The sequence below is a fragment of the Puia dinghuensis genome (assembly GCF_014642875.1).
GTDB classification, from domain to species: domain Bacteria; phylum Bacteroidota; class Bacteroidia; order Chitinophagales; family Chitinophagaceae; genus Puia; species Puia dinghuensis.
Genome location: NZ_BMJC01000009.1, coordinates 1 through 115,343, shown reverse-complemented (window position 1 = coordinate 115,343; position 115,343 = coordinate 1). Strand labels below are relative to the sequence as shown.

The 115,343-nt window shown below is 51.7% G+C and carries 101 protein-coding genes, 2 tRNA genes and 1 pseudogene (1 of these 104 running past the window's edge); 33 read left to right on the top strand and 71 right to left on the bottom strand.

Annotated elements, in window-relative coordinates:
• The 3 genes from IEY39_RS29245 to IEY39_RS29235 all read right to left on the bottom strand — a co-directional run.
• On the bottom strand, nucleotides 1-738 hold the beginning of the coding sequence (locus IEY39_RS29245) for a site-specific integrase (RefSeq protein ID WP_188938287.1). Its footprint begins 795 nt before the window's first position; the window shows 738 of its 1,533 coding nt (coding positions 1-738); it begins with the start codon at nucleotides 736-738; the stop codon falls past the left edge of the window.
• 261 nt (nucleotides 739-999) lie between these two features.
• Nucleotides 1,000-1,073, bottom strand: a tRNA-Val gene (locus IEY39_RS29240).
• Nucleotides 1,074-1,120: 47 nt separating this feature from the next.
• Nucleotides 1,121-2,353, bottom strand: a complete 1,233-nt coding sequence (locus IEY39_RS29235) for a proline dehydrogenase family protein (protein WP_188938285.1) — start codon at nucleotides 2,351-2,353, stop codon at nucleotides 1,121-1,123.
• Between the two features lie 57 nt (nucleotides 2,354-2,410).
• Between IEY39_RS29235 and IEY39_RS29230 the strand changes: the two genes are divergently transcribed.
• The 7 genes from IEY39_RS29230 to IEY39_RS29200 all read left to right on the top strand — a co-directional run bounded on the left by IEY39_RS29230 (nucleotide 2,411) and on the right by IEY39_RS29200 (nucleotide 13,000).
• Nucleotides 2,411-4,084: an N-acyl-D-amino-acid deacylase family protein gene (locus IEY39_RS29230; protein ID WP_188938284.1), complete on the top strand. Its 1,674-nt coding sequence runs from the start codon at nucleotides 2,411-2,413 to the stop codon at nucleotides 4,082-4,084.
• A gap of 112 nt (nucleotides 4,085-4,196) precedes the next feature.
• Complete coding sequence (locus IEY39_RS29225; protein ID WP_188938282.1) at nucleotides 4,197-5,294, top strand: mandelate racemase/muconate lactonizing enzyme family protein; 1,098 nt, start codon at nucleotides 4,197-4,199, stop codon at nucleotides 5,292-5,294.
• Nucleotides 5,295-5,309: 15 nt separating this feature from the next.
• Nucleotides 5,310-5,837 (top strand): acyl-CoA thioesterase, encoded by a 528-nt coding sequence (locus IEY39_RS29220; RefSeq protein WP_188938281.1) that lies wholly within the window; start codon nucleotides 5,310-5,312, stop codon nucleotides 5,835-5,837.
• 107 nt (nucleotides 5,838-5,944) lie between these two features.
• A complete protein-coding gene (locus tag IEY39_RS29215) occupies nucleotides 5,945-6,637 on the top strand; it encodes a hypothetical protein (RefSeq protein ID WP_188938280.1) in 693 nt (230 codons plus the stop codon).
• A 1-nt stretch (nucleotide 6,638) separates the two neighbouring features.
• Nucleotides 6,639-9,410 (top strand): TonB-dependent receptor, encoded by a 2,772-nt coding sequence (locus IEY39_RS29210; RefSeq protein ID WP_188938278.1) that lies wholly within the window; start codon nucleotides 6,639-6,641, stop codon nucleotides 9,408-9,410.
• 3 nt (nucleotides 9,411-9,413) lie between these two features.
• A complete protein-coding gene (locus tag IEY39_RS29205) occupies nucleotides 9,414-10,565 on the top strand; it encodes a DUF4249 domain-containing protein (protein ID WP_188938277.1) in 1,152 nt (383 codons plus the stop codon).
• Nucleotides 10,562-13,000, top strand: a complete 2,439-nt coding sequence (locus tag IEY39_RS29200; protein ID WP_188938275.1) for a hypothetical protein — start codon at nucleotides 10,562-10,564, stop codon at nucleotides 12,998-13,000. The genes IEY39_RS29205 and IEY39_RS29200 overlap by 4 nt, the downstream gene beginning before the upstream one ends.
• On the opposite strand, the gene IEY39_RS29195 is transcribed toward IEY39_RS29200, so the two are convergent.
• Both IEY39_RS29195 and IEY39_RS29190 read right to left on the bottom strand, forming a co-directional pair.
• Nucleotides 12,997-14,682 carry a tetratricopeptide repeat protein gene (locus IEY39_RS29195; RefSeq protein ID WP_188938274.1) on the bottom strand — a complete coding sequence of 562 codons (1,686 nt, stop codon included), beginning with the start codon at nucleotides 14,680-14,682 and terminating at the stop codon, nucleotides 12,997-12,999. The two genes, IEY39_RS29200 and IEY39_RS29195, sit on opposite strands and share 4 nt — an antisense overlap.
• A gap of 48 nt (nucleotides 14,683-14,730) precedes the next feature.
• A complete protein-coding gene (locus IEY39_RS29190; protein ID WP_229689145.1) occupies nucleotides 14,731-15,495 on the bottom strand; it encodes a lysophospholipid acyltransferase family protein in 765 nt (254 codons plus the stop codon).
• Between the two features lie 51 nt (nucleotides 15,496-15,546).
• On the opposite strand from IEY39_RS29190, the gene hxpB reads away from it, so the two are divergent.
• Nucleotides 15,547-16,206 carry a hexitol phosphatase HxpB gene (gene hxpB / locus IEY39_RS29185; protein ID WP_188938272.1) on the top strand — a complete coding sequence of 220 codons (660 nt, stop codon included), beginning with the start codon at nucleotides 15,547-15,549 and terminating at the stop codon, nucleotides 16,204-16,206.
• A gap of 47 nt (nucleotides 16,207-16,253) precedes the next feature.
• Here the strand turns inward: hxpB and rpsA are convergent, their stop codons facing one another.
• The 26 genes from rpsA to rpsJ form a co-directional block, all read right to left on the bottom strand.
• Complete coding sequence (gene rpsA / locus IEY39_RS29180; RefSeq protein ID WP_188938271.1) at nucleotides 16,254-18,170, bottom strand: 30S ribosomal protein S1; 1,917 nt, start codon at nucleotides 18,168-18,170, stop codon at nucleotides 16,254-16,256.
• Between the two features lie 53 nt (nucleotides 18,171-18,223).
• Nucleotides 18,224-18,664 (bottom strand): VOC family protein, encoded by a 441-nt coding sequence (locus tag IEY39_RS29175; protein ID WP_188938269.1) that lies wholly within the window; start codon nucleotides 18,662-18,664, stop codon nucleotides 18,224-18,226.
• A gap of 96 nt (nucleotides 18,665-18,760) precedes the next feature.
• Complete coding sequence (locus tag IEY39_RS29170) at nucleotides 18,761-20,053, bottom strand: BaiN/RdsA family NAD(P)/FAD-dependent oxidoreductase (RefSeq protein WP_188938267.1); 1,293 nt, start codon at nucleotides 20,051-20,053, stop codon at nucleotides 18,761-18,763.
• Nucleotides 20,054-20,336: 283 nt separating this feature from the next.
• Nucleotides 20,337-21,155 (bottom strand): type I methionyl aminopeptidase, encoded by an 819-nt coding sequence (map, locus tag IEY39_RS29165; protein ID WP_188938266.1) that lies wholly within the window; start codon nucleotides 21,153-21,155, stop codon nucleotides 20,337-20,339.
• Nucleotides 21,156-21,265: 110 nt separating this feature from the next.
• Nucleotides 21,266-22,603, bottom strand: coding sequence for a preprotein translocase subunit SecY (gene secY / locus IEY39_RS29160; RefSeq protein WP_188938264.1), 1,338 nt, complete (start codon nucleotides 22,601-22,603; stop codon nucleotides 21,266-21,268).
• A gap of 70 nt (nucleotides 22,604-22,673) precedes the next feature.
• On the bottom strand, nucleotides 22,674-23,123 hold the full coding sequence (rplO, locus tag IEY39_RS29155) for a 50S ribosomal protein L15 (RefSeq protein ID WP_188938262.1): 450 nt from the start codon (nucleotides 23,121-23,123) through the stop codon (nucleotides 22,674-22,676).
• A 67-nt stretch (nucleotides 23,124-23,190) separates the two neighbouring features.
• On the bottom strand, nucleotides 23,191-23,373 hold the full coding sequence (gene rpmD / locus IEY39_RS29150) for a 50S ribosomal protein L30 (RefSeq protein WP_229689144.1): 183 nt from the start codon (nucleotides 23,371-23,373) through the stop codon (nucleotides 23,191-23,193).
• Between the two features lie 11 nt (nucleotides 23,374-23,384).
• Complete coding sequence (rpsE, locus tag IEY39_RS29145; protein WP_188938260.1) at nucleotides 23,385-23,903, bottom strand: 30S ribosomal protein S5; 519 nt, start codon at nucleotides 23,901-23,903, stop codon at nucleotides 23,385-23,387.
• A gap of 37 nt (nucleotides 23,904-23,940) precedes the next feature.
• Entirely contained in the window at nucleotides 23,941-24,294 is a 354-nt protein-coding gene (gene rplR / locus IEY39_RS29140; RefSeq protein WP_188938258.1) for a 50S ribosomal protein L18, read from the bottom strand.
• 49 nt (nucleotides 24,295-24,343) lie between these two features.
• Nucleotides 24,344-24,898, bottom strand: a complete 555-nt coding sequence (gene rplF, locus IEY39_RS29135) for a 50S ribosomal protein L6 (RefSeq protein ID WP_188938257.1) — start codon at nucleotides 24,896-24,898, stop codon at nucleotides 24,344-24,346.
• 88 nt (nucleotides 24,899-24,986) lie between these two features.
• Nucleotides 24,987-25,385 carry a 30S ribosomal protein S8 gene (gene rpsH / locus IEY39_RS29130; RefSeq protein WP_188938255.1) on the bottom strand — a complete coding sequence of 133 codons (399 nt, stop codon included), beginning with the start codon at nucleotides 25,383-25,385 and terminating at the stop codon, nucleotides 24,987-24,989.
• 77 nt (nucleotides 25,386-25,462) lie between these two features.
• Nucleotides 25,463-25,732, bottom strand: coding sequence for a 30S ribosomal protein S14 (gene rpsN / locus IEY39_RS29125; RefSeq protein WP_188938254.1), 270 nt, complete (start codon nucleotides 25,730-25,732; stop codon nucleotides 25,463-25,465).
• A 17-nt stretch (nucleotides 25,733-25,749) separates the two neighbouring features.
• The gene (rplE, locus tag IEY39_RS29120; protein WP_188938252.1) at nucleotides 25,750-26,319 is read right to left on the bottom strand and encodes a 50S ribosomal protein L5; all 570 of its coding nucleotides are present in this window, start codon (nucleotides 26,317-26,319) and stop codon (nucleotides 25,750-25,752) included.
• Entirely contained in the window at nucleotides 26,316-26,654 is a 339-nt protein-coding gene (gene rplX, locus IEY39_RS29115; RefSeq protein WP_188938250.1) for a 50S ribosomal protein L24, read from the bottom strand. The genes rplE and rplX overlap by 4 nt, the downstream gene beginning before the upstream one ends.
• A gap of 21 nt (nucleotides 26,655-26,675) precedes the next feature.
• Nucleotides 26,676-27,044 carry a 50S ribosomal protein L14 gene (gene rplN / locus IEY39_RS29110; protein WP_188938248.1) on the bottom strand — a complete coding sequence of 123 codons (369 nt, stop codon included), beginning with the start codon at nucleotides 27,042-27,044 and terminating at the stop codon, nucleotides 26,676-26,678.
• 116 nt (nucleotides 27,045-27,160) lie between these two features.
• Entirely contained in the window at nucleotides 27,161-27,418 is a 258-nt protein-coding gene (gene rpsQ / locus IEY39_RS29105) for a 30S ribosomal protein S17 (RefSeq protein WP_188938246.1), read from the bottom strand.
• Nucleotides 27,419-27,460: 42 nt separating this feature from the next.
• Complete coding sequence (gene rpmC, locus IEY39_RS29100; RefSeq protein WP_188938244.1) at nucleotides 27,461-27,673, bottom strand: 50S ribosomal protein L29; 213 nt, start codon at nucleotides 27,671-27,673, stop codon at nucleotides 27,461-27,463.
• 31 nt (nucleotides 27,674-27,704) lie between these two features.
• Nucleotides 27,705-28,124, bottom strand: coding sequence for a 50S ribosomal protein L16 (rplP, locus tag IEY39_RS29095; protein WP_188938242.1), 420 nt, complete (start codon nucleotides 28,122-28,124; stop codon nucleotides 27,705-27,707).
• Between the two features lie 46 nt (nucleotides 28,125-28,170).
• Nucleotides 28,171-29,037, bottom strand: coding sequence for a 30S ribosomal protein S3 (rpsC, locus tag IEY39_RS29090; protein WP_188938241.1), 867 nt, complete (start codon nucleotides 29,035-29,037; stop codon nucleotides 28,171-28,173).
• Nucleotides 29,038-29,062: 25 nt separating this feature from the next.
• On the bottom strand, nucleotides 29,063-29,419 hold the full coding sequence (gene rplV, locus IEY39_RS29085) for a 50S ribosomal protein L22 (protein WP_188938239.1): 357 nt from the start codon (nucleotides 29,417-29,419) through the stop codon (nucleotides 29,063-29,065).
• Between the two features lie 11 nt (nucleotides 29,420-29,430).
• Complete coding sequence (gene rpsS, locus IEY39_RS29080; protein ID WP_188938233.1) at nucleotides 29,431-29,703, bottom strand: 30S ribosomal protein S19; 273 nt, start codon at nucleotides 29,701-29,703, stop codon at nucleotides 29,431-29,433.
• 16 nt (nucleotides 29,704-29,719) lie between these two features.
• Nucleotides 29,720-30,559, bottom strand: a complete 840-nt coding sequence (gene rplB, locus IEY39_RS29075) for a 50S ribosomal protein L2 (RefSeq protein ID WP_188938232.1) — start codon at nucleotides 30,557-30,559, stop codon at nucleotides 29,720-29,722.
• A 21-nt stretch (nucleotides 30,560-30,580) separates the two neighbouring features.
• Nucleotides 30,581-30,880: a 50S ribosomal protein L23 gene (gene rplW, locus IEY39_RS29070; RefSeq protein WP_188938230.1), complete on the bottom strand. Its 300-nt coding sequence runs from the start codon at nucleotides 30,878-30,880 to the stop codon at nucleotides 30,581-30,583.
• Between the two features lie 27 nt (nucleotides 30,881-30,907).
• Complete coding sequence (gene rplD, locus IEY39_RS29065) at nucleotides 30,908-31,546, bottom strand: 50S ribosomal protein L4 (protein WP_188938229.1); 639 nt, start codon at nucleotides 31,544-31,546, stop codon at nucleotides 30,908-30,910.
• A 36-nt stretch (nucleotides 31,547-31,582) separates the two neighbouring features.
• Entirely contained in the window at nucleotides 31,583-32,200 is a 618-nt protein-coding gene (gene rplC / locus IEY39_RS29060) for a 50S ribosomal protein L3 (RefSeq protein ID WP_188938227.1), read from the bottom strand.
• Between the two features lie 407 nt (nucleotides 32,201-32,607).
• On the bottom strand, nucleotides 32,608-32,913 hold the full coding sequence (gene rpsJ / locus IEY39_RS29055) for a 30S ribosomal protein S10 (RefSeq protein ID WP_188938226.1): 306 nt from the start codon (nucleotides 32,911-32,913) through the stop codon (nucleotides 32,608-32,610).
• A 308-nt stretch (nucleotides 32,914-33,221) separates the two neighbouring features.
• On the opposite strand from rpsJ, the gene IEY39_RS29050 reads away from it, so the two are divergent.
• The gene (locus IEY39_RS29050) at nucleotides 33,222-34,031 is read left to right on the top strand and encodes a hypothetical protein (protein ID WP_188938224.1); all 810 of its coding nucleotides are present in this window, start codon (nucleotides 33,222-33,224) and stop codon (nucleotides 34,029-34,031) included.
• Between the two features lie 69 nt (nucleotides 34,032-34,100).
• Here IEY39_RS29050 and IEY39_RS29045 read toward each other — a convergent pair whose 3' ends face one another.
• From IEY39_RS29045 to IEY39_RS29015, 7 genes are all read right to left on the bottom strand, one after another.
• On the bottom strand, nucleotides 34,101-36,314 hold the full coding sequence (locus IEY39_RS29045) for a S9 family peptidase (protein WP_188938222.1): 2,214 nt from the start codon (nucleotides 36,312-36,314) through the stop codon (nucleotides 34,101-34,103).
• 45 nt (nucleotides 36,315-36,359) lie between these two features.
• Entirely contained in the window at nucleotides 36,360-36,656 is a 297-nt protein-coding gene (locus tag IEY39_RS29040) for a hypothetical protein (RefSeq protein WP_229689143.1), read from the bottom strand.
• A gap of 39 nt (nucleotides 36,657-36,695) precedes the next feature.
• Entirely contained in the window at nucleotides 36,696-40,088 is a 3,393-nt protein-coding gene (locus tag IEY39_RS29035) for a T9SS type A sorting domain-containing protein (RefSeq protein WP_188938219.1), read from the bottom strand.
• Nucleotides 40,089-40,205: 117 nt separating this feature from the next.
• On the bottom strand, nucleotides 40,206-42,353 hold the full coding sequence (gene fusA / locus IEY39_RS29030) for an elongation factor G (protein ID WP_188938218.1): 2,148 nt from the start codon (nucleotides 42,351-42,353) through the stop codon (nucleotides 40,206-40,208).
• Nucleotides 42,354-42,443: 90 nt separating this feature from the next.
• The gene (gene rpsG, locus IEY39_RS29025) at nucleotides 42,444-42,911 is read right to left on the bottom strand and encodes a 30S ribosomal protein S7 (RefSeq protein WP_188938216.1); all 468 of its coding nucleotides are present in this window, start codon (nucleotides 42,909-42,911) and stop codon (nucleotides 42,444-42,446) included.
• A 27-nt stretch (nucleotides 42,912-42,938) separates the two neighbouring features.
• A complete protein-coding gene (gene rpsL, locus IEY39_RS29020; RefSeq protein ID WP_188938214.1) occupies nucleotides 42,939-43,352 on the bottom strand; it encodes a 30S ribosomal protein S12 in 414 nt (137 codons plus the stop codon).
• Between the two features lie 66 nt (nucleotides 43,353-43,418).
• Nucleotides 43,419-44,483 (bottom strand): branched-chain amino acid aminotransferase, encoded by a 1,065-nt coding sequence (locus tag IEY39_RS29015; RefSeq protein ID WP_188938213.1) that lies wholly within the window; start codon nucleotides 44,481-44,483, stop codon nucleotides 43,419-43,421.
• A 77-nt stretch (nucleotides 44,484-44,560) separates the two neighbouring features.
• On the opposite strand from IEY39_RS29015, the gene IEY39_RS29010 reads away from it, so the two are divergent.
• From IEY39_RS29010 to IEY39_RS29000, 3 genes are read left to right on the top strand one after another with little or no spacing between them, the layout of a single operon-like run.
• Nucleotides 44,561-45,112 carry a hypothetical protein gene (locus IEY39_RS29010; RefSeq protein WP_188938211.1) on the top strand — a complete coding sequence of 184 codons (552 nt, stop codon included), beginning with the start codon at nucleotides 44,561-44,563 and terminating at the stop codon, nucleotides 45,110-45,112.
• Nucleotides 45,109-46,239, top strand: coding sequence for an RdgB/HAM1 family non-canonical purine NTP pyrophosphatase (gene rdgB / locus IEY39_RS29005; RefSeq protein WP_188938209.1), 1,131 nt, complete (start codon nucleotides 45,109-45,111; stop codon nucleotides 46,237-46,239). Before IEY39_RS29010 ends, rdgB begins: the two co-directional genes overlap by 4 nt.
• Nucleotides 46,240-46,264: 25 nt before the next feature.
• Nucleotides 46,265-46,696, top strand: a complete 432-nt coding sequence (locus tag IEY39_RS29000; protein ID WP_188938208.1) for an acyl-CoA thioesterase — start codon at nucleotides 46,265-46,267, stop codon at nucleotides 46,694-46,696.
• An 11-nt stretch (nucleotides 46,697-46,707) separates the two neighbouring features.
• Here IEY39_RS29000 and IEY39_RS28995 read toward each other — a convergent pair whose 3' ends face one another.
• From IEY39_RS28995 to IEY39_RS28980, 4 genes are all read right to left on the bottom strand, one after another.
• On the bottom strand, nucleotides 46,708-48,033 hold the full coding sequence (locus IEY39_RS28995; protein ID WP_188938206.1) for an ATP-binding protein: 1,326 nt from the start codon (nucleotides 48,031-48,033) through the stop codon (nucleotides 46,708-46,710).
• Nucleotides 48,034-48,172: 139 nt separating this feature from the next.
• On the bottom strand, nucleotides 48,173-48,919 hold the full coding sequence (locus tag IEY39_RS28990) for a shikimate dehydrogenase family protein (RefSeq protein ID WP_188938204.1): 747 nt from the start codon (nucleotides 48,917-48,919) through the stop codon (nucleotides 48,173-48,175).
• Nucleotides 48,916-49,689, bottom strand: coding sequence for a phosphosulfolactate synthase (locus IEY39_RS28985; RefSeq protein WP_188938202.1), 774 nt, complete (start codon nucleotides 49,687-49,689; stop codon nucleotides 48,916-48,918). Before IEY39_RS28985 ends, IEY39_RS28990 begins: the two co-directional genes overlap by 4 nt.
• A 211-nt stretch (nucleotides 49,690-49,900) precedes the next feature.
• Entirely contained in the window at nucleotides 49,901-51,322 is a 1,422-nt protein-coding gene (locus IEY39_RS28980; protein ID WP_188938200.1) for a tetratricopeptide repeat protein, read from the bottom strand.
• A 320-nt stretch (nucleotides 51,323-51,642) separates the two neighbouring features.
• Between IEY39_RS28980 and IEY39_RS28975 the strand changes: the two genes are divergently transcribed.
• Nucleotides 51,643-51,999 (top strand): hypothetical protein, encoded by a 357-nt coding sequence (locus IEY39_RS28975; RefSeq protein ID WP_188938194.1) that lies wholly within the window; start codon nucleotides 51,643-51,645, stop codon nucleotides 51,997-51,999.
• Nucleotides 52,000-52,040: 41 nt separating this feature from the next.
• Here IEY39_RS28975 and IEY39_RS28970 read toward each other — a convergent pair whose 3' ends face one another.
• The 4 genes from IEY39_RS28970 to IEY39_RS28955 all read right to left on the bottom strand — a co-directional run bounded on the left by IEY39_RS28970 (nucleotide 52,041) and on the right by IEY39_RS28955 (nucleotide 56,910).
• On the bottom strand, nucleotides 52,041-52,709 hold the full coding sequence (locus IEY39_RS28970) for a hypothetical protein (RefSeq protein ID WP_188938192.1): 669 nt from the start codon (nucleotides 52,707-52,709) through the stop codon (nucleotides 52,041-52,043).
• 114 nt (nucleotides 52,710-52,823) lie between these two features.
• Nucleotides 52,824-54,662, bottom strand: coding sequence for a membrane protein insertase YidC (gene yidC / locus IEY39_RS28965; protein WP_229689142.1), 1,839 nt, complete (start codon nucleotides 54,660-54,662; stop codon nucleotides 52,824-52,826).
• A gap of 123 nt (nucleotides 54,663-54,785) precedes the next feature.
• On the bottom strand, nucleotides 54,786-56,444 hold the full coding sequence (pyrG, locus tag IEY39_RS28960; protein ID WP_188938189.1) for a CTP synthase: 1,659 nt from the start codon (nucleotides 56,442-56,444) through the stop codon (nucleotides 54,786-54,788).
• Between the two features lie 283 nt (nucleotides 56,445-56,727).
• Nucleotides 56,728-56,910, bottom strand: coding sequence for a hypothetical protein (locus IEY39_RS28955; protein ID WP_188938185.1), 183 nt, complete (start codon nucleotides 56,908-56,910; stop codon nucleotides 56,728-56,730).
• A gap of 292 nt (nucleotides 56,911-57,202) precedes the next feature.
• Here IEY39_RS28955 and IEY39_RS28950 point away from each other — a divergent pair, with 292 nt between their 5' ends.
• A complete protein-coding gene (locus tag IEY39_RS28950) occupies nucleotides 57,203-58,309 on the top strand; it encodes a hypothetical protein (RefSeq protein WP_188938183.1) in 1,107 nt (368 codons plus the stop codon).
• A gap of 7 nt (nucleotides 58,310-58,316) precedes the next feature.
• Here the strand turns inward: IEY39_RS28950 and proC are convergent, their stop codons facing one another.
• From proC to purL, 3 genes are all read right to left on the bottom strand, one after another.
• On the bottom strand, nucleotides 58,317-59,117 hold the full coding sequence (gene proC, locus IEY39_RS28945; protein ID WP_188938182.1) for a pyrroline-5-carboxylate reductase: 801 nt from the start codon (nucleotides 59,115-59,117) through the stop codon (nucleotides 58,317-58,319).
• Nucleotides 59,114-60,091 (bottom strand): ADP-glyceromanno-heptose 6-epimerase, encoded by a 978-nt coding sequence (gene rfaD / locus IEY39_RS28940; RefSeq protein WP_188938180.1) that lies wholly within the window; start codon nucleotides 60,089-60,091, stop codon nucleotides 59,114-59,116. Before rfaD ends, proC begins: the two co-directional genes overlap by 4 nt.
• Before the next feature lie 76 nt (nucleotides 60,092-60,167).
• On the bottom strand, nucleotides 60,168-62,426 hold the full coding sequence (gene purL / locus IEY39_RS28935) for a phosphoribosylformylglycinamidine synthase subunit PurL (RefSeq protein ID WP_188938179.1): 2,259 nt from the start codon (nucleotides 62,424-62,426) through the stop codon (nucleotides 60,168-60,170).
• Between the two features lie 96 nt (nucleotides 62,427-62,522).
• On the opposite strand from purL, the gene IEY39_RS28930 reads away from it, so the two are divergent.
• The 3 genes from IEY39_RS28930 (at nucleotide 62,523) to IEY39_RS28920 (ending at nucleotide 67,281) form a co-directional block, all read left to right on the top strand.
• A complete protein-coding gene (locus IEY39_RS28930; protein ID WP_188938178.1) occupies nucleotides 62,523-63,653 on the top strand; it encodes a glycosyltransferase family 4 protein in 1,131 nt (376 codons plus the stop codon).
• A gap of 13 nt (nucleotides 63,654-63,666) precedes the next feature.
• Nucleotides 63,667-64,977: a hypothetical protein gene (locus tag IEY39_RS28925; RefSeq protein WP_188938177.1), complete on the top strand. Its 1,311-nt coding sequence runs from the start codon at nucleotides 63,667-63,669 to the stop codon at nucleotides 64,975-64,977.
• A 111-nt stretch (nucleotides 64,978-65,088) separates the two neighbouring features.
• Nucleotides 65,089-67,281, top strand: a complete 2,193-nt coding sequence (locus IEY39_RS28920; protein WP_188938176.1) for a glutamine synthetase III family protein — start codon at nucleotides 65,089-65,091, stop codon at nucleotides 67,279-67,281.
• 141 nt (nucleotides 67,282-67,422) lie between these two features.
• Here the strand turns inward: IEY39_RS28920 and IEY39_RS28915 are convergent, their stop codons facing one another.
• The 5 genes from IEY39_RS28915 to IEY39_RS28895 form a co-directional block, all read right to left on the bottom strand.
• Nucleotides 67,423-70,335 carry a TonB-dependent receptor gene (locus tag IEY39_RS28915; protein WP_188938175.1) on the bottom strand — a complete coding sequence of 971 codons (2,913 nt, stop codon included), beginning with the start codon at nucleotides 70,333-70,335 and terminating at the stop codon, nucleotides 67,423-67,425.
• A 27-nt stretch (nucleotides 70,336-70,362) separates the two neighbouring features.
• Nucleotides 70,363-71,403 carry a FecR domain-containing protein gene (locus IEY39_RS28910; RefSeq protein WP_188938173.1) on the bottom strand — a complete coding sequence of 347 codons (1,041 nt, stop codon included), beginning with the start codon at nucleotides 71,401-71,403 and terminating at the stop codon, nucleotides 70,363-70,365.
• A gap of 79 nt (nucleotides 71,404-71,482) precedes the next feature.
• Nucleotides 71,483-72,073, bottom strand: coding sequence for an RNA polymerase sigma factor (locus IEY39_RS28905; RefSeq protein ID WP_188938172.1), 591 nt, complete (start codon nucleotides 72,071-72,073; stop codon nucleotides 71,483-71,485).
• 19 nt (nucleotides 72,074-72,092) lie between these two features.
• Complete coding sequence (gene cmk, locus IEY39_RS28900) at nucleotides 72,093-72,779, bottom strand: (d)CMP kinase (protein ID WP_188938170.1); 687 nt, start codon at nucleotides 72,777-72,779, stop codon at nucleotides 72,093-72,095.
• Between the two features lie 51 nt (nucleotides 72,780-72,830).
• Nucleotides 72,831-75,356: an ATP-dependent Clp protease ATP-binding subunit gene (locus IEY39_RS28895; RefSeq protein WP_188938169.1), complete on the bottom strand. Its 2,526-nt coding sequence runs from the start codon at nucleotides 75,354-75,356 to the stop codon at nucleotides 72,831-72,833.
• 93 nt (nucleotides 75,357-75,449) lie between these two features.
• On the opposite strand from IEY39_RS28895, the gene IEY39_RS28890 reads away from it, so the two are divergent.
• Together IEY39_RS28890 and IEY39_RS28885 are read left to right on the top strand one after the other, a co-directional pair.
• Nucleotides 75,450-75,830 carry an STAS domain-containing protein gene (locus IEY39_RS28890; RefSeq protein WP_188938168.1) on the top strand — a complete coding sequence of 127 codons (381 nt, stop codon included), beginning with the start codon at nucleotides 75,450-75,452 and terminating at the stop codon, nucleotides 75,828-75,830.
• A 275-nt stretch (nucleotides 75,831-76,105) separates the two neighbouring features.
• A complete protein-coding gene (locus IEY39_RS28885; RefSeq protein ID WP_188938167.1) occupies nucleotides 76,106-77,008 on the top strand; it encodes a ribonuclease Z in 903 nt (300 codons plus the stop codon).
• A gap of 105 nt (nucleotides 77,009-77,113) precedes the next feature.
• Here the strand turns inward: IEY39_RS28885 and dapA are convergent, their stop codons facing one another.
• Together dapA and IEY39_RS28875 are read right to left on the bottom strand one after the other, a co-directional pair.
• On the bottom strand, nucleotides 77,114-77,995 hold the full coding sequence (dapA, locus tag IEY39_RS28880) for a 4-hydroxy-tetrahydrodipicolinate synthase (RefSeq protein WP_188938166.1): 882 nt from the start codon (nucleotides 77,993-77,995) through the stop codon (nucleotides 77,114-77,116).
• A 152-nt stretch (nucleotides 77,996-78,147) separates the two neighbouring features.
• On the bottom strand, nucleotides 78,148-79,125 hold the full coding sequence (locus IEY39_RS28875; protein WP_188938165.1) for an acetyl-CoA carboxylase carboxyltransferase subunit alpha: 978 nt from the start codon (nucleotides 79,123-79,125) through the stop codon (nucleotides 78,148-78,150).
• Between the two features lie 148 nt (nucleotides 79,126-79,273).
• Here IEY39_RS28875 and IEY39_RS28870 point away from each other — a divergent pair.
• Together IEY39_RS28870 and IEY39_RS28865 are read left to right on the top strand one after the other, a co-directional pair.
• Nucleotides 79,274-79,347, top strand: a tRNA-Asp gene (locus IEY39_RS28870).
• A gap of 166 nt (nucleotides 79,348-79,513) precedes the next feature.
• Nucleotides 79,514-79,729: a hypothetical protein gene (locus IEY39_RS28865; protein WP_188938164.1), complete on the top strand. Its 216-nt coding sequence runs from the start codon at nucleotides 79,514-79,516 to the stop codon at nucleotides 79,727-79,729.
• Nucleotides 79,730-80,430: 701 nt separating this feature from the next.
• Here the strand turns inward: IEY39_RS28865 and IEY39_RS28860 are convergent.
• Together IEY39_RS28860 and IEY39_RS28855 are read right to left on the bottom strand one after the other, a co-directional pair.
• On the bottom strand, nucleotides 80,431-81,978 hold the full coding sequence (locus tag IEY39_RS28860; protein WP_188938162.1) for a Fic family protein: 1,548 nt from the start codon (nucleotides 81,976-81,978) through the stop codon (nucleotides 80,431-80,433).
• A gap of 309 nt (nucleotides 81,979-82,287) precedes the next feature.
• Nucleotides 82,288-83,184: a helix-turn-helix domain-containing protein gene (locus IEY39_RS28855; RefSeq protein WP_188938161.1), complete on the bottom strand. Its 897-nt coding sequence runs from the start codon at nucleotides 83,182-83,184 to the stop codon at nucleotides 82,288-82,290.
• Nucleotides 83,185-83,339: 155 nt separating this feature from the next.
• On the opposite strand from IEY39_RS28855, the gene IEY39_RS28850 reads away from it, so the two are divergent.
• The 3 genes from IEY39_RS28850 to IEY39_RS28840 are packed head-to-tail and all read left to right on the top strand — an operon-like array spanning nucleotide 83,340 to nucleotide 86,317.
• Complete coding sequence (locus IEY39_RS28850) at nucleotides 83,340-84,377, top strand: alpha/beta hydrolase (protein WP_188938159.1); 1,038 nt, start codon at nucleotides 83,340-83,342, stop codon at nucleotides 84,375-84,377.
• Nucleotides 84,378-84,409: 32 nt separating this feature from the next.
• Nucleotides 84,410-85,153, top strand: coding sequence for an SDR family oxidoreductase (locus IEY39_RS28845; RefSeq protein WP_229689141.1), 744 nt, complete (start codon nucleotides 84,410-84,412; stop codon nucleotides 85,151-85,153).
• A 15-nt stretch (nucleotides 85,154-85,168) separates the two neighbouring features.
• The gene (locus IEY39_RS28840) at nucleotides 85,169-86,317 is read left to right on the top strand and encodes a cupin domain-containing carboxymuconolactone decarboxylase family protein (RefSeq protein WP_188938158.1); all 1,149 of its coding nucleotides are present in this window, start codon (nucleotides 85,169-85,171) and stop codon (nucleotides 86,315-86,317) included.
• Here IEY39_RS28840 and IEY39_RS28835 read toward each other — a convergent pair whose 3' ends face one another.
• The 5 genes from IEY39_RS28835 to IEY39_RS28815 all read right to left on the bottom strand — a co-directional run bounded on the left by IEY39_RS28835 (nucleotide 86,318) and on the right by IEY39_RS28815 (nucleotide 92,756).
• Nucleotides 86,318-87,805: a CehA/McbA family metallohydrolase gene (locus tag IEY39_RS28835; RefSeq protein ID WP_188938156.1), complete on the bottom strand. Its 1,488-nt coding sequence runs from the start codon at nucleotides 87,803-87,805 to the stop codon at nucleotides 86,318-86,320.
• Nucleotides 87,806-87,820: 15 nt separating this feature from the next.
• Nucleotides 87,821-90,553 carry a TonB-dependent receptor gene (locus tag IEY39_RS28830; protein ID WP_188938155.1) on the bottom strand — a complete coding sequence of 911 codons (2,733 nt, stop codon included), beginning with the start codon at nucleotides 90,551-90,553 and terminating at the stop codon, nucleotides 87,821-87,823.
• Between the two features lie 105 nt (nucleotides 90,554-90,658).
• Nucleotides 90,659-91,633, bottom strand: coding sequence for a FecR domain-containing protein (locus IEY39_RS28825; protein WP_188938153.1), 975 nt, complete (start codon nucleotides 91,631-91,633; stop codon nucleotides 90,659-90,661).
• Nucleotides 91,630-92,151 carry an RNA polymerase sigma-70 factor gene (locus tag IEY39_RS28820; RefSeq protein WP_188938152.1) on the bottom strand — a complete coding sequence of 174 codons (522 nt, stop codon included), beginning with the start codon at nucleotides 92,149-92,151 and terminating at the stop codon, nucleotides 91,630-91,632. Before IEY39_RS28820 ends, IEY39_RS28825 begins: the two co-directional genes overlap by 4 nt.
• A 140-nt stretch (nucleotides 92,152-92,291) precedes the next feature.
• Complete coding sequence (locus IEY39_RS28815) at nucleotides 92,292-92,756, bottom strand: hypothetical protein (protein WP_188938150.1); 465 nt, start codon at nucleotides 92,754-92,756, stop codon at nucleotides 92,292-92,294.
• A gap of 89 nt (nucleotides 92,757-92,845) precedes the next feature.
• Here IEY39_RS28815 and IEY39_RS28810 point away from each other — a divergent pair, with 89 nt between their 5' ends.
• The 6 genes from IEY39_RS28810 to IEY39_RS28785 all read left to right on the top strand — a co-directional run bounded on the left by IEY39_RS28810 (nucleotide 92,846) and on the right by IEY39_RS28785 (nucleotide 103,450).
• Entirely contained in the window at nucleotides 92,846-94,162 is a 1,317-nt protein-coding gene (locus IEY39_RS28810; protein WP_188938149.1) for a DNA recombination protein RmuC, read from the top strand.
• Between the two features lie 79 nt (nucleotides 94,163-94,241).
• On the top strand, nucleotides 94,242-94,826 hold the full coding sequence (locus IEY39_RS28805; protein ID WP_188938148.1) for an RNA polymerase sigma factor: 585 nt from the start codon (nucleotides 94,242-94,244) through the stop codon (nucleotides 94,824-94,826).
• Between the two features lie 82 nt (nucleotides 94,827-94,908).
• Nucleotides 94,909-96,168 (top strand): FecR domain-containing protein, encoded by a 1,260-nt coding sequence (locus IEY39_RS28800; RefSeq protein WP_188938147.1) that lies wholly within the window; start codon nucleotides 94,909-94,911, stop codon nucleotides 96,166-96,168.
• A 117-nt stretch (nucleotides 96,169-96,285) separates the two neighbouring features.
• The gene (locus IEY39_RS28795; RefSeq protein WP_188938146.1) at nucleotides 96,286-99,615 is read left to right on the top strand and encodes a SusC/RagA family TonB-linked outer membrane protein; all 3,330 of its coding nucleotides are present in this window, start codon (nucleotides 96,286-96,288) and stop codon (nucleotides 99,613-99,615) included.
• 10 nt (nucleotides 99,616-99,625) lie between these two features.
• Nucleotides 99,626-100,993: a RagB/SusD family nutrient uptake outer membrane protein gene (locus IEY39_RS28790; RefSeq protein WP_188938145.1), complete on the top strand. Its 1,368-nt coding sequence runs from the start codon at nucleotides 99,626-99,628 to the stop codon at nucleotides 100,991-100,993.
• An 18-nt stretch (nucleotides 100,994-101,011) separates the two neighbouring features.
• Nucleotides 101,012-103,450, top strand: a complete 2,439-nt coding sequence (locus tag IEY39_RS28785) for a TlpA family protein disulfide reductase (protein ID WP_188938144.1) — start codon at nucleotides 101,012-101,014, stop codon at nucleotides 103,448-103,450.
• Here the strand turns inward: IEY39_RS28785 and IEY39_RS28780 are convergent.
• Entirely contained in the window at nucleotides 103,414-104,592 is a 1,179-nt protein-coding gene (locus tag IEY39_RS28780) for an epoxide hydrolase family protein (RefSeq protein ID WP_188938143.1), read from the bottom strand. The two genes, IEY39_RS28785 and IEY39_RS28780, sit on opposite strands and share 37 nt — an antisense overlap.
• 269 nt (nucleotides 104,593-104,861) lie before the next feature.
• Between IEY39_RS28780 and IEY39_RS28775 the strand changes: the two genes are divergently transcribed.
• Nucleotides 104,862-105,200: a hypothetical protein gene (locus tag IEY39_RS28775; protein ID WP_188938142.1), complete on the top strand. Its 339-nt coding sequence runs from the start codon at nucleotides 104,862-104,864 to the stop codon at nucleotides 105,198-105,200.
• Here IEY39_RS28775 and IEY39_RS28770 read toward each other — a convergent pair.
• Nucleotides 105,197-106,243 (bottom strand): aldo/keto reductase, encoded by a 1,047-nt coding sequence (locus IEY39_RS28770; RefSeq protein ID WP_188938141.1) that lies wholly within the window; start codon nucleotides 106,241-106,243, stop codon nucleotides 105,197-105,199. The genes IEY39_RS28775 and IEY39_RS28770 overlap by 4 nt on opposite strands.
• A gap of 54 nt (nucleotides 106,244-106,297) precedes the next feature.
• Nucleotides 106,298-107,461 (bottom strand): metallophosphoesterase family protein, encoded by a 1,164-nt coding sequence (locus tag IEY39_RS28765; RefSeq protein WP_188938139.1) that lies wholly within the window; start codon nucleotides 107,459-107,461, stop codon nucleotides 106,298-106,300.
• A gap of 120 nt (nucleotides 107,462-107,581) precedes the next feature.
• Between IEY39_RS28765 and IEY39_RS28760 the strand changes: the two genes are divergently transcribed.
• Both IEY39_RS28760 and IEY39_RS28755 read left to right on the top strand, forming a co-directional pair.
• Complete coding sequence (locus IEY39_RS28760; RefSeq protein WP_229689140.1) at nucleotides 107,582-108,355, top strand: NUDIX hydrolase; 774 nt, start codon at nucleotides 107,582-107,584, stop codon at nucleotides 108,353-108,355.
• 175 nt (nucleotides 108,356-108,530) lie between these two features.
• The gene (locus IEY39_RS28755; protein ID WP_188938137.1) at nucleotides 108,531-110,996 is read left to right on the top strand and encodes a DUF8696 domain-containing protein; all 2,466 of its coding nucleotides are present in this window, start codon (nucleotides 108,531-108,533) and stop codon (nucleotides 110,994-110,996) included.
• 24 nt (nucleotides 110,997-111,020) lie between these two features.
• Here the strand turns inward: IEY39_RS28755 and IEY39_RS28750 are convergent, their stop codons facing one another.
• From IEY39_RS28750 to IEY39_RS28735, 5 genes and pseudogenes are all read right to left on the bottom strand, one after another.
• A complete protein-coding gene (locus tag IEY39_RS28750) occupies nucleotides 111,021-112,355 on the bottom strand; it encodes a hypothetical protein (RefSeq protein ID WP_188938136.1) in 1,335 nt (444 codons plus the stop codon).
• A gap of 167 nt (nucleotides 112,356-112,522) precedes the next feature.
• Nucleotides 112,523-112,666: pseudogene (locus IEY39_RS30320) on the bottom strand (hypothetical protein); the annotation flags it as partial.
• Nucleotides 112,667-112,730: 64 nt separating this feature from the next.
• Nucleotides 112,731-113,000, bottom strand: a complete 270-nt coding sequence (locus IEY39_RS28745) for a hypothetical protein (protein WP_188938134.1) — start codon at nucleotides 112,998-113,000, stop codon at nucleotides 112,731-112,733.
• A gap of 28 nt (nucleotides 113,001-113,028) precedes the next feature.
• Nucleotides 113,029-113,826: a hypothetical protein gene (locus tag IEY39_RS28740; RefSeq protein ID WP_188938132.1), complete on the bottom strand. Its 798-nt coding sequence runs from the start codon at nucleotides 113,824-113,826 to the stop codon at nucleotides 113,029-113,031.
• A 25-nt stretch (nucleotides 113,827-113,851) separates the two neighbouring features.
• Nucleotides 113,852-115,343, bottom strand: a 1,492-nt coding sequence (locus IEY39_RS28735) for an RHS repeat-associated core domain-containing protein (RefSeq protein WP_188938130.1), incomplete at its 5' end; no start/stop codon positions are given.

Genomic DNA, 115,343 nt, shown 5'->3' with positions numbered 1-115,343 from the left:
AAGCTTAAACTCGACCTGGTGCATGGGTATGTCGTCAACGTTGTATCGGTAGCGTAAAAATTCAACATAACGGTTTTTTCGTCCCCACATCTTTTCAAGGGTACTGGCGGCGCGTTCTCCGCCTAGAACAATCTGCAGGAACTGGATCAACAGTTCATCAATCCCGAGCATAACGGTTTTTTCCCATTCCTTGTCGTCAAAAATGAGATTGGCATTTTTAATGAGAATTTCGGACTCCTCTTTCAACTGCCGCTGCTTTTCCTCTAACAGGGCCTTTTGCGCTGGATAGGGCGTGCGGCCGTTTTTGTGGGCCGTTTCCCATTTATTGCTGAATTGGAGAAAACGCGTGATAAAGTCGTCTACCTGCTGGCTTAAGGCAAAATTTTTTTGTTTTTCCAGCTTTCGTTTGTCTTTCATTAGGGGCGTTTCGTAGGCTTTTAAGACCATTTGTGGTGTGGCGATCTCCGATTTGGCTTGAATGAGGTCAAAATGTCGTTCAAGATCGGTCCGAAGGTTACTAATTTTTTTGTTGAAGGCCTGGTGCTTGGGTTCTTTTGCCGTGACCAGTTTGGCTACATTGTCCCAGTCGCCGGGGCGTAGGGCGATGCCTTTAACGGCGCGGTTTAGGGACGCCCCATCTATTTTCAGCTGATAGTACAGTGGAGCTTTGCCGGTTTTCTTGTCGGTCCTTACCGTGCGGAGGAAAAAGAGAAGGGAAAATTCTTGTTTGACGTACATATGAAAGAAATTTTAAATGTTCAAAAATCCTTTCCATAGTCGTCTGTTCGAGGTGGGCAATCTTATCGGGCACTCCGTTGTCCCAAATTTACAGGACAATGATTGGACAACAATCGGACGCTTTCTGGATCGAGCCCAAAGGAGCTGAAATAGACAATAAATTACGCAGGAAACGCAGTGCTGGCGGGCCTTTCAGCGATTCAAACGAAAAAAGGCGCTGGAGATCAGCACCTTTCTAAAATCACCGTTTTTCGGCTTTCGTGGGTCGTACAGGATTCGAACCGGTGACCCCTACCATGTCAAGGTAGTACTCTAACCAACTGAGCTAACGACCCTAATCGGGGGCACAAATCTAACTCATTTTTAGATTCATCAAAAACTTTTATAACCCCCGCCGCCTCAACTCTTTTCGAATAAGCCCCAGCTCCCGGCCCGTCTGCCCTGAGACCGAACTGTTCTCCTGCGCCCGCCTCATCAGGTAAGGAATGACATCCCTTATCGGCCCAAAAGGAAGATACTTGCTCACCTTGCAGCTGGCCTTCGCCAGATTGAAAGTAATATTATCACTCATCCCATACAACTGCGAAAAATGCACATGCGGATGATCGAGCGGCAATCCCCTCTCCTGCAACAACCTCACCGCAAAAAGATTACTGTATTCATTATGCGAAGCCACGATCGTCGCGATCCGGTCAAGATGCTGGATACAAAATTCCACCGCCGCATTGTAATCCCTGTCCGTCGATTCCTTATCCGGCTGTATCGGCGACGCTACACCCTTCTCAAAGGCCCGCTTCCGCTCTTTTTCCATATAGGCGCCCCGCACCAGTTTCGCACCAAGGATAAAATCCCGCTGCACCGCCGCCTCAAAGGAATCCTTCAAAAAACCCAGCCGGTCGACCCGGTACAACTGAATCGTATTATACACCACCGTCCGCCCCCGGTTGAACTGCTCCATCATCAATATCGTCAGCGTATCCACCGGATCCTGTACCCAGGTCTCTTCAGCATCCACCAGCACCCCTATCCTCCGTTCGTCCGCCGCCCGGCAGATCTGCTGCATCCGCCGGCAAACTGCCTGCCATTCCTCCGTTTCCTCCGGCGTCAGCAGCTCCAGGGCCTGCGCATACCGTTTCATCAGCGGCCCCCCGATACCGGCCATCGCCGCATCCAGCTTTTCCAGCAGGCTGAAACGCGCAAACCCTGTCACCTTGATGCTCATAAAAGGGATATTGGGTTGCGTCGCGGCATACTCTATCACCCGGATGAATTCCCTACATGCATGATCGAACCCCGCTTCGCCATCTTCTCCCCCTTCTACCCCATAGTCGAGAATCACTTCCACCCGGTATTCCCCCAGTTTTCGGGCTACGGAAGCCGTCTCTTCCAACGTCTCTCCACCCACAAACTGCGAAAAGATCGTATCGCGAATAATACTTCTCACCGGAAAACCCGAACGGATCATCCACGGCGTCACCCGCGTCCCGATCTTCACCAGCGTTGAAAAACCCATGCTCCGGAAAAGAAACTCGGCTTTCTTCAGCTCTTTGTTTGTCTTGTATTCAAATGCATTGGCAGTATTTTCAAAAGAAACAGATCTCGGGGAAGTGCTCATGCTGTCAGACGGTAATTTGCCCGCAAATATCGTATTTTCGAAATAAATCCCCTGTTCATGAGAAAACACGCCGCCCTCTGGCTCTCCCTGGGCCTCTTCTTTTCTTGTCATCCCGCCGCTCATTACGATACGATCATCAAAGGCGGAACCATCTATGACGGCAGCGGCAGCAAACCCTTCACCGGCGACATAGCCATCCGGGGCGATACCATCGCAGCCATCGGCGACCTTTCCGGAGAATCGGCCACCAACACCATCGACGCAACAAACAAAGCCGTCAGTCCGGGCTTTATCGATCTCCAAAGCCAGTCCATGGAATCCCTCATCCAGGACGGTCGCTCGCTGGGCGCCATCAAACAAGGGGTTACCCTTGAAATATTCGGTGAAGGCTCCTCCGAAGGTCCCCTCACAGACACCATGAAACGAACAGCACTGCGGCAACAGGGCGATATCAAATTCAACATCGAATGGACCACCCTGAAAGACTATCTCGAATTCCTGCAGAAAAAAGGCGTCTCCACAAACGTCGCCTCCTTTGTCGGTGCGGCAACCATCAGGGAGAATCTGCTCGATGACGCCAATCGTGCCCCCGATAGCGCGGAACAACAAAAAATGAACAGCCTCGTTCGCAAAGCCATGGAAGACGGCGCCCTCGGCATCGGCTCTGCGCTTATTTATGCCCCCGGCGCTTATGCAAAGACGCCCGAACTCATCGAATTATGTAAGGCCGCAGCGCCTTATGGCGGCGTATACATCTCTCACATCCGCAGTGAAGGCAATCGCCTCCTGGAAGGCGCCGACGAGCTCATCCGCATCTCCAAAGAAGCGCATATCCCCGCTATCATCTATCATCTCAAGGCCGCCGGCCGGCCCAACTGGAACAAAATGGACAGCCTCATCGCAAAGATCGACAGCGCCCGCAAGGCAGGACTGGACATCAGCGCCTGTATGTATACTTACACCGCAGGCGCCACCGGTTTCGACGCTGCCATGCCACCGGCTATCCAGGAGGGAGGATTGGATAAATGGATCCAACGCCTCGAAGACCCGGCCATCCGCAAAAAACTCATCCAACAGATGCGCACGCCCACCAAAGATTGGGAGAACCTCTACCTGGGCGCCGGCGCCGATAACATCATCTGCACGGGTTTCAAACAGGACTCCCTCAAATACCTCACAGGCAAAAGACTGAGTGAGATCGCAAGAATGCGCCATACTACGCCTGAAGAGACCATCATCGATCTAGTCATAGCCGATCACTCCCGGGTCGAGGTCATCTACTTCCTGATGAGCGAAGAAAATGTAAGAAAGGAGATCCGGCTACCCTATATGGCTTTCGGGTCCGATGAAGCCAGCATGGCCCCAGAAGGCGTTTTTTTGAAAAGCAGCTGTCACCCCCGCGCCTATGGGAACTTTGCCCGGCTCCTGGGTCACTACGTGCGGGACGAAAAACTGATCCCGCTGGAAGAGGCCGTCCACAAACTCAGTGGTATGCCCGCCGGCTGGCTGCATCTGAAAAAGCGCGGCCTCCTCCGCCCCGGCAACTACGCTGATGTGGTGGTCTTCGATCCCGCCACCGTAAAAGATAACGCCACTTACGAAAACCCACATCAGCTATCCACCGGTGTCACCGACGTATTCGTCAATGGCACCCAGGTACTGAAAGCAGGTGAACATACAGGCGCCAAACCAGGGCGAGCCGTATTCGGAGCAGGGTATAAGACCCCCTGACCCCACCCAAGCCTGCCGCGCTAAAACCTAACCCCCGCATCCCCGACACCCACCCAAACCCATCATAACCCGCAAGCCCCTATCTTTGCGGCCATCCATTTGGAAATTAACTATGACCATCCTCCACACCGACATCTACAGGCTGTCCATCCCGATGCATCCCTTCACCATCGCCACCGGTACGATGCATTACGCCCAGAATATCCTCATCCGCATCCACACGGATGCCGGCTACTACGGCGTCGGCGAATGCTCCGCCTTTCCCATGATCGTCGGGGAGACCCAGGCCACCTGCTTCGAAATGGCGAAAGACTTTGCCGCTCTCTGGAAAGGCAAGGATGCCCTCACGATAGAAACCCGAATGCAACAGCTGCACGACTTCACCGCCTTCAACGCAACCATCAAAAGCGCCTTCGACATCGCCCTGCACGATCTCGCCGCAAGAGCCGCCGGCCAGCCACTCTACAAATATCTCGGCGGTAAGAAAAGATCCATCGAAACCGACCTCACCATCGGCATCGACACCCCGGAGAAAATGGCCGCAAAAGCCGCCGGATTCAAGGCGGACGGAGTCCGGATGATCAAGATCAAGCTCGGCAAGAATGGCCCCGAAGACGTCGAACGCGTCAAAAGCATCCGCGACGCCGTCGGCGAAGACATCGTCCTGCGCGTCGACGCCAACCAGGGCTGGGATTTCGACACCGCCTGCAACACCCTGCAACAGATCGGTCCGTACAACGTCCAGTTCTGCGAGCAACCCATGCGCCGTTGGGACGATCACCGGCTACCCCAACTGCGTCGCCATTCACCGGTAAAGATCATGGCCGATGAAAGCGTCTTCGACCATCACGACGCCCGGCGCCTCATCACCGCGGAAGCCTGCGACTATGTAAATATCAAATTCGCAAAATCGGGCGGCATCCTGGAAGCGACAAAGATCGACGGACTTTGCGCACAACACAACATCCCCTGTATGATGGGCGGCATGCTGGAAAGCCGCGTGGCCCTCACCGCCTTTGCTCATTTTGCACTGGCTCATGACAACATCATCTTCCACGACATGGACACCTGTCTGCTGGGGCATAAAATGGACCCCGTCACCGGCGGAGTACGTTACAACGGCTATTTCCTCGAGATCCCGGACACCCCCGGCCTCGGCGCCGACGTGGACGAGGCCTTCCTGCAACAGTGTGAAAAGACCACCATCTAATCCTATATTTGCAGAATGAGTACACAAAGTAAAGCGAAGACATCCAAAGAATCACTCATCATCATGACGGAACTGGTATTGCCAAACGATACCAATGTATTCGGCAACCTGATGGGTGGCCGCCTCATGTACTGGATGGACATCGCCGCCGCCCTGGCAGCAGGTAAACACTGCAACGCACCTGTCGTCACCGCCTCCGTCGACAACATCTCCTTTGAAAACCCTATCAAACTGGGCAATGTAGTACACATAGAAGCAAAGGTTAGCCGGGCATTCAACACCTCCATGGAAGTCCACATGAGGGTATGGGGCGAAGACCTCACCCAACAATATAAATACAAAAGCAACGAAGCCTATTACACCTTCGTGGCCCTCGATCCTAATCGCAGACCCCGCGTCGTTCCCGAGCTCATTACCGAGACAGAAGAGGAAAAAAGATTATATGACGGCGCCTTACGGCGCCGCCAACTACGCCTCATCCTCGGCGGAAAAATGAAACCCGAAGAAGCCGGCGAACTAAAAGCCTTCTTCATAAAAGGCTGATCAAATTTATTTCTCAATAAGTTCCATTTGTCCTATATTTAGTAAGCGTCCATTATACACGATGGCCCGCATCCGCTGCCCCTACCAACACTCCAAAGCTTGTCCATATGAATCTCCAAAAGCACCTCACTATCTGCTATTTGGCTGTATTGACCTTATCCGCATCTCCGCTCCTCGCCCAGGACGGCCCAAACGCCGGCAATGAAAAGGACCCGGACAGCCGTCTCTACAACGGAAATGAATATATCCGCAACGGCACCAACGCAAAAGGCTCCCCTTTCTTCCTCGCAGATAGCCTCCAACCCGGCGCACTGGTCTATGACGGTATCGGCTACCGCGACATCGCCATGGAATACGATCTTGTACTCGATCAGCTCGTCATCCGCCACTACACCGGCAAGGCGCTCATCAGCCTCATCAAGGAAAAGGTCAGCCGCTTTTCCATCGACGCTCACAGCTTCCGCTATATCCCTGCAGCGCTATCCCCGTCGCTCAAATCAGGATTCTACGAAGAACTCTATGCCGCGGACTCCATCACCCTGCTTGCCCGACGAGAAAAAAAGCTCTTTTTCCCCAACAACCGGGAAGACATAGCAAGATATCAACAGTACAATACTTACTTTCTCAAAATGGGTGATCGGTATTTCGAAGTAAACAGCGAATCCGCCCTGCTCACGGCACTACAAAACAAAAAGAGCGCCTTGAAAAAATACCTCCGAACCAATGGGCTGCACTTCAAAAAAGACCCGGAAAAAGCGCTCATCGCAACAACCTCCTATTACCTGAAACTGACCAACTAACATGCATCACCGCATTTTTTATACCTTATTCTGTTCCCTACTCCTTTTCACCGGCATCCGAACGCTCGGGCAGCAACAGAAAAGGGTCACCGGAAACTTCGAAGGCTATACCTTCCCCCGGCTTGCCGGCCGGTTGGAATCCCTGACGGGCTATCATTTCTATTACGATCCTAAGGACGTCGATAGCCTGTCCATCGATATCACCGCCAACAACGCGACCATTTCCCAGATGCTGGATCATATCTTCCAGAATACCGACTTTCATTACGCCATCGACTCCACTGGCCACATATTCATCACCCGGCGCGTCGCCATCCTTACAACCCTTCCCTTGCAGCTGGGCGGCGCCACCCGGCTGCCGGATACGATAAAGAACGTCCTGCCCGACGAGCAGGACCAGCCCGATCGCTCCAGACTAAAAAAACTCCTTGTCGAAAACCAGCTGCTCGACATCGGCAATAAGGCCAGCAGGTCAGGCGCCAAAGCCACTATCGCCGGTTATGTCAGAAATGACAAGACGGGCGAACCCATCGTAGGCGCCAACCTCTATGCCGATACGGCAACACTCGCCGTTTCGACCGATCAATTTGGTTACTATTCCCTCACCCTCCCAAAAGGCCGCCATGTCATCCGGATCAGTTATGCCGGAATGAAAGATACCCGGCGCCAGATCGTGCTCTATTCCGACGGAAAACTGGACGTCGACATGCAGGACGCCGTCACCACCCTGAAAACAGTCATCGTTTCCGCTGCGAAAACCTCGAATACCCAAAGCCTCCAAACAGGCGTAAACAGGCTCAACGTCCGCCAGATAAAACAGGTACCGGTCGTCTTTGGCGAGACCGACGTCATAAAAGTCGTTCTCACCCTGCCAGGCGTCTCTTCGGTGGGCGAAGCCAGCAACGGCCTCAACGTCCGGGGTGGGTCGACCGACCAGAACCTCATCCTTTTCGATGACGCTACCATTTATAACCCCTCGCACCTGTTCGGCTTCTTCTCCGCTTTCAACCCGGACGTCGTCAAGGGCATCCAGCTCTACAAAAGCGCCATCCCGGCGAAATACGGCGGCCGTCTCTCCTCGGTGCTCGATGTATCCATGCTGGACGGCAATAGCAAAAAATGGTCCGGCGTGGCGGGTATCGGCCCCGTGACCAGCAAGTTCATGCTCGAAGCGCCATTGCAGAAGAACAAAACATCGGTAGTGGCCGCCGCCAGAACCACCTATTCCAACTGGCTGCTCAATGAAATACCCAACAGCGCCTACAGCAACAGCAAAGCCAATTTCTACGATGTCAATCTTCGCATCACGCATGTCATCGACGCAAAGAATAGTCTCTATGTAATGGGCTACCTCAGCTCCGACTGGTTCAATCTGGACAACGATACCACCTATCGCTACATGAATAAGAACGTAAATGTGAAATGGAAGCACATCTTTAATAATAAATCCAATGCCCTCTTCTCCGCCGGCTACGATCGCTATCAATACAGCGTAACCGATCCGCACGACTCGGTCAATGCCTTCAAAATGGGATTCGATATCAACCAATCCTGGTTCCGGGCAGAATTCAACTATGTCCCCAATAATAAGCACACCATCAGTTATGGCGCCACCGCCATCTATTATACCCTGCATCCCGGCTACTATTCACCCGATGGCTCAGAATCGAAGGTAGTCAACACTGTCGTCGCAGCCGAACAGGGGCTGGAGAGCGCCCTCTACCTGGATGATCAATATACCATCAGCTCAAAATTCTCTATCGACGGCGGTCTCCGGTATTCGATGTTCAATTACCTTGGTCCCCACGCTATTTACAATTACGTCCCCGGGCTGCCAAGGCAAATAAGTACCATCACCGACACAACCGTTTACAACAAAGGAAAGATCATAAAGACTTATGGCGCTCCGGAGATCCGCCTGTCCGGGCGCTATACCCTGTCGGAAAGTTCATCCTTCAAATTCAGCTTCAATACCCTTCAGCAATATATCCACATGCTGTCCAATACCGTCGCGATATCCCCGACAGACATCTGGAAATTAAGCGATCCGCATATAAAACCGCAGCAGGGCGAACAGGTGTCCCTGGGCTTTTATCAGAATTTCAAAGCCAATACCATCGAGACATCTGTGGAGGTCTACTATCGGTGGATAAGCAACTATCTCGACTATAAAAGCGGAGCCCAGCTGACCCTCAACCCACACATCGAGACCGACATCCTGACGACAAAAGGAAAGGCCTATGGCGTGGAATTCCTGCTCAAAAAAGCGGCCGGGCGACTCAATGGCTGGCTTAGCTACACCTGGTCAAGAACCTTCCTGAAACAGGACGACCCTCTCGCCGGGCAACTGATCAACAATGGAAAGTATTATCCCGCAAGCTTTGACAAACCACATAACATCAATTTCATCGGCAATTTCCGCTTTACCCACCGGTACAGCGTTTCTACAAACATCACCTACAGCACCGGCCGGCCTATAACCCTGCCCCTGGCCGTTTTTACCCTGGGCGGATCACCCGGTCTCTATTATTCTCAACGCAACCAGTACCGGATACCCGATTATTTCCGAACGGATGTCTCCGTCATCATCGATGGCAACCACAGAGTGAATCAGCCGACCCATAACTTCTGGACCTTCGGCGTGTATAACCTCACCGCGCGAAAAAACCCCTACTCGGTTTATTTTGTCCAGGAGAACGGCCAGGTAAAGGGCTATCAGCTTTCCATATTCGGCACGGCCATCCCATTCGTCACCTATACGATAAAATTTTGATCCATGCGCCCACGACTCACCCATATATCCCTTTGCCTGCTGGCGCTGCTCATCGACGCCATCCGCTGCAGACAAGCCTATGCCCCGCCGGCCGTGAAAGCCGTGAACAGCTATCTGGTGGTAGACGGTTTTATCAACACCGGGGCCAACACCATCACCACCTTTAAGCTGAATAGAACAAACGGACTCAACGACTCCACCCTCTCGGGCATCCCCGAACGCAATGCCCGGATATTCATCGTCAGCTCCAACGGCGCCACATATCCGCTCACCGATCTCACCGGCGCCGGCACGTATACCAGCGCCGCGCTCAACCTGGATATCACCCAACAATATAGCCTTAAGATCACCACCGCGGACAACCGGAAATATGCCACAGATGCGGTCCCCTGCAAACAAACACCGCCCATCGATAGCCTGTACTGGCGTCAACCCGGCGATCTCACCATCTATGTAAACACGCATGACCCCTCAGGCAACACCCGCTACTACCGGTATGACTATATTGAAACCTGGGAGCACGATGCCGCACTGTCTACCTCCTGGACTGTCGTCAATGGCAGGGTCATCGATACTGACACCAACTATCATTATCGCTGCTGGACCACCGCCCCCTCAACCAACGTCCTGCTTGCCAGTTCCACTGCGCTTGCCAGTGATACCATCGTCGGATCTCCCCTGGCAACTTTTTCCAACGGCGACACAAAACTGTACATCGGGTATAGCATCCTGGTCCGCCAATATGCCCAGACGGAAGAGGCGCATAACTATTGGCTCCTTATCCAAAAAACCACCCAGAATACGGGGACGCTTTTCGATCTGCAACCGAGCCAGCTCATCGGCAATATCCATTGCCTTACCGACCCCTCCGAACCCGTCATTGGGTTCCTTAGCGCCTGCTCTCTGCAACAACGGCGGCTATTCATTTCCAACGCCAGCCTGCAGAATTGGATACGCTTTCCGCTTCCCTACTCATGCCCTGGCACTACCAGAAACCTGCCAGTCAATCCTGCTGATCCTTTTTCATACAATTACCCTGATACAACGTATGCCCCATGGTACTTTGTCAGCGCCGGGCCCCTGGTCCTCGCCCCCCGCAAATGCCTGGATTGCACGGTTTCGGGCGGCACAAGCATAAAACCCTCATTCTGGTGAAAAAACAAATAGTAATCACAGCTATATCCCTCCTTTTCTGCACCGCCTTGCTGGCGCAACCGGAAAAGGATAGCCTGCAAGCTTCCTTCATTCGCTACCAGTCACAAGCTCCCCGGGAAAAGCTGTTCGTGCACGTGGACAAAACCTTCTACCTGGCCGGAGAGACCCTATGGTTTAAAATTTATGCCGTCGACGCGTCCTCCGATATTCCCGATTCCCTTTCCGCCGTGAGCTATGTCGAACTCATCGATCGCGATCAGAAAGCCGTCCTCCAGGAGAAAGTGCAGCTGCGCAACGGCAAAGGCGATGGCTATTTCCGCATCGCCCCATCCATCCGATCGGGTCATTATATCTTTCGCGCCTATACCAATTGGATGAAGAATTTCAGCCCCGACGGTTATTACCAGCAAAACGTCACGATCCTCAACACCCTCAGCGAAAACACAGTCAGCGAGCCCCCCATTCCTGATTCCCCCCACCACGTAGCCGGCAATATCCAATTCTTCCCCGAAGGCGGCAACCTCGTCAACGGCCTCACCTCTATCGTCGCCTTCAAAGCGGTCAACCCCACCGGCAAGGGCATCCCCTGCCACGGCGTCGTCGTCAACCAGCACCAGGATACAGTAGCCAGCTTTCACTCCAACCGCTTCGGTATGGGAACATTCCCGCTTACCCCCGTCAAAGGCAATACCTACTATGCGCACGTAGAGACTCCCTCTTCGACCCTCACCGAAAAACTCCCAACCGCATACGACCAGGGCTATGTAATGCATCTCGATCAACCGATAGGTAACAACCTTGACATCACCGTCACCACTTCATCCGTCCCATCTGCCCCCGCCAACTCAGTCGCATATCTCTTCGTACACACCCGCGGCCGTGTGAAGTTCATCCGGGTAAATCAGCTAAAAAATAATGCAACCAGCTTCCAGGTCAACATCGACAGCCTCGACGACGGGATATCCCATTTTACCATTCTAAACAGCGAAAGACTACCGGTCTGCGAACGGCTCTGGTGTAAACCGCCCAGACAGCAGGTACACATCGCCGTGAACATCACTGGCCGCGATACAGGCAACATCCTCCCCGCCACCCCATCCTTCACCTATGGCCCGCGCGAAAAGCTAACCGTCCACCTGACCACGACAGACCCCTCCGGCCATCCCGTACCCGCCAACCTTTCCCTATCCGTATTCCTCCACGACTCCCTCCAACCCATCCCTGGCGAGAATATCCTCAACTATTTGCTGCTAACCTCCGATCTCAAAGGCAAGATCGATTCCCCCGACTACTATTTTGCCAGTGTGAACCCCGCAACGACAGAAGCCCTGGACGATCTAATGCTCACCCAGGGATGGACACGTTTCCGCTGGGAAGACATCCTGCAGAATAAAAAACCATATTTTGAATTCCGCCCGGAGACAAATGCCCTGGTCATCTCCGCAAAGATGATGGATAAACACACCAATCTACCCCCTCCTCCGGCCATCGGCTACCTCTCCATCCCGGGCAAACCCTTCATCTTCTCCTCCGCCCTAAGCAACCCCGATGGAACCCTGTATTTTAATGTCGGCAATTTCTATGGCAACAAGGAGATCATTGCACAAACCAACAGTCTCACTGATAGCAACTATCGCATCGATATTGCCAACCCCTTCTCCGACCGTCCCTCCTGGCAACCACCGGCCGATTCCCTCTTCCCTTCAAGGGCCCGCAGCCAGCTGCTCGATCGCAGCATCAGCGTGCAGGTGGAAAATGCCTACCGGGCAGCGGAAAAGCACCATCTTCTTCCACTTCCCCCCGGCGACACCACGGGTTTTTATGGTCATGCCGACCTCAGCTATAGCCTCGATGACTACACGCGCTTTGTGACGATGGACGAAGTCATTCGGGAATTTGTAAACGATGTACGCGTACGAAGAAATTCCGGCCGCGCTTATTTCCGGGTCATGAACAGCTTATTCAACATCTTTTTTGATGATGATCCGCTCCTGCTCATCGATGGCTTTCCCGTATTCGACGGCGACAAGATGATTGGAGTCAACCCACTGAAGATCGAAAAAATAGATGTCGTGCCACATCGGTATTTTTTCGGTCCTTCTATCAGCGATGGAATTGTGAGTTTTTTGTCTTACGACGGCGATCTGGGCGGCTACCACCTGGATCCTTCTGCCCTGGTCATCCAGTATAATGGACTCCAGCAACACCAGGAGTTCTACTCCCCCGTCTATGAGCCCGGAGTCCGGAGCACCATACCCGATCTCCGCAACCAGCTCCTGTGGTCCCCGGAAATTGAGACGGACAGTGCCGGCAAAAAACAGCTCCTGCTTTACACATCCGATCTCAAAGGTAAATTTGCGCTTGTAGTACAAGGTATGACCCCGGAAGGCCTGGTTGGTTATTCGATCAGCACGATTTCCGTAGGACACCCCTAATACGCCGACGCAGGCGGGATTTCCTCCGCGCTCGCAAAAGCCTCCCTCGCCAACGCCCGGTATTCCGCTGCGCCCTTTGAACCCCGCGCCTCCAGGCATTGCGCCAGCCCCAGCAAAGCCCAACCATTCCCCGGATTGGCTGTCAGATCATCCCGGTACAACCGTTCAGCCTCGTCCGGTCGATGCAATTTCAGCAGCCACTCCCCGGCAAAATGTCGCGCCGGCAAAGGCCAGTCCTTTGGCTCACCATACGTCATCCCATCTTCGAGCCGCATCGCCCTGTCAAAAGCCGTCATCGCCGCGGAAGGCTTCTTATCAGCAAAAAACAACTCCCCTTCCAGCATAGCCTCCGCAATAGAAGCCCCTGTAATGGCATCATTCCTGGGCGGGAAATGCACCGTCAACACCGGGTCCTTCAAAGCAACGCGCAGACTATCCAGGCAACGCCTGGCCGATGTCTTGTCGCCCAATCGCACAAACGCCATCCCCCTGGCAAAATCGCTCAACAGACTGGCATAGACCCAGTGGCTGTCGGGCACCGGCCGGGAAAGTATCGCCTGCCATTTCCCCATTCTCACCTCGGCGAAGACCGGCATCATATAAAGGTATTGCAGATCGCTCCTGGGCACGGTCACCCCATCAGAAAATACCGGCATCTGACGGCATTTCTCCGCCGCCTGCATCGCCTTGGCATACATCGCACCATTCATTGCGCAAAAAGCCTCCACCGCATGGTAGTGGATGACATAACTTCCCAGGTGCAGCGAACTCGCAAGCGAATCATATTGCTGCTGTGCCGCAAGCGCCAGTTCATTTATGGCCACCCCGCGCGCATAAAGCCCCGTCCGCTGATACGAATGACTCGCCATATGCACCATATGCGCAACACCGGGCATGAGGTCCTTCAACTTCTCGGCGCTCGCAAGCGTAACCTCCGGGTGCAGGGAAGCCTCCAATAAATGAATATGATAATGCAGCGCGGCGGGGTGATACGCATCGGCGGCAAGGATCTCCTCGCAATACTTCACCAGTTCGGGCGTCCAGGGCTTTGGCGACCCTTTACTATCCCACATATCCCACGCATGTTCGGTCATCACCCCGTCGATATATAGTGCTTTAATGTCTTTGTCGCCGGGATACTTCCCGATCAGTGCTGCCATGCGCGCCGAGTAGGCCGCGTTCAACGCTGTGCGGCGGCTGTCCGTCACATCGGCAGAATACCGGTGGTCCATCGCCGCTGCCAGATCTTTCTCCTTCACCGGCGCCTTGTCCGCCAGCAGGTCCATCCTCGCAAGCACCGGCAACACGGCCGGAGGCTGCTTATATTGATAGACACTGTTGTAATAAGGCCCCATCGCCAATGCCTGGCCCCAATAGGTCATGGCGCAATTGCTGTCTTTCAGCGAAGCCTCTTTAAAGGAGGCAAGCGATTCCTTCAGATGGTAACTGTAATAAAGACTCAGCCCCTGGTCAAAATAATACTGCGCGCTGTCATTGGTAGTGGAAATGGGATAATGATAATGGCCCCAGCCCGGAAACACCGGCGCATACCGGCCATCCCCATCAGGAAGAAGCTCCCCCGGTGCCTGGGAAGGCGAACAATCGATAACTGCCTCGCTCTCTCGCAACAACCGCGTCCCACCCGGGAATAATAGTAGCAATATGAAAGCGACTCGCCACATAATTTCAAATATACTGACCCCGGACTCCATACCCGGCGGGCCACGCGATCATGCCGGCTCTTTCACCCAATGATGCGTCCCCTCCGTCATATATTTCTTACTCTGCTCTATCGCATCCATCACCTGATCCAATATCTTCTCCACCGGAGCATCATAATCGATCACCATCGGCTCCTTAAATCTAACAGAAAGCTCCGTTCCCTTCTTCTTAAACTTCAACCCCTTCTTATCAAAAGCCCGCCAAAACCCGTTGATCACCACCGGTACAACGATCGGCCTGGTTTGTTTGATGATATGCGCCGTGCCTTTCCGTCCCGGGGCAAACGCCTTGGTAGTTCCCTGGGGGAAGGTGATCACCCAGCTCTTCTCCAGGGCCCGGAAGATCTTCCGCGTATCCGACGGGTCCAGTCCCCGTCTCACATCGGTGCTCCCATTATTCCACGTCCGCTTCACCGTAAGCGCCCCGCCCAAGGTAAACAACCGGCTCACCCAGGTAGCGCGCATCGTCTCTTCCGCCGCAACGTAATAAACATTCGTGAACGGATTTAACAAATAATAAGGCAAGCCAAGCCGGTCTTTCTTTCCCCATTTCACAGCACAGAAAATATGCAGGAAAGTGATCACATCGGCAAAATACGTCTGGTGGTTACTGACAAACAGCACATTCCCCCTCGGCAGTTTACGCAAATGCTCCGTGCCGCTGATCTTTAAGCGGTTCACCATCGTCAGCCCCGGATAGGAGATCAATCCCACGGCGGCATACACCAGCTTCCGCACCAGTTTGAAATTCTTTAATCGTTCGGTCAATCGCATTATACCTCTAAATTACGGAATACTGCACACATCTGCTAACTTTGCCCCCCTATGCCACTCAACACCGTTATCTTCGACATGGATGGTCTGCTCATCGACTCCGAACCCTGCTGGCAGGAAGCCGGTATGGAAACGCTGCTGCAATTTCAAGTCACGCTCACACCGGTTCAATATCACCACACCACCGGGCTTCGCACGCGTGAATGGCTCGACTACTGGTTCTCGCATTTCGGCATCGGCAAGGAAAGGATACCGGCGGCCGAAGCAGCATTACATCAGCATGTCATCGAAAGGATAAAAGCCAATGCCGCACCCCTGCCCGGCGTGAGGCAGATCATCGATTTCTTCAAAAGCCACGGGTTTCATATTGGATTGGCAACCTCTTCTCCCCTTGCACTCGTCAACGTCGTCGTGGAGAAACTAGGCATCGCATCCGAATTTGAAGCCGTCGCCTCTGCCGAACACCTGCCCTATGGCAAACCTCATCCCCAAGTGTATATGGACTGTGCCGAAGCCCTCGCCGTGAGTCCCCTGAATTGCCTGGCCTTCGAAGATTCATTCAACGGCCTCATCGCCGCCAAGGCAGCCCGCATGAAATGTGTCGTCGTGCCCGTCCACGATCAGGCCCACCTCCCCAAATGGGGCGCCGCCGATCTGAAGCTGGGCTCACTGCTCGACTTCACCGACCAGCATCTTCAGTCCCTCGCATAAAAAAACCCGGTCGCCAGACCGGGTTTATATTTTGCGTAATACGCGTCTTATTTCTTCTCTTCACCACCAGCATGCTGATCCTTCTCTTCCTGCTTCAGCTTCTCCTTGATAGAAGCTAAGGCGCCGAGATCACCAAGCGTCGGCTTTTCAACCTTTTGCTGGATATTCTTTACAGCCTTACGCGTCTTGTCAGCATCAACCCTTGCTTCCTTCTTGGCAGCTTCCTTCTCTTCATGCTTCGACTGTTCCCAGATACGGGTATGAGACAACACGATCCGCTTTTCATTGCGATCGAACTCGATCACCATGAACGGAGCCGTCTCATCCGCCTGCACCTGCTTGCCGTCTTCCTTGTTGAGGTGACGGTTGGGAGCAAAGCCTTCCAGTCCATAAGGCAGCTGCACGATGGCGCCCTTCTCATCCTTGCGGATAACGAGGCCTTCGTGAACGGAGCCAACGGAGAAGGTTTCCTCCAGCGCATTCCAGGGATCTTCTTCCAGCTGTTTGTGGCCAAGCTGCAGCTTGCGGTTATCCTTGTCGATACCCAGTATCATAACATCTATGTGCTGACCAACCTTAGTGTATTCCGACGGATGGTTGAATCGTTTCAGCCAGCTCAGATCACTAATGTGGATCATTCCACCAATGCCAGGAGCCAGCTCGACAAACACCCCGTAAGGCGTAATGTTCTTCACCAGCCCGTTATGCTTGCTGCCAACAGGGAATTTGACTTCGATCGTATTCCAGGGGTCCTCGCTCAGCTGCTTGATGGACAAGCTCATCTTGCGTGCATCCTTGTCAAGCGTAACAACCTTCGCCTGGTGCTCGTCGCCCAGTTTGAAGAATTCTTTTGCATTTATCGGAGTGTTCGCCCAGGTGATCTCGCTCACGTGTACCAGACCCTCTACGCCCGGCATGATCTCCAGAAATGCACCGTAGTCTTCGATATTGACCACCTTACCCTTAACGATCTCACCTTCCTTGATCGTCTCAGGCAGCACATCCCAGGGATGCGGAGTCAGCTGTTTCAGACCAAGGCTTATACGTTTCTTGCCATCGTCGAAATCCAACACCACCACCTGCAGTTTCTGGTCCAGCTTCAGCACCTCGCTCGGATGGCTGATACGTCCCCAGGAAATATCGGTGATATACAGCAGACCGTCCAGGCCACCCAGGTCCATAAAGGCGCCAAAGTCGGTGATATTCTTGATCGTACCTTCCAACACCTGGCCTTTCTCCAGCTTGCTGATGATCTCGGCGCGTTGTGCTTCGATATCGCTCTCGATAAGGGCCTTGTGGGATACAACGGCGTTCTTGATGGCTTCGTTTATCTTCACCACCTTGAACTCCATCGTCTTACCTACGAACTGATCATAGTCGGTAACAGGCTTCACGTCGATCTGGCTGCCGGGTAAGAAGGTCTCCATCCCGAACACGTCGACGATCAGGCCGCCCTTGGTCTTGCTGGTAACGGTACCCGTGACCACTTCGCCGGTCTTGTGTACTTCCACGATCTTCTCCCACGCACGCGTGATCCGCGCTTGTTTCCGGCTCAGGTGCAGGTGACCTTCGCGGTCTTCCTTTTCCACAACCATCACTTCTACTTCGTCACCCGTCCGGAGATTCTGCAGGTCACGGAATTCGTTCAGCGAAACAAGACCATCGCTCTTAAAACCAATGTTCACCACAACGTCCGTCTTGGTCAAGCCCACTACAAGGCCTTTTACCAGTTCGCCGTCGGTGATGGCTATGAATGTTCCCTCATACACCATGTCATACTTTTCCTTTTCTTCTTTGGTGTAAACGGCTACATTCCGTTTGTCAATGCTCCAGTCAAAATCATCATGTGCAGTCTGCACAGGCACAGGTGCTTTTGTTGTCGCTGTAGACTCCGTAGCAGCAGTTGCCACTTCCGCAGTCTCCTGTGATTCAGCGTTTGAGTTAACAATATTGTTTTCAGACATAATAAAACCCCGGGTTTTTGATCGGGGCTGCAAAGATACGAAAAATCTACTCGTCAACCTACCTTTTGACCATCCGGCCCAATCACCCCCGTCCACGCATTCGCCAGCTTCTTCTGCAAGGTCCAATGATGCCCAAACGGGTCCTCAAACGATCCCTGCCGGTACCCATACTCATAATCCTTCATCGCGCTGAGAAGCCGGGCGCCCGCCGCTAAAGCCTTGTCCATCAACGAGTCCGGATCGTCCAGAAACACCCCCACATCCACCGTCGTTCCCGCCACCGTCTCCGGCGCCCGCTCCTTCCCCGGCCCCGGCATCTCCTGGTGCAGATGAAACACCATCCCCTGAAACGTAAGCTCGGCCACATGGATCGACCCATCCTCATTCTTGACGATCAGCACCTCCTCGGCGCCAAACGCCTTCTTATAAAACTCCACCGCCGGCGCAAGCACCTTTATCGCCAACACCGGGGCAAAAGCCGCATTCGTTCCCATATCGTAAAATTTTTATTGTCCCCGCAAGCCGCACCTATTCTCCGCCCCCGCAAGCCGCGCCCAATCTCCACCTCCGGCCGTCCCCGCAAGCCGCACCTATTCTCCGCCCCCGGCCGCCCCCGCCACGGATGCCGCCACCACCCACCCACTCGTCCAGGCATGCTGAAAGTTGAATCCCCCCGTAATCCCATCCACATCCAATATCTCCCCCGCAAAATAAAGCCCTGGCACCTTCCGGCTCTGGCAACTCCCCGGATCCACCTCCGCCAGCCGCACGCCTCCCGCCGTCACAAACTCCTCTTTAAAGGTCGTCTTCCCATTCACCATAAAGGTACCGGCACAAAGCAGACCGGCCAAGCGATTTTGGTCCCGAACGGGCAGATCGGCCCACCGGAGGTCCTTATCGACCCCCGAAATGCCAAGCCAGTGATCCCACAGTCGCCGCGGAAGCCCCAGGGGGCTGGCCGAACCGAGCTTTTTGGATGCCCATTCATACCGTAGCTCCTGCAGCCGGTCCCTCAGCTCCTGCTCGCTGAATTCCGGCAGGAAATTGACCACTATCGTAAACTGATACCCAAGGCCAGCCAGTTCCCTCGCCCCCCACGCCGACAGTCGAAGTACTGCCGGACCGCTCAAGCCCCAGTGCGTGATCAGCACCGGCCCCTTCTCCATCAGCTTCGAACCCGCTATCTTCACCTGAACCTCCGGCACTGACACCCCCATCAAACCCACTATCGGGTCCCCCGGCATATTAAAGGTAAAAAGTGACGGCACCGGCTCCTCAACAGAATGCCCCAGCTCCCTGATCCAGTCGAACATCCCCGGTTTCGGATACCCGCCACAGGCAATACACACAAAGTCTGCAGCCAACATCCGCCCATCCGCCATCTCCACGCTAAATCCGGCTCCGCTCACGGCAAGTCCCTGCCCACCGGCCGCCCCAACGCCGGCCGGCGCCACCCGCTTCACCTCCGCATGCATCCGCACGTCCACCCCAAACGTATTCACCTCCCGCATCAGGCAATCGATAATGGTCTGTGATAAATCCGTCACCGGGAACATCCGCCCATCCTCCTCCGCCTTCAGCTCCACCCCTCGCTGCCGAAACCACTCGATTGTATCCGTCGTAAACCACCGGTGAAACGCCTTCCGGACATAGTGTCGCCCCCGCGGATACCTTCCCGCCATCTCATCTATGTCAAAACACGCATGCGTCACATTACACCGCCCACCCCCGCTCACCTTCACCTTGCTCAACAGCTTCCCCGTCTTCTCGAGCACCGTGACCCGCAGCCCGGGCGCCATCCGCGCCGCATTCACGGCACAAAAGATCCCCGCAGCCCCGCCACCAATAACAATAAGGTGTTTTTTCTTACCTCCTGTCTCCATTATTGAAATTTACATTCATTCATGTCGAATTTTTGACGCTTTTTCAACATGAAGTTAATTATATACTATTTCATTCGACATAACCCAAACTTCACGTCGAAAAATCCCTGAAAATTCACCATACTTGATCAATACCATTATCCTACAGGAAAGTAAAAATAGTTCAGCGGTCGAGAATTCGGCCCTAAGCAATGCAGAAATACTTCGTCCTCAGAAAATAGGACGAACAACTTATTTTATTAATTATCAGTTAATGCAAATCCTGGCCAGTTAACCCGGCCCATCAGGACGGCAGCGCTGCCGCCTGTATCGTATGTAAATGCGGATTCTGAAATTCCGCCGCCTCTATAATACTATAATCCGAAAGAATATCCGCCTTCCCCTTCCTCACCGCCACATCATGCTCAAAATGCACCGAAGGCTGATGATCCACCGTCCGCACCGTCCAACCATCACTCTCCGTATAAACCTCCCGTTTTCCGAGATTGATCATCGGCTCGATAGCCAGCACCAGTCCCTCTTTTAATTTGGCCCCGGTGCCCCGGCGACCATAATTCGGAATCTGCGGGTCCTCATGCAGATGCTTCCCAAGCCCATGTCCCACCAGTTCCCTTACAACGCCATATCCATACTTCTTTGCCGTATGCTCCTCGATAGCATAAGAGATATCCCCAACCCGGCCCCCGGCAACCGCCTTCTCGATACCCTTATAAAGGGACTCCTTTGTCACCCTGATCAGTTGCATCACTTCCGGTCCCGGGTCCCCTATCGCAAAGGTATAAGCATGATCGCCATGATACCCCTTCTTAATAACCCCGATATCAACCGAAATGATATCCCCTTCCCGTAAAGCCTGCCCATTGGGAAACCCATGTACCACCACGTCATTCACCGAGATACAGGAAGCAAAGGGATACCCCCGGTAGTTGAGAAAGGAAGGTACGGCGCCATGATCCCGGATAAAGGTCCCGACCAGTTTGTCGAGTTCAAGCGTCGTCGTACCCGGCCGGAGAATCTTGGCCACCTCTGTCAGTGTCTTACTAACCAGCAAGGCGCTGTCGCGCATTAATTCAATTTCTGCTGCTGTTTTATAATGGATCATATCTAATGTCTGACCTTCCGTCGAGCCGCTTCCAGCGGCTCCTGATTGAAAAAGACCTGCCAGGAGGTCTAATTCCTAACAGGTCAGTATATTAAAAAGTTTAATCGCTCCTAAATCACTGCATTCGAAACAGACGACGAACGTCCCTGTATCCTTCCACTCTTCATCAACCCGTCATACTGCCTCATCAACAGCTGAGTCTCTATCTGCTGAAGCGAATCGAGGATAACCCCTACCATGATCAACAGGGAAGTACCGCCAAAGAAGGAAGCAAAACCCTGGGTGATCCCAAGCCGCTGGGCAAAGCCCGGCAGGATACCCACAATAGCCAGCAGGAATGCGCCCGGCAGAGTTATCTTATCCATCACCGAGCCGATATAGTCTGCCGTAGGCTGGCCCGGCTTTACACCGGGGATGAACCCGTTGTTCCGCTTCAGGTCGTCGGCAATCTGCTTGGGGTTGAAAATAAGGGCCGTATACAGGAAGGTAAAGCCGACCACGATCACCGCATAGACGATCATGTGAATAAAATTCCGCGGGTCCGAGGCCACCTGGGCAATACCCTTCGTCGTTTCAAAACTGGCAAAGATGGTCGGCAGGAACATAATAGCCTGCGCAAAGATGATCGGCATTACACCCGCAGCATTCACCTTCAACGGCAGGAACTGACGCGCACCACCAAATTGCCGGTTACCGACGATCTGCTTGGCATAGTTGACAGGAACCTTGCGTACACCCTGGATCAGGACGATCAGACCCATGATGATAGCAACCAGCACAGCGATCTCGATCACAAAGACCAGGATACCGCCGGTGCCCGTGGCAATCTTGGCATTCCACTCCTGCATAAAGCTGCGGGGCAGCCTGGCCAGGATACCGATCATGATGATCAGCGAGGTACCGTTGCCAAGACCTTTATCGGTGATCTTCTCACCCAGCCACATCACGAAGAGCGTACCCGCCGTCAGTACGATCGGCGTGGTCAGCCAGAAATACGCGCTGAAGGAATCAATTATCGCATCCTTGCCCAGGTTCCGGAGATAGGTAACATAGGCATACGCCTGGACAAAGGTTACAACAACTGTCAGATAGCGGGTCCATTGATTGATCTTCTTCTGACCGCTCGCACCTTCTTTCTGCACCTTCTGCATCTGCGGGATGAGTATCGTCATCAGCTGCATAAAGATCGAGGCAGAGATATAAGGCATGATACCCAGGGCAAGGATCGAAGCCTGCGAAAAAGCACCGCCGGAAAACGCATCGAGAAGCCCAAGAGCGCCACCCTTGGCATTGCCGCTAAGGGCACTCAACTTATTGGGATCGATACCGGGCAATACGATGTACGCACCGAGCCGGTAGACGAAGATCAGGGACAGAGTCACGACGATCTTACTTCTCAGCTCATCGATGCTCCATATATTTCTAAGTGTCGTTAAGAATTTCTTCACGGAACAATGTTATTGTAGTAAGCAAAAAAGGACGCATCATTGAGGTGCGTCCATGCAAGTTACAGAAAATTTATTTCAGAATTTCTATCGTTCCGCCGGCTCCTTCGATAGCAGCCTTCGCCTTCTCGCTCACCGCATGCACGCGGAAACTGAACTTACCTTTCAGTTCGCCGTTACCAAGCACCTTTACGAGATCGGTCTGGCTTACTAATCCGTTGATATACAGGTTTTCAGGCGTAAACTCGGTAATGCCGTATTTTTCAGAGATATGGTCTATCTGGCCAAGATTAAACACCTTATATTCAACGCGGTGAATGTTGTTGAAACCACGCTTGGGGATCCTTCTCTGGATAGGCATCTGACCGCCCTCATGCGCCATCTTGCGCTGATAACCTGCACGGCTCTGGCCACCCTTATTACCCTTGGTGGAAGTACCACCTTTACCGGAAGCTTCCCCGCGGCCTAAACGTTTTTGTTTATGCGTTGCGCCTTCTGCAGGCTTGATCGTGTGTAAATTCATTTTTTTTGATTTTGACTTACGGGGAATCGCCCCTCGCGAGCAGGCCGCAACCAGCCTGCATAATTTACTATTTAACTTCTTCCACTATTACCAGGTGTTCCACCTTGCGGATCATACCCAGTATCTGCGGAGTAGCTTCCACTTCTTTCGGAGTGTGCATTTTGTTCAGACCGAGAGCCTTCAACGTCTGTTTCTGACGCTCCGGCCTGTCGATGCCGCTCTTTACTTGCGTGATCTTGATCTTTGCCATGATGTGCAATATTATCCGTTAAAAACTTTCTTTAATGAGAGATGACGAGTACGGGAAACTTGAATCGGTTCACGCAGCATGGCCAAAGCCTTGAACGTCGCTTTTACCACGTTATGCGGGTTTGCAGAGCCCAGCGATTTCGCCAACACGTCTGTCACTCCGGCACTTTCCAGCACAGCGCGCATAGAACCTCCGGCGATCACGCCCGTACCATGAGCAGCGGGTTTGATCAGCACCTTCGCGGCGCCTTCCTTTGCCAGCTGGTCGTGAGGGATCGTCCCATGCATCACCGGCACCTTGATCAGGTTCTTCTTGGCGTCTTCGATCCCCTTGGTGATGGCTTCCTGGACTTCCTTAGCCTTACCCAGACCATGACCTACCACTCCGTTCTCGTTACCGACAACAACCAATGCAGAGAAGCTGAACGCCCGGCCGCCCTTTGTCGTTTTAACCACACGATTTATCGCAACCACTTTCTCCTTCAGTTCCAGGTCACCGGCTTTAACTCTGTTTAAGATTACTTTTGACATTGTAATTATTGAAGCTATTTACAAAATACTTTATCGATTAGAATTTCAGCCCCCCTTCACGCGCGCCATCTGCAACAGCCTTTACCCGGCCGTGATACAGATAACCGCCACGATCGAAGACAACATCCTTCAACCCCAGCTCGACCGCCTTGCGGGCGATAGCGCCGCCAACCAGCTTACCCTGCTCACTCTTCGTCACCTTCTGGGCAGCGATGTCCTTGTCCCGCGAAGAAGCGGAAGCCAGCGTCTTGGCGTTATCGTCGTCGATCAGCTGAACATAGATATCGCTGTTGCTCCGGAATACCGACAACCTGGGGCGCTGAGCCGTCCCGGCAATCTTCTTGCGGACGCGGAATTTGATTTTCTCTCTTCTGAGTGCTTTCGTAACCATGATAGTTTATTTACAGGTCCTGATTCCAGCCAGGACCACAGTTCTAAAATTATTTACCAGCAGCCTTACCAGCTTTCTTCCGGACAACTTCACCAACATAGCGGACACCTTTGCCCTTGTACGGCTCGGGCTTACGCAGGCCGCGGATCTTGGCGGCAACCTGGCCGATCAGCTGCTTGTCGACACCTTCCAGGGTGATCTTAGGATTCTCCCCTTTATTCTGCTCGGTTCCAAGCTTCAGCTCCTTGGGGATTTCAAAGATGATATTGTGTGAATACCCCAGTGCCAGATCCAGGAGATTGCCCTGATTGGAAGCCTTAAAACCTACCCCGATCAGCTCCAGCTGTCTTTTGTAACCTTCCGTTACACCCTTGACCATATTGGAAGCCAGGCTGCGATACAGACCATGCAATGCACGGTGACGGATCTGATCGGTAGGCCGGGATATCTCCAGATGGCCTTCCTTCACTTCAACCTTGATATCACGGTCGATCGTCTGTTTCAGTTCACCCTTGGGACCCTTTACCGTCATCACATTATCACCGCTAACCGTAACTGTCACACCCTTGGGAAGAACGACCGGTTGTTTACCTATACGAGACATAATGTTAATATTTAGATGTTAAATTATTTCTGTTGACCGGTCAGCCCGTATAGGTACAGGCTTAATGTATCAACAGCTCTTCAAAAAATTAATACACGTACGCAAGCACCTCGCCGCCGACATTCTGCAGCTTGGCTTCCTTGTCCGTCATCACCCCCTTGGAAGTGGAGATGATCGCTACACCCAAACCATTCTTCACCCGGGTGAACTCGGTAGGGCTGGCGTATTGGCGAAGGCCAGGACGGCTAACCCTTTCAAGGGATTTGATCGCGGGCTCCTTGGTGGTAGGATCGTATTTCAACGCGATCTTGATCACGCCTTGCTTGCTGTCATCCTCGAATTTATATTTCAGGATATAGCCTTTGTCATACAGTATCTCGGTCATACGCTTCTTCAGGTTCGAAGCCGGGATCTCAACGATCCGGTGGTTCGCCATCTGCGCATTACGAATTCTAGTCAGAAAGTCTGCTATTGGATCAGTAACCATTGTTTCTAATTAGTTATGAATTTTCAATTTTTTTTACAATGCGATATCCAATGATATCATTCCACACAGGCACCGGCCTACCACGAAGCCTTCTTGACACCCGGGATCTTCCCTTGCAGGGCCATGTCACGGAAGATCACCCTGGAGATGCCGAAATACCGGATATATCCCCTGGGGCGGCCTGTCAGTTGGCAGCGGTTGTGCAGTCTTACAGGAGATGCATTCCTGGGCAACTGATCAAGCGCCTTGTAATCGCCGGCAGCTTTTAAAGCGGCGCGTTTCTCGGCATACTTGGCCGCTAACGCTTCCCTTTTCCTTTGCCTCGCCTTTACGGACTCTTTAGCCATGTTATATACTTTTTAATTTAGTCTTTTTTAACGTTACGGAAGGGCATACCCAGCTCCTTCAACAGTTCGTAAGCCTCTTCGTTGGTTCCGGCGGTTGTCACGAAAGTGATATCCATACCGGTGATCTTGTTCACCTTGTCGATGTCGATCTCCGGGAAGATGATCTGCTCTGTGATGCCCAGCGTATAGTTGCCACGGCCATCGAAAGACTTCTCGTTGATACCCTTGAAGTCACGTACCCGGGGCAGCGCAGTCGATACCAGACGGTCGAGGAATTCGAACATCTTCTCTCCACGCAGCGTAACCCTTGCGCCGATCGGCATGTTCTTACGCAGTTTGAAGTTGGAAATATCCTTCTTCGACTGGGTAGTTACAGCTTTCTGACCGGTGATCATCGTCAGCTCATCCACGGCTACTTCGACAAGCTTCTTGTCGGTAACAGCGCCGTTTACGCCACGATTGATACAAATCTTCTCCAGTTTGGGCGCCTGCATGATGGTGCTATAGCCAAACTTCTTCATAAGGGCAGGTACAACTTCTTTCTTGTACTTTTCTGCCAGACGCGGAGTATATTTTGTAGTACTCATTTGATTTCCTCCCCGGATTTTTTAGCGATTCTTACTAATTTCCCGTTCTCCCGGCTGCGCTTTACTTTGGTAGCGCCACCCGTCTTCGCATCCCACAACAGAATGTTGGAAATGTGAATGGGAGCCTCCTTCTTCACGATGCCACCCTTGGTGTTCTGTGCCGAAGGCTTGGTGTGCTTGGTCACGATATTTACCCCCTCGACCAAAACCTTGGCCTCGTCAGGATAAACTTCCAGGACTTTCCGGGCCTTCTTCGGGTCCTTGTCGTCTCCGGTGATGACAACCACGCTATCACCTTTTTTAATATTGAACTTGGGTTTGAATCTGTTGCTCATTGTATTATATTTTAAGGCTCCTTACAACACTTCAGGTGCAAGGGAGATGATCTTCATATATCCTTTATCACGCAATTCCCTGGCGACAGGCCCGAAAATACGCGTACCACGAGGTTCGTCAGATGCGTTCAGCAATACCACCGCATTGTCATCAAAGCTGATGTAGCTGCCGTCCTTCCGGCGTAACTTGTTCTTCGTGCGAACGATCACCGCTTTGGCAACGGTCCCTTTCTTGATACCACCGGAAGGCAATGCATCCTTCACAGTGACTACGATCTTGTCGCCGATGCCCGCGTAATCCTGCCCGCTATTACCCAGTACGCGGATACACAACACTTCCTTGGCGCCGCTGTTATCAGCTACATTTAATCTGCTTTCTTGCTGAATCATTTTATTAAGCTTTGTGTGCTCGGGGCTGGTTTAAGCCGAAATTTAACCCATCCCCTCGCACCTCTTATAATGGGCCTTCGGCCGGCGGACCCGTGGCCCGCCCTGCTATATAATAATTATTTAGCCTTCTCCACCACCTCGACCAGGCGCCAGCGCTTGGTCTTGCTCAGCGGACGGCTTTCCATGATCTTCACGATGTCCCCCACAGTGCACTCATTCTTCTCATCATGGGCGTGGAAGCTGGTAGTCTTCTTTACGAATTTACCATAGATCGGGTGCTTCACTTTCCGTTCAACCGCAACAGTGATGGTCTTATTCATCTTGTTGCTCTTTACCACCCCGATCCTTGTCTTGCGCAAATTTCTTTCAACCATTGTATTAGCTTTTTGCATTGAATTGTTTAACCTTTGGCCGGCTTAAGCCGTAACACCAGCTTTTTGGGCCAGCGCCGTCTTCAGACGGGCAATATCTTTTCTCAAAGAGCGAATGCTCATCGGATTTTCCAGCGGAGAAATAGCATGCGCAAACTCCAGCTTCTTCAGGCGCAGCTCGTCTTCCTGGATGCGGGCCTTCAGGTCATTCTCATTCAGATCCTTCAGGCTATTTACAAAATCGATTCTCTTTGACATCGTATGTTGATTTTACTTATCTCGAAATTACTTAGGCTACTACGTCCCGACGAACAATAAACTTCGTCTTGATCGGCAACTTCTGCGCCGCCAGCTCAAGCGCCTCCTTGGCAACCGCCAGGGGCACCCCATCGGCTTCGAACAGGATACGACCCGGCTCGACTACAGCAGCCCAGTACTCGGGGTTACCTTTACCTTTACCCATACGCACTTCCAACGGCTTCTTGGTGATCGGCTTGTCGGGGAAAACCCTGATCCACACATTCCCTTCACGCTTCATGGCACGGGTCAGAGCCTGACGGGCAGCTTCCAGCTGGCGATTGGTCAGCCAGATCGCTTCCAGCGATTTCAAAGCATACGAACCAAACGAAATGGTATCCCCTCTCTTTGCGACCTCACGGATGCGACCTTTCTGTGCTTTCCTATGCTTGGTTCTCTTAGGTTGTAACATCTTAGAATTATTTTCTGGTTATCTATCTGAGTATCTTATTATTTCATTAGCGCCTTCCACCCCGGTCGCCACCACCACGATTGCGATCGCCACCACCACCACCGGGCCTGCGGTCTCCGCCACCACGATGCTCACCACCACCATGCCTGCGATCACCGCCTCTGTCACCGCCACCACGACGATCACCACGATGACCATGATCATGGTCGCCATCCCTTCTGTCCCTGCGATCGCTCAGCCCGCCTTCCTTACCACCGACAAAGTTGGGGTTCAGATCGCGCTTGGCCAGCACCTCGCCCTTACAGATCCAAACCTTGATCCCGATCTTCCCATATACCGTCAGCGCATATACATTCGCGTAATCGATATCCATCCGCAGCGTATGCAACGGGGTCCGGCCCTGCTTGATCTCTTCCGTACGCGCGATCTCCGCGCCACCCAGACGGCCGCTCACCTTGATCTTGATCCCCTCGGCGCCCATCCGGAGAGCCGAAGCGATCGCCATCTTGATGGCACGCTTATAGTTGATACGATTCTCTATCTGGCGGGCAATGGTGTCACCAACGATGTTGGCATCCAGCTCCGGGCGACGAATCTCCAGAATATTGATCTGAACATCATCCTTGCCTGTCAGTTTCTTCAGCTCTTCCTTGATACGATCTACCTCACCACCGCCTTTGCCGATGATGATGCCGGGCTTGGAAGTGTGGATCGTTACGATCAGCTTATTCAGCGTCCGCTCGATCACGATCTTCGCAATCCCTCCCTTATTGATACGGGCATTCAGGTAGGTTCTGATCTTGTTATCCTCGATCAACTTGGTAGCATAGTCTTTCTTGCTGCCATACCAGTTGGATTCCCAACCCCGGATGATCCCCAACCTTGCCCCAATAGGATTCGTTTTCTGACCCATATTATAATTAAATAAGTTTTATCAATTAGTTTTCCGAAACGACTTTTGAATCAACGATAATGGTTACGTGGTTGCTCCTCTTCCGCACACGATAACCTCTACCCTGCGGCGCCGGACGCATCCGCTTCAAAGTCCTTCCACCATCTACAAAGACCGTCTTCACTACCAGACCGGCATCGGCTGCACTCTGACCTTCATTCTTCTGCTCCCAGTTCTTCACAGCGCTCCACAACAGCTTATGCAGCGGAGTGGAAGAATGTTGCGGATGATGCTCCAGCAATGCCAGGGCCTTCTCAACATGCATACCGCGAATCTCATCGGCCAGTAAACGCATCTTACGGGGCGACGTCGGATAATTTCTCAATTTAGCTACTGCTTCCATGTATAATTAGTTTAAGCGATCTTCTTGCTCGAATGTCCTTTGAAGTTGCGGGTAGGTGCAAACTCACCAAGCTTATGCCCAACCATAAACTCCGTCACATACACAGGGATAAACTTGTTACCATTGTGCACCGCCAGCGTATGACCCACGAAATCCGGGGTGATAGTACTACGGCGGCTCCAGGTTTTGATCACACCCTTCTTGGCTGTCCCTTCATTGATAGCCAGTATCTTCTCTTCCAGGTTGGAGTCTACGTAAGGACCTTTTTTAATTGAACGACCCATAATTGATTATTATAAATTATTTCGACAATTTTTTACCGTTCTTCCGTTGGATGATCATATGGTCACTGTTCTTGCCCTTCTGACGGGTCTTCAGACCGCGGCTGTACTGGGCATTCCTGCTCCGGGGCTGTCCACCGGATGCCTTACCTTCACCACCACCCATCGGGTGATCCACAGGGTTCATCGCTACACCACGATTCCGCGGACGGATGCCTCTCCAACGATTGCGACCCGCCTTACCCATGCTCTGCAGCGAGTGGTCGCTGTTCGAAACAACCCCTACAGTAGCATAACAATTGATCAACACCTTACGCAATTCGCCGGAAGGCATCTTCAACACGGCATATTTTTCTTCCTTGTTGGTCAACTGAGCGGAAGTACCGGCGCTGCGCACCAGCTTGCCACCCTGACCAGGCTGCATCTCGATATTGTGAACATTGGTACCCAACGGCATGTTCTTCATCTGCAGGGCATTCCCCACTTCAGGAGCAACACTGTCACCGGCCAGTACGGTAGCGCCAACCTGCAAACCCTGGGGCGCCAGGATATAACGCTTCTCACCATCGGTATAATGAAGCAGGGCAATAAAAGCCGTACGGTTCGGATCATATTCGATGGACGCAACAGTAGCAGGGATCTCCTTCTTATTACGCTTGAAATCGATGATCCGGTACATCTTCTTGTGACCGCCGCCCATATAGCGCATCGCTCTACGGCCCTGGATATTCCGGCCCCCGGTGGACTTTTTCTTCTCCAGCAAGGACTTCTCCGGAGTATCGCTCGTGATCTCGGCATAGGCGTTACCAATCCTCCAACGAGTACCTGCGGTGATCGGTTTGTATTTTTTCAGTGCCATCTCTGTTGTCGTTTAATTATTTTAAATACTTGCGTAAAGATCGATCGTTTCACCCTCCGCTACCGTTACCAGCGCCTTCTTATAGGCAGGCTTGCGGCCCTGCACATATCCGGCCTTCGTAAAGCGCGTCTTGTTCTTACCGGGTACCACCGAGGTATTCACATCCACAACCTTGACTCCGTAGAAATCTTCCACGGCCTTCTTGATCTCTAATTTGTTCGCCTTACGGTTGACACGGAAAGCATACCGGCGCAGCTTGTCCTGCTGGGCATTTGCCTTTTCTGTCAGTATCGGTTTTACTAAAACTTCAGAGAGTTTCATCTCTTATAATTTAATCTGTTATTACAATTAAGCATTTACTTCCTCGGAATCCGCGAAGATCTTCGCAGCACCCTCACTCAACACCAACACCTCTGCATTCACGATGTCATAGGTATTGATATCGACCAGCATCGTACCTTCCACCTTCGGCAAGTTACGCAGGCTCTTGTACAGGTTACTATCGTATTCGGCAGGCAGTACAAACAACACCTTCTTATCGGCAACGTTCAGGTTCGCCAGCGTTTCAACGAATTGCTTTGTCTTGGGAGCTTCCAGCTTGATGTCCTCTACTACCACGATCGCATTCCCCTTGGCCTTATAAGCCAATGCGGAGATCTTGGCCAGATCCTTCACCTTACGGTTCAGCTTGAAGTCGTAGTCACGGGGTTTGGGACCGAAAATGGTACCACCACCCTTGTACAACGGGTTACGCAGGTTACCCTTACGGCTACCGCCCGTACCCTTCTGACGATGGAGCTTCTTGCTCGAACCCTTTACTTCCAAACGGGTCTTCACCTTGTGCGTACCCTGACGCTGTGCAGCCAAATATTGCTTGACAGCCAGGTAGATCACATGATCATTCGGCTCGACGCCAAAGATCTCCTCCGGCAATTCCACCGTCCGGCCAGTCTTCTTTCCTTCTATATTTAAAACGTCTGCTTGCATTTTACTTCAATTAAAGAATTAAAGGTTTAAACCTGATTACTTCTGAATGTATACAATTGCTCCGTTATGACCGGGAACCGATCCGCTCACCAGGATATAGTTCTTCTCAGGGAAGATCTTGACAACCTTCAGGCTCTTCACCTTCACCCGGTCGCCACCCATCCGGCCCGCCATGCGGACACCCTTCATAACGCGGCTGGCGTCAGAAGAGTTACCAAGCGAACCGGGAGCACGCTGACGGTCGTGCTGACCGTGCGACTGCTCACCAACCCCATGGAATCCATGACGCTTTACGACACCCTGAAAACCTTTACCCTTCGATGTGCCAACTACCTCGACCTTATCGCCTTCGGCGAAAATGTCAACGGTAACGGACTCACCGAGGGCTTTTTCTATGGAAAAATTGCGGAACTCTTTTACGAACTGCTTGGGAGAAGTGTTGGATTTGGCGAAGTGATTTTTTTCAGCTGCAGTAGTGTGTTTCTCTTTCTTGTCGCCAAATGCTAATTGGAGGGAAGTGTAACCGTCAGTCTCCTTGGTCTTCACCTGCGTAACTACACAGGGACCCGCTTCAATGATCGTGACGGCTGTTTGTTTGCCATCAGGACTGAAGACGCTGGTCATCCCGATCTTTTTACCAATAATGCCTTTCATTTTCTTAAAAAATTTGTGCCATCGGGCATGAGACAGGACATAGACTTACTACATGATTGGCATTCGGCCCGGTCGCTCATCGCGCCCCGGCCTGTAGCATCGATCTACATCTTCAATCCCTCGTTTGCAGCCGACCTTTTCTTTGCGTCGCTCTTCGTCCGTCTTGCACGGATCCGGAGAAACAGAAGTACCGGCAGTAAACAAACCCCGAACGGCTTGTTCATATGTATCACCCCGGTCACCCGGGATAAGTTACGTGATCTTACGATCCTTTGCCATCGGCGTTTAGCCTCTGGCAATCCATAAAGTCCAGCGCTGTTTTATCCTTTACAGGAGTTTACAGATGAACCAAAGAACTACTATTGCCCCAATCGCTACGCATAGGGCTGCGGCCACTAACCTTCGGCTTACGCCTTGATCTCAACATCCACACCGGAAGGCAAATCCAGCTTGGACAACGCATCTACCGTCCGCGAAGAGGAAGTGTAGATGTCCAACAGGCGCTTGTGCGTATGCAGCTGAAACTGCTCACGGGCCTTCTTATTGACGTGCGGCGAACGAAGTACAGTAAAGATCTTCTTACGGGTGGGTAAGGGAATAGGACCCGTCACCACAGCACCCGTACTACGCACGGTTTTAACGATCTTTTCGGCAGATTTGTCCACCAAATTGTGATCGTATGACTGTAATTTGATTCTGATTCGTTGAGACATAAGCCAAATCCCATTTTTTCGAATGGGATGCAAAGGTATGTAATTGTTTAGTTACTAACCAAAGAATCAGGCGTTTTTTCAAAAAAATTAATCCCCACTCCCCCACTGGCTCCCATATCCGCCCCCAAGCGGTCCTCCCCACCCACGAGTCCGATCCACCAATGGCTTCCCAACTTGACAAGCGGGCCTTAACACGCCCCGCCACGAGCGCATACCGCTCCTCACAACTGCCTGCCCCTCAATTGATTTTAATGAGAAACCCCTGAATAGATCAAATAACTTCACTCCAACCTTAAACACACAACACCATGAAAAAGTCCTTATTCTTCCTCATCGCCACCCTCGCATGCCTCACCACTTACGCCCAACCACTCTCAAAAGATTCCCTCTACTTCGTCCGCCTCCTCAACGGGACCACCCTATACAGCAACAAGGTCCAACTCATCCGTTCCCGCAACAGCTACCTGCTCCTCGACAATAACCAAAAGATCCCCCTCAGCGAAGCAAAGGAATTCAAGGGATGGGACGGCGCCTTCGCCATCGGCAACCCCAACGGGTTTTTCGACGCCTACAGGCTGGACCACGAAGGACGCCGTATCTCCTTGTATTCGCAGTGCTATTCTACAACAGAGACCGTTTTTGCCTCCACCACACCCGGCGGACCGCAAATCCCGACGACCTATTCGACCCAACAGAAAGACTGGTATTTCCGCAAAGACCCGGATGGGACTATCCTGCGCCTCAATTTCCGCAACCTGAAGTACGCAATGGCCGACAACCCTGCAAGCACCCATGAGCTTCAGGTCGGCCGCACCAATGTCTACCTGGGCATCGGTCTCATGGTCACCGGCGTGGTCTTTAGCTTCGCAGGCATCTTACAGGGCGTCCACCGCAGCCAGGACGCGCAAAATGCTTACAAAACAGCCTCGAACAACTGGTTCAATGCCGCCCAGGCCAACCCCTTCAACCCGCCGCCCATGCCGCCCCTCCCGCCCCATTACGGCCCTTCCGCCCTGTTCTACCTCGGCCTGCCAACAATGCTCTCGGGAATGATTCCCCTGTTCAATGCAGGCAAACACGCCAAAAAAGCTCTGGATATCTACAATGGCATCGACTAACCGGCCTCCTGACTGACCTCTGACCTGTTTACCCCGCCTGCCTCCCCCATCCGGACAATTCCGCCGCGCCTAGCGCCCGCCCCCCGGACAATTCCGCTGTAAAAAGTCGGTATATAAAGTAGCCAGGTGTTGCCGCGTCCCATCCCCCTCGAAGATCCCATGGCTGCGGTTGGGATAGGCCATAAACTGGAATACTTTATTAGCAGCGATCAACGCATTCAACAACCGCTCGGCATTCTGGTAATGCACATTGTCATCACCCGTCCCATGAATATATAACAAATGACCCCGTAAATTCTTGGCATAAGTGATCGGTGACCCAGCCACAAAATCCTCCGCATTCTCTTGCGGAAGCCCCATATACCGCTCCTGGTACAGGTTGTCATAGCTCAGCTGGTTGCCCACCGCCGCTACCGAGATCCCCGTCTTATAAATTTCGGGATACTGAAACAAAAGATTCAGCGTGCTCGACCCACCCCCGCTCCATCCCCACACCGCGACCCGGCTACTGTCCACAAACGGCCACTTCAATATCTCCTTCGCAGCCATCGCCTGGTCCCGGATATTGATCCTGCCTATCTGCCGGTAGATAGCCTTCCGCCAGGCCCTGCCCTTCGGCCCCGGCGTACCCCGGTTATCCACACTGAGGTAGATATAGCCGTCCGCAGCCATATCCCCGACATAAAGGGGATTACTCGCCACCCCATACTCGTCAAGCACCGTCTGCGCGGCCGGCTCGCCATATACATAAAAAACAACGGGATATTTCTTCGTGCTGTCGAAATGCAGCGGTTTTACCATCCAGCCATCCATTTTCACCCCATCCCTGGTCCGAATGGTAAAAAATTCCACCTTCCGCCCGGACACCACCCTGCCGCCAGCCGTCCCATCAGTGCCCCTTGCCAGCGCCACCCCACCGGGTAAACTGACCATTTCCTGCCGTTCTTCCATATTCGCATTGCTATAAGTATGCAGAGCAAACCGGGCATCCGGGGAGAGATCGTATTCATGTGTCCCGGGTTCATTGGCAGGCGTGATCCGTTCGGACACACCCTTCCCGTCCAGTCGCGTCCGGTACAGGTATTTCTGGGTGGCATTCATCGGACTGGCCATAAAATACACGTAGCCACCCCGCTCATCGATAAGGTTAACCCGGATAACATCATAAGCCCCCCGGGTCACCAGCACCTCCTTATGGCCATCCCGGCTCACCCGGTAGATATGCCGCCAGCCATCCTTCTCCGTCACCCAGAGAAATTCCCTTCCGCCACTGATCCAGTCCCAACCGGCAATCACTCCATCCTGCCAGGCGCCCTTACACTCGATATAAGCGCTGTCCTTTTCATCATAGATCTCCGTGGTCTTCCCCGTGGCGACATCAGCCAGCAACAGTTTGCTCTCGTTTTGCTTCCGGTTGAGTTGCTGTAAGATCAGTTCTGTCGAACCCGCCACCCATTCCATCCGCGGAAGATAGGTCTGCCGGGGGTCACCGGGAATCTCCATCCAGCGATTGGCGCCCGTAGCCACATCGACGACCCCGATACGATAAGGCGAAGGCGTCTCTCCCGCAACCGGGTATTCCACTTTGACTACAAAAGGATACGTCGAATCAGTAGTATTCAACATGAGATAATCCTTTATCTTGTTGGCATCGATCTGCCAATAGGCGATCCGCTGCCCATCGGGACTCCAGCGAAATCCATCCCGGCATTCCAACTCTTCCTCATAAGCCCAGTCAAAGGTTCCGTTGATCAGCTTCGGCGTACCATCCGTCGACGTCAGACACCGCGCCACCCCCGTAGCCAGGTCCTCGACATAAACATTATGCTCGCTGCAATAAGCCACCTTCGATCCATCGGGCGAGAATTTGGCAAATAGCAACGAGGATGCCGGCCTGCCCCTGCCGATCTGCGTCAATTGGCGGCTACCCCTGTCCAGGACCCAATAGTCCCCGCGGGTATCATAACGCCATACCCTTTTGGCATTGGTATAGATAAGCACTTTCTTCCCGTCCGCCGAAAAAGAAAAATCCCGGACGACCAACGGTCTTCCGTGACCGAACGGTATCAACATTTCCCCGGAAACAAGTACGGTCTCGCGATTATCCGGTAAGTCCACCCGGACAATCGCCCCCGAACTAACCTTATAGAAAGAATTCCCTTCCTTACTCCACTTCAATAAAGTAGAGCCCGGTTGGGCGTAAACGTAAACGCTGCTGGCAGCAAAAAAAAGCAAAAGAAAGGAGAAACGAAGGACGCAGGTTCGCAGGAGGAGTAATAACATAGTCGCATATTTCAGGGCCGGAAATTACAAAACCTTCCCTGAATTCTATCGTCGCGCCCAATGACCGCGCTTCCACCATTCTCCGTTGCGCTCACGGACCCAGTGACCCGGTATCCATACCCAGCCGGGATGCGGAGGTGCGGCCCAGTAACCGCCTACTGCAACATAGGCCCCGCCACGCGGTTCCCATTCCTCGTCGATCCACACATGCCTCGGGCTTGGTGCAGCAGGCCGGACGACAGGATGCCATACCGGTCTGACGCTGACAATCAACTGTGCGGAAGCCGGGACTACCCCCACAGCCCCCACCAGCATCACCAGAAACGCCAGTCTTACAAGCATCCTTTTACTCATACCATATCTCGATCAAAAATCAAGCCGCTAATTAATAGCCAGCACCCTCGCCGACCTCACCACCTTGCCCTGCGTCTCATCATATACCCGCAACAGGTAGATACCCGTCATCGGCACACCCCCGGAGATCAACTGCGTCTGCGTCACTCCGCCGACCCGCACCTTCACGATCTCCATCCCGTCGCTGTTCAGCAGCGTGATGGTATAGGAATCCGTGCTCTGCAAACCGCTCACGATCAGGAGACCATGGAAGGGGTTCGGATTCACGATCACGGACGAATTACCATTGTTGTTGCCATTGCCGCCATTACCTCCGGCATTGGACGTCATCCGGGTGATCACCACACTGTCGACGGCCGTCTGAGCTGTTACACAACTATCACTGCTCTGCATCTGTACATATACCGTATTGGCCCCGATCGCCAGTTCCGCCGTGTCGATCACAACCGAGTCGGCTGTCCCGGGTCCCGCCAGCTTCGGCACAAAACTCCGGTTCAGCGAGAAGGTATACAAGGGCTGGCTGCCACCGCCCGACACATTCGTGGCCGTCACCACTACCGACGCCTTCGAGCCGGAGATGGTCGAATGATCAGCGCTAAGCCCAACCACAGGTGTCGGCACTGCTTCCACCGTAAACGACTGCGACACGTTACTACTCCCACTCGTATTGGTATATGTAACCTTCACTGTATGCCCACCGGTACTCAAACCACTCAGCGCGATGGAATAGCTACCATTCGACCCGCCCGCCAGCACAGCGCCGTCGAGCGTGACGCTTACCGTTGTCCCCGTATCCGGTTTATTGGTCAGCGTAAAATTCGCCATCCCCCCATTGCTGCAATAGGTCCCTTGCAACCCGGCGATAACAGGCTGTGGCGGAGTCGCGGGCGGAGCCGTCCGCGTAATGACGATGCTATCCGTGGCCGTCTGACTGGTATAACAGCTATCGCTGGTCTGCATCCGCACATATATCATATTAACACCTATCGACAAGGAAGCCGTATCAATGATGACGGTATCTGCTGCCCCCGGGCCATACAGCACGGGCACAAAATTCCGGTTCAAGGCGAAGGTATACTGCGGAGAGCTGCCCCCACCCGATACATTACTCGCCCTCACCGTCACAGACGCCGTCCCGCCAGAAATGGTCGTGGCATCACTGCTGACGCTAACCACCGGCGTCAATGCCGCCACTACCGTAAACGACTGCGACACGCTGCTGCTCCCGCTCACATTAGTATACGTCACCTTCACCGCATGTGCCCCTGCGCTCAACCCCGCCAGGGTGATGGAACAGCTCGCATTCGCCCCGATCGTCAGCGGCTGATTATCCAGCGAATCGGTGACAACCGTTCCCGCACTCGTATCCGGGAAATTGGTCATCGTGAGAACGGCCGTTCCCCCATTGCTGCAATAGGCCGCATGCAAACCCGAGATCGTGGGCTGCGCCGGCGGCGGTACAGTCGCGACATTGAGCCGCAACAAGGCAGTGTCCACCGATGACGTATAGCCGTTCGATCCGACCCAATACACGGTATCGACACCCTTGAATCCTGTCGAAGGCGTGTAAACCAGGTTTTGCAGCGCGCTTCGTGCAACCGAACCATTGACGGTTACCTGCACCCCATTCACCTTTAACGTTCCATGAGCAGGCACCCGGGTAAACACCACAGACATCAGCGTTCCGCTGCCCTCGAAATGGGAAGCGAAGCTGTTCGTGGAAAATCCATACAACGAATCCGGTTTCACATTCACCGAAAAACTATCACTCTTATTCGGCGTAAGCACCACGTTCAGGCGGAACAAGGTCCTGCCGATGGCGATATACCACGTGGAGTCCTGGTAATAGGATTTCCCCTGGTTGTAGCAGACAGGCAGGAAACCGGCGCCCTTTTGGTAAAGATCGCGGTAGTTGAATTGAGTCAATCCCACAAGGGTCGGCGGCGGGAAAAATAGCAGGTCGCCACGGGGATTCAAAAGATCCAACATAGATGAGTTGGAAAAAAAGGTCACCTCCGTATTATTACCCGCCGGATCCCTGATCCACGATTGCAATTTCATGTTATTGTCCAGCTTCTCATAAGCCACATACCCATTGTTCACCTGGTAATAGGTCTGCGGCACGGCTACAGTACCGATCTGGGAGCTGAAATCGCTCACCAGGTAATTGGTGTTCCCATCATAGACATAGACGCCGGGGCCCTTACTCGAGCCAGGGGTGTTCTTTTCGTAAACAACATACTTCCCATCCGTCAGGGGTGCAAAATTCGACGTAAAGTTCGAATTGTCCCCGATGATAGTGGTAGTGCCGTTGTAGTAGCGGACAACACTATCGATATTCGTATTAAACGCTTTTGTATACACCACTACCCCCGAATCCGTTACATCATTATTGACGTTGGATGCCGCATTGGGAAGAGCCTGGTTGGTTTGTATAGCGAAATTCCTCAGCATTAAATTCTGCGCAGACCAGATGCCATAATTGCCCGCAACCACTAGTCCATTATAGGGCCCCAGAGTATCCAGCTTCCCATTGTTCCAGTCGTATAGCTGAGGGTTGCCGCCGGCGCCACCCGTCCCCAAAACAGCGCCCTGGGAAGTCAGACGAGCATCGACGCCGGGAGCATTAGGAATAGCAGTCACCGAATCATTCGTCATGTTGACGATGGCCGGCGAACCGGAGCTCGGCGTGACAAGAAGCCTGCTGCCCGAAAAATCAGCAATCTGCGTAGGCGCATTGAACACAACGGAAAGATAGGGGCTGGTCTCTATAAATACGGGTTTCCAGGACGACACAGCCTGACCTCTTCTGTCGGTTGCCTGTACAGTCAGCTTCATTTGGGTCTGCCCATAATAAGATGACAGGTCATAAGTGGTATTGACGGAATCGGTATAAGTACCCAGCGTCGTGGAAGGTGACGCGCCAAGGACAAGACCGACAGTAAGGGTACAGCTACCCGAATCCGAATGGCAGCGGGCCCGTATCCCGATAGTGGGCCGCGCCACGGTATATGCCGCCGGCGAGTCGACAGTGACCGTTGGCGGATGGTCATAAATAAACTGACCACTCGCCGTCGCAGCCTCATGCATCACGTCGACCGCCTTTATCGTCAAAAGAGTCGTGTCCTGTGGCAACCCGAGAAGGTGCAGCGTCCCCGTCCACCCCCCGGTATTATTGTTCAACGATGGATTATAGGTCAGCAGCACGATTCGACCCGGCACACTGGCAACGACAGTATCTATCTGATAAGTGGAGGCCACCTGCACCTGAACGACCGTGCTGTCGCCGACAACCTGCGGCGTCCCGCCAAAATTCTGGTTGGTACCCGGACGCTGGATTTGGATGGAGATCGTTCCGGTTTGAGCATACGCCTGGCCGTAAAATGCCAGAAGTAATAATGCCGGGTAGAATTTTTTCATATTCAAAGCTATAAGGAGTCGTATAAAAATACACAAATTCCACCTCAACCGCAATTAAAAGGGCCCGTCCGAACTCGTCGGACAGGCCCTTTATATTCTTGATGCTGATCAATCTATCTACGCATTCACCTTCTTGCCCTTCACCTTGGCGATCACTTCCTCGGCGATGTTATTCGGCGCCGGGGCATAGTGAGAGAATTCCATGGTGGAGGTCGCACGGCCCGAACTCATGCTCCGCAGCTCGGTCACATAACCAAACATCTCCTTCAGCGGAACCTTCGCCTTGATAACCTGCAGGTTATTCCGGCTGTCCATGCCTTCCAGGATGCCGCGGCGACGGTTCAGGTCACCCGTTACATCACCCATATACTGGTCGGGCGTCAATACTTCCACTTTCATGATCGGCTCGAGCAAGATCGGCTTAGCCTTAAGACCGGCTTCCCGGTATCCAGCCTTGGCGCACAATTCAAAGCTCATCGCATCGGAGTCCACATCGTGGTAGCTGCCGTCGAACACCCGGATCTTCATGCTCGTCAGCGGATAACCGGCCAGCACACCCGTAGTCATGCAGGATTCGAAACCCTTCTGAATCGGCTGGATGAATTCCTTGGGGATCGATCCACCGAAGATATCGTTGACGAACTGGAAGTCTTCTCCTTCATTCTCCTTCAGCCATTCTTCATCAGCGGGGCCAATTTCGAATTGAATGTCGGCGAACTTACCGCGGCCACCCGTTTGCTTCTTCAGCACCTCGCGGTGTTGGATAGCCTTGGTGAACGCTTCTTTATACGCAACCTGGGGTGCACCCTGGTTTACTTCTACTTTGAATTCCCGCTTCATCCGGTCGATGATGATCTCCAGGTGCAACTCACCCATCCCGCGAAGGATGGTCTGACCCGTGTCCTCATCGGTGTTCACACGCAGGGTAGGGTCTTCTTCCACCAGCTTGGAGATCGCCATACCCATCTTGTCGACGTCTGCCTGTGTCTTAGGCTCGACGGCGATGGCGATCACCGGCTCGGGGATGAACATGTTCTCCAGCGTGATCGGATGATCTTCATCACAAAGCGTATCCCCGGTCTTTATTTCTTTGAACCCAACCGCAGCTCCGATATCCCCGGCTTCGATGAAGTCGATGGGGTTCTGCTTGTTGGCGAACATCTTCATAATACGGCTGATCCGCTCTTTCTTGCCACTGCGGACGTTGAGCACATAAGAGCCGGCATCCAGGTGACCGCTATAACAGCGGAAGAACGCCAGCCGGCCTACGAAGGGGTCGGTCATGATCTTGAATGCCAGGGCCGCAAAGGGCTCTTTCGCATTGGCTTTACGGGTGATCGTCTCGCCGGTGTGGGGATCAGTACCTACCGTATCGGCGATATCCAACGGAGAAGGCAGATAGCGGCAAACGGCGTCAAGCGCAGTCTGTACCCCCTTGTTCTTGAAGGAAGAACCACACATCATCGGGACGATGCTAAGATCCACCGTAGCCTTACGGATAGCCTCGTGCATCTCCTCTTCCGTGATGCTGTCGGGGTTCTCGAAGAACTTCTCCATCAGATGGTCGTCGTATTCGGCCACGGCTTCCACCAGTTTGGCGCGCCATTCCAGCACGTCAGTCATCATATCATCCGGAACAGGGATCTCGTCGAAGGTCATCCCTTCCGTCTCCATATGCCAGATGATCCCCTTCATCTTGATCAGGTCGACAACACCCTTGAAGTCGTCTTCGGCCCCGATCGGCAGCTGCAGGGGCACGGCCTTCGCGCCAAGCATCTCCCGCACCTGGTTGACAACCATCAGGAAATCGGCGCCGCTGCGGTCCATTTTGTTCACAAAACCGATGCGGGGAACCCGATACCGGTTAGCCTGACGCCAAACGGTCTCTGACTGGGGTTCAACGCCGTCGACGGCAGAAAAGAGGGCGATAAGCCCATCCAGTACGCGCATCGAACGCTCCACCTCAACGGTGAAGTCCACGTGACCCGGAGTATCGATAATGTTGAAATAATATTTTTTGGTATTGGCATCCACCTTACCCTTTACGGTAGGGAAATTCCATTGGCAGCTAACGGCAGCCGAGGTAATGGTGATACCCCTCTCCTTTTCCTGCTCCATCCAGTCAGTGGTAGCCGCGCCATCATGCACTTCCCCGATTTTGTGAATCATCCCGGTGTATCGCAAGATCCGCTCCGTAGTAGTGGTTTTACCGGCGTCGATGTGAGCCGCAATCCCGAAGTTTCTTTGAAATTTTAAGTCTGCCATATATTTTGTTGAAAAGATGCGCAAAGGTACGAAATATTAACAAAAAAGAGGCCGTTCAGGCCTCTTTTTATATTGCTATTTCTTAACAATTTATACTTTAAAGTGCGCAAAAGCCTTGTTGGCCTCCGCCATCCGGTGCGTATCCTCCTTCTTCTTGAAGGCTCCACCCTCACCCTTGCTTGCCGCAACAATCTCCCCTGCAAGCTTTTCAGCCATACTGCGACCATTACGCTCGCGGCTATACCGGATCAGCCATTTCATGCTCAAAGAGATCTTTCTGTCAGGACGAACCTCGGAAGGAATCTGGAAGGTAGCACCTCCGATACGGCGGCTGCGAACCTCGACGGCTGGCGTAACATTCGACAACGCCCTTTTCCAGATTTCGTATCCATCCTCATTGGTCGTCTTGGCCACCTTGTCCAGGGCGTCATAGAAGATGTTGAACGCGGTGTTCTTCTTACCCTGCCACATCAGGTTATTCACAAAGCGGGTCACCAGTTTGTCGTTGTACTTTGCGTCAGGGGCCAGCGGTAATTTTTTGGCTTGCGTCTTCCTCATTGTTTAGCGAAATTACTATATATTAAATTATTTCTTTCCTGCGGGTTTGGCTGCAGCTCCCTTTGCACCGGCCTTCTCCTTCTTCGTACCATACTTGCTCCGGCTCTTCTTCCGGTCTTTCACCCCTGCCGTATCCAGGCTGCCCCGGACGATGTGATAACGCACACCGGGAAGGTCCTTAACACGACCACCACGAATCAGCACGATCGAGTGCTCCTGGAGATTGTGCCCTTCACCCGGGATATATGCAATCACCTCCACCTTGTTGGTCAACCGCACCTTCGCTACCTTACGCAGGGCGGAGTTGGGCTTCTTGGGAGTGGTCGTATAAACACGGGTGCAAACACCACGGCGCTGAGGACAAGCATCCAAAGCCCTGGATTTACTTTTTGCACGGATGATCTCTCTTCCTTTTCTTACTAATTGCTGTATGGTAGGCATTCTGAACCTATTTTATTTTGGGACTGCAAAAGTACTGTCCCGCGTGTAATTATCCAAATTTTTCTGCTATACTTTGAACATCCACCCCCTCGTATCCTCCCGGCGCCCCTCCCGGATATCGGTCAGCACCCGCTTCACCGTGGGCGCAACCGTCCACTTATCCGTATCGAACTTCATCGTATAGTCCTCATAACGAAGCTCCTTGATCATCGAAATGGTCGCCGCGGTACCCGTCCCGAACACCTCCTTCAGCTCCCCGGCCTGATACGCCCGCACCACATCATCGATGTTTATCGGCCCTTCCTCTACCGTATACCCCTCATCCCGCAGCAGCTCTATCGCACTGTCCCGGGTAACCCCCTCCAGGATCGTACCCGCTTCCAGGTCCGGGGTCAGAACCTTGTCCCCGATCACAAAAAAGACGTTCATCGTCCCGATCTCCTGGACATATTTATGCTCAAAAGCATCCGTCCACAACACCTGGTCATACCCCTGCTGCTTGGCCACGGCCGTTGCCAGCATACTCCCGCCATAATTGCCCGCCGCTTTCGCAAAACCAAACCCACCCTTCGCCGCACGCGTATATTTTTCCTCCACATATATCCGCATGGGCGCCGAATAATAAGGCCCCGTCGGACTCAGCAGTATCATGAACTTATACGTATCCGAAGCCTTTACGCCAATGGCATCGTCCGCCGCAAACATAAAAGGCCGGATATAAAGCGAATAATCGTTTTTCATCGGGATCCAGTCCCGGTCGATATCGATCAGCCGGCGCATCCCCTCGATAAAGATCTCCTCCGGCACCGCAGGCATCATCATCCGCTCAGCGGAAATGTTGAAGCGGCGGAAATTATCATAAGGCCGGAAAATAAACGGCCGGCCATCCCGGTCCTTATACGCCTTGATCCCTTCAAAAATGGATTGGCCATAGTGAAGGGCTGACAACGCCGGCGACAGACTCAAATCCTGAAAAGGCCTGATATGCACCTTCTTCCACTCGCCATCTGCATAATCCACTTCCAGCATATGGTCAGTAAAATATTTACCAAATGGGAGATTATTAAAATCGATCTCGTTGATTTTACTCTTCCCCGTTTTTGTAACTTGGATGTCCAGGGCTGCAATCATACTTAGGTAAATTTTGTTGACACAAAGAAACGAACAATCTTTGTGTCATCCAAATCAAAAACTAACACCCGTTAGTCATGTCTCTTAACAACATAGCATTATCCGGTCTTATAATAGAGGAATGGTACGGCGACTCCACGCTCGTCATGGGATCACCCGCTCCCATCAAGCCCCCCGAACCCTCCGTCCAACCCGCGGCCGCGGCCACACCACCAACCCCTGAACCTCAGGAATATAAATTCCTGGGAAAGAATACCCGCCGTACCACCATCATCGTCGACTCCCCCGGCTCCCCCTTCCTCCCCGACGCCGAGCTCACTTTCCTCACGAAGATCCTCGAGGCCTGCCGCATGAACATCGGCGACGTAGCCATCATCAACCACCATACCGCACCCGTCGCGATCACCCCGCTGCGTCAGCAACTACAGCCGGCGAACATTATTCTCTTCGGTGTCGAACCCACCGCCATCCGCCTGCCCATCAACTTCCCGGAGTTCAAACTGCAGCCCTACGATCAATGCACCTATCTCGCCGCCCCACCGCTCGAACAGCTCGCAGGAAACTCCACCGAAAGCAAACTATTGAAAAGCAAACTCTGGGTCTGCCTAAAAGCATTGTTCGACGTATGAGCTCACCTTTACCCATATGGGCAACCGAACCCGTCTTCATCGCAGACCCCGACCCTGCCTGGCCGGAGAAAGCCCGGCGTCTGCAAACCGAACTGTCCACCTTCGGCCTCCACAATATCGAACACGTCGGTAGCACAGCAGTCCCCGGACTTCCGGCCAAACCCATCATCGATCTGCTAGCCGAAGTCCCCTCTTTCGATACTGTCGAAGCCATTGCACAAACCCTCCGCCCGGAAGGCTGGCATTATGTTCCCCCTGAACTCGACCAACGCCCCTACCGGCGTCTCCTGATAAAAGTGGAAAATGACAAACGCGCCGTGCATCTCCATATCATGCTCCCCGGCAGCAAAGAGCGGAAAGCCGAGATCGAATTCCGTGACCTGCTCTTCAGCGACACCCGCCTGCGCACCGAATACGCCCGGCTCAAACAAAACCTTGCCGCCCGATACAAAAACGACCGCGAAGCCTACACCGACTCAAAAACATCTTTTATCCAAAACGCCCTGGCCATGGCCGCAAACACACGCATCCCGATCATCTTCGCCACCAACAACCAGCATAAAGTAACCGAGATCCAATCCGCCATCGGCAACAAACTCCGGGTTATCACCCTCCGCGACGCCGGCATCGACATCGACATCCCCGAACCCCACGACACTCTCGAAGCCAACGCCACCGAAAAATCCACCACCATCCACCGCCTCACCGGAAAAAATTGCTTCAGCGAAGACACCGGCCTCGAAGTGCTGGCGCTCAACGGCGAACCCGGCGTACTCAGCGCCCGCTATGCCGGCGAAGACAAATCCTTCGAAAAGAACATAGCAAAACTGCTCCAAAAACTAGGCGACAACCCCGATCGGCGGGCCCGCTTCCGCACCGTCATCAGCCTCATATACAACAACAGGGAGTATCTCTTCGAAGGCATCAGCGACGGCCATATCCTCCACACCCCTGATGGCAGCGAAGGCTTCGGCTATGACCCCATCTTTGTCCCCGAAGGCGATACCCGCTCCTTCGCCAGGATGACCCTCGAAGAAAAAAACCACTACAGTCACCGCCGGAAAGCCGCCGACAAACTCGTAGCCTTCATACAAACAATCACAAATCCGCCGCCCCCATCTGCATGAACTAACTCTAACAAAACCATCGCATATGCCAAGAATCAAATTGATCCTGCCTGACCATTTTCCTTTCACCACCGATATCCCGGTCCGCATCACCGACCTCAACTACGGTGGCCACGTCGGCAACGACTCCGTCCTCTCCCTTATCCATGAGGTACGGGTACAGTTCCTCCGCCACCATGGCTACCAGGAGCTCGACATGGCTGGCGTCGGCCTCATCATGGCCGATGTCACCATCGAATTCAAAAGCGAACTCTTCTACGGCGACACTCTTCGCGGTTCCATCGCCGCCGCCGAATTCTCCCGCGTGGGATTTGATCTGTATTACAAATTGGAAAAACTCGCCGGTGAAAAGTGGGTCGTAGTAAGCAATGCCCGCACCGGTATGGTCTGCTATGATTATAGTCTGAAAAAAATAGCTTCAGTCCCGAAAGAAGTGTGTACAAAATTTCTGTCCTGACGCCCCCCGTGCTATGTTTCGAACTGACCCATCCAATCTCCTACGGCATACAATGGATAAACCCGGATCTTTTCAAAAGTCGCGTAATTTTCCAGAGAAAATCTAACCCCATAGGGAGGATTTTTCTCCTGCATAAACAGGTGCAGACTCTTCATCGCGCCTTTCTTCCCCGATTTGATCTCAACCGGAATAATTTGCTGCCCTGCCTGAACTACATAATCTATTTCAGCATTACTGCTTTTGGCCTCCCGGTGCCAGAAATACAGGGACCCCGGGCGATAGCAGGAGCCCGCTTTCAATATCTCCAAACCGGCATATTGTTCAGCGATCGCCCCTTTGTTTATTACTTCCAGGTCATTTTCCAGTAAAATGTCGTTAAGAGGCAGACCCAGTATACGTTGGAATATGCCGGTATCCAATACATGTAATTTTCGTTTCTTGGGATTGCTTTCAGCACCGAGAGGCAAACCATTTGCGGAAGTATGGGTAACGGGTAGGACCCAACCCGCCATGATGAGCAGGTCAACCGCTTCTTTCATCTGCTTGTGGTTCGATTCACTATGAGCCTTCGCATAGATGAATTTGTCTCCTGCCTGCTGGACCACGGAATCAAAAATCTCAGAAATGCGCAGCAGCGGAACTTGTTTCTTGTACTTGGCAAAATCCGCCCGAAGAGAAGTAATGATATCATCCAGGATTTGGCTGCAACGGATGAAATCATGGTCTTGTACATAGGCAGCTACTGCCTCGGGCATACCTCCCAGGATTAAAAAACGTTTGAGCATGCCGATCAGCTTTTGATGGACAGGTTCTGTCAACGGCGATTCCGGGCTCGCTTTTTTCTTTGCTTCGAGTAACAAGGTTTCTCCGGAGGCTTCCAGGAATTCATTGAAGGTTAGGGGATACATGAACATGGAGCGAATCCTACCTACGCCGAACGATGGCATATCCGCCAAAGCGAATTCCAGGAGCGATCCGGCAGCAATGACATGAAGCTCGGGGTACTTCTCGTAAAAGAAACGCAAAGAAGAGATGGCAGGGATACAGGCCTGTACCTCATCAAAGAATAGCAGCGTTTTGCCAGGGATGATGGGAATATTATAAAGGATAGAGAGATTCTGACAGATCTGATATGGATCCAGGTCTGTTTCGAATAGTTTGTGCACCTGCCTTTGTTCTTCGAAATTGACTTCCAGGAAATGGTCGAATTGTCCCCCCAGGTGACGCACAGCGGTAGACTTACCCACCTGGCGAGCCCCCCTGATCAACAAGGGCTTACCTTGTTTTTCCTGGCTCCAGGCAGATAACGCCCGGTCAATGTTTCTGGATAAATACATAAATACAAGGCAAAAATGCAAATAAATTACATTTTAACAAGGTTATTCTTTACCCAAAAATACAAAATAACAAGGTAATATTACTCCAAATTTTCCATTTTTTCAAGGATGACCTATCTTATCCTTGAAAATCAACGGCTTAAATTCGCGCTTGGCCCTGCCATATCCGCCAACTCTCCTCCGCCTGGATCACCAGCATGGCATGCCCATTCTCCACCACCGCTCCCCGCTCCTCCCCTTTTTGCAAAAACAGGGTCCTGGCAGGATTATACACGAGATCAAAAAGATAATGCTCCGGCCCAACCGCCTCATACGGCAGCGGCGGACACTCCTCCGTGTGAGGATACATCCCCAGCGGCGTCGTATTCACAACAACCGTATACTCCGAAAGCAAAGCAGCATCCACCTGTTCATACCACAGTTCATTCGTCCCCGGCCGAGGCCGCCGCGAAACGAGCCGGTAGTCGATCCCCAACTTCCCAAGCACATACTCCACCGCCTTCGAAGCCCCACCCGTTCCAAGGATCAGCGCCCGGCGATGATGACTGCCCAGCTTCGGCAACAGCGACTGCTCAAAACCCACCACATCTGTATTATATCCCGTCAAGCGTCCGCCGTCGATGCGAATACAATTACACGCGCCAATAGCGGCAACCACCGGGCTCCGCTCATCCAGAAAAGCAAGCACCTGCTCCTTATAGGGTATCGTCACATTCAACCCACACAGCTCCGCATCAGCCAGCACGGCCGCCAACTCATCAATAGAAACTAGTGAAAAATTATCATACACACAGTCCTTTATCCCCTCCCGCTCAAACTTCTCCGAAAAATACCGTTGGGAGAAAGAATGCGTCAGCGGGTACCCTATCAGCCCATAGCGTCTCATAACGCCGTGCCTTTGTCGAGAAAGAGATGGAAAGTGTCCCCGCGAAGACCGACACGCATGGCTTCCATGGCGATGACTTCCGTCGGGGCGATATTGCCAAGGTTGACATTACAACCGATAAGCTCGATAAAATAAAGTTGCTGCGCCTTCTGCGGTGCTTCCCACAATATCTTCTCAGCCGGGATTTGTGTCAGTATCTCCTGTACAAGACCTTCCCGCACTTCGCCGCTGCCCCGGTAGATCCCCACATTACCCGCTTCCCTCGCCTCGGCAATAACATAGGAAGCGCCTGCTCCCAGCTCGGCAGACATCAGCTCGATCCACTTATATGGGGGAATGATATGCGCGGCATCCTTGCTGCCTACCTCACTAAGCACCGTGCCATACTTCGTCAGCTTCTCGATATACCCGCACTTCTCCGCATGCGGGATGGTGATACTGCCATCGCTCACCTCCATATGGGTGATGCCATAGTCCTTGCACACGGCAATATAGTCATCGAATTGTCCACGGATAAGAAACGCCTCGAAAAGGGTGCCGCCAAAATAAACAGGAAGTCCGTAGGACTGATATACCTCGATCTTCTCGCGGAGATTAGGCGTAACGAATGAAGTACCAAAGCCTAGTTTAACAATATCCACATGAGGGTGCGCGACGCTTAAAAAATTCTTTGCCTCATCGATACTCAGCCCTTTGTCCATGACCATCGTAATTCCATTATGCCGGGGCTTCATCAGCCTTTCCGGCATTTGCGTAAGCTTAAAGTTCATCCTGTTTATTTATTGAGTCTGTTAACGTATTCGCAATCCACCCCCGTCCCTTCACTCCGCAATTCCGTAGTAACCCGCGCAAAAGTAAGAAACTCTAGCATATCAACCTTTGCAGTCGTATGGCACAAAATTAGAATATCATTAAAATAGCAGGAATCATCAGCCCCCCAATGCGACGCATGTGACGCGACGCCCATTGATGCGGGGCCCCCTAGAACGACTTATTCTTCTTATACCTCGCAATAATATCCACCACTGGCTGATATTGAAGAATGACAGGATTCAATTCCAATAATTTTTTCAACAGCTTCGGTGCCTTCGCCATTGCATTTTCCAACTGCAACAACCCCTCATGGCTCCGGCCCAACGCAAAATAGACGGCAGAAAGATAAAAGACGAACAAGGGTTTCCCCCCCGTGATCCGGATAGCCGTCTCCACCTGCTCGAGCGCTTCTTCAAAATATTCGGCGTTGTACAAACAACGGATCAACGCCTCCCAGCTCGAGATATTCCGCGGCCGGATCCTCACTACATTGGAAAAATATTGAATGGCCTCCTTGAACTCTCCAAGCTGCATCTTGCATTCACCCATGGCTAAATTATACTCGGGCTGCATCGCATGGATCCGCATGGCAGCCTCCAGCTGCTTCACCGCCTGCCCCCATTGCTCCTCGTTGATATAGGTACAGGCTAATTTATAATATAGTTTGCTGTCATCGGGATTGAGATGTGAGGCCTTCCGGTAGTAGAACCGGGCCTGCGCGTAATTGTCGAGCTTGTCGTAGCAATGCCCTATCGCCTCATAGATCACATCCTCAGGCCTAGACAGCTCCAGCACCTTCTCCAACGACTCTATCGCATCCCGGTACTTCCGCAACCGGATATAGGCATCGCCCATATTTCGGTATGCATAGTCGAACTTCTCATCGATCACCAGCGCATATTTGTAAGCATCCACCGCCTTCTCATACAGCTTGAGCCCCTGGAACGCCGCCGCCAGGTTGAACCAGGCTAATTCATTATAAGGCTTCTCATCGATTATCTGCTGATGCAGCCGGATGCTCTCTTCATTACGACCCGTAAAGTCCGTCCAGAAACATATCTTATAGAGCGCTTCTTCATTGGCCGGGTCCTGCTCGAGGATAAGCTTCAGACAATCGAATATCTTATCGAATTCTTCGTAGTCATCATAAACGTCCGCCAGTTCGAACAACAGCTCCACCCGCTCGTCTCCTTCGAAATGCAGGAGCGCGCTTTCCAGCAGGGCCGCCGCCTTCTGCGGCTGGTCCAAAGCTAAATAAGCGTCCGTCTTTAAAATGTAAAGGTTGATATCACTGCTATCGAGCAACTCTACCTGCTCCAATATCGTAAGTGCCTCGTAATACCGGCGGGTGGCAATCATCAGGTCTGCTTTCTTCACCAGCAGAGCAGAGGAATATGGATATTGCTCTATTCCTAATTCAACCGCCTCGATCGCCTGGGTGAGATCTTCTGTATCATCAAAATAATCGATTATCCTTTCAAACGCTTCTTCCTCTAGGAAGGAATGCTGCCGGCCATTTTTCAAATCCGAATACTGCTTCAACAATTCCTTCAATTCTTCGCGATCCTGGTGGTATGGATTTTCTTGCATGTGTTAAAGGTTATCGTAAGTTACAGCATAAAAACCATCCCTCCGAAAATTAATTTTTGCACTTCTGCACAGCAATCCTGGATACCCCCAAAAGTTAAAAATGCTGCCTCATGCAGCAACCTTCAGCGCCTATTTAACGTATCCTTATACACAAGCTGCTCACGAAAAACACAAAAAAAATCGCTAAACTGTAACTAAATCGGCTTCAGGCCGTTAAAGGATTACTAAATTTTGTGACCAGCGGTTAAAATATACCCAATTTTTTTTACTACATTTGTACCAGAATGCTTAAACCGACAACAATAGAATGGAGAAAATTGATGCGCAAAATGCTCGTCAGCACCATCATGGTTGCAGTGGTCGGTTTGGCCTTTGCGAGCAAGGGCGGCGGCGGAGATAAGAAATCCGGTAACGTTCCGCTGAAAACCAATTTCACCCCCATCCGCACTACCAACGGTTTCACCCTCAAAACGGGCCCCACCTTCACGGGGAGCTATTTCCTGGGCGCCGAAAAGAAAGATAACTACGTCTCTTTCAATACGTTGGTAACCTTCGAGAAAGGCAATGGCATCTTCATCATGCCCTATCGCTACAAGGTCAATTCCTCCGTTTTCCTCCACAACAGCGGCAATAACCTCCAGTTACTCGATCTCCGCATCAACATGGGCCGCAAGTAACTCTAATGACGACCCTTCGGGTGATGGCCCTCCGGTCCATCTTAACCTCCGATATTCATCTTCTTACTTTCCTCATAATTCATTTCCCGGTATCCACTGGTGGGAATGTCGAATTTCGACGCCGGCACCGGGTTGAGGCTCATCTTGGAGAAACGATATAAGATCTTCACATTCCCATTGGTAAGCTCATATTCGAGCGGAAGACCATCCAGCGTCTTGAAAATAGGATCATACGTCCGGTTCTCCGGCACAAGCTCCCGAGTGTAGTATACGCTCACGGTAGCCCCGGTAACCGTCTGACCCGTCGCCCTGACACAGTTATAACCGGCAATCACCTTGGTCTCGCCTGTATTCTTAAAGACGATCCCGTCATACATCCGGTTTTTCTCCGTCCAGTTGTCCGGGTTCATCCTGATCAACAGCTTCTGGCCGCTCACCTCTTTGAGGATCACGCCCAAACCCGTATTGGAATCAAAAATAGAAGTGGAAGAGAACAGGGCATTGGTCATTTCCGACCGGCTCTTATTGCCCTTTATATAAATGGTATGCGAGGCATTCCCAACGCCTTCCAGCTTGTTGCCCCCCTCGATAGTGACGGAATAATCATACACCAGGGCAAGCTCCGATATCTTCCGCTGAGCCTGCGCCGAAGACTGTAGAAGAATGCACAGGAAGAACAGGTATAAAGGGCTACGATAGGTAAAAATCATCCCTTAAAAATAAGAAAGACCCCTCAAACCTCCAAGTAAGCCCACCAACTCGAGCGCGCGCCACCTCACCAACCCTATCCCCCACCCGCCGCTGACCCGGCCCATGGAGAACCCTTACTTCCGCGACTGCGCCCTCTTCTGCGCCTCCTTCTGGGCCTCCTGCATTTGCTCCAGCCGCTCCTGCCACTTCGACTTCGTTTTTGGCTTGGCCCGGTTCTCCTGCAGCTTCGCCAGGATCTTATCATGATCGATGATATAGTTCTGGATGACAAACTGCAACGCCAGCGTTATCAGGTTGGACACCGTATAATACCAGGTCAGCGCCGAAGCCAGCCGGTTAAAGAAGACAAGCAGAAATACCGGCATGATATAAGGCATGTACTTCATGGCCGGATTACTCTGGTCAGGCGTCATGCTCAACCCATACAGCGAGATCAGGAAGCTGGTCACCACCGCCAGCAAGGCAAAAAGACTCACATGATCGCCATATCCAGGTATCGAAAAGCCCAAATTAAGAATACTGTCGTAAGTGGATAGATCATGACTCCAAAGGAAACTTTCCCCCCGCAGCGCGATATTGGAGTTGAAGAAACTATACAAGGCAAAGAATATCGGTATCTGCAACAACGCAGGGATACAACCGCCGAGAGGATTTACCCCCGCTTCCCGGAAGAGCTTCATCTGCTCCATCCCCACCTGCTGCTGGTCATCCCCCACCCTCTTCTTCATAGCCTCGATCTCGGGCCGCAACGCCTTCATCTTGGCGCCACTTAAATAACTGCTATATACCAAAGGAGAGGTGATCAACCGGATAAAGAGCGTCAGCAGCAAGATCGCGATACCAAAATTACTGATATGCTCCTTGAAGAAATTGAACACCGGCATAATAATATATACATTCACCGGCCGCACAAAAGAATACATGTTCCTGCCCAGGTCGATGATATGCGTCATCCCCGGCGCCTGCTTGTCCAGGATGGAAAAATCATTCGGACCGTAATACAACCTGAACGGAAGCGTCGCCACTGCCGTGGCGGGAACCTTGGCCTGCAAACTCACCTGCGCCCTGCCAACGGTATTGGAAGTGTCCGCCGACTCCTTCATCAGATGCACCCCACCCGCCGTAAACCCATTCTGGGCGATGATGGTCGTATTGAAGAATTGCGAGGATACGGACACCCATTGCACCGGTTTCTCAAAAGTCCGTTCCGACTTCGAAGAGATATAATCGAATTTGTTATCCTCGGAATAGCACACGCTGGCCAGCCGCCGCTCATCATAGATATTCTTCTGGCTCCTGCCCAGGATAGCATTCCAGCCAAAGTTGAAATTGTTCTGCGTAAAGAACTTTTCGGGATTGCTCACCTTCACGCTCCAGTCCAGTACATAATCATGGGCCGGCAGGGTAAATTCATGCTCGAGGGATTGACCCGAAGGCGAAGGAAGCCGGAAACTCACCGTCTGGCTGCCATCGGCATTCTTTACCACTACGCCAGGCTTAAAATACAGCTCCGAAATATCGGCAGCACCCGACCCGGTGTTTATCGGATAGCTCATCCGGTTATCCGTACCCGGCGCAACAAGCTTCACCAACGTGCTGTCATACGACTTGAACTTCTTCAGCTCCACATCCACCGGCTGCCCGCCTTTATTGCTAAAGACCACCTTCATCACGTCGTTCTCCACCGTCAACTGCTGCTCCGTACCCTTCAAAGCTGCCTCGAAACTCGCTGTATCCACCGGCTTTACAGCAGCGGTGTCCTTATGGGCAGCAGCTTCCCTGGCAGCGGCAGCCTCACGCGCCGCCTCCCGCGTCTGTTGGACGAGGGCGACACTATCCGCTATATGCTTACGCTGTGCTTCCAGCTCGTGGCTGCTCTTAGTAGAAAGGTATAGGTATAAGAACAATAAAAGCCCCAACAACACAAATCCAATAACCGTATTGCGATCCATTCCCATGATAGATTTTTTATGGAGATGCAAATATAGGGGTTCTCGCCTGATCGACCGCAGTTCAATCGGCAGGAACCTCTCAGCACGCCGCCAGGCACCAAAAACATCGGTAAACCGTCCCGGTTAAATCATCTCACTTTGAAGTAGCGGATTCTTCACCGCGCTCTTCGCGTCGGCAAACTCCTTGGCCGCCTTGATAAAATGAACAAATATCGGCTGGGGATTCTCCACCGTGCTCTTCAGCTCCGGATGGTATTGTACCCCAAAGAAAAAGGGATGAATATTGGCAGGCAATTCGACTATCTCTATCAACCCGCTCTCCGGATTGAGACCGCTGGGCATCAGCCCCGCCTGCTCAAACTGTTGAAGATAAGCATTATTAAACTCCCAACGATGCCGGTGCCGTTCGGTGATCTCCGGCTTGCCCCCATAGACCCGGCTGGCAAGCGTCCCCTCCTTCAACTGACAGGGATAAGACCCCAGCCGCATCGTCCCTCCCTTGGCAGTCACCTTCTTCTGCTCCTCCATCAGATCGATCACCGGATGCGGCGTATGTACATCCATCTCCGTGGAATGCGCATCCTTCCAACCCAGGACATTACGGGCATATTCTATCACCGCCATCTGCATCCCCAGGCAAATACCAAAGAAAGGTAATTTATTCTCCCGGGCATACCGGACGGCAATGATCTTCCCCTCTACCCCCCGATGGCCAAACCCCGGCGCCACCAAAAGCCCGTCAAGGTTGGCCAGCTTCTCGTGCACATTATCCTCGGTAATAAATTCACTATGCACATTCACCACCTGAACCTTACACTCATTCACCGCCCCGGCATGAACAAAAGATTCCAGGATAGACTTATAGGCATCCTGCAGCTCGATATATTTTCCGATAAGCCCGATCGTCACCTTGCTCTTAGGATATTTCAGCTTGTCCAGGAATTCCTTCCAGCGGGCCAATTCCGGCTCATGATAATGCGTAATGTTCAATTTCTTCAGACAGATAAGGTCCAGCTTCTCCCGCATCATCGTCAGCGGAACCTCGTATATCGTGGGCGCATCCGCCGCCTCTATCACCGCCTCGGGTTTTACATTACAAAACAAGGCAATCTTCTTCCGGATATCCGGGGACAAAGACTCTTCCGTCCGGCATACGATGATGTCCGGGTGAACCCCTTCCTGACTTAATAATTTGACAGAATGCTGCGTAGGCTTGGTTTTCAGCTCTTTAGCAGCTTTCAGATAGGGGATCAGCGTGAGATGCACAACGACACAATCCTCTTCCGGCATCTCCCACTGCAACTGCCGCACCGCCTCGATAAAAGGTAGAGACTCGATATCACCTACCGTACCCCCCAGCTCTGTGATGATGATGTCATATTTATTACCCTGACCCAGCAGGAGCATCCGCCGCTTTATCTCGTCCGTAATGTGCGGGATCACCTGCACCGTCTTGCCAAGATAAGCCCCCTCCCGCTCCTTATTGATCACCGTCTGATAGATCCTGCCCGTAGTGACATTATTCGCCTGGGAAGTGTAGATGTTGAGAAACCGCTCGTAATGACCAAGGTCAAGATCGGTCTCCGCCCCATCCTCCGTCACATAACATTCCCCATGCTCATATGGGTTCAACGTCCCGGGGTCTACGTTGATATATGGGTCAAACTTCTGAATGGTTACCCTTAGCCCCCTGGCTTGCAACAATTTAGCAAGCGAAGCCGCAATAATCCCTTTACCCAGCGAGGAAGTAACACCACCCGTAACAAAAACATACTTAGCCATAGTATGGTCAATTAATTTATTATTAAATGCGTTGTTGTGTTATTGGGCGACTGGCGGAAAACAATATCTTAGCAACATCTGATCCTGACTCCACTGAAAATACGATGTGTGAATAAATGCATCCTGGCCGCGAATTGACCTTATGAAAACCATAAAGAAGGGAAATTCCAAGAGGTCATGCAAAGTTACATGAAATTATGATGCCCCGAAAAGGGCTGTGGATAAAATGATAAAAAAGAGGTTCAACGACTGTTGAACCTCTTCTCTTTATACATAATCTGTCTTATCTCAGCGTAACCAGGGAAATGGCCGGTTTCGGCCGGGGATCCATCGTCTCCGAAGACGCGTTGCGGGAGACTTCCTTTGCAGCAGCTTTCTCCGTTTGATTGATCTTTACTGCGTGCAGGATACTAATAGATACGATCTCGATAACCAATACAATGGCGGTAAGGGTTTTTCCTTTCATAATTTACTGGATTTAGGTCCTTTTCTTTCGGGATAAAGATTTGTTATTTCCTGTTGTCTTTTGCGGGTGCAAATTACGACCGCGTATACATTAACGCAAGTTAACAATCCATTATTTTCCCTGCAACGTAGAAATCGGCCCCCTGACATAGGGTCTTTACGCACTTTTTCATCCGGCCACCATTTTATAACCAATTCACAATCATTTACATATGAAATAAAATTCTATTCATCCAACCACAATTTTTTACTATTTTGTTAAGGATACTATGAACACCCCAATATCTATTCTCATGCTACTATGTCTGTCCCTCACCGGCATAGCACAACCGACCGTCAACCTCGCGAATCTTCCAAAAGTCACCATCGATCTCAAAAATGCAGACCCCCTCACCCCGGACGCCTTCAGCCATTTCGAAGTCATCGACGAACGCCCCGACACCGCCCGCATCGGTATCCACACCTTTGTTCATACCCTGGGGTTTTCGGGCAACCGGCAGCTGGTCTTCCAGCATCCTGCCGCCCTGGAGATCGGCGATTATCTCAATACCCATTTTGCCCGCCCCGGAGCCTCCTGGTCCGCCCTCATCGTCCTGCGCAACCTCTGGCTCTCCGATGCCAACTACCTGAAGGAAGAAAAGGTCAAAAACCCCGATATCCTTGAAGAAAGGACGCATATCCGGCTAAAAGCCGAGATCTACGCCTTCAATGACAGCGTGTATATCCCCATTCTGCGCTATGATACCCTGCAGACCTATAAAAGGGGCAACACCTACAACCAGCTCAACACCTATTATCATTTTTGGGAGAAAGACCTCACCGACATGCTCAGCGATATGACCGACAGTGCATCAGGCCTCGCCGCCACCAGGATCGAACACGGCCGCCGCCTTCACAGGGAGGACATCCTGCAATACAACCGGTCCCGTTTCGACGCCGCCATCATCGGCAACAGCCTGCTCACCCGGGGCGTCTACACCAGTTTCGAGGAATTCCGCAACAATGCCCCCTCCATTCAAAACTTCGAGGTCAAACAGGAGAAAAAGGAAAAGATACTATATATCAAAGATGCCAACGGCAGCTCTTATTATACGCATGATGCCTGGGGTTATTGCGATGGGAAAGCCATCTATATCATGCGCAGTGGAAGCCTGTATCCTATATGGAAAGAGGGAAAAGCCTTCTACTTCTTCGGCCAGGCGTATAAAGAAAGTACCTCGCCCGCACCACCGGTATATGTGCCGGGCACACCAGCTACCGTCTCCGGGGTCGGCGCCCCCGGTGTTGCCCCGATGTACACCCCCGGTACCCCGGGAATGATTGCCCCCGGCACGATGAAGACGGCCTCAAATAAGCAACGCATCTACACCGTCGACATGGACTCCGGCGGCGTCTACTAACGATCGATCAATCCTTCGCAATCTTATCGTAACTCGCTACCAGCCCCTTTATCAGCGAAGAGCTGAACCCGCGGTGCTCCATCTCATTCAAACCCGCTATCGTGCACCCCTTGGGGGTAGTCACCTTGTCTATCTCCTGCTCCGGATGCGACCCCCTGCGCAGCAATAGCTCCGCCGCCCCCTTCACCGTCTGCGCCGCGATCAGGTTGGCGGTAGCCGCATCGAACCCGATCTCGATGCCCCCCTGGATATTCGCCCGGATATACCGCATGGCAAAAGCAGTCCCGCAGGCCCCCAGCACGGTAGCCGCATCCATCAGCTTCTCATCGATCCGCACCGCCTTGCCCAGCTGGTTGAAAATATCCATTACATATTGCAGATACTCTTCGCTTACATTATTGCGGGCCGCAATACAGGTCATGCTTTCCTGAATAGCGATGGCCGTATTGGGCATGGCCCTCACCACCTGTATCCCGTTGCCAAGATACTCCGTTATGTGGTCGATACTGATCCCCGTCACCACCGACACCAACACCTGGTGCTCCTTCCTGAACTCCCCTTTCAACGCAACCAGGATGTCCTTCACCTGGTAGGGCTTCACCGCCAGGATCACCAGGTCCGCATATCGCACCGCCTCCTCATTCTTGTCGCTGACAAGCACTCCCTTCCGCTCCAGCTCATGAAGCGTAGAAATGCTCCGCTTGGTGATCAGAATATGCTTGGGTGACACAAATCCACTCTGGATCAACCCTTCTGCAATGGCCGTTCCAAGATTGCCCCCGCCGATAATAGCGATCTTCTTGTTCATAAAAATGATTCTTTAGCCAGATAATTTCGTACATAGTCACCCACCCCTTCTTCCAGGGAATAAAAAGCATCGGTATACCCCGCCTCGCGCAGCTTCCGCATGTTGGCTTCGGTAAAATACTGGTACTTATCCCGGATGTCCTCCGGCATGTCGATATATTGGATTCTCGGCGCCAGATCGAGCCCGGAAAATGTAGCCTTCACCAAATCCTCAAAAGACCGTGCCTTGCCCGTGCCCAGGTTATATAAACCCGAAGCAGGCCGATGCCCCATTAACCAATAGCAAACCTTGATCACGTCTTTCACGTACACAAAATCCCGCAGCTGCTGGCCGTCTTTATAGTCCGGCCGGTGACTGCGAAACAGCTTTACCAGCCCATCTTTCTTTATCTGGTTGAAGGAATGAAAGATCACACTCGCCATTCGGGCCTTGTGATATTCATTGGGACCGTAAACATTAAAGAATTTCAATCCTGCCCAGAAAGGCGGCTGCGAAGACTGCCCCAGCGCCCACTTGTCAAATTCATTCTTACTGACCCCATAAGGATTCAACGGCTTCAGTTCAAAAGGCAGATCATGCCTGTCCTCATACCCCATCTCTCCCCCGCCATAGGTCGCCGCCGACGAAGCATACACCAGGGGGATCCTCCCCTCCGTACAATAATACCACACCTTCTTCGAATACTCCACATTCAGGTGCTCATGGATGGAATAGTCGAACTCCGTGGTATCCGTCCGCGCGCCGATATGGAAGACAAAGGACACCTCCGGCTGCTCCAATTCCAGCCATTCGAAAAATCCCTCCCGCTCGACCTTGAAGGCAAAGTCTTTACCTTTTAGATTCAACACCTTATCATCCCGGTCGAACTCATCGACAAGGATAAGATCATCATAGCCCTGCTCATTCAACAGCCCCACCAGGCAGCTTCCGATGAATCCGGCCGCACCTGTAACAACGATATACTTCTTATTCATAGTTATAGCTGATCAACAAAGCGGACCACAGGTCCGATGGCCGAAGGCCCGACATTAAATGATCCGGCGCTGCGGACTATATTTGCGTCAGTCCGCAGGCGTCGGCATCCACCAGCCGGGCCATATGACTCTCCAGGCTCCGGTCATATTTTTCCTTCCACGCTTCCACCATACCCCAATTCATGCCATCGACGACAAACTCCCCATCGGTGACAAGCCCCAGGTAGGCAACCGGAAACCCGTTCACAACATTCTTGAACTCCTCCACCCGCGAAGCCGCCACACTGACAACGACCCTGCTCTGGGCTTCCCCAAACCAGTACGCATCCTTGCGTATCGCCTTCTCGGTAGCAACCACATCGAATCCAAACCCACGCGGAAATGCCGACTCGGCCAGGGTCACAAAGAGCCCGCCTTCGCTGACATCATGGGCGCTGCGGATCAGCTTCTTCCCGATCAACCCCGCCACCATCTGCTGCAACCCGTATTCTTCCTCGATATTAAAATGCGGCGCAGGGCTGAATTCCACTTTCTTTATCTTATGCAGGTATTCAGAAGAACCCAGATCATCATAGCTGTTCCCCAACAGGAAAATAACATCTCCTTCCTCCTTGAAGTCCAGCGTCATCTTATGATGGACGTTATCCAGGAGGCCAACCATCCCGATAGTCGGCGTCGGATAGACGGCGCCGTCAGGGCTCTGGTTATAAAAGCTGACATTCCCCCCGGTGACGGGTGTATCGAACTTCCGGCAGGCATCCCCCATACCCTTGATGGCATGGACAAATTGATAATACACCTCCGGATCATACGGATTGCCAAAGTTGAGACAGTTGGTAACGCCCAGCGGCTGGCCGCCGCTACAAACGATATTCCGCGCAGCTTCCGCCACCGCGATCATCGCACCTGTATACGGATCGGCAAATACATAGCGGCTGTTGCAATCCGTTGTCACCGCCAGCGCCTTCTCTGCACCCGCTTTACCCCCCGTACCCTTTGCCAGCACCACAGCGGCATCGCTCGGCTCATTCGTAGAGGTATTGGCGGCGCCCACCGTACTGTCATATTGCACAGCCACCCAACGCTTCGAGGCGATATTCGGCAGGGCGATAAGCTGTTCCGCAACGGCCCGCAGATCATCCGGCACTGCAACTTGCGCAGCATCGAAGGCATCCACCTTCTTGAAATAAGCCGGCTCGCTAAAGGGCCGTTCATATTGCGGTGCACCACCCCCCAACACCAGCTCGTGCGCAGGTATCACGGCTTCCAGCTCCCCGTTCATATAAAATTTCAGCAGCCCGTCATCCGTCACCTCCCCGATCGCCGCTGCCGGCAGGTCCCATTTTTCAAAGATGCTGACCACCTCGGCTTCCCGGCCTTTTTGGACGACCATCAGCATCCGCTCCTGGCTTTCACTCAGCAGCAGCTCCCAGGCCTTCATATTCTCCTGGCGGGCCGGCACCCTGTCGAGATCGATCCGCATCCCCACTTCACCCTTGGCGCTCATCTCGGCGGTAGAACAGATGATCCCCGCGGCGCCCATATCCTGCATCCCGACAACAGCGCCGGTATGGATGACCTCCAGGCACGCTTCCAGCAATTTCTTCTCCTGGAAAGGATCACCCACCTGTACGGCCGGCAGTTCCTTCGTGCTTTCACCCGTAATATTAGCGGAAGCAAACGAAGCCCCGCCGATGCCATCCTTACCCGTGGCGCTCCCGACAAAGATCACAGGGTTACCCTTGCCCTTTGCCGTGGCGGAGATCGTCTCCCCATTTTTCAGCACACCGACACTCATGGCATTCACCAGGGGATTGGTATGATAACATTCCTCAAAATAGATCTCTCCCGCTACCGTCGGCACTCCAAAACAGTTACCATAATGCCCGATGCCATGTACTACGCCGGACAACAGGTGCTGGGTCTTTGCTTCTTTTATATTGCCAAATCGCAGCGAATTCAGCGAGGCGATAGGCCTTGCACCCATCGTAAAGATGTCCCGGTGTATCCCCCCTACCCCCGTCGCAGCCCCCTGAAAAGGCTCGATGGCGGAAGGATGATTATGCGACTCGATCTTGAACACGACCCCATGACCGTCACCAATATCCATCAAACCGGCATTCTCTTCGCCTGCCTTTACCAGCATTTTCTTCCCTTCCCGCGGGAGGGTCTTTAGCCACCTGATGGAATTCTTATAACTGCAATGCTCGCTCCACATGGCGCTAAAGGCACATAATTCCGTAAAATTGGGGGTACGGCCAAGCTTTTCCTGGATCAAACCGAATTCTTCCGCTGTAAGTCGGAGCTGTTCGGCAGTTTTGACGGTTATTTCCATAATCTCTTATAAGAAACCGCAAAAGTACGAAACCTCGCCCCAATGGACAAAAGGCGCCCCGCCTTTTCCCACAAAATCAGTACGTTTGCCCCACTTATGGCGGTAAACCAAAGCATTGCCTTTGTAGCAAACACCAGCTGGAGCATCTACAAATTCAGGCTTTATCTTATTGAACGACTGTTACGGCAAGGGTTCGCCATCTACGTACTGGCGCCCCGCGACCCTTACACCGAAAAATTTGAGCATTTAATAGGCCTCACCTACATCGAATTAACCCATTTCCATGGCAAGAGCATCTCCCCCCTGGAAGATTACCTGCTCTACCGCGAACTGCTCAGCCACTACCGCACCCTAAAACCCCGGCTCATCTTTCATTATACCGTTAAAGCCAACCTCTACGGCACCCGTGCAGCCGCACGCGCCGGCATCCCTTCCATCAGCGTCATCACAGGCCTGGGGTACACCTTCTCCGGCGAGGGCTGGCTGCAACACGCGGTCCGCACCGCCTACCGGCGACAACTCCAAAAAAGCAGCGAGGTCTGGTTCCTCAACAGTGACGATCGCGAATTCTTCATCACGCGAGGCCTCGTTCGCCCCGAAAAAACCTTCCTCCTGCCGGGAGAAGGGGTGGACGCAGCTTATTTCTATCCCGCCCCCTATCAACAAAGGACGGAGATCACCTTCCTGCTCATCGGCCGGCTCATCCGCCATAAAGGCATCTATGAGTTCGTCGCAGCCGCCCGATCGCTGCAAAAACAAGGGCTGGCCGTCCGCTGCCAGCTCCTGGGCTTCTTCGACGACAACAATCCAGTCGCCATCCCCCGCAAGGAAATAGAAGAATGGACGGCACGCAACCTCGTCACCTGGCTGGGCCACACCGACGACGTACGGCCCTTCATCGAACAGGCAGACTGCGTCGTCCTGCCATCCTACCGGGAAGGTATGCCCCTTAGCCTGCTGGAAGGGGCCAGTATGTGCAAAGCCCTCATCGCCACCGATACCGCCGGCTGCCGGGCTATAGTAGAAGAAGGCGTCAATGGCTATCTTTGCCGCGAAAAGGACGGGGCAGATCTCGCCCAAAAAATGGTCGCCTACTATCACCTTCCACCCATGGCCAAAAGACAGATGGGAATCGAAGGCCGAAACCAGGTGCTGCAACACTACACCCGGGAGAGGGTGGTGGCCATCTACCTGGAGAAAATAAGCATACTCCGGGGTCACGAATAATCGTTTACGCTGTATGCACCTCTTTCTGCTCATCTTTTATTATATCGGCTGCGCCTGTGCCATCGCCAAAATGCGCTTCATCCGCAAAAGCGGCATCCGGCCCGCCATCCTCCAGGCCTTATTCGCCTTCCATGTGGCAGTAGGTTGGCTGCACAACGTCATCGCCTGGCGTTACTACCCTGAGCATGGCGACGTCTGGAACAATTTCAGGGTAAGCTTCCTCTACCGCCACCGGCTCACCTCGGAATTCAACCTTTGGTTATCCGACAACGACACCTGGACCCACATCTCCCACAACGGCATGGTATACATCCAGATGCTCCTCAACTGCTTTTCCTTCGATCACCTGGACATCAACACCCTGCTCTTCGCCTTTCCCGTCTTTCTGGGAAATATTGCGCTCTTCCGCGTCCTCCGCCATTGTTTACCCGGCGATCCCCTCACAGCCATCTGCGTCTTCCTCCTCCCTTCCGTTCTGTTCTGGACATCCGTCGTTCACCGGGAAGCCGTTCTCTATATGCTGCTGGGTTTTCTGGTTTATAATTTCCAATGGCTCCTGGCCCACGGTTTCGATTGGCGCCGGGCGGGTTATTGTCTGCTTTGCTTCCTGCTCATCGCTTATTTCCGTAGTGCTTTTGCCTTCACCCTCCTTCCGGCGCTTTATGCCTGGATACTGGCAGACAAACCCCGGATAAGACGCAAGCTCCTGCTGGCAGGCGTCATTACAGGGGGATTACTCACCCTGTTCATCTGTCCTGTCCTCGATATTCCCGGAGCCATCGCGCGGCAGCAACAGGAATTTCTGGGGCTGGAAGGACACTCCCGCCTCCCCCTCCCGACACTCGACGGAACCTGGAGCAGCCTGCTGCATATATTACCTGCCGCCATCCGCAACGGCTGGTTCGAACCCCTCCCAGGGTCGGGTGGCCAGCTCATCTACTGGGCCTTTTCCCTCGAATTATTGCTCATCTGGGCCATCGTCCTTCTGGCGATCGGTCGAACCCTCCTTCGTCCCAAAAACCCAGCCCCTTCCCTACACGCCCTCCTGCCCGGAGCCCCCCGCTCCCCCCACACACCCCCGCCCGGCGCGCCCCTCTCCCCCCGCGAACCCCTGTTCAACGCATTCGGGGTTTTCAGCCTCCTCTTCGCCCTCATCGGAATGCTCCTTATAGGGATTCTGGTACCCTTTGCCGGGGCCATCGTCCGCTATCGCAGTCTCTATCTCCTTTTTCTGCTCGCCCCCTTCCTACACTCCCTGCGCACCCTGCCGCCCTTCAAGACCACAAACACGTGGTTTTCAAAAAACCTCTTCTACAGATTATGAATTATTTTATATAATCCTTCTTTATTAGTTATATTGCATTTTTAACCCTCAGGAATCGAAAATTTGTTTTATATCCATCAATCATTGTAGTTTCGCTAAAATTTTTCAAGCATGTCCTCATTAAGATTTAAAGCTATTGACAATCTAACCACGGTCGACGGGACCCTGATGCCAGGGTCGGCCAAAATCACCGCCATCTTCGGTGACAACGTTTTCACGCTGAAAACAGCCCGCGAATTTTTAAGTGATGAAGCTTATAAGAGCCTGACAGCCTCTATCAAAGGCGGCAAGAAGATCGATCGCGCGGTAGCCAATCAGATTGCGTCGGGCATGCGTCAATGGGCTGAGGCAAAAGGCGTCACCCACTTTACACACTGGTTCCAACCGCTCACCGGAACCACCGCTGAAAAGCACGATACATTCTTTACGATAAAAAGCGATGGCACCCCTATCGAAGAATTTGACGGTGCAGCCCTGATCCAGCAGGAACCAGACGCTTCTTCCTTCCCCAGCGGCGGTCTTCGCGCTACTTTCGAAGCCCGTGGTTATACTGCATGGGACCCTTCTTCTCCCGCTTTTATCATGGAGGTCGGCGCCGGCAAGACATTTTGTCTTCCCACCATCTTCGTTTCCTACACCGGTGAATCCCTCGACTATAAAGCACCCCTGCTAAAGGCCCTGGCCGCCCTCGACAAGGCTGCCGTAGAGGTTTGCCATTACTTCGACAAGAACGTCACGAAAGTAACCGCCACCCTCGGCTGGGAACAGGAATACTTCGTAGTCGACGAAGGTCTGTTCAACGCCCGTCCCGACCTGGTGATGAGTGGCCGTACCGTCTTCGGCCATGCCCCTGCGAAAGGCCAGCAGCTGGAAGACCACTACTTCGGCAGCATCCCTGAGAGGATTTACGCTTTTATGCGTGATTACGAAAACGAAGCCTACAAACTGGGTATTCCCCTCCGCACCCGTCATAACGAAGTGGCCCCCGCCCAGTTCGAATGTGCCCCCATCTTCGAAGAAGTAAGCGTAGGCGTCGACCATAACCTTCTCCTGATGGACGTCATGGACCGCGTCGCCCGCCGTCACCACCTCCGTGTACTGCTCCATGAAAAGCCCTTTGCCGGCATCAATGGCAGCGGCAAGCATAACAACTGGAGTATGGCTACCGACACCGGCGTCAACCTGCTCGCGCCCGGTAAGACTCCCAAGACCAACCTGATGTTCCTGACGTTCTTCGTCAATACTATCAAGGCCGTATACGACTATTCCGACGTACTGCGCGCTTCCATCGCCTCCGCCGGTAACGACTTCCGCCTGGGCGCCAACGAAGCGCCTCCCGCTATCATCTCCGTCTTCATCGGCGAATACCTCAGCAAAGTACTCGCAGACGTAAAAGAACGCGTAGGTGACAAATTCGACGAACAGGACGAAGCCATCCTGAAGCTCGACCTGCACAGAAGCATCCCCGAACTGCTGCTCGATAACACCGATCGCAACAGAACATCTCCCTTCGCCTTCACCGGCAACAAATTCGAGTTCCGCGCCGTAGGCTCCAGCGCCAACTGCGCCAACGCCATGATCGCCGTAAACACCATCCTGGCCGAAACCCTCAAAAAGTTCAAGAAAGAGGTCGACACCCTCATCGAAAAAGGGGAGAAGAAAGAGATCGCCCTCATGCACGTCATCCGCGAATACGTCGTCGGCAGCGAGAAGGTTCTCTTCGAAGGCGACGGCTATAGTGACGAATGGCATCATGAAGCCGAAAGACGCGGTCTGCCCAATGTTCGCACCACCCCGCTGGCCCTCGACGCCATGGTCACCGACAAGGCAAAGCATCTCTACGAAGCAAATGGCGTCTATACCCATATCGAACTGGAAGCCCGCCACGAGATCGAACTGGAGAAATACATCAAACGCGTCCAGATCGAAGCCCGCATCATGGGGGAATTGGCCACCAGCCATATCCTGCCTCCGTCCATCAAATACCAGAACACCCTCATCCAGAACATCAAGGGGCTGAAAGACCTCGGTCTTCCCGCCGAAGCCTACGCCAACCAGCAGCAGATCCTCGAAAAGATCTCCCTGCACATCGGCAAGGTCAGCTCACTGGTGGAAAAGATGATCGAAGCCCGCAAGGTCGCCAACAACATCACCGACACGCGGACCAAGGCCATCGCTTACACCAGCCAGGTAAAAGATCCGTTCTTCGACGATATCCGCTACCACGTGGATAAGCTCGAGCTCCTGGTAGACGACAAGGAATGGGTCCTGTCGAAATACCGCGAACTCCTGTTCTTGCGCTAATCACAATCTCCCCCATACAAAAAGCCCGCCTCACGGCGGCCCCGGCAAAGCCCTCTTTGCCGGACATCACCGAAAAAATGGCCCCCTACTTTTACGCCAGGGGGCCATTTTTTTTATTTCAAGGATATTGGACAACCCACTTTATAGATCGAATATCAGCTTACCCCACAATTGCATCCCGTTAAAACCCATTTGCACCGCGTCGAATACCCCGCCCGACTCGCCGTCTCCCTGGGAAAGATAAGAACCGGGCACCTCCGCCTTATCAGGATGTACATTGAAAACATTATCCACCCCAAGGGCGATCTTCGCAAACTTTGTCAGCTTGACGGTCGCATAGATGTCTGTGGATGTCTTCGCCCCGTAATGAAATAACTCCGGCACGATCGTCCCGTTATCCAATGCCACCCACGGCTGATAGATATCCCTGGCGCCCGGCGGAGGCGTTTTCGAGATCCCATTCCCATACTGCGACAGCTTGCCAAAATACGTCGCTCTGGCTCCAACAGTCACCCGGTGCATCACATACTCCACGCTCAGCGCTACCTTGGCCGGCGGAGCGCTGGACTTCAGCAGCGACTGTTCCCTGTCGTTGAAAAAGGTCGCGCTGTCGTTGGGGGAATTTTTCAAACCCGAAGGGATATTGATCTTGTCGATCATCAGCCGCTGGAAGCTTCCGGACAACACCACGTTCAGCCGGTTCTTTCCCAGTCTGGTATGATAATCCGCCACGACATCGATACCCTGGTTCGTCGTATTGACCGCATTCGCGAAAAATATCGCCTTGGAGACACCCTCGGCCGCCATAAGCGACGTAAGCGCGGGGCTCAATCCTGCGGAGCTACTCGAGTATTGACCCGAGAACACGATACGGTTCTTCACATTGACATTGTATCCGTCTACGGTCAGCAGGAAATTCGACACCGGCTTCCACGTGAATCCCAGGCTGGCGTTGGTCGAGGTCTCCTGGGTAAGATTGGGAATACCAGCCTCCCTGGCCAGGAGAGAAGTGTTGGGAACGATCTTCGTATAGGCGAACGTCCTGGTCCCATCCGGTAAGGTGGTAACGGTCGTATTGGTATTGCTGAAGTTGATCTGCTGCAGCGAAGGCGCCCGGAAGCCTGTGCTCACCGATCCCCGCACATTGAAATTATCGGTGAGCTTATACCGCGTAGCCAGCTTCTGGGTAGTCAGGAAACCGAAATCGGAATAGTTCTCGAATCGCTGCGCCAGATCGACCAGCCACCGGTCCGTCAGATCGGCCGTAAGCTCGATATACCCGCTGGTATTGGTACGGTGGGCGTCAGCGACATCGGCGGGCTGATTGCCCGGATAGCCCTGTGATCCTCCTGCCTTTGGCTTGCCGTTAAGGGTGGCCGGGCCGATCACATAGGAATCCGGTTCCCCTGCATATATTTTATATTGCTCATAGCGGAATTCGCCGCCCACGGCAAAGGTCAACCCCTGCGCAAAACCGTCGAAATGCTTGCTCAGATCGAGGTTTTCCTCATGCTGCAGGAAACTGTATCCGCCGTCATCGAAACGCGTCTTGGTAGCCTGATCGGGCAAAGCGATCGAGGCGTTGTACGTATCCTTCCCCCAAACGTGAAAATCATTATAGCCCGTATTGCTGCTGATATCCCAATGCCAGCCATCTCCGATCTCGCCCCTGAACCCGGCCGCCGCCGACATATCCTTCAGATATACCTGCTGACCGGGCGTGTACATGACATGGGCCGTATCCAGCCCCTTTGGCGTAGGATCATATACTTTCATAATGCTGGGATCGAATAGCAGCTGTCCCTGTGCGTTGGTCGGATATTTCGTCGCACCGCTACTCCACAACCGCGTATTCGCATACGCCTGGGAGTTCTTATAATTATATCCCCCGAACGAATAAAAGGTCGTCTTCGTCCCCTTCACCGGTATCTCCATATTGTACATCCCGCCTCCGGCGATCACGGTCCCGTCGCCTGCCGCCCTTCTGACCAGGCTGCTCGCCACCACCGCATTCTTATTGACGGAATAATTGGTGTCAGGCTCAGCCCGGAAGGTCTCGCCGGCATCCCGGAAATTCCCGCTGATATTGATGAACCCGCCCGACTTCCCGATAGGAAGACCATAATTCATGGAAATGTCGAGCGTCTTCCCGTCCAGCTGGCTCCCCCTCCAATACAGCGTGGGGTCCACCGCATTCGCAGAGTTATATTTGTGGTCATAATAGCCACTGCCACCAATATTGATGTTCAAATGATTGACATCCTTCCGAAGCAGGATATTGACAACCCCGGCGATGGCGTCGGACCCGTATTGCGCGGAAGCCCCGTCCCTTAATACTTCGATCCTGTCTATAGCTCCTTCGGGGATGGCATTGAGGTCCGTTCCGCTGTTACCCCTTCCGCGCAATCCGCCCGTGATCACGTTGGCGGAGGGATAACGCCGTTTGCCATTCACCAGCACCAGGGTCTGATCATACCCCAATCCCCTGAGACTGGCAAGGTCTACCGCATCCGCCATATCCGACCCGCATTGCTTATTGTAATTGAAAGAAGGGACCATAATGTTCAATTGAGACATCAGATCCGCTCTTCCTGTAGTAGCAGAGAGCGTTTTGACATTGATGATATCGATAGGCACCGCGGACTGCACGGCGGTCCTCGGCGCACCTCTCGAGCCAACGGTGATCGGGATCAGGTCCTGAGGCACTTCGTGAAGGGTTATCTGCAGGGTAAGCGTTTCCCCGGCGCCGACCTGGGCATTGGCAGTCGTATCACTCTTATAACCGGTAAAGCTGACAACGATGGTATAGGGACCACCCGCCTTCAGTCCTTGCAGGGTAAACGTTCCATCCGATTTGGAGGCGGTAATATATTTCGAACCGGATGGGGAGAGCGTAGCCGTGATCACTGCGCCTGACAATGGCTGACTGTGGTCATCCGCTACCTTTCCGGAGATCTTTCCCGAGATCATTGTGGACGTGGCTTCCTGTGCAAACAGCACAGATGGGAGAATAGCAATCCCGATAAGGAATAAGATCCTTTTAAATTTTCGCATAACGTTGATTTTGGAAAAAAAATTCGCCTAAGGCTGTTCTATAATAAACAAATTTGCGTCTACCCGTAGGTTTAGATGATAGGGTTTGATCACCTGTTTCAGGATATTCTTCGGATCATCCGTTTTCCGGAAAGCTCCTGTATAGAGCTTATCACCGATCGATGGCACGTCACACTGGATAATGATCCCATACTCGCTTTCCAATTGTTTGAACAATATCGACAGCGGAATATCGCTAAAGGATAGTTCGGCAGCCGCCGCCGGGCGTTGTTTCTTTACAATTCTATCCGGCTGTTTCAGATTACCATTGTCGATCAGCGGCTTCTTCTTCTGCAGGTCGTAGGTTAACATTTCTCCCTGTACCAAATACACATCCGTCATCGGATTCAATTTCCCTTCTGTGCTTTTCACAACCACTTTTCCCGTTATAAGCTTAACCCTGAACAGTTCCGCCTTATCCGTATTGACTTCGAATGCCGTGCCCAGAACGGTAGTCGAAAATCCCTTCGCATATACCGTAAACGGCTTGGCCGGATCATTTTTTACGGTAAACAGTATCCTTCCGTCCATCCGGATATCTCTGCCGGCGCTATTGAAATTCGTTGCAAACCGCAGCGTTGCCCCCGGGTAAAGTCTCACCGCGCTACCATCAGGAAGAACAGAGTCCAGCAAATAACTATGCGAATTGGCATAGACAACCTCCTGCGCCAGGAGGGTTGGTACAGGCTCTTTTTTATCCCCCGAGCTCCTGATCCAACACCACCCTGCGACGATCACCAGCACAGTTGCCGCGGCATAGCCCCACCGGTACCAACGCCGGCGAGGATACAGCGCTATCGGCTCCTGCATTCCTAACCTGGCCCTCAGCTCCTGCCATTGTTCCTGAAAATCAGCGTCCTGCCTGTTCTCCTCCGCTGATCCCTGTTGCAATAGCCCGATATAGTCGCGATAGCTTTCGCCATTGGCTTCCATGGCATGCTCGCCGAGCAGCTCGAAAAGCCGTTGCCGCTCCGTGGCAGTCAATGTGCCATCCCAATAGCCATTTAATAATCGTTCGAGCTCTGTCATTTGCTGGTTCGTAAGTAAATATCGGGTAATGAAGAAAAGGGGGCTTCGCGCTGTATTAAGAAAAGGTTAACAGCCGCATCTAGCGTAGGAAGAAGACCAGGAGCAATGGCAGAAGAGACGAACTCCGCTCATTCTCATGGACATAGGCAAGAATAAAATTTTTGGCGTCTTTCAGATACCCTTTCACGGCTTCCTTGGTGATGCCCATGGCGGCAGCGACCTCATCGAGAGAGTTCCCTTCGATGCGGCATTGCCGGAAAGCAAGCCTCTTTCGTTCCGGCAGCTTCTCGATAGCTTCTTGTATAAGCGGCAATCTCGTCTCCAGGACATCATCCGTAGGCAGCTCATCGCCGATCACCGACAGGTCTATGGTGGACGAATAAGCTCCTTCGGTCCGCAGTTTTTTTCGTAAAAATTGGATGGATTGATTGAAACTGACTACATACAGCCAGTCCGCGACGCCTTTCGTCCTATCGAGCCTGTCCTTATGCTGCCAGAGCTTGACGAATACTTCCTGCATGACGTCGTTGATGTCCTCGGGCTGCCTGATCATTTTGGCAATATTGGCTCGAATGGCCTTGACATATATAAAATAAAGCTCTTCGAAAGCCTCATGGCTACCCCGGATCATTTTGTCTATTAAAAGACCTTCTTTGTCGGAAGTTTGCATGCGGGGCAAATATAGAAAGTTATTCAGCTTTCACTATGGCCTCCTTCACCCACCCCTCCGCAATCTCCAGCTGCTGCTTCATCGTCAGATGCGAATTATCCAGCACCAACGCATCCTCCGCCTGCCGCAACGGACTTATGGCCCGATGTGAATCGATATAATCCCGGTGTTCCAGGTTCTGCTTCACTTCTTCGAGGGTAATGTTCGGGTTCTTCTCATACAGCTCCTTGTACCGTCTTTGTACCCGCACTTTTTCATCTGCCGTCATGAAGATCTTCAATTCGGCGTGAGGGAAAACCACTGTCCCGATATCCCTGCCATCCATTACGATCCCCTTTTTCCTGCCCATCTCCTGCTGCTTGGCCACCGCATATTCCCGCACCTCCTTTACGGCCGCCACCTCGCTCACTTTCTCGGCGATCACCAGGTCGCGGATCACATATTCGACGTTCTCCCCATTCAACCACATCTCCGTCTGTCCATTCTTGTGGTTGGTTATAAATTCAAGCTTGATATGTTGCAAGGCCTCATGAACCGCGGCCGGAATAGTCCAGTCGATATGATGCCGGAGAAAATAAAGCGTAATGGCCCGGTACATGGCGCCGCTGTCGATATACACATAGTGCAGCTCCCTGGCCAGTTGCTTGGCCAGCGTACTCTTGCCACATGACGACCAGCCGTCGATGGTAATAATGATCTTCTTCATAACATAAAAAAGCCGCACCAAAGGTGCGGCCTTTTTTTATTCGAATAACGTTTACGCCTCCGATTTTTCTTTCGCTTTCTCCTTCAACGAAAATTTGATCTTCGAATGTTCCTTGTCCAGATCGGCGATCAGGATATCCCCATTCTTGATATTCATGTTCAGTATCTCTTCTGCCAGGGGATCTTCCAGGTACTTCTGGATAGCCCGGTGTAGCGGCCTCGCCCCAAACTGCTGGTCATATCCCTTGTCCGCGAGGAAGCTCTTGGCATCGTCTGTCAGCTCGAGCGTAAAGCCGAGGTTGGTCAGCCGTTTCAGGACACCCTTCATCAGGATATCGATTATCTGGAAGATATGCTCCTTGTTCAGCGAATTGAAGATAACGACATCATCTATCCGGTTCAGGAACTCAGGGCTAAAGGTCCGTTTCAACGCTTTCTCGATCACGGCCTTGTTGTTCTCATCCACATTCTGTGTCCGTGCAGCCGTTGCAAAACCGACGCCGTCGCCAAAGTCTTTCAGCTGGCGTACCCCGATATTGGAGGTCATGATGATCAGCGTATTCTTGAAGTCGACCTTGCGGCCAAGGCCATCCGTCAACTGACCGTCATCCAGCACCTGCAGCAGGATATTGTAGATATCCGGGTGAGCCTTTTCGATCTCATCCAGCAGGATCACCGAGTAGGGCTTCCGGCGAACTCGTTCCGTCAGCTGCCCGCCTTCTTCATATCCGACATATCCCGGAGGCGCACCGATCAGGCGGCTCACCGTGAATTTTTCCATGTATTCGCTCATGTCTATCCGGATGAGGGAATCTTCCGTGTCGAACATATACCGGGCCAGCGCACGGGCCAATTCGGTCTTACCAACCCCGGTGGGTCCGAGGAAGATAAATGTGCCGATCGGTTTCTTGGGGTCTTTCAACCCAACCCTGTTACGCTGGATGGCTTTCACCACCTTTGTGATAGCGTCATCCTGACCAACTACCATGCCAGCCATGTCGACAGCCATATTCCTCAGCTTCTCGGTCTCGGCCTGTACCATCCGTTTGACGGGGATACCGGTCATCATGCTCACCACTTCGGCAATATTTTCTTCGTCGATGGGATAACGTTTGTGCTTGCTTTCTTCTTCCCATTCGGCCTTAGCCTTTTCCAGGTCTTCCTGCAGGCGTTTCTCGGTGTCGCGCAACGAAGCCGCTTCTTCGAACTTCTGGCTCTTCACCACTTTGTTCTTCTCATTCTTCACGTCTTCGATCTTCTTCTCCAGGTCGACAATATTCTGCGGAACATTGATGTTTTTCAGGTGCACCCGTGCGCCGACCTCGTCGAGTACGTCGATAGCCTTATCCGGCAGCAGGCGATCCGTCATATACCGGTCGCTCAGTTTCACACACGCATCGATGGCATCATCGGAATAGGTGACGTTATGATAATCCTCGTATTTCGATTTGATGTTGTTCAATATCTGGATGGTTTCTTCCACACTGGGGGGATCGACCATCACCTTCTGGAACCGGCGGTCAAGGGCGCCGTCTTTTTCAATGTACATTCTATACTCGTCCAGCGTCGAAGCCCCAATGCATTGGAGTTCACCACGTGCAAGTGCAGGCTTGAATATGTTCGAAGCGTCGAGACTGCCGCTTGCGCCACCCGCGCCGACGATGGTATGGATCTCATCGATGAAGAGGATTACGTCCCGGTTCTTCTCCAGTTCGTTCATGATCGCCTTCATCCTTTCCTCAAACTGACCCCGATACTTGGTACCGGCAACCAAGGCGGCAAGGTCAAGGGAGATCACCCTTTTGTCGAACAATACCCGCGACACCTTACGCTGTACGATCCGGAGGGCCAGGCCTTCCACTATCGCGGTCTTACCTACACCGGGTTCACCGATCAGGATAGGGTTGTTCTTTTTACGGCGGGAAAGTATCTGGGAAACCCTTTCAATCTCTTCTTCCCGGCCGACAATGGGATCGAGAGCCCCCATTTCTGCAAGGCGGGTGATGTCCCGGCCAAAATTATCGAGTACCGGAGTCTTGCTCTTGGCATTCCCGGCAGAACGCGCTTTTTGCTGCGAATACTTCTTCTCCTCGTCGAAATCGTCATCATTCTCCTCTGCGTATTCACTACGAACGTCATTGCTTTTCACAACGCCCAATTCGTTTCTGAATAGATCGTAGTCCACGTCGAATTGATTTAAAATTTGAGTAGCAATGTTTTCTTTGTTCTTCAGGATTGAGAGCATCAGGTGTTCAGTCTCTACAGTAGGACTTTTCAGGGCTTTGGCTTCCAGAACAGTAACGCGTATCACTTTCTCCGCCTGCTTGGTCAGCGGCAGACTATTGATATTGGCGATATTTTTGCCGGTTTTATCCTTAACTGCCATCTCCACCTCCTTCCGCAACTCATACAGGTCCACATTGAAACTCTTCAATATGCGGACAGCCGTATTGTCGCCCTCACGGATCAAACCCAGCAATAAGTGCTCCGTACCGATAAAATCGTTCCCCAGTCGCAAAGCCTCCTCCCTGCTGAACGATATGATCTCCTTTACCTGGGCTGAAAAATTATTATCCATTTTTAAGTTGTTGAGCTTTATACAATAATAACGAATATTTTTGACTTCTGTTTCCGCCTCTTTATTAACGGCCGTTAATAACCATTAGTGTATATGCAAGTCAAAATTGATACCAGAGAAAAATTTCATGCCATTACTATCCTTGAAGCCGTTCTTGCTGCTAATATGACAGAAGAGCTGGAGCAGTGTTTACTACCTTTCCTGCAAAAAGAAGTTAAAAACGTGGTTCTCATCTTAAAAGACATCACGAAGGTCGACGACGCTGCTGCGGAGTGTCTCGTTGGGGTACAACAACGGTTCTACGACGACAGCGCCTCCTTTGTCATTTGCGAACTCACACCCGGCGTCGAGAAAAGCCTGGAAGACAATGGGCTTTTAGAACTCATGAACGTCACCCCCACCGAGAGCGAAGCCTGGGATATCATCCATCTGGAAGAAATAGAGCGCGAACTGCTCAACGGACCCGACCTGTAGCCTGCCTCCCGCCGGCAAACTGCAGACTCCTGAAGGCTTGACATCCCCTAAGTAAGACAACAGACAGAAAGTCAGCTACTTTATCAGCAATGCCGCTGCCCCCGGATTATCTACGAAACATAACAGTCGATGGTTCTGTAAGTTCAGTGACGCCGGCCAATTCCCGGACCTATTTACCACCGAAGCCTGCCTGCGGACAGACTACCCATTTCCCCCTCCCAAATATTTTGAGTACAATCCCCGGCTTTTAGTAGGCGTTACTTATATTCGCTTTTATGTTGGCCGTCACCATTCTAGGTAATAACTCCGCTCTCCCTGCTTTTGACCGTCACCCCACGGCGCAGGTGGTCACGATGGAAGATCAGATCTTCCTCGTGGATTGTGGCGAAGGTACGCAGATGCAGATGGCCAAATACAAGATCCGCCGCAGCAAGATCAATTACATCTTCATCTCCCATCTCCATGGCGACCACTACTTCGGGCTCATCGGCCTGCTCACCAGCATGGGGCTGCTCGGCCGCACCCAGGAATTGCACATCTATGCCCCCCCGCCTTTACAAGACATCATCGGCCTGCAATTGAAGGTCGCGGACATCGAACTTGCCTATCCCCTCCACTTTCATCACCTTACTGCCGAAGGCGTCATCCTCCGTGAGGCCAGGTTCGAAGTAAGCTGTTTCCCCGTCTATCATCGCATCGAATGCTGGGGTTTCTGCTTCCGGGAGGTCCGGCCGCTCCGCCGGGTCAACCCCGAAAAAGCGCGGCAAAATGAGGTTCCTGCCTCGTTTTTCGACCGGCTCAAATGGGGCGAGAACTATCTCAGAAAGGATGGGGTGCTGGTGGACAACCTTTCGGTCACGGATCCGGCGCCAAAAGCCAAGTCCTATGCCTATGCCGCCGACACCCTCTACGACGAGCGGATAGCCGAACAGGTGCGGGGAGTCGACCTGCTCTATCACGAAACCACCTACCTGAAAGACCTGGGGGAACAGGCAGGCAAGCGCTTCCACAGCACCACCGAACAGGCCGCCAGGATCGCCTGCATTGCGGGGGTACAGCGGCTGCTCATTGGTCATTTCAGCTCTAAATATGAGAAACTGCAGGTCTTCGAACAGGAGGCCAGGGACACCTTCCCCAACACCGAATTGGCCATGGAAGGCGTCACCTATAAGATATAATGTGCGGGAAATGCCCATTCATGAAAAATAGGGCATTCCCCGCAAAGCGCTAATGTCTGTCCTTCGGACGAGCCGCCTCCGTCAGCTCATTGGAGGCCCCTAAGCCTACCCCTTTACATATTCCTTAATTTTCGCCTGGAGACCCTCACTCACCGGCACAACGGGCAGGCGCAGGTAGTTGCCGATCAGTTTCAGCTCATACATGGCCGCCTTTACCCCCGCGGGGTTGTTCTCGGCAAAGAGCAGCTCATAACCCGCGATAAGCTTGTCGTTAAGGGCTTTGGCCTCTTTGAAGTGATGTCTAAGCGCAAGCCGTACCATCTCCGTAAAAGCCCGGGGAAAGCTGTTGGCGGCGACGCTGATCACCCCATCCATGCCACAGGCTATCTGGGGCAGGGCCAGGGCATCGTCCCCGCTGACGACCAGGAAGTCCTGGGGCCGGTCGCGGAGAATCTCCATACATTGCCCCATATCCCCGCTGGCTTCCTTGATCCCGGCAATATTCGGAACCTCCCTTGCCAGCCGGATCGTCGTCGCCGCACTGAGATTCCGGCCCGTACGACCAGGAACATTGTAAAGTAGGATGGGCTTGGGGGAAGCCGCTGCAAGCGTTTTATAATGCTGGAAGAGTCCTTCCTGGGAGGGTTTGCTGTAATAGGGACTGGCGCTGAGTACGGCCACGGCTTTCTCCAGCGGAAACCAGGCCAGTTCCTTCACGAGCTCGGCCGTATTGTTACCGCCGACCCCAACTACCACCGGCACTCTGCCGGCCACTTTATCGTAGGTAAACCAGATGATGTCTTTCTTCTCTTCTTTGGACAGGGTTGGCGTTTCCCCTGTGGTGCCCATGGTTACGATGTATTCGACGCCCCCGGCTATTACGAAGTCGATAATATTGCCCAGGGCGGTATAGTCGATGTGGAGATCTGATTGAAACGGCGTTACTATTGCCACTCCGGTTCCCCGGAGTTGTTGAACAAGAGACATTGCTATAAAGTTAAAACGGTAATAATTGAATTAATTCACAACCCCGATCCCGCCAGCCATGGGTATACCCCTCACTGGCCCCGGTCGCGGCTATCCGGGTTCGGCCTTCTAAGCTTCAGGAATGGTTTAAGCGGTGCTTTTTCGCCGTTTGGCTAGGCCGGCACCTCATTCCAGAAGCCCATCTTGCCGAACTTCACGATCCGCTTCGCGATCCGCTCTTCGGAACTGTACTGGTGCAACTCCTTGAGCGTCTCCACCAGCTTTGGCTTGAGCAGGTTCGCAGCCTCGGTATAGTCCCAGTGGGCTCCGCCCAGGGGTTCGGGAACGATGCTGTCGATAAGGCCAAATTGATACATATTGTCGGGGGTCAGCCGCAACTCTTCGGCGGCTTTTTCTTTTTGGTCCCAGCTGCGCCAGAGGATGGAGCTGCAGTTTTCGGGGGAGATAACGGTATACCAGGAATTCTCCAGCATAAAGACCCGGTCTCCGACCCCGATGCCCAGGGCTCCGCCCGAAGCGCCTTCGCCGATCACCACACAGATCACCGGCACCTTCAGCCGCATCATTTCATAGATGTTGCGGGCGATGGCCTCTCCCTGTCCTCTTTCTTCGGCTTCCATGCCCGGATAGGCGCCGGGGGTATCGATAAGGGTGATAATAGGTTTCTCGAATTTCTCGGCCAGCTTCATCAGCCGCAGCGCCTTCCGGTAACCCTCGGGGTTGGCCATCCCGAAATTCCGCAGTTGCCGCATCTTCGTATTCGCCCCCTTCTGCTGCCCGATCATCATCACTGTCTGCCCCTCGAGCTGGGCAAACCCGCCAACCATGGCTTTGTCATCTTTCACGTTGCGGTCCCCAAACAGCTCTACAAAATTCGTACACATCTTGTCGATGTACTTCAAAGTATAGGGACGGTCCGGATGCCGGCTCAACTGCACTTTTTGCCAGGGCGTCAGATGCTGGGTGATCTCCCTGCGCTTTTCGGTCACCTGGTCCTCCAGTTTCCTGATAGAATCGCTCAGATCCACCTTCGTCTTTTCGGCGGTTTGTTTCAGCTTCTCGATCTCATCGAACAACTCTTTGATCGGTCTTTCGAAATCCAGGAACTGGCGGTTTTTAGCTTGAGGCATAATTTTCAAAGTTCTAACAATTCCGCCAAAATTAAGGGATGCAAAATTTCCGCAAAAGTTTTGTTGGAGAAAATCAAAATTCTCCTATCTTTGCCATCCCGAAAAACGAAGGGGCTCTCCCCACAGGAACCCTCTCGAATCGGCGGTTGGATCGGTAGTTCAGTTGGTTAGAATGCCGCCCTGTCACGGCGGAGGTCGCGGGTTCGAGTCCCGTCCGGTCCGCATAAATTCGCTAGACGCCCTCAAGTTGTTATATTTGAGGGCGTTCTTGTGTTCGAACTTTTCCAACCTTTTTTCGCATCCTTCGCAGTCGTTCATTAATAGGCTAGTTTCCAACTAATAAGGGGTTCGAATCCTCTTCTGATCCGTTATTTTTTAACTCAAACCAATGTCTGCAGAGAAGAAAATCAAATTAAACAATCCCAAACGTGAGCCGCTTACGCCAGAAAAGCTAAGGGAGCTCTCATGTCTAAATTTATCGGATGAACAAGCCAAAGAGGTTATTTGGTCTTTAACCAAATATGCAAAGATTCTTTACGATTTTACCGTACAGCAAGAACAGTTAACTCGTGCGAAAGTAAATCAGACTTTAAATGCTCAATAGAAAAGGGTGTTTTCACTCTAGCGCTTGCCAGAATTACGGCCTATCTTACCTTCAATCTATCACCTATTCCAATGACAATTGACGAATTAGCAGTAATGGATAACTGGGACTTGGGACGATTGTTGATCGACAAGGCTAATAACCTAAAGCAGCTTCAGACAAATGGGGGAACCACAGCCCAATTAAACGAATGCTCCCAGGATATGAAACTAATCCTTGACCTTCTCCAGGACAGAGGTTGGATCGAGGACAAACCTTAATTGTGGTACGGTGTTTCTAAAGCAACTTATGAAAGTCCTGTCGGGATTGCCTCAGTTGGAGATTTTTCCCTAACCCACCGCGGGCGACTTCCGGGGGAGCTTACAACCAGATCAAATCTTTTAAACCCGCTTCAGATGCAATGCTGAGGCGGGTTTTCGCTTTTCGGGCATGTCCAATCGCGATCAATCATGCCCATCCATTCGGTCGCAATTCGGTTATCAACCCACCCCCCGGAATTTTGACAACCGAATAGTCCTGAAGCCCGCTACCAATGCGGGTTTCAACGGTTCGACCAAGCCGGATTTCTCCCTGGGAAAAGAGCTTCGAAACAACCCATTCGGTTAAAAAAAATTGAATTGTATACCTACGAAGCAAAGCTTTTCGATCCTGGTCTGGCTGCTGAAGTATCGCCAGAAAAACGGTAAAGCCCCTCTTTCCATTCAAACCTTAATCACTGGGGTACCCTTTATAGCAGCCTCTACTAAAAATGATAAGAACCTAGCAAATGGCTCAATATCCTGCCCCACACTAGCCTTTTCAAGGGCCTGCATATATTCTTCTCGCCGCTCCACAGGAATAATCGTCCAGGGATACCCCCCTGAAGCCAGCATGACATTCATTAAAAACCGCCCCATCCGTCCATTGCCATCCATATAAGGATGAATAAACACAAAGACAAAATGTCCCAACACAGCCCTAACAGAAGCCTCCGGTTCCGATTCCAGGAGTTCAAAGAGCACAGGCATTACATCCGGCAAAGCATCTACGTTTATGGGAACGTGCTTGGATCCACCAATATAAACCTGGTGCGTTCGATAACCAGCCAGGTCTTCCGGTTTCAGGATGCCGGCAATAACACTCGGTTCAAAGAGCTGCCGGTACCATTTCCCATGATCTTCGTCCGCCACGCGTCCTGCGTTATCTCCGGATAAGATTTTTTGTACACTTTCCCTTACCTGCTGAAAGGCCTGCCAGTATCCCCTTGCCGCCATAGCATTTCGTTCTCTTTTGTCTTCTTCATATTTATGATGATCCCAATCCCCGCTGCGTACTCGTTCGATCAGCTCTCTGCTTACCCGGTATCGTTCGATGGACAAAGAATGATAGGCATCATTTACATACAAATTGTCCATGGTTTGGAGATAAGCCTCCTTATCGGCAGGCAGGCCCGGTGCGGGAGGAAAATGAGGAATAACAACATCTCTCATTTGATGCCACATTAAGCGCAGACGGTTGACATACGGAGACCTTTCACGGAGAGGCAACTGAACATTTAATTTAGTATCGAAGGGGTCTTCTTCCCGTACATCATACCCTGCCGCTGACATAGCATCCATGATCTCTTGTGCGATCCGATCGCGCCCAATATTGCGAAATGCACCAGCCAATCTGCCGGCATAGGTAGTATGTCCTTTCGCTAATAATACATGCAACACCTCTGAGGAATCCCGGATCATAGCGAGGGCCGTCCTGGCGTCTATAGGGTTTAGTGAGAAAGTATTGGGTGAGCAAAAGATTAATGAACCGGCTAAGGTATAGCATCGTATTCCCCGCATGACTTCAACGGTCTCTGCAGGTGGAAGAGCGGCCTTCATGACAAACAGAGAAGTATCGTGGGGCAGCGGCATATTGTAATTGGACCCTTCCAAAGAACGGATCAGCAATTGTTTCGGTACGGTCCAATTACCGGCGTGTAATTGGACTGACTGTTCCGGGGAAACAATCCAATCCTTGCCGTACTTTTCTTCAAGGAAACGGCCGCAGAATTCCCAGTAGGAACTATACCACGACGTGCTATCGCCCGGCCTTTCATCCGGTCGGCTTGGAGTATACCAGCCCTTGGATACTTCTTTCAGATAACCGGTTTTCACCAGCAATTCCCGGTTTACCCGGCTTATTTCGGTTGACTTTATAGCCACCAAGTCTTTTTCCTGCAATCCATGCAATTCTTCCAGCGCATCAGCCAGCTTTTCACTCGGTGTCGGCATGTCAAAAGTTTTATACCCACCGGGCTATTTCTAGGATTCCACGCGGGCTATTATTAGGTTTCCGTGCGGACTATTTCCAGGATTCCGTGCGGGCTATTATTAGGTTTCCGTGCAAATATACTGAAAATGAAAGACTTATATCAATAAAATTACTACTCCTAAATGGTTGATTGAGAGTTAGATGGGGCAGCTAGGCCCGACAGACCAATATATTCTATAGGCGAATAGCGACTCCACAAGTCTCTAAAAGGATATGAAATAAGTCTGTAGGGGGGTGTGTTGTTACATTTGCCTTTATAAGCAGCTGCTTCAATTCATCAACCGATATTCATTAGGCGTATACCCCACACGTTGCTTAAATAGACGACTAAAATGCTGAGGATACTTGAATCCTAATTCATAGGCAATCTCATTCACCGTTTTATCAGGGTCGAATATCTTCTCTTTTGCAAGATCCATGACCTTTCCCTGGATATATTCCAACGCAGTTTTCCCTGTTTCTTTCTTGATCATGTCCCCGAAATAATTAGTGGAAAGATTCAGCTGTTCAGCGCAATACCCGACATTAGGAAGGCCCAATGTCTGAGGTTTATCCGATCGAAAATAGTCGTTTAGCAAATCTTCAAACTTCTGGATGATCCCTTTATTGACATTATCCCGGGTAATGAATTGGCGGTCATAAAAACGAATACAATAATTCAGGAACAGTTCGATGTTTGCCGTGATCAGCTTCTTACTGTGTTTATCGATCCGCTGCTTCAATTCATATTCAATCTTTGAAAAACAATCCAAAACGATCTGCCGTTCCTCCTCGGATATATGAAGTGCCTCATGTACATCATAGGAAAAAAAACTATAATCATCGATGTGGCGTCCGAGTGAAGTTCCATGGATCAGATCCGGATGGAAAACCAATGCCCAACCCTGGGGCTGGTAAGTCACCCCTTCAATGTTTTCCCCGATCAACTGGCCAGGCGCCAGAAAGATCAGCGTACCCTCCTGGTAATCGTAATTCTTGAGCCCATATCGAAGATCACCGCATACTATCTTCTTCAAAAACACTGTATAGAAGCCGTAGCTCATACGTCGCGGCGATCTCGGATCCGCCTGCGAAAGGTCAATCACACTTACAAGCGGATGTAACGTCTTCTGTTTGTTGAAGGCGTTGTATTCGCTGACCGTATTAATTTTTAAAACGCTATCCATTTGAGGACGGGAATTTGTTATTCAAATTTACCTTATTGTTAATAATTCCCCTCAAGGAGTCACCCCAACCAGTGGATTTGGTAGACAATCCCGTGTTCTATATACCAAATCGCAGCCAGATTGTCAAGACCTTTGCACCAGTAAAACCGAATGACATGCAAAAAATGAAATTAATCGTCCTTACAATGATTATTTCTCTGCTTGGATATGCAAGCAGCATAAGCGCACAAGCTACAAATCCCAAGATCATGAATAACAAAAATGAAGTCAGGATGGAAAAGGTCTCCTTTCCAAACACGATCTTCCCGAAAAGCAATGTTACTATAGCAGGGGATCTATTTTACCCTGTCGGGTTTGACACAAGCAAGAAATATCCAGCCGTTATCGTGGGGCATCCCGCCGGCGGAGTAAAGGAACAAACAGCCGGCTTATATGCGCGGAAACTCGCTGAATTGGGCTATATCACCTTAGCCTTCGATGCCTCCTACCAGGGAGAAAGCGGCGGAGAACCCCGGTTTTTAGAGGACCCCGCAATAAGAGTCGAGGACTTTCGTGCAGCAACAGATTATTTAAGCATACACTCATCCGTGGACCCGAACAGGATCGGCGTGCTTGGCATTTGCGCAGGCGGGGGTTACGCCATCAATGCAGCCCAAACAGAACATAGACTAAAAGCGGTAGCCACTATCAGCATGGTCGATCTGGGACAGCTACGCAGGGAAGGCCTCGGCGGCATGTTGACACCTCAACTACAACAACAGATGGATGAAGTAGCCGTACAACGCACAAAAGAAGCAAAAGGCGAACCCGTAAAAATAGTTTCTTTCAGTTCCGGTGGCGGTTCCGATCCCAGCAAGACCCCTACCATGTATCGCGAAATAGCCGATTATTATGGTACTCCGAGAGGATACCACCCCAATGAAGCGACGGGATATGTATTTACGAGCCTTTCCAAACTTTTCAATTTTACGGCTTTAGACCATGTAGAGCTGATTAGTCCCCGCCCGCTGTTACTTATTGCAGGAAGCATCGCCGATTCTCATTATTTTAGTGATGAAGCCTACGCGAGAGCCAAAGAACCTAAAGAGCTCTACGACATACCAGGGGCGACCCATGTCGATATGTATGACAAGCCACAAGATGTAGAGCCCGCCGTAAAAAAATTAAAAGAATTCTTTGGTAAGTACCTTTGAATCAAATAATGGTTTCACCAAAAGCACAGATCATGAAGAATATAGAAGGAAAAGTTGTAGTCATTACAGGTGCCAGCAGCGGACTTGGTGAAGCGACCGCGCGGATGCTGTCCGCTGAAGGAGCAACAGTTGTGCTTGGCGCCCGCCGGGCAGAGCGTATCCAGGCATTAGCCGATCAACTAAACAAAAATGGCGGCAAGGCACTAGCTCTGACCACGGATGTGACCGACGTTGCACAGGTGAAAAAACTGGTGGATTCGGCAGTGGAAAAATACGGTCGGGTGGATGTAATGGTCAACAACGCAGGCCTGATGCCGCATTCCCCACTGGAGCGCTTAAAGATCGACGACTGGAACCAGATGATCGACGTAAACATTAAAGGGGTGCTATACGGAATAGCCGCCGCACTTCCATATATGAAGACGCAAAGATCCGGACAGATCATCAACGTCTCCTCCGTTGCAGGACATAAAGTAAACCCTGGGGGAGCCGTTTATTCCGCTACCAAGTACGCCGTCCGGGCCATCTCAGAAGGATTACGTCAGGAAGTGAAGCCCTACAATATCCGCACGACGGTTATTTCACCGGGCGCGGTTGCCACAGAACTACCCAACAGTGCGACCGAGCCGGATGTTGCCGCGGGGATTAAAAAGTTTTATGACGACAATGCGATTCCCGCCGATTCATTTGCACGAGCAGTTGTATTTGCGATGAGCCAGCCGGAAGACGTGGATATTAATGAGATCCTGTTTCGTCCGACGCGCCAGGCAGGGTAAAAAATAACCGGTCGAATGAAAATAAATTATAGCAAGATCATTCTTGTCATCATCTCTTCACTCTTTGTAATGGATGCAAGCGCACAAAGTCAAGGGGATTCGGGAGCCCTCTACACAAAAGGAGAAAAAATAAATAGCCCGAACTTTACGGGTTCCGTGTGGGTCAATAGGATCACCGGGCCCCAAAACGGCGTCAATTGTACAGTCGGATGCGTGAGCTTTGAACCCGGAGCAAGAACGAACTGGCATTCCCACCCCGGTGGACAGATATTAATCGTTATAGAAGGCACCGGCTACTATCAGGAAGAGGGCAAACCCAGGCGAATCATCCGTAAAGGCGATGTAATTACCTGCTCACCTAACGTCGTACACTGGCATGGTGCCTCAGCCGATACCAGCATGACCCACATCGCCATCGGTCCGGACGCCGCCAAAGGTCCAGCCGTTTGGCTTAAAAAAGTGACAGACGAGGAATATGCGGGACCGACAGCGCAGAATGCCATGAGTGGCAGAGCATCTTTAAATGCCAGGCAAAGGAGCATCGTTTCTATTGCTGCTTTTACTGCTAAGGGGGATTTGCAAAACCTCAATGGAGCACTGAACAACGGATTAAATGCCGGTCTTACCATTAATGAGATCAAGGAAATACTGGTGCAGCTTTATGCCTATTGCGGCTTCCCGCGAAGCCTTAACGCAATAAACACATTTATTTCAGCATTAAACGAAAGAAAGGCAAAAGGGATCAACGATCCCATAGGAGTACAGCCATCTCCGGTCAACAGCGATCCGAATAAGTATGAGACGGGGAAAAACAATCTAGCGAAGCTGATTGGACACCCCGAAAATGGACCTAAAACAGGCTATGCAGAATTTGTTCCCGTAATTGATACGTTCTTAAAGGAACACCTTTTTGCGGATATCTTCAGCCGGGGCGTACTGAGTTATCAAGAGCGTGAACTGACGACGATTTCCGCCTTGGTTAGTCTTGGCGGTGTCGAATCCCAGCTGCAGGGGCATATGACTATCGGGCAGAATATCGGTATTACCGAAGTTCAGCTTAAGGAAATGCTTTCCATCCTGGAGATCAGCATCGGCAAAAAGGAAGCAGATGCAGGTAGAGAAGTACTTTCAAAAGTAATCGGCGCAAAAAAGCAGGGGTCTTAATTATCTGCCTTCAACATATATAGGATTCCCTACAAGAACAAGTCTCCCATCTTTACCCCGAACCTTTATATAGATCGAGTGCCTATTATCATCCGTTTCCCAGTTTACCCGAATTTTTTCGTCGTTCGACAATATTTCCCGATCTAATGTTGAGTTCAATTTCCCGTCAATAATAAATTCTATTTTCCCTCCGGAAACACCCTTGACATAGGCTGTCAAATTAATAGTATCTGAAGGCTCACCCTTTAAAGTTCCCCCCATACACGCTTCATTTTCTCCATTAGCAGCAGACAGGTCCAGGAAATGATCTTTTTTCCCTTCAATATCAATAAAAACTCTTCCGCTCCGGATCCCATCGATCAACCCCTGCACCGACAATTCTTTCATATAAATTATGGTAGTAGGTGTTCCAATGGTTGCAGCATGGTGATCATCACTGCCTCCGATGGCTGTTACATGTTGCCCGCTATTAAGCATTTTATGCCACTGATCCCAGCCTTCTATCGAGCCTTCGATACTATATTTCATACTGCCGCCATTCAACACTTCAACAGCGGTTATTACTTTATCCGGAATATTCTCTATTTGCCAGCCACATCCCATGCAAGCCTCTCCCGATGGAACGCCCGGATGATTGATCGATATTATTCCTCCGTTATTGTTTACGGCGCTCATCCAATTTTTTGCCGCTGCATAGGATGCGTTGGTCATTCTAAAATCAACAAAATCCGTTAGCCCGAATATATTCGCATGACCGTAAAAAGTAGTGATCTCCCGCCCGGGCACAAGCAATATTTTATCGAATGCCGGCTGCAATTCACGTAGCGCGTTAGCCTGGGATATAGTATTGTGGTCTGTTACTGTAATAAAATCCAGGCCTTTATCTGTCGCAGTTTCCACGATCTTGTAAACAGGGCAGCCAACTTCCTTGCCCGACTGCGAGGTACATTTACCATCGCTGTTTCCGCTATGCATATGTAGATCTCCCCTGTACCATCCCGCTTCAGCACGGATCGGCTTATCGGAAAACTCCGTAACCCCGGTTTGGGTTTCTATATATATACGCGCTTCATATTCTGAGACGATCCCTTCACGGATGTTAGGGACCCCTAGTAAAAGCTTCCATTCCCCGGAAGGAAGCGGACCGGCTAAATATCCCGGCGTGGCATCCTCGGCGCTAATGGTAAGATCATTTCTGGCTCCGCCGCTCCATCCCCGGAAACGTGCCGGATCCATAAGCCCGATATCGATCGTAGTGCGCTGCTCTTTTCCGTTATAGGAAAATTCTATCCTAAGCCGTTTAACACTATCGGGTAAAGTAAAAGACCGCTCTATATAAGTGTGGTAATCTTTTCTTTCAACTTTACCTTTTAGGGTTTTCAACGGTATATTATTAGAAAATGCCCTCTGCGTGTCTTGCGCATGGGCATTTTCTATCAAAATTGGAGCTGCAAACAACAAAAAACAAATTAAGCCATTACTCTTCATGGCGGTTTTTCATGATTAAAACTTATATCTTAAAGAAACTTTAAAACTTCTTCCAAGTAATGGACGCGCCAGAAATATATATTGACCTGCTGCTGCACTCTGGATCTCCCCCTGGCGTGGATTACCTTCTGTAAGCCCTAAGGAATTAGTAAGATTATCGATAACCCCAAAGAGCGAAACTTCTCTGGTAACATTTATCTGAGCATCCAGATCGACTTTCGTATAGCTTGGAAGAACTTGGGAGTTTGCAACATCTGTATAACGCTTTCCTTCATATTCAATCGGGGATTGTATGCGAATACGGTTGCGGAAAAAATTGAATCCCGGAACAACTCTAACAGAGGCAGCCGGTACTCTGATCGTCTGATTGCCATTGTAATTGTATTTTTGCGTCAGCGTACCGCCGGAAGCAGTCTCAGCAACAAGTCCCTGATATTCTCCATGCTGATATGTCGCTGTCGCCGAAACATCGAACCATTCTATCGGAAATATGCTGCCCTCGAATTCAAGGCCATATGTATTTGTATTTGCAAACGCGTTTACCTGGGTAAATCCGTTCAAAGTGCTGACTGTATTTGTAAAACCGACGTTATTATACCTTGTATAGAACCCTGTACCATATAAAGAGAATAGCCTGCGAGCGTATTTGAATCCAACTTCACCGAGTTGCATCGTTTGCGTAACAGCCGTCGAGTTAACATTGGTATAGTAAGTGCCAAATCCGGGAATTCGCGCTGCAGAAGTATATCGGCCGAAAAGACCCATATTGCCTGAAAGTTGATAATCCGCTCCCAATGTCCAGGTAGTGTAGTCGAAATGATGGTTATAGCCTTGCCATATTCCGTTTCCGGTCGCTATCTGGGACGTCGCGTAAGTGCCTAAGTTTACGGCTTTCGCTTGTTGTACAACTCCATCCGTCTGCGAATATTCCCAACGCACTCCGCCATCGATGCGGAAAGCAGGTGTTACCTGCCATTCATCACTTACATAAAGTGCATTGGTTGTCTGTTCACCATTGGCATCCGCCCACTCGTATCCATATTGGGATACTCCATTATTAGAAAAAGTATGGACTACATTCCCATTGCCATCCAGCCCTACGATATTCAACAATCTTGAATTATTTTGAACGTCCAGATATACCTTGGAGGAATATCTGCTGAAGTTTTGACTGAAGTGAGCGTAATAGTATCCTAAGTTAAAATCGTGTTTTGATGAACCCGTATAAAAAACATGCGAAAGATGAAGATCGTTTGTAATTTCTGTCATAGGCATCGTAATGCCTCTTAATCCACCTTGAATAACAAGACCATTGCCGTTTTGATTAGCAGAGTTATAGGCGGAGCCTGTAGTTACATATTGGAACCCTAATTGCGTTGCACCCGGAGCTTGTGACAAAAGGCCTGATTGGGCTTTATAAAATGAATCGGCAGTTAATACATTAAGCGCAAATAGACCATTGCGTTGGGTTTGGGTATTATTGTAACGAAGGGAATTCTTTAAGATCCAATTATCAGCAAGTTCAGTCTGAAATTTAATGGTTACCTGGCTTCTGTTTACAGACGTACCAACCGTATTATCAAAATGGTAAAGACTGCTGTCCCCCTGGATCATGTTTATTCTTTGCGTTTCAGCACCGGCAATCGCTCCGTAATTACCATCAAAACCATGAACACCTACTATGTCCCCTTTGCTGTTATAGGTCATGGGAAGATCGGTGTAAAACACCACATCATCATTCAATTGCTTAAAGTCAACACTCAAGGATGATTTTTCCCAGCTCTTGCCGAGAGAAACCCTGATCTGCCCGCCATGATTACCAGTGTAGCCAGGGTTACGCACCCCTGTCCCTGTACGGTAAAACCCTCCAGCAGCAAATTTCCATCCATCACCGATAGGAGCTCCTATCCAAAAATCTTCTCTGTTAAGGCTATTGTCTCCCATGGTCAACTTAAAAATACCCTCTGTTTTATCACCAACGGCACGGGGAATATAGTTTACTGCTCCTGCCGGCGCATTGGAATAAAATACGGAAGAAGGTCCGCCGCGAACAACTTCGATAGATTGAATGGTCTCGTCGAAACGAAATGCCTGGTCTCCATTCAGGTAGCCCAAGGCCGGGTCATGTTGTACAGGAACTCCGTCTTCCAACAGCTGAATCGATCCGAAGCCATCCACAGGAACACCCCTTGCTCTTACATTACCACTGGCCTCACCTCCGGTCGCTTCAACCCAGAAACCTGGGACTGATTTCAACGTCTCGGTAACACTCGTGGGCCCCTGCAAGCTAAGCGCATTATAACCAATGTTAGTAACTGAATAGCTTGTTTGAAGTTTGGTGCGATTCAAAGCACCGGCACGCCCGGTAACAATAACTTCATTTAAACCATTCTCTACTGCTTTTAATTTGATCAACAAAGAGATGTTGGCATCGGCTTTTATGTCATAGCCGGATATGGTTTGAGTTTGAAAACCCACATGTGAAACAACAAATGAATAAGGACCTCCTGCAGGCAAATTGTGATAGGTGAAAATTCCCAAAGAATCTGTTTGTGTCGTAGTGGTTGTGCCAGAACTATGGTTTCTTGCAACAACAGAGGCGTAGGTAACAGGTTGTCCGCTCTCGTCATTTACCTGTCCCTTTATTTCATTGAAATTTTGCGCATTGGCAATCAACTGAATATGGCAGCAGAGGGCCAATAATACAATCAACGGGATCCGTCTGGTTTTGGTAATTCTTCTGATCATAAAGTAAACTTATTCTTCGGCGTGAAGATTTTATTTCTTTATTATACGCATTACCTGAATCGTACCCTTACTGGTAATATTAACTTAATATGGAGGGAGTATAAATTAATTGCTTATAACAAAACTGTCACCCTGCTTATGTAAACCGAAGTTATTGAGTAGTGCAATGCTCTGGAGTATATGGTAAAGCGAATCCTTTTTATCTATTTTTCCAATAAACGACCGGTTACCTAACTCTGCTTTATTATATACAATTTTTTCATTATAAATAATCTGTAATTGGTCAAATACTACATCAAGAGGGTAGTTGTTGAATACATAGCCATCATCTTTATCTTTTTCAAGATGTAAAATGCGGGCCGATTTCTTAAATATAAAAACATCTCCGGGAATAAGGTAATATTCATTTTTATTGTCCTGGGAGGAGGAATCGATGATTTTTACCATCACCCTTCCTTCATATAAGACCACTTTTGTAGCATTGTTCGATTCATAAGAGTTTACCGTGAAACGAGTGCCTAAAACAGTAATTAAAACAGAATTGCTATATACGGAAAAAGGCTTGGCGACATCTTTAGCTATGTTAAAAGTTGCTTCACCATTTAATATTACATCTCTTTTTAAGGAGGTGAAGTTTTCGGGATAAGAAAGCGTGCTGCTTGGCAATAGTTCTACTGCCGAACCATCGCTTAGCGTAAGCGCCTTTTTTTGAGGAGTATTATTGAAAACATTCCTTGGTATCGCAACCGTTGCAGCACTAATTATACTCGTCTTTTGTCTTTTTAAAATAAACTGCCAGGACGCGCCTACAACCAATAGAACGGATGCCGCCACTGCCATCCATCTGAAATAAGAAAAATGCACTGCAGGGGAAGCAGTATTTTTATCGATGTTATTCCATAATTTATCGGATATATCGGGCGCTAAAACACGATCGGGCTGAAAGTCCTCCCATTCTTCCGCTCCTATGTATTCTTTCAATTTAGCCGGGTTTTCAGCGAGCCATGCCTGCACAATAGCAACTTCCCCGGCGTCGCATTTGCCTTCAAAAAAATTTGTTATGATTTCCTTTGTTATCAAATTATATGCTTTTTTATCTGCTTCAGCGCCTTGTAAATATGTGTTTCTACCGTTTTGGAAGAAACACACAAGGTTTCAGCAATTTCTCTGTATGACATACCATGCTCGCGGCTCATCTCAAATACCTGCTTTCTTACAGGGGGCATATCATTAACGGCTTCCGATATCCTCTTTTGTAATTCGGCGCCGCTCATTTTTTCATTTGTACTGTCAATCCCTTTTTCAACAGCCAGCCCGTCAAGACCAGCAGTTACCGCATCTTTGTTATTATACTTCCGCAAAAAATCAATAAGTACTGTAGTGGCGATCCTGAACAGCTGTGTGGAAATAGTGTATTCTTCCTGCAAGGTTTGGCGGTATTGCCAAAGCTTGGTAAATGCCATCTGTACTACTTCTTCTGCTATATATTCGGATTTTGTTTTGCTTAGAATGAAGAAATAAAGCTTTTGATGGTATTGGTCAAATACTTGTCTGAAGCAATATTCATCACCATCCTTTAATTCCTTGATACTAAGCAACTTTATTAAATTTAATCAACTAACGACAGGATAAAAATGATTCTAAGCTGCGGCGAATGTATATAAGTAAACATTTAGCTACACAATATAAATAAAAAGTAAATATTTAATAATATTGATGCGCCGATTGGCCGCCCCGGCTACTTCAACATATCCAGCGCACTCATGAAAGCAGGCTTTTTACTCTGCCAGCTGCTCAGAAAAGCCTCCGGCTTCAGCCCGTTCGCCAGGTTCTTCAAAAGTCCGCTGGCTTCCGAATAGGACTTCACCGCACTGGCGCCCTGGCTAATGCTGTTCAGGCTGAAACCTTGATTCGCCATTCCGGGCTTGATAAAGGTGGACAGCAAAGAGACGCTTTGCGCCATACTGACGGCATCTTTTGCTTTACTGGCCGTGCTCAGCCATTTGGCCTTGCCTCCGCTGGCCCAGCTGCTGAAAAAAGAGCTTGGCTTCAGCTGGCCTGCAAACTGCTGTAGCAAACTGCTTGCTTTCGGCTCGACTGCACCGGGCATAGAGGGAAGCTGGGCCTTTGAAGAAGCGAAGGTCAGGCTCACCGCCAATAGCAGAAGCAAAGACTTCGACTTGAAAAGAAAGAGCTTTTCCATTGTTTAAGATTTTATGCTTAAAACAAATCTGTTCTAAAGTTCCGAAAAAAAGCGTCAATTGCAGCCATCCATCACGCAAAACAGGCCGTATGCCGCTAACGAACATCCTTTTGATCGCAAGTATCCTGCTCACGCTCCTTGTCGTGATCCTCGTCTTAACCAGGAGATCCGATAACCGCGGCGCTGAAACCCTCCACATCCAGCTGTCGGCATTCAGCGCTGAATTGAACAAGATAGGTGCCCTACTCCGCGAGGAATTCGCCCGAAACCGGGAGGAAAGCCAGCGGATGTCAAGAGACTCCCGCAACGACATGAACAAGGCGTCACTGGACAGCAGGACCGAACTGGCGGCTTCCCTAAGATTCTTTGAAGAAAGAACAGAGAGCAAGCTGGAAAAGATTCGGGAGACCGTGGAAACCAGACTCCGCTCCTTACAAGAAGAGAACGTAAAAAAGCTGGATGAAATGCGAAGCACGGTGGATGAAAAACTGCAATCGACCGTGGAGAAACGCTTCAACGATTCCTTCAAGCTCATCAGCGATCGGCTCGAACAAGTACACAAGGGCCTGGGCGAAATGCAAACACTAGCCTCCGGCGTAGGCGACCTGAAAAAAGTGCTCACCAATGTAAAGACAAGAGGCAACCTGGGGGAAATTCAGCTGGGCGCCATCCTCGAAGAGATATTCTCCCCCGACCAGTACGATAAAAATGTGGCAGTAAAACCCGGTAGCCAGGAAAGAGTGGAATACGCCATCAAGCTGCCGGGCCGCAATGACGACAACCATTCCCTGCTCTTGCCCATCGACTCCAAGTTTCCAAACGAAGACTACCAACGGCTGATGGAAGCCTACGAGAATATTGCAAACCTCGACCCCAAATTCGTGGACAATACCAGCAGCCAATTCGAAAACGCCGTCCGGAAATGTGCTAAGGAAATTCGGGAAAAATACATCAACCCGCCCATCACCACCGATTTTGCCATCATGTTCGTTCCCACGGAAGGTCTCTATGCCGAGATTTTACGCCGGGCGGGACTGTTCGAGACCCTGCGCAGGGACTTCAAAGTCACCGTGGTCGGCCCTACGAATCTGGTGGCCTTCCTCAATAGTCTGCAAATGGGCTTCCGGACACTGGCGATCGAAAAACGGTCCAGCGAAGTCTGGGAGATCCTTGGCGCGGTCAAGACGGAATTCTCCAACTTCAACGTGGTCCTGGAAAAGACTAAAAAGAAACTGATGGAAGCCACCAACAGCATCGACAAGGCTGGCGTCCGAACCAGGGCCATCGAAAGGCAACTCCGAAAAGTCCAGGAACTCCCGCCAGACCAGGCCGTATCCCTCATCGGCCAAACACTCGACATGGAAGCCGAACAAATCCAGGACGAAGAAAAAGACAACGAAGAATAAATCAATCGATTATCTACCCCACCCCTCGCATCCTCTCCATTAATCCTTATCTTCAACCGGCCAAAGTAAACCTATGCATTTGGATGCATCAGCCGAACATGAATTACTGCTTAGCGTAGCCCGGGGAGATGAGAAGTCTTTCAAGCAATTGGTGGACATATATTGGTGGCCCGTTTATTATAATATTCTCACCCTTACCAAAAGCACCGTCACCGCCCAGGAATTCACCCAGGACATCTTCCTGAAGATCTGGCAAAAAAGAGCGCTGCTAGCCGAAGTCGACAACTTCATGAACTACGTTTTCGTAGCCGGCAAGAACCATGTGATCTCCGCCATGCGGAAAAAGGTCCTGGACACCAATGCAGCCCTACCCGACGACCTGGTCGAAACGAACAACTCCCCCGGACTGGCCATGGACTATAAGGAGACCTGGGACGCCATCCTCAAGGTCATCGATTCGATGCCAAAAAAACAGCAACAGGTAATGCGGATGAGCCGCATCGAAGGACTATCTAACAAGGAAATCGCTGAAAGAACCGGCCTTAGCCCATCGGCCGTCAAATGGCACATCGTCGCCGGGCTCAACACCATCCGCATCTTCCTGGCTACCCGCAACAGGGAATTTCTCCTTATCCTCCTGTCCGCCGCCGTACTACTATATTAACCCAGCGTCAAAAATTATTATTTTTTTGAGAAAAAACCTATCCACGCCCTTCAAAAAGGCGTCTTCCTATTAGAATACCGTTATGGCAGAACATCAACAACCAGCAGAACATCAACAACCAGAAAGCCGGCTACAACAACTCTTTGATGCATACCTCACCGGCGCATTAAAGAATGAAGACCGGGAAGAGCTGGCAAAAGCCCTCGATTCACCCGAAGGCCAGGCACTGCTACAAAGCGTCATGACCCGGGATGTCGAAGAATCACCCGGCGCAGAAGCGGTAAGAGTAAAGGCGGATATCGACCAGTGGCTGAGCGCCCGACTCGAAAAAAGCCCCCGCGTCATCTCCATCCGCCGATGGAGCTACGGCATAGCCGCCGCCGTACTCTTCGGCCTCGCCGGAACGTCCGTATACCTTATCTTCAACCGCCAAAACGCAAATACAGCAACCGTCCAGCGATACAAAAACGACCTTCCCCCCGGAAGCAACAAGGCCATCCTCCAACTATCCGATGGAAAAAGAATAGCGTTGAACGAGTCGGCCACAACCAACAATATAAGATCCGACGACGCATCCATCCGGGAGGAAAACGGCTGGGTAAAATACAGCCCCACGCCCAGCAACCCCGGAAACACCCCCGCGCCCGGCAACCCCGACCGCGGAAACCCCGGCACGCAGGTCCACTTCAACGATCTCTACACCCCCATCGGCGGCCAGATAAAACTGCTCCTGGCAGACGGCACAAAGGTCTACCTCGACGCCTCTTCCAGCATCCATTTCCCGACGGCCTTCCTCAGCGGCAACAGAGAAGTAACCATCACCGGCCAGGCCTATTTCGATGTCGCTCCCAATTCCCGCCAACCCTTTATCGTCCACGCAAAAGACCAGACGATCCAGGTACTAGGCACCCAGTTCAACATCAACGCCTACGATGACCCCTACCCCCGCGCCACCACCGGCCCCGGGTCTGACAAAGCCACCTCTTCCGTCAAAACCACCCTCCAACAAGGAAGCATAAAGGTCCGCACAGGCAACAAAACGCTGCTGCTGACACCGGGCGAACAGGCCGACGGCTCCACAAAAAGAAACAACGTAGATATGGAAGAGATCCTGGCGTGGAAGAACGGCGAATTCCGATTCAACGGCGCGTCTATCGAAAGCATCATGCAGCAGGTAGCCAGATGGTATGGCGCCCGGGTTATCTACAAAGACAACATCACCGAAGAATTCGTAGCAAAAATTCCCAGGGACATCCCCGTGTCGAAGTTGCTGCAATACCTGGAAAAAACCGGCCAGGTCCACTTCCTCGTCGAAGGCAATACAATCACCGTCATGAAATAAACCTCATCCCAAATAATCACCTTATCCTAAACAAAACCGCCAGGCGTTACGAGCACCCGGCGGCAAGTCAATAACAAGGAGCGAACTCTCCATTATTAACCTAAAGCAACCAAAGCTATGCAGAAAACTGCAAACGGCAAGGCCATGCCGTATCCAACACTTAAACTGCTGATCACCATGAAATTGACAGCTATTCTCCTCTGTATCACGTTGTTCAGGGTCAACGCAGAAAAGGCCAACGCTCAAAGCATCTCCCTGGACTTCAACAAAACCCCCATCGAAAAGGTCTTCACAGCCATCGAAAAACAATCGGGCTACAGCTTCCTGTATGGAAAGCGGCTGCTCCTCACCGCCACACCCGTCACCATTACCGTCCACAACGTCACCCTCGAAACCGCCCTCAAAGCCATTTTTGAGAACCAACCCCTCACCTGGCAGATCACCGACAAACAGATCATCGTCTCCGCCAGGCCGGCCCCGCCAGCCCCGCCCACGCAAAACAACGCAGCGGAGCCGACCCCGCCCCCCGCAGTCAACGGGCGCATCTTAAACGAAAATGGTGAACCCGTCCCCGGCGTCACCATCTCCCTCAAAAGCGGAAAAGTAGTCGGCATCACCAATGAGAAAGGACTGTTCTCCCTTACCAACATCCCCGACGACGCCATCCTGGTCTTCACCAGCGTCAATATGGAAACAAAAGAGGTCCATCTCTACGGTCGAAAAGACCTCGCCTTTACCATGACCAGCAAACTCAGCAAGCTCGACGAAGTAGTCGCCATCGCCTACGGCACTTCCACCCGCAGGAGAAACACAGGATCCATCAGCTCCGTTACTTCCGAAGAGATCGCCAAACAACCCGTTCAAAACCCCCTCAACGCCCTGGAAGGACACATCGCCGGCGCCCTCATCACCCAAAACAGTGGTCTCCCCGGCTCCAACGTCAACGTGCTCATCCGGGGAACGAGTTCATTGGGCAATGGCACCATTCCCCTGTATATCATTGACGGCGTTCCATTCAACATAAACGATCAGTCCGTCCCCGTCACCGATGCCTTGAACAGTTACGGGCTTCATGGCGCCAACGGCCAGATCAGCCCCTTTAGCATTATCAACCCTTCGGACATCGAACGCATCGACGTATTGAAAGACGCCGATGCCACCGCCATCTACGGGACAAGGGCCGCCAACGGCGTCGTACTCATCACCACCAAACGTGGCAAGGCCGGCAAAACAAAATTAGACCTCAACGTTTACCAGGGGACAGGCCAGGTCGCCCACTTCCTGGACATGATGAACCTGCAGCAGTATCTGGCCCTTCGCCATAAAGCATTTGCCAATGACGGCATCACCCCTACCGCCGCCAACGCCCCGGACCTCTTCACCTACGACTCCACCAGGTCTACCGACTGGCAGCATAAATACCTCGGCGGCAATGCCGGCATCACCGATGCCCAGGCCACCGTTTCAGGCGGTGATCTCCGCACGCGCTTCTTACTGTCTGCCGCCTACCACCGCGAAACGACCATTTTTCCCGGCAGCGAGAACGACCAGCGCGGCACCGTCCGGTTCAATTCCGAACACAATTCCCTGGATAGGAAATTCAACGCCACTGTCTCTGCCATGTATTCCTATGACCAGAGCAATCTCATCACCACCGACCTGGCGAGCGCCGTCTTCTACCTGCCCCCCGATTATCCGCTCCACAACACCAATGGATCGCTTTTTTGGGATGCCAACTTCACCAATCCCGAGTCCTATTTTTACGCAAAATATATTGGCAAGACCAACAACCTGCTCGCCAATACGCAACTGCGATATACTATCCTGCCCGGCCTCGATCTGAAGGCCAGCCTCGGCTTCACCAAAATATCGCTCAACCAGAACACGCAAACACCCGTCCTCGCGCAAAATCCGTTATACGGACCAGTGAACAAGGCACAATTCGGAACGGTAGACCAGCAGTCATATACAGCAGAACCGCAATTGGTCTACAACCGCAATATCAGCCATGGCCATCTCACCGTCCTGGCCGGCTCCACCTTTCAAAGAAGCACCAATACCACCACCACGATTAGTGCTTCGGGTTATACCAATCCCAACCTGCTGGCGTCGATCGTAGGCGCAGCATCCTACTCCCCGTACAGTATCTACACGTTATATAAATACAATTCCTTCTTTGGAAGACTGACCTATGCGTGGAAGGACAAGTACATCTTCAACGGCAACATCCGCCGGGATGGCTCCTCCCGTTTTGGCCCCAACAGGAGATTCGGAACATTTGGCTCCGTGGGCGGCGCCTGGGTCATCACCAACGAAAAGTTCGCCCAAAACCTGACAAGAACCGTCTCCTTCGCCAAACTGCGTGCCTCCTACGGCATCACCGGCAACGATCAGATCCAGGATTATCAATTCCTCAGCGCCTATAGTCCCGGCAGCGCCGCCAGCGTCTACCAGGGCGTCAGCATCCTGAGCCCCAGCCCCGGCAATAGCTATATTCACTGGGAGACAAACAAAAAGCTGGAATTCGGTGCCGATCTGGGCTTCCTCAAAGACCGGCTCCTGCTCACCGTCGATTACTACCGCAACAGAAGCGACAACCAGCTGTCCTATCTCGTCCTCCCTTTCCAGACCGGGTACAACTCCTATGTCGGTAACTTCCCTGCCCTCCTGCAAAACAGGGGTTTTGAATTCGAAGTAAATACAAAGAACATTGACAGCAAGAACTTCACCTGGCGCACCTCCCTCAACCTCACCATCCCGCATAACCAGCTGCTGAAGATCGACCCCTCCTACTTCTATGCCAGCACCTACAAGCTCGGCCATTCCATCCACCAGGTCCAGCGCTTTGTCTATGCAGGCGTCAACCCCGCCACCGGCGCCCCGGTATATAAGGTCGGCGGCAAAGACAGCACTACAGCCACACCAAACTATACCACCGATCGCGTGCTCGTAGGCGAAGGCGATCCCACCTGGTATGGCGGGATGACCAACGAGTTCCGATACAAAAACTGGGATCTCAGCTTCTTCATCCAGGTAACAAAACAAAAAGGCGCCATCTATCCTACAGCGCTGCAAAGCTCATACGGCAATATTCCCGGCACCCTGTCCAACGTTCCCGCCTGGTGGCTCACCGCAGGCATGTGGCAACAACCCGGCGACAATGCCAGGTCTCCAAAAGCAACGACCAACACCAGCGTGTATGCGTACATGTACAGCTCCAACTTTTCCTGGGGTGACAATTCTTTTGTGAAGCTCCGCAACGTTTCGTTCTCCTACACTTTCCCCGAGAACTGGATCAGCCCGATGAAAATGAGCAACGTCCGGCTCTATGTACAAGCCCAGAATGTGCTGACGCTCACGAAGAATAAGATCGCCTATGATCCGGAGACGGGCCTCGCCACCCCGCCCCTGCGCACCGTCACCTTTGGTATTAATTGTTCATTTTAAAAATTGACTCATGCGATCCTTCAGCTATCTCTCTATATGCATATTAGTCTCGGCATCCCTCGTCTCCTGCAAAAAGTATGTCGACCCGGGTACACCCACCAACCTGCTCACCGTCGATAAGGTCTATACGGATTCGCTCTCGACCCTCGGCGTCGTCCTGAGCCTTTACAGCAAATGGACCACCAATCAGAGCAACGGCACACCCGTCAGCTACCTGTGTCAATTCGGCGCCATGTCCGCTGATGATGCGTATTATTTCAACAACTCCCAATACGACCCCTACCGTACCAATACACTATCGGCCGGCAGCCTCGGAAATGTAGTCTACACCTTTCCTTATCAAAGCATCAACACCGCGAACAACGCCATCGCAGGTATAACAGGCTCTCAATTCTCAACTTCCTACAAAAACCAGCTGCTGGGCGAATGCAAATTCTGGCGTGCCTATGCCTATTTCAATCTCGTCAACTATTTCGGCGGCGTCCCTCTGGTCCTGGGCGCCACTATCGCCACCAATGCGACCCTGCCCAGGTCCTCCACCGATGCCGTCTATACGCAGATAGTCACCGACCTCAAAGACGCGGAAAACCTATTGTCAACCACCTACCCCTCTGCGGAGAAGGCCCGGGTCAACAAGTACGCTGTATCGGCCCTGCTGGCAAGGGTCTATCTCTACCAAAAGAACTGGACTGCCGCGGAAGCCGAAGCCACCACCGTTATCAGTTCCGGCAGCTACAGCCTCGAGCCCAACCTCAACAACGTTTTTATAAAAACCAGCAACGAAACCATCTGGCAGATGGTCAGCAATGTCAGCGCCGGCATCACCGGGGTCACGGCTATGGGCATCAATTGGATCCCCTCCGGCACTACCCCCGCTTTTGTGCTGTATGATACCCTCGCAAAGACATTCGAGGCAACCGATCAGCGCAAGGTCAACTGGACAAAAAGCTTGTCCTACAACGGAACAACCTTCTACTACCCTTACAAGTACAAGATCCGTATCAATTCCGTCAGCGGCAACGAATACAATGTGATGTTCCGGCTGGCCGAACAGTATCTCATCCGCAGCGAAGCAAGAGCCATGCAGAACAACATCACCGGCGCCCAATCCGACCTCAACATGGTCCGCAGCCGTGCCGGCCTCGGCAATACCACCGCAGCAACCCAGGCCGGTCTGCTCACCGCCCTCGAAAAAGAAAGATGGGTCGAACTCTTCACCGAGATGAGCGACCGCTGGTTCAATCTAAAACGCACCGGTCGCATCGACGCGGTATTGTCGCTGACCAAACCCCAGTGGCAGCCTTTCCAGGCCCTTTACCCCATTCCCATCTCCGAGATCACCGCAAACCCCTATCTGACCCAGAACCCAGGCTATTAACCATATCAATCCACTAGTATGCAAAAGAAATTGTTTCGACCACTGCTGTCGATAGGCCTGCTGTTTGGCCTTTACAGCGCATCCGCCCAACCACGCAGTCCCCAGGTCGATTCGCTCGTCAATATGAAAGACACAGCGGTAGTCCAGGCAAGACTCGACCAGCTCCTGAAAAGCACCAAAGAAAGCGACTTCAACACCGCCGTCTACTATTACGCCCGGCAAAATGACGTTGCCAACTTCGAACGCACAAGGGATATCGCCATCACCAGGTTTCCCCAGGGAACCTTCGCCTATATCCAGGTGGGCAATGCCCTCGTCGGCGAAAAAGACCCCGTAAAAAAAGAAGCCCTCTTAAAGACACTCGTGAAAAATTTCCCCGACCATGATCATGATCATCAGAACGCGATGTATTACTTCGATGTCGCCAATACCTATGCCGCCCAAAAAGGCAAACAGGCAAACCTGCCGAAAGTAAAAGAATATGCCGCAAAAGTCGACGACAAAGGCATCCTCTCCATCATTGTAGAAACCCTCTTTACCAACGGCCACACTCAACTGGCATCGGCCCTTACGCAGGAAATGATGGACTCCCTCAAAGCGATCCTGGCCAGCGGCGATCCCAACCTCGTCAACCCTGCCCCGCCGCAGCCTGGCCAGCCGCCACGGCCCGATCCCAAGCGGTTATACGATCATTACTCCCTGCTGTATGCCCGGATACTGAATAAGCAGGGCCATCCGGCGGAAGCGCTCCCTTATGCAAAGCAGGCATACGAATCCACGAAAACGCCATCCTGGGACTTCACCAGGGAATACGTGAACATCCTGCTGGCGAATCACCAATACGCCGAAGCCTTCCCCCTGATGGTCAAAGCCTGCCGCCAGGGCCAGGCAACACCCGAGATCAAAGAGAAGCTAAAGGAAGCCTATGTCAGCACCAATGGCTCCACCAACGGCTACGACACCCTGCTCGCCTCCATCTCCGCCGAACTACGGGACTCCGCCAATGCACAAGTTGCTAAATACGCCACCACAAAATCGCCTGCACCCACCTTCACACTCAAAAACCTGCTTGGACAAACCGTTTCTCTCGAAAGCCTGAAAGGCAAGGTCGTCATCCTCGATTTCTGGGCCACCTGGTGCGGTCCCTGCAAGAGATCCTTTCCCGCCATGCAGCAGGCCGTCAACAAATACAAGGAGGACAAGGGCGTGGTATTTCTCTTCATCGACACCTGGGAAAGAGCAAAAGACCCCGAAGCCGGCGTCAAGGAATATATTGCCACCAGCAAATACTCCTTCAATGTCCTTCTCGATCTGCAGGACCCCACCACAAGAAAGAACAACGTAGTAGAAAGCTACAAGGTCAGCGGTATCCCGACCAAATTCATCATCGACAAAAACGGGGATATCGCCTATCGCCTCACCGGCTTCAGCGGTGGAGATGACTTTGCCGTCGAAGAGCTCTCCGCCATGATAGAATCTGCCCGGGACAAACCACTCTCCATCGGCGATGACGCCCCCCCATTCAAGGTCGCATATTGGCTAAAAGGAACCCCCGGCCCGGGCATCGAACCCGGCAAGATCAATATCGTCGAATTCTGGGCTACCTGGTGTCAACCCTGCCTGGCAGGCATCCCCCATCTGTCCCACCTCGCCGAAGAATACAAGAACGTCAAAGTCTTTGGGATAAGCGTCTACGAAAGAGCTGCCGCCACCCAGGACTCGCTCAACAGGTTCATCAACGGGCCAAAAGGTCAGCAAATGCAGTACATCGTTGGCGCAGACGACACGACCAGGTACATGGTCAGCAACTGGCTAAAGCCGACAGGGCAAAGAGGCATCCCCTTCGCCATCATCGTCGACAAACAAGGTAAAATTGCCTGGATGGGTCATCCCGCCACCATGGACAAGCCACTCCAACAAATAGCCGCCGGTCAGTGGGATCTAAAGATCGCCCGCCGGCAATTCGAAGAGAACAAACGGCTCGACTCGATTGACGGCGCCATCATCCCCGAATTCAACGATTATTTGAACAACAACAAGTACCAGGCAGGACTAAAGGCAATCGATGCCCTCGTAGTCAAAGAACCAGGCCTGAAATACCGTCACTTCACAGGTCATTATACCTTCGTCCTTTTGCTGGATACCGACCCCGAAAAAGCCGTCGCCTTCGCCCGGGCCGAATGGACAGCCGCTGACATACCCGACTGGAAATCGGTATCGGACATGCTGCTCTACTCCAAAGAGCATAAGAAGAACCTGCCCCCTTCCGCATGGTTGCTCGGGGTCGATGCCCTCCAGGCCGAACTCGATCATTATCCCTGGAGCATGGACCCCGCCACCACCTACGACCAGATGGCTTCTTTTGAAACCCTCGCCGGCGACAAACAAAAGGCGCTCGATTACAGCCAAAAGGCCCTCGACTACAAAACAATATCCGTCAAATCCGCCAACCCCTGACCCTGTTCCAACCCCCCAAAAAATTCCCGGACATCATCCGCCACTTCATTGGGCTTCTCCCATTCGGCAAAATGACCACCTTGCGGCATCACCGTCCACCGTTCCACCGTATAGAAACGTTCAGCCCATTCCCGTGGAGCAGGCACGGTGATGCCGTCCCGCAAAGGCATCATTATCGCCGTAGGAACCCGAACCACCCCCTTCAACCCCGGGTCCCGCATCACCTCCCGGTAAAGCCTCACCGACGCAGCGCCCGAACCGGTAAACCAATGCAGCGAAAGATTATCAAGCAAATTATCCCTGCCGAAATGGGTATCCACATCACCCTCGCAATCCCCCCATCGCTGGAATTTTTCGATAAACCAGCTGGCAAGCGCTACGGGCGAATCGGCAAGCGCCGGAGTTAACGTCTCGGGTCTCAATCCCTGTATCCGGGCATACGCCGTCTCGGCAGATGCCCATGCCCCCACCTGCTGCTGATAGGCTACCTCCGCTTCACTAAGATTCTCGGGCATCGGGAAAACAAAAGGCGTGATCCCCGTCCGATGCAGCCCGATCAGCCGTTCAGGATACTTCAGCCCCATCTGCTGCTGCACCAGGGCGCCCTGGTCCGAACCCCGCGCGGCAAACTTCTTATACCCAAGAACATCGACCATCAGCTTCATAATAATATCGGCTATCCGCGCAAAGCTCATCCCATGCTCCCGGGGAAATTGCGTGAAAGGATATCCCGGCATGGAAACGGCGATAACATCAAAGCTGGGCGTACCGTCACTCCGGGCTTCCGTAAGCAAAGGGATAATGTTGAGCATTTGTATAAAGCTGCTGGGCCATCCCTGCATCAACAACAAGGGCACCGGGTTCGTTCCCTGGCCTGCAGCGCGGATAAAGTGGAGCCCAACGCCATCGACATCGGCAAGAAAATGGTCCCACCGGTTAAGCCTGGCCTCCCGTTCCCGCCAGTCATAATGATCCGCCCAGTAGGCAACCAGCTCCCGTAAATAGTCGCCATCGGTGCCATCGGCCCACTGGGAGGCCGCGATCGGTGATGGCCAGCGTGTCTGCCGGAGGCGGCGGCGCAGGTCTTCTACGTCTTCGTCCGGGATGTTGATCCGCATCGGCTGTACTATGCTATTTTCCATAGGAACGAATGTACACCGATCACCGCGTATCCCTCACTAGTACCTCATACATAGATACCATTAATTTTTCCACGGGAACAGGACAGGCCCGTTATTGCTGCGCTCTTTTTTTCTATATTTATAGTATCCTCTTACTCTGATAAGTAGCAAAACAAGTCCCTTTTTACCTAGCCGTCTTTTTTGCAAAAGACCTTCCTTCTGTTAACCTTACTTCTATCCGGGCAGATAATCCGTCCGAAGGAATGATTTTGGACAATTAAACCACTCCGATGCAAAAAGCCAGCTTCAGAGACGCTGCACTCATCAAAAAAGGTCAGCGCTACCGGATCAATTCTTTTGATCTCGGGTTCATCGACATCACCCCCACCGATATCCTGGTGGAAGTAACAGACATTCATTATGACGGAAATGAAGTGCAACTCACACCAGTTGCCCTCCCCAGGCAGGACCTGCTTGACCCCTCCGGGCAGGCAGCCGGCGAGATAGCCGAATGGTTCCGGGAGATTTACCCGTCGAGGACAAAGTCGAACTGCCTATTTAGGAATGCCGCAGCCTTCGAACAATTCATCGATCTCCGCATCGCCGTATTGGAAGAGTCCTCCTCCTAGCGCTCACCATACAACGCCGGCGCCGTATTCAACATCGGAAACTGCCGCTGATGCCAGTAAGGGTAAGCAGGCAAGACCTCGCTCACCTTGTCGAGCCGTTGCACCTGATCGAGGGTAAGGTTCCAACCCACGGCGCCCAGGTTTTCCTTCAGCTGCTCTTCGTTCCGCGCGCCGATAATGATGTTGGCGACGGTAGGCCGTTGCAGCAACCAATTGAGGGCTACCTGCGCATGCGTCTTCCCGGTCTCCTGGCTCAACTCATCAAGCACCTCTACTATCGCATAAAGCCGTTCATCGTCGGCAGCGATCCCTAGCACCGGGTTACCTCCCTGTGCGACCCGGGCATTGGCAGGATGCGGCTTCCCCCGCCGGTATTTGCCGCTCAGCTTACCGCTGGACAAAGGACTCCAGACGATCGTCCCCACCTGCTGATCGATAGCCAAAGGCATAAGCTCCCATTCATAGTCCCGGTGCAGCAAAGAATAATAGGCCTGATGCGCCACATACCTCGACCAGCCATAGCGCTCAGACACCGAAAGGGATTTCATCAAATGCCAGCCGGAAAAATTAGAGCAAGCTATATACCGCACCTTACCACTCTGCACAAGATGTTCCAGCGCCCTCAACGTCTCTTCTACCGGGGTGTTGGCGTCAAAGCCATGCATATGATAAATGTCTATATGCTCGACACCAAGCCGCTCCAGGCTGTCTTCGCAGGCCTTTATCAGGAAAAGCCGCGACGAGCCAAAATCGTTCAACCTGTCCGACATGGGGAAAGTCGCCTTTGTCGAGATCAGCACCCGATTCCTGCGCCCCTCTATGGCCTGCCCCAGGATCTCTTCCGATATGCCTGCACTATATACATTGGCCGTATCGAAAAGATTGACCCCCGCCTCCAGGCAAAGGTCGACCAGCCGGGTAGCCTCCGCAGCCTGCGTACTACCCCAGGCCTTGAAAAATTCATTGCCCCCGCCAAAAGTACCAGTGCCAAAACTCAACACCGGCACCCGGATACCGGCATGCCCCAGTTTTCTGTATTCCATGATTTTTTTTCCGAAGGTAACAAATTACAAGGCCATTTGTTTAGGCCCTCACCCTCACAACCCCATCGTGAAGCTCTCTCCCCACACCGGCGCCTTCCCGGGATGTTGCGGATCGGTATTCCACAGACATTCCCGCACCGTAAGTGTCTTGGACCGCGGGTCGATCGTTATCAGCTGAAAAGAAAGCTTCGTTTCATCCTTGCTCGAAAACTTTCCCTTCATCGGTGAATCCGCCCTGAACGTCCGGAGATGGACGTCATGATCCGGACCGCTATACGTATAAAACTGGTTCCAGTTGTTATGGCCATGGAAGTAGGCCTTTATATTCGGATGGGCTTTTAGAAAAGCGACAAAACCCCGCTGCTCGAAGGCATCGTTCGTTGGCTTGCCATCTTCCTTGCCCATCGGTTCCTGCACATCCTTACTCGTCTCTTCCAGCAGTCCCTCGAACCTGTCGTGCCTGTTGATATCATGAGCGCCGTTGGGATTGCGGAAATGTGCCGCGTCCCCATCCGGCGGATCGTGCGCCACAATAACGACAGGCACATGCGCATCAACAGTGCTAAGGTCTTTTTCCATCCAGATGCGGTTGGCAGAGTCCGGCCAAATCGTGATGAACATAAAATGGATGCCGCCAATCTCCCGCGAATAATTGATCTTATCAGCCGGAAAATGCCAGGTTGCATTTGTCTTCGCCACCGCCGGATGCATCATCCGGTTATAGATGCCGACCATACTCGTAGGATCGGTCCGCGGCGTCATCTTTCGATAAAAACCGATGGCATCGGAAAGATCATGGTTGCCGGGTACCAGCAGGTACTCGAGCGGCCGGCCCCGGTGGTCTTTCAAAGTGAGCCCCTGGTCGTAATCCTGGTTGAACTGGTTCCAGGAGGCAGCGGCGCTCTGTGCAGGCGGTTCCTCGCGGTTGGCAATGTCGCCGGTGATCATGAGGTAATCGATGGGACCGACCACCTCACCAGCCCTGACGCCCTGGTCGGCAGGCAGGCGAAGCCCGGGAAGCGTATTCATCGCCGCTATCATCCGGACATTGACGACGTGAGAGGGAACCTTGCTGGCGCCGTCGAAGGCAACGCGGGTAATCCCATAATGAATATCGGAAGTAAAGACGATCTGGATCGTGCTATCCTGGGCCACGGCGGTAAAACCACAAGCCAAAAAGATCAAAAAATACCAGAGGCGGTGGATGGAATAATTCATGCAAATGGGAAAAAATAGTAAAAAATTGCGCTAAGATACCCCCCATCGGGAATGGCCACCAGTTATATCCTTGTTAATTCATTCTGTACAAAGACGGAATTTCGGTTATTTTTGAGGATAATGATGCAAGACGAAAGTTTGGAAGATTGGCTTGAACGGGTCGACCAGGATTATCTCGCCCATATCTCCCTGGACTGCGTGGTCTTCGGATTCCATGCGGGGCAGTTGAAGGTCCTATTGCTAAAGATGAAGCATGAAGACCGGCTGGCGCTGCCGGGCGGCTTTGTCATGAAGACCGAGACCCTCGAAGAGGCGGCTATCCGGACGCTGCGCGAGCGGACGGGGGTAGAGAACGTCTTTTTGCAGCAGTTCTGTGTCTTCAGTGAGGTACTGCGAAGCGACCCCGCCACCCGGCCGGACGATCTGCGACGCATCGGCATCTCCCCCGAGAAAGCAAGCTGGTTCGCCCAGCGGTTCATCAGCGTCGGGTTCTATGCCCTCGTGGAATTCTCCTGTGTGGTGCCCCGGCCCGATTGGCTATCGGATACCTGTGACTGGTATAACCTGGACGAACGGGGCCCCCTCATCCTCGACCACGACCGGATACTGGAAACCGCCCTCCATACGCTTCAGTCCCAGCTGAACCACCAGCCGGTGGGCTATAATCTCCTTCCCCGCAAGTTCACCCTACCCGAACTCCAGAAGCTCTACGAAGCCATCCTCGGCAAGAAACTCGACCGCCGCAACTTCCAGCGCAAGATATTTTCATTCGGCATCCTGCGAAGCCTCGATGAGAAACGCACCGGCGTGGCTCACAAAGCCCCCTACCTCTATAGCTTTGACCTCCGCAAGTACCAGAAAGCCCTCAAAGGGGGATTACAAGGCGGGTGGTGATCAGACGCTTATACGAATGGCAATCAGACGCTTATGCAAACCTGCCCCGCGGAGGCCCCACCCCTCGAAAAAATAACTCAGGGCCGAGTAAACTCAAAGGCAAAATCCTTCGTAATCCTCTAAGAGAGTGTTATTTTTAGGGATGATGGAAGTCACAAATTGAGCCTTTCTTTGTATGAAGCATTTTCTACCTGCCGTTTGTCTGCTCGCCTTCTTTAATTCCGCCACCGCGCAGTCGCAGGTATGTCCGCTAAACAGCAACTGGTCGTCCGGAAACCTCACCCATTGGTGGGCCTATACCGGTAATAACCAGGCCGGCAACGGACCGAGTGCGATCAAACAAACATATGACTCGACTACAGGGCCACCAGGCGGAACGGTGGGTACCACCACCATATACGAATATAACCTGCCCAGTGTGCCGGGCATCCAGATCCTGACAGCCAACAGCATAGATCCGTTCGGTAATTTCTCTACTATCCCCACCATCAACGGGTACCATTATTCCAATTCCATCCTGCTGGGGTCTACGTCCATTACCCGAAGCAATAGTTCGGGAACGGGCGGAGGGTATGTGCGGGGAGTAAGCTATCGGATCAACGTCCCGCCCGGCAATACGAACGTGCCCTATACGATGACCTATGCCTATGCGATGGTGTTGGAGAACGGAACGCATAATTCCAACGACCAGCCGCTGTTCTCCGCCACGCTCACCACGAATGACAGCGTCATCTCCTGCGCCTCCCCAAAATATTTCCTGCCCACCTTCAACAATGCCAATCCGCGGGATGCGGGCGCCACCCTGGACTCTGCTACGGCCGAGAAAGAGGGATTCATTGTGAGCACCAGGCTTTCACCAAATGCCAACCCCAACGGCCAGGGCCCCGGCGCCAACGAACACCTACAGGATGTTTGGTATAAGAAGTGGACGGAAGTCACCTTCGACCTGGGCCCCTATCGCGGGCAGCAGGTAGTCCTCACCTTCGAAACCGACAACTGCGTGCCCGGCGGGCATTTCGCCTACTCCTACATCGCCTTGCGCAACACCTGCGGGGGCCTGCAGATCAGCGGGGACTCGACCGCCTGCATCGGCAGCACCCTCACTTATTCCATTCCCGGGCTGACAGGCGCTACTTATCAATGGTCGGTGCCGCCCGGCTGGAACATCGTCGGGAGCACGGATAGCAGTGTCCTGAAAGTCCAGGTCATCAACACCGCGGGCTCCGTCACCGTCAACGAACAGAACAGCTGCGCCAACCTCTCGGCTTCGATGAAAGTCGTCCCCGTTCAGCCCACCATCGCCGGGGCCATCGCCAGCAATGCGGAAGTATGTACGGGCACCAATAACGTCATCCTGACCCTCGCCGGCAACCGGGGCAGCGTCCTCAACTGGCTGGCCTCCACCGACAACGGGGCCCACTTTACACCGGTGGCTGATACGAATGCCCGATACCAGGCCACCAACCTTACGACTACCACTATTTATCGGGCCCTGGTACAGAATGGCGAATCCTGTGATATAGACACGGCTTCACCGGCTATCGTCCAGGTTGATCCCAAGACGGTGGGCGGGGCGCTCAACCCGTCTTCGATGTTCTTTTGCCTCGGGCAGACCAAGGATGCGCTACTCACCCTTAAGGGGCAGACGGGTACACCTGTTAATTGGCAGTCCTCCCCCGACGGCGTCAACTGGACCGATTTTGCCCCCACTTATGCAGACAGCATGTATTCGATCCTCGGGCTGACCCAGCCTACACAATACCGGGTGATTGTCCAAAGCGGGGTATGCCCGCCGGAGAACAGCGCACCCGCCAACGTTCAAGTCGTCCCGACCCCCTTCCCGCAGGCGTCGACCGAGCCGGCGGATACCATCATCTGTTATAACACCAAGGCCACCCTCAACGCGACCATTTCACTTGGCACCAGCTACACCTGGAACGATGCCAATACCCTCACCGGCCAGGGCAACGGAACGGTGAATCCCACACCTTATACCATGCAGGTGACGGCCAGCCCGCTCGCTACGACCAATTACGTACTCAGCGTCGAGAATGCCGGTTGTCCCAACCTGCTAAAGGATACTTTCCACGTCAGGGTCTTGCCCCCCATCATCGTCGACGCCGGCAACGACACCGACGTGGTGATCAACCAGCCGCTGCAATTGCATGCGTCATCCAACGATACGACGAGTCCGCGTGGCGACAAATTCGCCTGGACGCCTTCGGTCGGGCTCAACGACCCGAATATCGCCGACCCCATCGGCATCTATTCGCCAGAGACAGACTCTGTTCGGTATTTAGTGACCGCCACTTCCCAATATGGCTGCATCGGTACGGCAACGATCCTGGTCAAGATATTCAAGACCGGACCGGACATCTTTGTTCCCAATGCCTTCACACCCGGCGGAGCTACCAACAATATCTTCCGGCCCATTGCCGTCGGTATCACCCGCCTGGAATATTTCCGGGTATACAACCGCTGGGGGCAGCTCGTCTTCGAAACTTCGGCTATGGGCCAGGGATGGGATGGCCGGCTGAACGGTCAGGTGCTGCCCTCCGGAACATACGTCTGGATGGTGCAGGGAACATCCTACACCAAAAAATTCGTTTTCCACAGGGGTACGGTAGTGCTGGTTCGATAGATCTAAAGCTCTCAGTCGCCCAATCTATTTTAACAGAGTGTAATAATAACAAAAACCAAACGAGGCAATACGAAAAGGGCGGCTGACGTCCGCACTAATGTCTGGCTGAGGATAATCAGCTACAAGTTCAAACTTTTGTCTTCTTATCATAAGGCCTGCTGCTATATTCAGAGCAACATAGAAGTCTTTCGTCGAAAGCACAGCCCCCGCTCCCTGGCCCGACCATGAGATCGGGATGACGCCATTTCGGATGCCTGTTGAGCTGGACGTGTATGCGTAAGTTATATCGTTGTTATTACTCATTGAAAAATTCTCATAGACACCCACTTTTACGTAAGGTCTGACTTTGCCAAATTTATTAAAAATATACATCGCATATAAATTGGTCTGAATTTGTGAACGTGCAAAGGACATGTGCTCATTATAGGTGGAAGTAAAATGATAATTTGCACTCTGGTATTCTTCGGCAGAACCAGATTTATCAATTGAGGAGCTAAAACTATAGTATCCGATGGATAATCCGATAGCAAATGATTGAAAATGACCTGGCAGCACCAAGCAAAAATTGATCCCGCCAATTGGATTGAACGTTGCAGCGAATCTGTTATTGGCCGTATACTGGCCTTTGAATTCCGTTGGAAAGGTTTGATCGATGCCCCCGGCGAAAATATCCGCTTGAACCAGTAATTTCGCCTTTGGTTTCAAAGTAATTTTTCCCGTGCGATGCTGATTCAATTTCTCTACCAGGTTGCGAATGTCGTGTGGATAATAACCCGCCGAATACACCAGGTTGGTGTTTGCCTCTGCAATACCCTCTTGTTTGAAGAGATTGGCCAATAAAGTCTTGAATTGCTGGTCTTCCTCGACGACCTGATCGACCAATTTAGCTCTATAGATTAGTTCGGTAACCGTATTGTCCGGCTGTCCTATGAAATAAAAAAACCGCTCCTGAGTTTTTAGTTCGTAAAGAGCATATGGCCCTTTGACGAGTACTCTTAGAAAACAACTTCTGGTTTCTATCTTATCTGAATATTGACTTGGCAGATCGGTCCCCAATATTGGGCCCGGATGATAACTTACTGTCATGCTTCGATAATCGTCGTAGCCGGTAACTCCAAATCCCGCTATATCTCCGGGACCAAAGGTCTTTTTTTCATCCTTTACTTCCACAGTGACGGAAGTAGGATTTCTGATCAGATCGTTGAAGTCGATCTTGCAAAAGATGGTGTCTCCGTTTTTTTCGATGTAATAACCAGGGAGGGATCTCGATGGAAGAGATGCGGCCTGGACGATAGATGTCGCCAAGCAGGAGATAATTGTCAATAGAAACGGAATAGTGATGTTTTGGTTCTGGGTCATAAATTTACGGTTTTTGATTTCCTACCTTTTTACCTTCATAATTGTGGGGTTGTAAATAAGGATCGAATCATTGCTTGTGAGGGGGCTATAGGCCATAAAGGATAAAACGGCATCATTAGAGACTCAAGGTGTTGTATGTTTGAACATGATCATTTCATTTTGCTTTTTTACAACGAATGCATAAAACTGTCGTAGCGTTGAATAATCTTCCGGTTCACCCTGTATCCCTTAGGTATTTCCATGTCAAGCACGAATGTCTCATCTGTCGGATATAGCATTTCAACAGGAAAAGAACGTTCTGCGGATTCAAATGGATTTTTTTCAGCGCCAAATTGAGCATCAGGTTAAAGTACACGATTCCATCTACAAATGCAATCATGGTGCAGTGACAGTCGGTTTTGATCGATGGTCGCCTATCCCCTTCGCATTCAACGGCATCCGGATATCCGGACGATTTATCGTAGAAAGTTCGTAGAGGTTGCTGCGGACCAATGACTTGATCTGGCTATCCGTCGATCCCCAATAAGCCTTGTATTGATAGCGGGCTTGCTGGTATTTTCGGCATGTTGGACAATAATAGCGCTGCAGGCCATTCTTTTGCCGGCCCGCTCGCCAGCATTTATGATGGCAGTATACGCAGTCCATAAATAAACCTGCTAATTTGAACCACGACCTAATTATCCGCTTTTCTAATTATAGCAGTAACCGCAGGCGGCAACGAATGGCGCCAATCCTGGTGAGCTTTCGCTCTGTCCTCTTCCGATATGTCCGCCCTCATCATTTCAAAATATGGCGGCTTAGCATACGAGGTTAAATTCTTAAACCGTATTTCTCCCTCGCTAACAAATACGCTTATTTCTACTTCGTTGAGCTTGCCAGTTATGACTATTTCGTTTTCGGATTTCCATTTGCCTTCTGAAAATAGATCAGAGACGTAAATAGTGTCTGTCAGCCCAACATACATTAACAACCTGCGAATCGTTTTTCCTGCATCCTCGATTACCACGTAATAATTGAACTTATTTATTTCAGGCTGAAGAACAACTTTGGCTATCCGCCCCGCCTTCTTCTTAAAAACAAAAGACTTACAGACAAATTCAAAAGAAAAATCCTTTTCCAATATCTTCTCTTTAATCAACTCAAGTACTTGGACATCAAACTTTCTGTCATATTCGGCTATCCGTACTAATGCTGCGTGGATGACATCCAATCTTATTCGATTCTTTTCGCCAGTGCTTTTTGATTCGAAGTCTCTATAGACAGGATATCGGATATTTACATATATGGTTTTGGCGGCTTCCTTCATCACAAATTCATTCAACTCTTCTCCAATTTGATTTATTCCGATGTAACGATAGCATCCTTGGCCAAATTCATTTAGCATGGATGTATAGATCAAATTTATTGCCCCCGTCTCCGGGCCACCAACACCATGTTCTACAACGGATCCTAGTCGAATTACTGACGTCATATTTGTTTAATATCAATTAAATGTACTATGGTCTGTCTTGGTCTCTGGGTCTCTCCCCCCATGTTACAATATGATCATTGACTAATTTATCTTCTATAACCAAAGCTGATTGTCTGTTGATCGTCCGTGTGATGATTCTATACATCACCGAAGCCCCAAACCTTGCTCTAAGGCCTGGCAATTGATTTTCTGGTCTTTCAAGACTATATCTATATTCATCTGATATGCCATATTTTAAATATGGAGTTCTTGTATCTCCCTTTGGAGGCGCGAACATAAATTCATAAACTATATGCGGATTCGAATTGTCTTTTCTGTTGGCATGCCCCATAAAGGGCTCAAAGTTAGGTTCCGGTTGCGGACGAGCATAATACAGTTCATCTTCTGGATGAGTCTTAGGGGTCCCAGTAATCGGGATAAATACAAGTACCGTCGTAAGGGCAGCTGGTAGCGCCGCAGGAAGTAATTCTGGTGTTTCTAGTATCGGTTCCGGTTCGGGTGTTGGTATCGGTTCCGGTGTCGGTTCGACTACAGGTTTCGGAGTGGGCGAGGGTACTTCATTTGGCGGAGGTGGCGCAACAGGGGATTCTCTGGCTGTACTCGTTCCTGAATTGGAGTTGGGAGTGCAAGTCTTGCAATTTGCTTTATGCCCAACAACAACAGGAGCAGGCGCGTAGGCTTTTACTCCTTTTGCTCCTATATTCGTTACATCTGGCACACTATCTGTCAATCCCAACGGATCATTGAAAGACACCGGGTTATCTTGTACAAACGAATAAGGACTCCAATCTTCACTTGCATCAGCTAATGGATCTTGTTGCCAGAACCTTCCGATTTGCGGGTCATACATCCTGAAAAACGCATCGTAAGATTCGAGACCGCTTCCATCGCTGAACTCTTTATTCTGAAGCTCATCTCCGCCGTTGGCTCTATACCTATTCTCAGCATACTGCGTTTTTATCGCTTTGTCGCTAATCTGCGCCATCGTCAAGCCAAATGGATAATAGTGATTCTCTTCCAGCATCGGCCCCGAATACGTCTTCACACTCAGGTTATCAAAGAACACATCCCACCCGGGGGTGGAATTACTCACATAAATATACAAATATCCGCTCTTTGTCACCGGAATTCCCGTATATCCCAGCGGCGACTGCAGTGTCCCTCCGCCCGTCGTCCCGGCGCTCCCCACTGCCACCGCCCCGCTCTGCGGATAGGTGCCCACGATCTTGAACTGGTCGTCCAGCAGGATCCAGTTGAGGAAGGCCTGCGGCTTGCTGCTGCCTTGCTGGGGATTGTTGCTGTTCACGAAACTCGTTATCGCACTTGGCAACGGACTCGACCCGCCCGTCAGGTCGGTGAACGAGCCATGCAGCCCGCCCGACACCGACACAAGCCCCGAGGCCAGGACATTCAGCAGGTCGCTCGACGACAGGTTGCCGCCACCCGTCCCCGTGCTGTTGTAATAATACTGCACCGACACATCCACCTTGTCGCCGCTCATCACCTTCAGGATAATC

What these genes read in the sequence shown, in the direction of transcription:
- IEY39_RS29235 (WP_188938285.1), bottom strand. Translation starts at nt 2,353, where the DNA reads ATGAGCACTTCCCCGAGATCTGTTTCTTTTGAAAATACTGCCAATGCA.
- IEY39_RS29230 (WP_188938284.1), top strand. Translation starts at nt 2,411, where the DNA reads ATGAGAAAACACGCCGCCCTCTGGCTCTCCCTGGGCCTCTTCTTTTCT.
- IEY39_RS29225 (WP_188938282.1), top strand. Translation starts at nt 4,197, where the DNA reads ATGACCATCCTCCACACCGACATCTACAGGCTGTCCATCCCGATGCAT.
- IEY39_RS29220 (WP_188938281.1), top strand. Translation starts at nt 5,310, where the DNA reads ATGAGTACACAAAGTAAAGCGAAGACATCCAAAGAATCACTCATCATC.
- IEY39_RS29215 (WP_188938280.1), top strand. Translation starts at nt 5,945, where the DNA reads ATGAATCTCCAAAAGCACCTCACTATCTGCTATTTGGCTGTATTGACC.
- IEY39_RS29210 (WP_188938278.1), top strand. Translation starts at nt 6,639, where the DNA reads ATGCATCACCGCATTTTTTATACCTTATTCTGTTCCCTACTCCTTTTC.
- IEY39_RS29205 (WP_188938277.1), top strand. Translation starts at nt 9,414, where the DNA reads ATGCGCCCACGACTCACCCATATATCCCTTTGCCTGCTGGCGCTGCTC.
- IEY39_RS29195 (WP_188938274.1), bottom strand. Translation starts at nt 14,682, where the DNA reads ATGTGGCGAGTCGCTTTCATATTGCTACTATTATTCCCGGGTGGGACG.
- IEY39_RS29190 (WP_229689145.1), bottom strand. Translation starts at nt 15,495, where the DNA reads ATGCGATTGACCGAACGATTAAAGAATTTCAAACTGGTGCGGAAGCTG.
- hxpB (WP_188938272.1), top strand. Translation starts at nt 15,547, where the DNA reads ATGCCACTCAACACCGTTATCTTCGACATGGATGGTCTGCTCATCGAC.
- rpsA (WP_188938271.1), bottom strand. Translation starts at nt 18,170, where the DNA reads ATGTCTGAAAACAATATTGTTAACTCAAACGCTGAATCACAGGAGACT.
- IEY39_RS29175 (WP_188938269.1), bottom strand. Translation starts at nt 18,664, where the DNA reads ATGGGAACGAATGCGGCTTTTGCCCCGGTGTTGGCGATAAAGGTGCTT.
- IEY39_RS29170 (WP_188938267.1), bottom strand. Translation starts at nt 20,053, where the DNA reads ATGGAGACAGGAGGTAAGAAAAAACACCTTATTGTTATTGGTGGCGGG.
- map (WP_188938266.1), bottom strand. Translation starts at nt 21,155, where the DNA reads ATGATCCATTATAAAACAGCAGCAGAAATTGAATTAATGCGCGACAGC.
- rplO (WP_188938262.1), bottom strand. Translation starts at nt 23,123, where the DNA reads ATGAATTTACACACGATCAAGCCTGCAGAAGGCGCAACGCATAAACAA.
- rpmD (WP_229689144.1), bottom strand. Translation starts at nt 23,373, where the DNA reads ATGGCAAAGATCAAGATCACGCAAGTAAAGAGCGGCATCGACAGGCCG.
- rpsE (WP_188938260.1), bottom strand. Translation starts at nt 23,903, where the DNA reads ATGTCAAAAGTAATCTTAAACAGAGTTAAAGCCGGTGACCTGGAACTG.
- rplR (WP_188938258.1), bottom strand. Translation starts at nt 24,294, where the DNA reads ATGGTTACGAAAGCACTCAGAAGAGAGAAAATCAAATTCCGCGTCCGC.
- rplF (WP_188938257.1), bottom strand. Translation starts at nt 24,898, where the DNA reads ATGTCTCGTATAGGTAAACAACCGGTCGTTCTTCCCAAGGGTGTGACA.
- rpsH (WP_188938255.1), bottom strand. Translation starts at nt 25,385, where the DNA reads ATGGTTACTGATCCAATAGCAGACTTTCTGACTAGAATTCGTAATGCG.
- rpsN (WP_188938254.1), bottom strand. Translation starts at nt 25,732, where the DNA reads ATGGCTAAAGAGTCCGTAAAGGCGAGGCAAAGGAAAAGGGAAGCGTTA.
- rplE (WP_188938252.1), bottom strand. Translation starts at nt 26,319, where the DNA reads ATGAGTACTACAAAATATACTCCGCGTCTGGCAGAAAAGTACAAGAAA.
- rplX (WP_188938250.1), bottom strand. Translation starts at nt 26,654, where the DNA reads ATGAGCAACAGATTCAAACCCAAGTTCAATATTAAAAAAGGTGATAGC.
- rplN (WP_188938248.1), bottom strand. Translation starts at nt 27,044, where the DNA reads ATGATTCAGCAAGAAAGCAGATTAAATGTAGCTGATAACAGCGGCGCC.
- rpsQ (WP_188938246.1), bottom strand. Translation starts at nt 27,418, where the DNA reads ATGGTTGAAAGAAATTTGCGCAAGACAAGGATCGGGGTGGTAAAGAGC.
- rpmC (WP_188938244.1), bottom strand. Translation starts at nt 27,673, where the DNA reads ATGTCAAAGAGAATCGATTTTGTAAATAGCCTGAAGGATCTGAATGAG.
- rplP (WP_188938242.1), bottom strand. Translation starts at nt 28,124, where the DNA reads ATGTTACAACCTAAGAGAACCAAGCATAGGAAAGCACAGAAAGGTCGC.
- rpsC (WP_188938241.1), bottom strand. Translation starts at nt 29,037, where the DNA reads ATGGGTCAGAAAACGAATCCTATTGGGGCAAGGTTGGGGATCATCCGG.
- rplV (WP_188938239.1), bottom strand. Translation starts at nt 29,419, where the DNA reads ATGGAAGCAGTAGCTAAATTGAGAAATTATCCGACGTCGCCCCGTAAG.
- rpsS (WP_188938233.1), bottom strand. Translation starts at nt 29,703, where the DNA reads ATGGGTCGTTCAATTAAAAAAGGTCCTTACGTAGACTCCAACCTGGAA.
- rplB (WP_188938232.1), bottom strand. Translation starts at nt 30,559, where the DNA reads ATGGCACTGAAAAAATACAAACCGATCACCGCAGGTACTCGTTGGAGG.
- rplW (WP_188938230.1), bottom strand. Translation starts at nt 30,880, where the DNA reads ATGAAACTCTCTGAAGTTTTAGTAAAACCGATACTGACAGAAAAGGCA.
- rplD (WP_188938229.1), bottom strand. Translation starts at nt 31,546, where the DNA reads ATGCAAGCAGACGTTTTAAATATAGAAGGAAAGAAGACTGGCCGGACG.
- rplC (WP_188938227.1), bottom strand. Translation starts at nt 32,200, where the DNA reads ATGAAAGGCATTATTGGTAAAAAGATCGGGATGACCAGCGTCTTCAGT.
- rpsJ (WP_188938226.1), bottom strand. Translation starts at nt 32,913, where the DNA reads ATGTCTCAACGAATCAGAATCAAATTACAGTCATACGATCACAATTTG.
- IEY39_RS29050 (WP_188938224.1), top strand. Translation starts at nt 33,222, where the DNA reads ATGAAAAAGTCCTTATTCTTCCTCATCGCCACCCTCGCATGCCTCACC.
- IEY39_RS29045 (WP_188938222.1), bottom strand. Translation starts at nt 36,314, where the DNA reads ATGTTATTACTCCTCCTGCGAACCTGCGTCCTTCGTTTCTCCTTTCTT.
- IEY39_RS29040 (WP_229689143.1), bottom strand. Translation starts at nt 36,656, where the DNA reads ATGCTTGTAAGACTGGCGTTTCTGGTGATGCTGGTGGGGGCTGTGGGG.
- IEY39_RS29035 (WP_188938219.1), bottom strand. Translation starts at nt 40,088, where the DNA reads ATGAAAAAATTCTACCCGGCATTATTACTTCTGGCATTTTACGGCCAG.
- fusA (WP_188938218.1), bottom strand. Translation starts at nt 42,353, where the DNA reads ATGGCAGACTTAAAATTTCAAAGAAACTTCGGGATTGCGGCTCACATC.
- rpsG (WP_188938216.1), bottom strand. Translation starts at nt 42,911, where the DNA reads ATGAGGAAGACGCAAGCCAAAAAATTACCGCTGGCCCCTGACGCAAAG.
- rpsL (WP_188938214.1), bottom strand. Translation starts at nt 43,352, where the DNA reads ATGCCTACCATACAGCAATTAGTAAGAAAAGGAAGAGAGATCATCCGT.
- IEY39_RS29015 (WP_188938213.1), bottom strand. Translation starts at nt 44,483, where the DNA reads ATGATTGCAGCCCTGGACATCCAAGTTACAAAAACGGGGAAGAGTAAA.
- IEY39_RS29010 (WP_188938211.1), top strand. Translation starts at nt 44,561, where the DNA reads ATGTCTCTTAACAACATAGCATTATCCGGTCTTATAATAGAGGAATGG.
- rdgB (WP_188938209.1), top strand. Translation starts at nt 45,109, where the DNA reads ATGAGCTCACCTTTACCCATATGGGCAACCGAACCCGTCTTCATCGCA.
- IEY39_RS29000 (WP_188938208.1), top strand. Translation starts at nt 46,265, where the DNA reads ATGCCAAGAATCAAATTGATCCTGCCTGACCATTTTCCTTTCACCACC.
- IEY39_RS28995 (WP_188938206.1), bottom strand. Translation starts at nt 48,033, where the DNA reads ATGTATTTATCCAGAAACATTGACCGGGCGTTATCTGCCTGGAGCCAG.
- IEY39_RS28990 (WP_188938204.1), bottom strand. Translation starts at nt 48,919, where the DNA reads ATGAGACGCTATGGGCTGATAGGGTACCCGCTGACGCATTCTTTCTCC.
- IEY39_RS28985 (WP_188938202.1), bottom strand. Translation starts at nt 49,689, where the DNA reads ATGAACTTTAAGCTTACGCAAATGCCGGAAAGGCTGATGAAGCCCCGG.
- IEY39_RS28980 (WP_188938200.1), bottom strand. Translation starts at nt 51,322, where the DNA reads ATGCAAGAAAATCCATACCACCAGGATCGCGAAGAATTGAAGGAATTG.
- IEY39_RS28975 (WP_188938194.1), top strand. Translation starts at nt 51,643, where the DNA reads ATGCGCAAAATGCTCGTCAGCACCATCATGGTTGCAGTGGTCGGTTTG.
- IEY39_RS28970 (WP_188938192.1), bottom strand. Translation starts at nt 52,709, where the DNA reads ATGATTTTTACCTATCGTAGCCCTTTATACCTGTTCTTCCTGTGCATT.
- yidC (WP_229689142.1), bottom strand. Translation starts at nt 54,662, where the DNA reads ATGGATCGCAATACGGTTATTGGATTTGTGTTGTTGGGGCTTTTATTG.
- pyrG (WP_188938189.1), bottom strand. Translation starts at nt 56,444, where the DNA reads ATGGCTAAGTATGTTTTTGTTACGGGTGGTGTTACTTCCTCGCTGGGT.
- IEY39_RS28955 (WP_188938185.1), bottom strand. Translation starts at nt 56,910, where the DNA reads ATGAAAGGAAAAACCCTTACCGCCATTGTATTGGTTATCGAGATCGTA.
- IEY39_RS28950 (WP_188938183.1), top strand. Translation starts at nt 57,203, where the DNA reads ATGCTACTATGTCTGTCCCTCACCGGCATAGCACAACCGACCGTCAAC.
- proC (WP_188938182.1), bottom strand. Translation starts at nt 59,117, where the DNA reads ATGAACAAGAAGATCGCTATTATCGGCGGGGGCAATCTTGGAACGGCC.
- rfaD (WP_188938180.1), bottom strand. Translation starts at nt 60,091, where the DNA reads ATGAATAAGAAGTATATCGTTGTTACAGGTGCGGCCGGATTCATCGGA.
- purL (WP_188938179.1), bottom strand. Translation starts at nt 62,426, where the DNA reads ATGGAAATAACCGTCAAAACTGCCGAACAGCTCCGACTTACAGCGGAA.
- IEY39_RS28930 (WP_188938178.1), top strand. Translation starts at nt 62,523, where the DNA reads ATGGCGGTAAACCAAAGCATTGCCTTTGTAGCAAACACCAGCTGGAGC.
- IEY39_RS28925 (WP_188938177.1), top strand. Translation starts at nt 63,667, where the DNA reads ATGCACCTCTTTCTGCTCATCTTTTATTATATCGGCTGCGCCTGTGCC.
- IEY39_RS28920 (WP_188938176.1), top strand. Translation starts at nt 65,089, where the DNA reads ATGTCCTCATTAAGATTTAAAGCTATTGACAATCTAACCACGGTCGAC.
- IEY39_RS28915 (WP_188938175.1), bottom strand. Translation starts at nt 70,335, where the DNA reads ATGCGAAAATTTAAAAGGATCTTATTCCTTATCGGGATTGCTATTCTC.
- IEY39_RS28910 (WP_188938173.1), bottom strand. Translation starts at nt 71,403, where the DNA reads ATGACAGAGCTCGAACGATTATTAAATGGCTATTGGGATGGCACATTG.
- IEY39_RS28905 (WP_188938172.1), bottom strand. Translation starts at nt 72,073, where the DNA reads ATGCAAACTTCCGACAAAGAAGGTCTTTTAATAGACAAAATGATCCGG.
- cmk (WP_188938170.1), bottom strand. Translation starts at nt 72,779, where the DNA reads ATGAAGAAGATCATTATTACCATCGACGGCTGGTCGTCATGTGGCAAG.
- IEY39_RS28895 (WP_188938169.1), bottom strand. Translation starts at nt 75,356, where the DNA reads ATGGATAATAATTTTTCAGCCCAGGTAAAGGAGATCATATCGTTCAGC.
- IEY39_RS28890 (WP_188938168.1), top strand. Translation starts at nt 75,450, where the DNA reads ATGCAAGTCAAAATTGATACCAGAGAAAAATTTCATGCCATTACTATC.
- IEY39_RS28885 (WP_188938167.1), top strand. Translation starts at nt 76,106, where the DNA reads ATGTTGGCCGTCACCATTCTAGGTAATAACTCCGCTCTCCCTGCTTTT.
- dapA (WP_188938166.1), bottom strand. Translation starts at nt 77,995, where the DNA reads ATGTCTCTTGTTCAACAACTCCGGGGAACCGGAGTGGCAATAGTAACG.
- IEY39_RS28875 (WP_188938165.1), bottom strand. Translation starts at nt 79,125, where the DNA reads ATGCCTCAAGCTAAAAACCGCCAGTTCCTGGATTTCGAAAGACCGATC.
- IEY39_RS28865 (WP_188938164.1), top strand. Translation starts at nt 79,514, where the DNA reads ATGTCTGCAGAGAAGAAAATCAAATTAAACAATCCCAAACGTGAGCCG.
- IEY39_RS28860 (WP_188938162.1), bottom strand. Translation starts at nt 81,978, where the DNA reads ATGCCGACACCGAGTGAAAAGCTGGCTGATGCGCTGGAAGAATTGCAT.
- IEY39_RS28855 (WP_188938161.1), bottom strand. Translation starts at nt 83,184, where the DNA reads ATGGATAGCGTTTTAAAAATTAATACGGTCAGCGAATACAACGCCTTC.
- IEY39_RS28850 (WP_188938159.1), top strand. Translation starts at nt 83,340, where the DNA reads ATGCAAAAAATGAAATTAATCGTCCTTACAATGATTATTTCTCTGCTT.
- IEY39_RS28845 (WP_229689141.1), top strand. Translation starts at nt 84,410, where the DNA reads ATGAAGAATATAGAAGGAAAAGTTGTAGTCATTACAGGTGCCAGCAGC.
- IEY39_RS28840 (WP_188938158.1), top strand. Translation starts at nt 85,169, where the DNA reads ATGAAAATAAATTATAGCAAGATCATTCTTGTCATCATCTCTTCACTC.
- IEY39_RS28835 (WP_188938156.1), bottom strand. Translation starts at nt 87,805, where the DNA reads ATGAAGAGTAATGGCTTAATTTGTTTTTTGTTGTTTGCAGCTCCAATT.
- IEY39_RS28830 (WP_188938155.1), bottom strand. Translation starts at nt 90,553, where the DNA reads ATGATCAGAAGAATTACCAAAACCAGACGGATCCCGTTGATTGTATTA.
- IEY39_RS28815 (WP_188938150.1), bottom strand. Translation starts at nt 92,756, where the DNA reads ATGGAAAAGCTCTTTCTTTTCAAGTCGAAGTCTTTGCTTCTGCTATTG.
- IEY39_RS28810 (WP_188938149.1), top strand. Translation starts at nt 92,846, where the DNA reads ATGCCGCTAACGAACATCCTTTTGATCGCAAGTATCCTGCTCACGCTC.
- IEY39_RS28800 (WP_188938147.1), top strand. Translation starts at nt 94,909, where the DNA reads ATGGCAGAACATCAACAACCAGCAGAACATCAACAACCAGAAAGCCGG.
- IEY39_RS28795 (WP_188938146.1), top strand. Translation starts at nt 96,286, where the DNA reads ATGCAGAAAACTGCAAACGGCAAGGCCATGCCGTATCCAACACTTAAA.
- IEY39_RS28790 (WP_188938145.1), top strand. Translation starts at nt 99,626, where the DNA reads ATGCGATCCTTCAGCTATCTCTCTATATGCATATTAGTCTCGGCATCC.
- IEY39_RS28785 (WP_188938144.1), top strand. Translation starts at nt 101,012, where the DNA reads ATGCAAAAGAAATTGTTTCGACCACTGCTGTCGATAGGCCTGCTGTTT.
- IEY39_RS28780 (WP_188938143.1), bottom strand. Translation starts at nt 104,592, where the DNA reads ATGGAAAATAGCATAGTACAGCCGATGCGGATCAACATCCCGGACGAA.
- IEY39_RS28775 (WP_188938142.1), top strand. Translation starts at nt 104,862, where the DNA reads ATGCAAAAAGCCAGCTTCAGAGACGCTGCACTCATCAAAAAAGGTCAG.
- IEY39_RS28770 (WP_188938141.1), bottom strand. Translation starts at nt 106,243, where the DNA reads ATGGAATACAGAAAACTGGGGCATGCCGGTATCCGGGTGCCGGTGTTG.
- IEY39_RS28765 (WP_188938139.1), bottom strand. Translation starts at nt 107,461, where the DNA reads ATGAATTATTCCATCCACCGCCTCTGGTATTTTTTGATCTTTTTGGCT.
- IEY39_RS28760 (WP_229689140.1), top strand. Translation starts at nt 107,582, where the DNA reads ATGATGCAAGACGAAAGTTTGGAAGATTGGCTTGAACGGGTCGACCAG.
- IEY39_RS28755 (WP_188938137.1), top strand. Translation starts at nt 108,531, where the DNA reads ATGAAGCATTTTCTACCTGCCGTTTGTCTGCTCGCCTTCTTTAATTCC.
- IEY39_RS28750 (WP_188938136.1), bottom strand. Translation starts at nt 112,355, where the DNA reads ATGACCCAGAACCAAAACATCACTATTCCGTTTCTATTGACAATTATC.
- IEY39_RS28745 (WP_188938134.1), bottom strand. Translation starts at nt 113,000, where the DNA reads ATGGACTGCGTATACTGCCATCATAAATGCTGGCGAGCGGGCCGGCAA.
- IEY39_RS28740 (WP_188938132.1), bottom strand. Translation starts at nt 113,826, where the DNA reads ATGACGTCAGTAATTCGACTAGGATCCGTTGTAGAACATGGTGTTGGT.